The sequence below is a fragment of the Wolbachia endosymbiont (group B) of Germaria angustata genome, assembly GCF_964026725.1.
Taxonomy (GTDB): Bacteria; Pseudomonadota; Alphaproteobacteria; order Rickettsiales; family Anaplasmataceae; genus Wolbachia; species Wolbachia pipientis_C.
In genome coordinates this window covers 1,036,806-1,152,148 of the sequence record NZ_OZ034691.1, presented here as the reverse complement: position 1 = coordinate 1,152,148, position 115,343 = coordinate 1,036,806, and the positions used below count along the sequence as shown (strand labels likewise).

The window sequence follows — 115,343 nt, the reverse complement described above, 5'->3', positions numbered from 1 at the left end:
GTCATTCCAAATTTATCCGCTTGCTCTATTTCTCCTCCAGCTTTCACTAGCTCCTCCACTATTTCTTTTTCTCCTACCATACATGCAAGGTGCAATGGAGTGCATTTATTGCCATACTCTTCAGCATTTACATTCCCTCCTGATTTTATCAATTCCCTCACGATTTCTAGACGTTTCTCCGTTACCGCTAGGTGCAGTGCTGTGTATCCTTCTACATCTTTAGCATTCACATTCGCTCCTTTTTCGACTAATAACTTCACTGTTTTTACCTCTACTGCATAATGTAGAGCTGTTCTTCCATTCTTGTCTCTTGCATAAATATTTTTATATGAGTTCTCTAATAGTGACTCCTCTTTTCCTTTTTTACTCATGACCTACCTCACCTTTTCTCTGAATTTAAACCCCTTCTTTAAGCCCTCCTTTTCACCCCCTCATCTATCATTTCACTTACTTGGCTCATTATTTTGCTTGCTAAATTTTCACATTCTTCCTTTATTAGTGATTTGTCTCTCTTCCTTATTTCTCCTATCTCTATTATTTTTAGCTCCGGCATGTAGCTTCCATTCAACATGTCTGCTATTTCTCCCACTAGCCTCTCTATTCCATAGCACGTCAGTTCTCTACTTTTTGTTACTCCACCTTTTTCTCTCAGAAATTTGCTCGCCTTTTCACTTTCCCAAATGTAATACATTGGTGTTGCACCATATTTATTCAGTTGATTAACCTCAGCTCCTGCTTTTACTAGCTCTTTTATTATTTCAACTCCTCCTATTTTGCATGCAGAGTGGAGTGGCGTACATCCAGTGACATATTGAGTGGCATTTACTTCTGCTCCCGACCTTAGCAACACTTTTACATTTTCTAAGCTTTTCGCAAATACTGCACAGTGTAGAGGTGTATAACCATTTTTATCTCTTGCATTTACCTCTGCTCCTTTTTTTATTAATAATCTCACTGTTTTGTAATCAGAGATTTCTACTGCTTGATGCAAGATCGTCTCTCCTTCTTCATTTTTTTTGTTAATATTTTTAAATCCGTTACTTGATACTTCTTTAAAAAACTTACTCTTGCTAAAACTCATTTCATACCTCATAAAATTAGCTTTTCTAGCGCCAGACAAATTTCTTATATTTACCTGCCGCTATTCAAGTCATGTCCTTTTTAGCATGAGAAAGCAAGTCTTTTTCTTTTTATTTCATATACTTTTACCTATTATTAATATAATGCATAAGGATCTAAATATAAGTATTTAACTTATTATAGATATTACTTGACTATTTTTCCAACTTCTGTGCAAATGTCGATGTTCGTGCCACTTCAGTACTCCTGGGTAAAATACTAAAATGTAATTTTCTAATTCGTGTATCGAATCTTCTTTTCCTGAACTTCTATCATTTTCGCAACTAACGTGATATTCCGTTAAATTAGCTTTCGCAACCTTTTGATCAGTAAGATTCTTTGCTTCATATTCATAGCTGATATTAAATCTTTCCAAAATTGGTTTGTATTCCAAGTTCCATAGCTGATCAGAAAGTTTATCATTACCAAGGAAAAGTGTGCCTCCTATCTCTTCTTGATAACAAAGAGGAAACAGCTATTTATTTCTCCTAATTTCCAGCTATCTGACAGTACAATCTGTGCTTTGACAAACTTAATTGCTGGTAATAAACTTTGTGGTAATGGATATAGTGCTTTTAAGTTGTACCACAAATGATTTCTTTCATAAATACCGTTATAATTCTTTGTGTGAGGCTCGGTTTCTCCAAGGATTGCTACATCTAGGCGATATATATCATTGCTTAAAGCTCGTTCATAATGATCGCGTAGATAGTTTTCTATAATCCTAATAACTGGACCACTAGACCTGAAAAAATTTACTCTTCCAAACGATAATACTGGTCCATCTTTTTCAACTTTTCTACCTGAATAGTCTGACAATAAGCTGCCGAATAAACTTTCATCTAAAATAAACCTATCAACGTTATGGTGATCATTGAAAATCCTCATTAGCCTTGATCTTGCTGGTAATGATAGTTTTGCAAGTTCTACTACTGCATCTACGAAGAAGTCATTTGGTACCTCTTTTATCCCTACTTGCAACTCAAAAAAGTGTTTACCGGGTGGTTCTTCGATGATTGTAATGTCTTCTATATTTGCCCACTTGAGTGCTATTTTAAGTGATTTAGGTGTTCCTCGCAGTCTTTGAAATTTTACTCCTTCTATTACGGCTTTTCTTCTATCTTTTACCCAACGCAGTATCTCTTCTAAACCATATTCCTCAATCAACCACGGCAATATTTTTTCCCCTAGGCTAAATTTAAATCCTCTTATCCTGCTTGGATCAACTTTATAATCGATTGCATTAACCAGTGCTTGCTCTTGCTTTGTTGCGTTTGGCGGTAATAAACTTTTCATTTGTCTTTTCTTTCAAGTTGCTTTAATTTCCTTTATTTAGGTAGCTTATGAGTAACCAAGAGATCATTGCAGAAAAATAAAGATGTTCTTAATATCGAAAACACTCTCCATAATATTTGACCATATTATCCATACTTTAAAAAACAAGTTACAACTTCTGGAAGAAAATCAATACTTTCGTCTCCCTAACATTGGATCCAGTAAACCTTAAACCACTTATTGCACGCAATCCCCTCACTGGCACAAAACAAAAAAAATACGTTTTAAATCCTATCTAACTTGACGTGGCCAAGCACTGCACACTCATTCCCCAATACCACAACATCCTCTTTTGGTTCTATTAATTCTACGTTTTCTACACCCTCTACAAATAGATTCGCTATTATCCACGATCTTGTTACACTCCATCCCAGCCTTCTACTTTCTTCAAACTTCTTAATAAATTGCTTCTTGATTTCTTCCTCTGATATTATAGGACTTATGCTCATTCTGCTGTGAATATCTATTTCCGTAATATTGCAACCTATCACTGTTACTGTATCGGTTAAAACCCTTATATCCTCTCTAGTAACCTGCTTTTTTACAATTTCAAGTAGCTCTTCTGAAGCTATGCCAGTTGTGGATAATTGTGTTGATAAGATTGAAATTTGTACTTTCCCTGGTATAGTTGATTCCACTAGTGCATCTTTTACTCTACTATCTGCTGACAATGCATGATATCGATAGTGTTCTTTGCTTCCACACGTGCTTGAGCCCACTATTTTTGCTTTAATTCTTTTTCTAAATCGTTCATCATCTTCTTCTTTCTGCCTCTCTACTCCATAAAATTCAGCCAAATTATCAAGATCTTCTCCCCTTGCAAATTTCAGTAAATTACTCTTTACTGCTTCGTTCATCCTTTGTCTGAGCAAAAGTTCTCGCCAGGCTGCTACCTCCAGAATCTTTATCGCTGGATCGGATTCTACTAACGCTGAAAAGGTTTCATCTCTACACACTAACTCCTCCTTCATTCTGGAAAAGATTTCCTCATAGCTTAGTTTTTCAATAATATTAGATGTCTGCATTTCTAAACAACTATTCCACTAATACCTATGAATTTGCCTTCTGAAAGATACATACCTTCAAGTACAAGAGTCATTTTTCCTTCTTTAGCTTCAGCAATCTTTACTTTTTCTAACTTAAATCTCTTCTCAAATTTCCCCAGTGCTTCTGCTGTTGCTGCATAGATTTCCAAAGTTAAATCTCTATTTATTGGCTTATCTACTAATTCAAATAATCGAGAACCATAATCTCTTCTCATTACTCTACTGTTAATAGGAGTGGTCAGTATATCAATTATCGACTGCTTTAAGTGCTCTATTCCTTCTAACGCTTTTCCTGTTTTAGCATCCATACCCTTCATTTCTATTTTGCAAAAACGCTTTCACTGCCTTTTATTACTTTAAACCCACATGAAACTATATCTCCTACTCTTCCTACACTAAGACCATTTGCAAACACTGTTTTTGATCCTTCAGTTAATGCTCTTCCTTCACTAAAACTGTCTCCTTGTCTACATATTGACTTACCGTTTACAAAAACATTATTACTTCCGCTAATGCAGAAATGTGGTATAGCTTCTCCACAGTAGTCTCCTAACCTCACTATTCCTTTGTTCAATTTAAGTCGATCCTTTCTGCTTTCAGTTTTATTCCACTTTTTGTCATTTCTATCTCTGATTTTCCTACTTTGAAATTTAATTTATCCACTACAGAAATTTCAAGATTCTTGCTCTCTTTGTCATACAATAACTTTGTTCCATCTTGAAATACTAAACTGTTAATCATTTCACTATTCTCTGGAGCAGAATAATTTTGCTGATATATTCCAGCTAGTACTACTCCTAATGATAACTCTCCCAATGGTGACAATATTACTACCTGTTCATTTATGCTTGGTGGTAGCCAGCTTCTTTCCTCTCCTGCTCTAGAAGTTATCCATGGAAGAAAATCTGTTAAAAGTTCTCCTATTTTCACTCTTACTTTTGCTTTTTCATAATCTATTTCTTTTACAATTCCTATACGAATAACGTTTGCTAGCTTCCTATTCAGCTCTGAAATTGCAAAACTATGGTCTAACATGCACTTCACCTATCTCAATAACATGTGGCATTATGCCAGTTGACCATACTGATTTACCCGAGTGTACCTCATGAACCCATTCAACTAGCCACACAAGATAAGCATCTAGCTCTGGCCTAAATCCGTCAACTTCCGCAGAGATAAATTCAGCAGGTGAAACATTTTCCACATTCCAAGTATTTTTATTTACTACTCTTGCTACTTCTGCTGCTAATGACCTTACAACTAACGAGGAATACTCGACTGTTCCATCAACTACAATCCTTGCCTCAAATCTTGCTTTCAGCGCTAATTCTTCTGTTCCTGGATCATGTCCTTTTTCAAAGCCACTAAGTTCCACAAATACTGCCGGTGCTACTAATTCTTTCCTTATTGCTGGATATACTTCGCATGTTTGTATCGCAGAAATTTCTTTCTTCAGCGTGGTACAAATTTTATCATGTAAATCTTTCAAATTCATCCTTTATAGCTCAATTCACGTTCAAAAAATTTTGTAAACACTTTCTCAACCTCATAATTAACAAGATCTCTCATTACTTTTGATGCTTCTGGTTCCAATGGCAATTTAACTTCCTTTATTGGCAATGCTGCTCTTCCTTCACGTTTAAACATACCGCTATTTCCTTTTGGCATAACTGCTGCAAATCCTCCTATAAACTCATGCTTTCCTACTTTCGATCCTCTTCTTGTTTTTTGTATTTTGCCAATTGTCGATGCTCTAATGTCATAGAGATTTGCTCTAATTAACACTGCTAGTTTTCGCCTTAAAAATTCTTAATCTCTTTCTTATCAAACTTAATTTTATCTGCTTTTCTTCACTGATTTCCTTAGCTGCTTGCGCTTTTAACCATAGTGCCGTTTTGTTTAATGCCTTTACCGTTGCTAATTCTACTTTTCTTCTTTTAGCATTTACATTTTCTATTACCTCAACTTCTATATGAACAGACATTTTACACCCCAGACGCTTTTATTTTCCACGTTATTCCAGACTTGTCTCTAAGTGGCGGTGAGTGTACTTTATATCTTCGATCACCTATAACAAAAACATCTCCTACTATTGGCCTTAACACATCAAACGCACTTACTTCTAACGCTAAAGTTTCTTCCACAAATTGTCCTTCACCAATCTCGTATAATTTATCTGGCTGTTGCTTTAATACTTGTACCATGTATGACTTATCCTTTGATTTATACAAAGCCACTTCTCCTAAATGGGCAAAACAATCTTTTAGTAATCTCTTAATATTCTCTTGCATTCTTTCATAAGTATGCTAATAAGGTATATACTAGTAGAGTCCTCTTGTGCCTCACCAACTTGTAGTTACTCTACCAGTATTGTTATGCTGCAACGACTTTTACTAATGTTCCTGGTCTGTGGCACACTGGCAGAGGATTTGACTGTGTATGTAAATCAGTTCCTCTATCAAACCTCCTTGGCTCTTGTTTTGCATATAGTGGCTGTCCAAGGGTATTTACTGTCTCATTAAAGTCTGCTGGTGCAAAATATGTTGTAAATGTACTTGCTGTTCCTACTGGAAAACAGTGCCCTGTATCTCTTTCTATAAATCTTCTCACGGTTCCTTCAGGATCAGTTGCTTGCCCTCTATATTCCTCAAATGTGATTCCACAGAACGTAAACCCTGACCTCATATCATTCCGAAGCGCTGCTCCTTCTTGCCATCTTTCATATGCTTCTTTTACTTTAGTATGAGAAGTAAGTGCATCAAAAAACTCAGGGCTTACTAAAGCATGAATCCCGGTCATATATTCACCACTTAAGTTGTCTTCAATATGCCGCAATACTTCCAGACACTTACGTTTTACATCTGTTGTTGCTGTTCCAAGGGCAAAATTTACTACTTTTGGTGTTATTTTAAATTCGTTGTACAGATTTAATAATTCTGACCCATCAGCATCTAAAATTATTCCTTTCAGCGCTCCCATACGCAAATGCTCCAACGTTATTGCATGTTTATTTCTCATTAGCTGCAAATGGTCAGTTATTACATCTGCCAGCGCTTTCAGTTCACTCTCTGATCCAAATGCCCTTATTCCTTGCACTTCTTCTGGTAACACCACATCATCATGAGGAATATGAGGAATGGTAAATGTCCTTACCTTTCTTTTACCACGTTTTCCTACTGTTGCTGGTGCCCCTGGTACTTGCGTTGGTAGTAGACTTAAAACTCCATTATGTTCTTCTATTGTAATATGTCTAAATCTTACTGACCTACTTGGAAACAAATTTAGATTTTCAACTCGTCCATAATTTATCGGCAATATATTCATCGCATTTGTTAGTGCCGTCATGCTAAATGCTGTATTTGTAAATGGATTTTGCATTCTTTTTCCCCCTTATTAATTTAAGTTACACTCCCTTGCGGACAATGATCCCTCGTCCTTCAAGTTGCTTTATTGCTTCAGCTTTCTGTTCTTCAGTGATATTTGCTGGCCACACAACTGCATGATCTGCTAGTATTGCACCACGAGTAATAATTACTGCTTTGGCATTTTCTGTCGCATTTACATCACTTACTATTGCACCTATTGCTGTTTGTGTGCCATCTGTTCCAGCAGGATTAAGTACTCTAATAAAACCATCTTCCGTCTTTTTGGCAACTACTGCACCAAGCTTAAGATTTTGACCTTTAGCTACTGTTATTTGGTCTCTTGAATATAGGTTGGACACTTCATATTTCAGAAGATCGCCTAAATTATTTCCTTCAGTTATACTTATCATGTCTTTTTCTCTCCTTTTTTTATTTTTTTTACCGCCGTGTTTATAACTGCTATACACTGCGGTTATTACCTTATAATTAGCCATTATGGCGCATTTTGGACACTTATTTACCGCAGAGCACTATATATGGCGGTTATAAAATTTAAATGCACCGACTTTTCGCTACCTGTGTCATCAAATCTTCCTGCGAATTCTGTGGTATTGCACTCAGTATCTCTGTCTTCTTCGTTCTCTCTGCAAGTAATTCCATTAAAACCTCCCTTGCTTGCTCAACACTTACGCCCTGCTCAATAAATTCTCCTATTTTCTCTGGCATTCGTGATAAGTTACATAAACGTATTAATTCAACAACTTCAGTACGATACTTAGTTAAATTATCAGTTTCTAGGTCAGTTGTAGTTTGTTTATTCATAGTATTTTCTCCTTTGTTAATAAATTCAAAAAATGTTGTAACTCCATCTGCAAGACCTATTTCTACTGCTTTCTCGCCAAAATATAGACCTGCTTCTGTTGATCGAATCTTTTCAATTGAAAGACCTCTGTTTCTTGCTATTAGCTGCACAAACATTTCATATAGTCGGTCTACTTCTTTTTGTAAGCTTTCCAGACTTTCAGACGTCATTGGCTCATGTGGATTTAAATCATTCTTTCTCTTGCCTGCAAAAATAGTTGTGTATTTTATTCCTTGCTTTTCATCAAAACCGCTTTGGTCAATGTGACTTGCAATAACACCTATACTTCCAACACCAGAGGTTCTACACACAAAAACCTTTTCAGCGCTTGAAGCTATAGCATATGCAGCAGAGTACGCATCATCATTTGCTATCGCTATTATCCTCTTTTTTCCTCTTACACCGTAGATAAAATCAGCTAGATCAAACACTCCATTTACTTCTCCACCTGGACTATCTATGTCAAGTAGAATCGTCTCTATGCTTTTATCTTCTAAAGCACTCTCTATCTCTTCATGAATATTTTCATACGAAGTCATATCTAAAATATGATCAAAAGCTTCTGTTTTTTTTGTCAAAACTCCATAAATACGTATTATTGCTATTCCTTTTGGGTTTATATGAAAATGCTTTAAGTTCTTAAAGATAGGTTGTTTGCTATTATATAATGATAATAGTTCAAAGCTTCTTCTCTCTACCATTACTGGTTTATTTATCCACATCACCTTCCTTCCCTTTTATGATTAATGTCAGAATCGAAACAAAGTCCAAAAGAATCAGCTCGCTTTTGATCTTCGGCAATCTCTTGATCAATTTCTTCAACATCGTAACCCAATTCTGAAACAACTTCTGAGCGACTCTTGAAGCCATTTCTTACTGCCATCTGTTGTGCTTGTTGATCTTTCAGTGGATCCACCCAATCAAATCCCTGTGGTATCCATTTTACTTCTTCTTTCGCTGCTTTTGCCACTTTTTCATCTATACGGAGTTCTCCACAAAGTACTGCTAACTCTAGCCATCTACTCCATACTGGTCTACAAAATTGGAATACCATAATGTTATGTTGCAGCATAGCGCATCGACGACGAAACTCTATCAGTCCTGCTCTGATTGATGAATAATTAACACCCGTTAAATCTCCTGTTAGTTGTTCGTATGTTATCCCTGTGCCTATTGCAATAGCTCTCAGCTGCTGTCTCATGAATGCTTCATAACTTCCTCCAACATCAGATGGCTCTGAAAACTTTATATCCTCACCTGGATCAAGTAGTTGCATAGTACCAGGTTCTAGGCCTGATAGTGCTACTCCTTGCTCATTTGACTCACTTTCACCTAAAATATTTGCTTCAGGATCGAGTCTCGTAATGAATCCCGCAAACATTGCAGCAGTCTTTTTTCGTACTAATTCTGCATCATCATACTGGTCAAGTTCGTAAAGTTTTAAAAGCACGTTAGAAAGCCAAGGTTCCCCTCTAATTTGTCCAGGTCTCAGTGGTTTATAGATATGTAAAACATCGTTTGCTGGCACTCTTACTGACTCTCCAAAGGTATTTTCACCAGGGTGTTCTTTAAATAAGTAATAAGCTTCTCTTTGCCCAAGCTTGTTAAACTCAATCCCGTTTCTTATTACATTACCATTTGCTAAAGTTTGATTTGTTTTATTGTCTAAATGTTCAGACTCAAGTACTTGCAGTTGTAATGGCACAGAAAATCTATCTTCCAGCTTTCTCGTTCTTAAACGTACAAAACATTCTCCACCCTCTATCATACTTCTGCATACTAGAGCTTGTAATCCATAAAAATCACTTATTCCACAGCTATCTGCTTCGTCTGTCCATTTTAGCCATAATTCTTGCACCTTCTTTCGAAATTCTCCATCTCTTGCTTTTGATTGTGGTTTTATTCCTGTTCCAATAGAGTTACTTACTATCGTATCAATTATATTTGCAGCGTAAGGATTTTTTCTCACCATATCACGTGATCTACTACGTAAAGTTTCAAGGCTTTGAGACAGCAAATTGTTTATACTTCCTAACTCTGGTTGAAAGTGAAAAAATCTTCTTCCTGATCCTGCTGCATCCCACGCTGAGCTTTTGATTTTTGGCTTACTAAATAGTTGTTTGAATGATTTGAGTAGCATTACTTCTCTTTATCTGAAACTTTAGATAACTCAGCTTCTAATTCCTCTATCGTTGGTAAAGCTGTCTTTATATTCTCTGGTAGACTTTCAGTTATTCGATATTCTGCTAGTCCTATTGGTTTTGTCATATCTTTTAGAGTGTATTTTGCTAGTACATCATTTTTAGATTTACATAAAATCAACCCTACAGATGGTTGATCTGTCTCGTGTTTTAGCAAGTCATCTACTGCTGAAAGGTAGAAATTCATTTTACCGGCGTATTCTGGTTTAAACTTATTATCTTTCAATTCAATTACTATAAAACAACGTAATTTTAGATGGTAGAATAATAGATCGACAAAGAAGTCTTCATCACCAACATCTAAATGAAATTGTCTACCTACAAATGCAAAGCCTTCACCAAGTTCTAACAAAAACTTCTCCATATGTCCTACAAGACCTTTTTCTACTTCTCTTTCATGAGCATCCTTTCCTATACTTAAAAAATCAAAAATATATGGATCTTTTAACGTGTAATGCGCTAGATCTGATTGAGGTGAAGGTAACTTCTCTTTAAAATTAGTGATAGCCTTTCCTTGACGTTTATGTAACCCAAGTTCAATCTGCATTACCATGATGTTTCTTGACCAGCCATGTTCTATAGCTTCTTTTATGTAGAATAGCCTCGCTTCTTTGTCCCGAACTAAGTCCATCAGAAATACATTATGTCCCCATGGCAATTGGGCAACAAGTTGTTGCACAAATTCAATATCTTGATATTCCCCTGCAAACTGCCTCATATATTTTAGATTTCTTGTGCTAAAACCTTTCATTTCTGGAAACTCAGCCTTTAAGTCTCTACTTAACTGCTCAATTACTTTGGATCCCCAACCTTGGCTCTTTTGTTTTTCTAGAATCTGTGTTCCAATATAATGATAAAGTAGTAGTAGCTCTTTATTTACTGTTCTTGCTGCTTTATAACGACTAATAGCAATCTGTTCTTTCAGCTGCTCTAAAAATTCTGTATATTCTTTTGCTATAATTTTTGTCATACGGTTCCTTTCAACGATTTTCATCATTATATGATCCCCTTACTCGTTGAAAAAACAATTTTCCTCTTTGGCTTCATGCCCGCAACTTTTAACCCCGCTTTTATTCGTTGCCTGAGCTCCAATAAATCCTTTATTTGAACTTCCCCGTACCGTACAATATGGTCACCATATGCAATTGATACTACTCTCTCTCCATTTTGTAGTTTCTTTATCGCTTCTTCGACTTGAATTAAATATTCTTCGTTATACATTTCACTTCTCATTCAACCATTGGCTTTGCCTTACTTTTTTAGGCTTTTTGCTTTCCATTTTTCCACTCAAACTATTCCATTTACTCTCTGGCCAACGATCGATTCCAAGCGCAATAGATGCAGCTCTCGCATAAATTCGGCAATCTAGCACTTCATTTCTTTCTCTTACCTTTTGCCACTCTTGTTTGGTGTATCCTTTCACCACTTTGCTGACTAATTGCTCTGCCGTTAACTGCTTAAAATATTCGGGTGCATACTCAGGAAAATGACAATATCCTGCTGGCACTTTCTCTTCTTCTTTTAAAATATTAAGTAGCTGAAAAAGCTCTGACTTTAATATCGATACTCCTACTGGCCAGAGCTTTATTCCTCTTTTTAGCTTTTGACCACCAACTGTTATATCTACTCTACTTGGGCTGCTCAGTGGCACTAGGGCTTTATTTACACCTTTGACTGCCATTACTCTTCCAGATCCTTGATGACCTCTTACCCAGTTGTATACTTCTTGCGTTGCATATCCAGCATCTACCGCCATCATGCTTATCATATATTCAAGCCCATTTTCACCAATAAAATGATGATTGAGGAGCTCCGAAAGCTTTCCCCATACTTCTCCACCTCCTGTATCTCCTTCAAATACTCGATAGTCTATTGACCAACTTTCGCGGCTTTTTCCCCAGGCTACAACTTCTACTTCTAAACGATCTTTTTGAACATCAACTCCTGCTGTGAGAACTACTTCGCCTTTTGGTACTGTGCCAATCTGAAAAAATTCTCTTCTGTTAAATAATTGCTTCCAGTCTGGTACTTCTCCTTTATCTACCCAAGTTTCTCCAAGCGTTGTGTTGATCCAAACTTTCAGTAATTGTTCACTTTCCTTTGCATGGAGAAAATCCTCTACTGCTTGTTGCCAACTATACCACCCAACTGGACTATAAAGACTTGAAAGATGAAATCCTTTTTTCTCCCCTTCTTTTGCCTCTGTAGCTCTCCATTCTCCACGTTCTAGCATCTCTGTCTTTTGATGATTTTCTATTTTGCCGCTACATTCAGTGCAGACATAATGTGCTGTTCTTGAGTCGTTATTTTCCCATTTTATTTGTGACCATTTTAGAACTTGATAGTAATTACAATATGGACATGGTACAAAAAAATATCTCTTATCTGTTGCTTCAAATTCTTTCTCAATTCTGCTTATTCCATGAATCGTTGGTGTTGATACTAAAAAAATCTTTCGTCGTGCAAATGTATTAGTTCGAGCAATACTGAGCAGCACTGGATCTCCTTCACCACCTGAATCTCCTGGATAGGCATCTATTTCATCAAGAAAGAGATATTTTACTGGCATGGACCTGAGACCTACACTGCTATTTGCTCCGGTTATTACTACTATTCCACCTGGAAATTCCTTGCTTTGTACAGTATTCCCTGAATCTCTTGATCTTGGGTCTTTTACTTTACTTTTTAAACATGGTGTACTTTCAATCAGTGGCGCAAATCTTCCTTTTGACCAACGCTTTCCCATTTCAACTGTTGGCTGTACTACTAGCATTGGACCTGGTGTCTGATCGATGATATAGCCAATCCAATTGTTACCAGCTTCTGTTCCCCCAATCTGCGCTCCTTTCATGAATACTATTTTCTCCGCTGGAGAAGATGGAGATAGTGAATCCATGATTTCTTTTAAATAAGGAGTTCTTTCCGTTCTCCATTTACCTGGTTCTGATGCTGCAGTTGGCGCTAGAACTCGATACTCATTTGCCCACTCTGATACTTTAAGCTGGGGATCTGGTCTTAAACCTTCAGAAAAAGCTCTAGCGTATATCATTGTCTGCATCTACTCATAATTGGTTCTATCTCGACATCATTAACAATAGAACTACACTCCTCCATCTCCATAAGCATCTTTTTCTGAAATTCGTTTTCTATATATCTTTTGCTCATCTCACTTATCATTATTGCTATAACAAGAGCAAATATCCCTGTTATTGTTGCAAAAATGATTGCACTGCTTATTGTTGCTGCTGTTAAACCTATATATGCTGCCATTACTACTGCGCTAACTGTAATACAGATGCAGATAATATTATTATGTTTTTTCATCCTTTTATCTGCTATTTCTCTCTGTGCTATATATTTATTATGAAGGGTTGGAAAATTAACAACGGTATCTCTGCAGAGCAATGACCCATTTTTTTCAGTAAATAAAACTTTAAGTAACTCCAAATTATTTGATTTGATTGCTAAGTGCAAAACAGGTGTATAGTTTGCTCCTTTTTTCAGTAGTAATTTTACTACATGTAAATGTCCTTTTTCTGCAGCAAGGTAAATCGGTGATAGACCTTTATTATTTACAATATCAATATCGATTTCTTCCTTTAAAATAGATTCTACAATCTCAATTTCTCCTCTTTGTGCAGCTAAATGGAGTAGACTATTCTTTTCAGAACCGTATTTATTACTCATCAAAGCCTTCTTTATCTCAGGTTTAGCGTAATCAAATGGTGTCTTGCCGCTATCGTCTTTTACCAGAGGGTCTATATCTTCTCGCGTTAGTAAAACTTCTATTGTTTTCAGTCTTTCAGCATAATGTAGTGGTGTTTTATTTTCGTAGTCCTGCAAATTTACTTGAGCATTAGGCTCCTTTATTAAGCATTTGAGAATATCAAGACATAAGTCTCTTTCATCGTAATTAGTATTACTTACAGCTATATGAACAGGTGATAATTTCATCGAGTTTTGTCCTACACGTGCGCTATTTACATCTGCTCCTAGCTCCAGTAATAACTTTACTATCTCCAATTTTTTGTTGTTAACTGCATAGTGCATCGGTGTCTGATTTCGTGCATCAAAAACCTCGATTTCAGCTTTTCCTTCTCTTATCAAAATCTTTACAACTTCTGCATGTCCTATGCCTGCTGCTAGATGTAATGGCGTATGATGCAGAGCATTTCGTACATTAACGTCAACACCTTTTCCTATCAAATATCTAACTGCATTAACTTCACCTATCATTGCAGCTAAATGAAGTAAACTATCTTGCTCTGATCCATATTTATTGTTGATTAGCGCTTGTAATATTTCTGCTTTTTTCCCTTCTTTGGCGTAATCAAGAGATGTTTTACCATCATTATCTTCTATAAAAGGATTAATGTTCTTTTTCGTGAGTAACAGATCTACCATACTTAATTCATCAAACTCTATAGCGCAATGTAGTGGGGTTTTTCCGTTTGATCCTCTAATGTTTATATCTACCCCTGGTTGATTAATGAGGCACTTTATTAACTCCAAACTTAGGTTATCAGCCATTTTGTATTCAAAATCTTTTTATATTTTAAATTTAGCATTAGATAATTCTTCAAGTGAGTTTGTAATCTCTTCGGTTAGCGTCTTATGAATCTTTTCAGTGTCACTCAGTGATGCAAGCAGTGCTGAAACTCTATTGGGAATGTTAAGCAAATTATTACGCACAACTCTTGCTACATTAAATGCATCGCGCTTTACTTCCTCTACTGCTACAAGTTCACCAATCCCAGCCTTAGCTTTTGCCTCAAGCAATTTGCCACGTTCCATCTCATTTTTTATTCGCGTTTTTAGCAACATTGTGGAGAGGTTACTTGTATTTTCGTTTTCTGGATTTTTCCTCCTCAGTGGCTGACTTGGATCTCGTATTGCTGCCACCGCTTCATTTGCTTGTTCTCTATTGATCAAACCATCCTCCAACTCAACTATTCCTTTTTTTACTAAATAACAGACATATTGCTTTGATACTCCTATCTCTCTTGCCCATTCTGTTTGTGTGATTTTCACTTTTTTTTCTCCTCTCTCTTGTTTCTACGAATTTTCTTCTTGAATCTCTGAAAAGGTTTTGCCAGTATCAGCAATTTCCTACCTGTTTATACTTGCCGGCGTCTTAGAGATATTTTACTAATATAGAGCGAAGTACTCCGGTTTATAGCTGCTTTCTTTTTACATAGTGAAATTTGGCCATTTTCAACTAATACTATAAATTGCATCTTTGTAGTTATGAGATTCAACCACTACTTGCTCTAGCGTTAAACTGCTGCATTTGGCATCTTTACTATGGTTTTCTTCAAGCACTTTTGTCCTTGCTTCCTTTATTTCCTCAATGAACTTTCCATTAACTTTTTCTGGTTCAATTCTTTCCTCACAATATACAAGATTTGTGCAATTTGTTTTTCTGTAGTAATGTACTCCAAGGAATATCACTGATAGTGCAAGTATACTCGAGCCTATAAGTAGTGATAACCCTACGTTATTAATCAAAGCGTTCTGGTAAAACTTCTGTACACTATTAATACCACCTTCTACATACAGTAATAAAGGCAATACTATATTTGCAGCAACCAAACTGCTTAATAATGCTGTAAATAATGGCCTATCTTTGATTACTGATTCTACTTTATTTCTTCTACTAATGACTTTGTCGTCAATATTAATGAAGTTGTTCTTACCCTTCCAAGCGTTAAGTGTAAAATGTGAATGAGTACCATTGCTGTATTCAAGTTTGAATGATTTTATTACTTTATCTTTTGGTTGATACTTTAGCACCTGATTCAAAGTTTCATTCGCATTCTTTCCTCCTATTTGACACTCTTCAGTATCTCTAAATTGCTTTATTCCACAAAATATTGTGCTAATTGCAAGCAATGAAGTAATTGCTATCATTGGCATAGTAATATAGAGAGGGCTGTTTGCAAAAAATGCAATAAATTGTCCTTTATCCTGTAGATATACCAAAGCTGCAGAAGCGCTAAGTGCAACAGCAGCTATACCGAAAATTACAAATTCCTTCTGCTGCACTGCATATTTTACCCTTGGCAAAATTCTATTTGTTTTCTTTTCTTTTTTAATTAACGGGGTTTCTTCATTATCACTTTTTTCTGATGAGCTAGTTGAAAGTGTAACTGGACTATCATGATTTAATGACATATTCTCCCATCCTTGACTGCCACAAAACTCACTCATTTCTGTTACTTGAGAATTTGATCTTGTCATCTCTGCACTTCTATTGTCTATTCCACTATCACTTCCTTCCAAACTCTTTTTTAAAAATTTTGTATTCAGATCTACAGGTTCACCAATTATATCTTCTGATCCTTTCTTAATTGATGTTTCTTCAGAATTTGACTTTTCCATCTCCGGACTTTGATCGTTTATTTCACCATCTAAACCTCTTTTCGAGAATTTTTTATTTTTGTCTATAGTTGCATACATAGGTTCTCCTATAGCTTCTTGCTCATCACATTTTTCTCCATTTAATTGGAAAGAAGAATGTGGTAGCTTTGGTGGTGCAATATCCTGAATAATACTCAACCGATGATTTTCTGCTGTTCTAGGTGAAGGTGGAGCTACATTTCTAATATTGTCCTTCTCCAACATTCCATTCCTAGGTAACGGCTTTGGTTTATCTCCTAATTCTTTATCCTCTTCCTCTTTTTGCATTTCTTTTGTATTGTCTATTTTGGGGTTGGAAGATGTGTTGGGTGCTGCCTCAAGCTGATCAAGAGAATACGGACGGTTATATTCTATTCCATTTGCCTCACAAACTGCATTAAATTCGTCCTCTATGTCTTTACCATCATCAAATACTAAAGAAGAACAACTCACTGAAAAATCAGAACCCGCTTCGTCTATTTTTGGTGTAATACTGATATCGCTACCATTGGTAATTACATTTAAAGAAGCTAGTTTGCATTCAGTGTTCAAGTCAGGTTCTTGCTTCGTACCTTTTTCAAACAATTCAATTCTCTCCTTAACAGATAGTGTAGAATTTGAAACATTATTTTCTACTTCTTCAGAAAACGATGCTTCATTATTTGTTTGCGACGTTACTACTCCAGCTAACGTCTTTGCTTGATTCATTGAGTGCATCACATTTAATCCAAAGTTATTTACTACACTAAACTCATTAAAATACGGTATATACCAGTAAATTAATATTACACCTACTCAGGCTTACTAAATTTCTGTTTGCATTATCTCTTCCACTTTTTTCTTACTGTTTTTCTTCTTGAATTTCTGCAAAAGTTTTACCAGTACCAGAAAGAATTGCCTCCCTACCTGTGTATATTTGCCAACGTTTTATGGTTACATCTACAAACTTTGAATCTAGCTCTATTGTTCTGCAAATTCTTCCTGTTCTCTCACATGCAATCAGTGTACTTCCAGAACCGCTAAATGGATCAAGTACTATGTCTCCTGATCTGCTGCTGTTTACTATTGCTCTCTCCATTAGCTCTACTGGCTTCATCGTTGGATGTAGTGTATTGTGCGTTGGCTTATCATAAAACCATAGATCACTTTGATTTCTTCCTCCAAGCCACTCACGTTTATTGCCGCTTTTCCATCCATAGAGCATTGCTTCGTATTGTCTTTGATAATCTGATCTTCCTAGCGTAAAGTGATTTTTTGCCCAAATGATAAATGTTGACCATTTTCCTCCTGCCTCCTCAAATACTTTTTGCAACGTTGAAAACTCTGATGATGATATGCAGATGTAAATTGCTCCCTTCGTATATGCTAAAATATTGGAACAGATGTCATAGAGAAAAAGCTCATACTTTTCACCTTGATTATCGTTTAATATTTTTTTATCTTCTCTCTCTTGGCTACTACCATAGTCAACGTTATATGGAGGATCACAAATAGTAATGTCTGCCATTTTATCATCTAACAGTGCTTTATATGATTCAATTACAGAGCTATCACCACAATAGATTCTATGATCACCTAAAATCCATAGATCACCTAGTTTTGTTATTTCTACCTTTTTGTCATCAACAACTAAGTCAGAAAGATCTTCTTTTTCACCATCAAAATCATCGAGAAACCGTTGAACTTTTTCCAATTCAAATCCTGTCATTTTAAGGTCAAACTGCAAATCTTCTAGCTCTTGAATTTCTACCTTTAAAAGATCATCATCCCACTTTGCCCAATTAGCTGATTGATTTGCCAGTAATCGAAAAGCTTTGGTTTGTGGTTCATTTAGATTATCACTTAAGACCACTGGAATACTTTCCATACCAAGTTTTCTTGCTGCTTTAAGTCTTAAATGACCATCAACCACAGTTCCATCGCTTTTTGCAACTATTGGTATACGAAAGCCGAATTCCCTGATTGAAGCACACATTCTGTTGACTACATCGTCATTTTTACGCGGATTACGCTCATATTCGACCAGATTTCGAGTAGGATAGTAGTGGATTGCTAAATTCATATAATTTAAATTCTTAATAATTAAAAAGTTAATATTTAAAATATGTCTGACGCTAAAGAAGGCTTGGGGTCAGCACCACCAAACCCGCCAGTATGGCCGAAAGGACCCACTTTCTATGGTATTTTTAATGTGTTAAAATCTTTACTAAGATTCATAACGTAGAACATTAATGCCAAAGCATCTGCTTGATTATCATCTCTAGGTGAAAAACCTTTTTCACGTATCGCTTCAATAACTTCACTCTTACTTGCATTGCCTTTGCCTGCTATAAAGCGTTTTATAGTTTTAACATTAACACCTTGGTAGGGAATATTGTTCTCTTCACACCAAGCAGACAGAACTGCGAGAAAACCGCCATAGCAATGCGCTGCATCAGTTCCTAGATGTCTTCTCACTTCCTCAAAATACACTGCAGAAATGTCTTTCAAAGAATTGAGCCAATTACGAAAATTCAAGAAGCACATGCCACCTCCGCTAAAACGGCTACCATGAAAACTTTTGCTTCCACTTTCAATTACTCCATTGGTTAGAATTGCCCAGCCTGTTTGTTTGCCAAGGTCCAGTGTTAGGGTTGACATTTATATTCAGAATTTGTTTTGCTAGAGTGCTATATAATATATATTCAGGATTTGAAAAATTTTTGTCCAAAAAATCTTCTTCTTAAGCAAACTTTTTAGAAAAAACTTGGTTAAAAATCAGTAAACAGCCCTTGCATAATTATTGGTCAAGACTTTCAGATTTCTATCTTAACTATTTAAATAGTCTATTATGTTATTATGGTGTGGTTAGTTTCTTATGAACATTTATCCAAATCGTAAATTTTGGGAAGATGATTTAGAAGTCCCTGTTAACCATTTGCTTGATCGTTTTCACAATACAAAAATACGTCAGTCTTGGATAGATTCACTTTCTGGTAAGCAATTAAATATTATTTTTCAAAACTCCTTTAAAGATAAATTAAACGCTCAACTCTTTGATGATGAAAGTTACGATAATACATTTGTACAATACAAACGTAAAGTGATTGCTAATTATTCCGATTCTCTCGTTACTTACTACTTGATTACCTGTTTTGACCGTGCAAAACTAGAAGTTACTGTCAGTGAAATTGCAAGATCTGCATTAACTACAGAACTCATGAAATCCTACCTTGTAAAAAATAATAATAAATATGATAAGAAGTCTTTGCTGTTTCTACTGTTTCATGCAGATTACAATCTTTTAAAGTCTGTCTATCACTTTGAAAAAATACAAAGAAAGAGTTTCATGTCTTTTGCCTTACAAAAAATACCAAGACGACCAAGTACTCCATTTAAGGACTTTATCTCAGAGGAAATCATACAACAAATACTGAAAGAAGATAACATTAAGAGAAATGACAGTTTCGAGAATCAACTACAAGGTTTCTTCTATCATCAGAATCGTTTATATGTGTTAATACGAAAAGCTAGCGATATAGATTTGTTGTTAAATTCAAACAAAGTTATTCATGGCCATAAGGCAGAGTGGATGATTTTGGATTTTCTACTAAATGGCACTCAGGTAGATCTTGGTGCTAGAAATATTGATCAAGCTATAGAAATAGCAAATAGCATTGCAAGTTGTTACTTTGGCTGCGAATGTATTTTTGTAGATGTGCAGGATAAAAATTTCGCGGAACAGGTGCATAAATTTATAGAAACTTGTATTAATGAATCTGATTCAAATATTCGTGTTTTTGAGTTAAAGTTTCAGTCAAATCGTTTCAATTACAGCTATACTAATATCACTTTGACTGTCGCTCCATATGATCCTATTGCACCGGAATTGCATGTTTTAAAGCCATTTGTAGGAAACATAGTGCCACTTATAGAGTCGATTAAAGTAATATTTCAAGGCAAAAAGATAGGCTTATTTTTCAAGAGAAGTGATGAGTATATAGCAATTTACTACTCTGAACATCCTCTGAATAAAAGGGAAAGAGAGGATTTTAAAGCATACATAAAACAATTTTATGGTCTTACAATCTTGCCAAGAGCAAATCTCTGATCTTCTTAATTCTGGCAGCTCTTGGGTTAATCCAAATCAAAATTACATCAAAGCAGCAAGGTATTTGTCAGATCTTGAATTAATTAAGATGCAAGAGAGGTCTTACATTATCTGCTCTCGTAGACAAGATAAATTAGATTGGCCAAATATAGTTGATCCATACTGTAACAATGAGATTTTCATTGATGAGGACTTTAACGAAGCATGCGATAATATAATTTGTGAAAATTGTAACCGTGATATTTTACCTAATACCTACAAGAAGCAAAGATTTCACCGCTTATCTGTATATTTTAACCCAGAGAAATTTATGAATTGGTTTGAAGGTCAGCTAAGTGATACAAATTTTATGTGGCAAAAAGTGGAAAGTGGAGTTTATCATGTTGGTGGACAAGGTAAGATTGTAAGTTTAATCATACTTGATTTTTGCACCAATCCAACATTCTTAACGATAGATAAGCTTAAAGCTAATCCAACTGTATTAATAATACTGAGAAAAAATCCATCAAACATACCTCTTGATTTGCCCATAGTAAAAATGGTTGACCTTTTCTTTCAGCATCAGACTTTAATTGAAGTATTTCAAGAAGCAGTACAAAGAGGAGTACCAGAGTTAATACCAAATACTTCAATGCAAATTTTGCATACTTCACTTAATCTAATTGAACCTCCTAAAGAGAAGGAATTACTAAAGTTGCAATTGATAGAGGGCTCACTTTACGTAAACAATATAGAGATTCTAAATAAGAAAGCTGTAACATGTATGAAAGTTTTTCGCATATTATTTGAACAATTTTTGAATGATTGTAAAAAAGAATTACCCCCTGAAAAACACATGTTGCTTAGCATAACTGAAATAGAAAAGCGCCTAAATCTTGATCCAGAAGCAGACCCAGAACATTACATTAGAAAACCAATAAACACAATCCAAAGAACAATAAAAACCACTTTAGCTAAAAAGTTAGGATTAAACATCGAACGTAATGATGTGATTCAAACAGTTGGTTGGCCTGGATCATCACGTAAAGATTATGGCTACCGTATTAACCCTTTTACTTTGGTTATAAAAGCAACTCGTTAAGTTTTAGAGATACTAAATAACCAATTAAGCGCCATAAGTTACGTAAAGTATCGACTATACAAATCTGTCTCATACATTAAAAAAATTTCTTTACAACTAAAGTAAAACGTGATAAAACTAACATAGGGTCTTTCTTGTAAGTTAGGACATGGTGTTAATCGGCTTTTAAGGGCTGTTATAAGCGTTCTTTAGGTCAAGGTGGTATAATTGGTACCCTTGGGTCATAGAGTCTTTTTAAAACGCTATTATAAATTGTTTTGTCTTTCACTTTTAGGTCCTTCATCTTTTTTTTCAAGTTGTTCAAAATGCAATAGTAGGTTTTTCGTATTTTTGTCTCTGTGTTGTATTTCTATTAGTGACTACTTTTCCAAACTTCTTTCTTTTTGCTCAAAAGTTACTATGAACCATTACTATAGTTATTGTATTTTATATTAGTTTATTATTATATCATTTATTATTATTTATATATATATAATATATAAGATTCTCGGAAAGTGGAAATCAGCCACTGTAGCGGGTTTGAGTATTACCAAATTAGCTAAATTTTTTGGAAATGGAAACGTAATATTTCTTATATTAGATGGCTAAAAATCAACGAATTTCAATAGTTTAAGTGTGAATATACTCTAATTTCCAAATCTTGATAAATTTTCCGGAAATCATGGAAATTTGGTCGTGTGGAATTCATTTTTTGTTCTTAAAACCTTACTTTCAGAGAGACAAAATGAACCCACAAAACTTTCATAAGTGAGCTTTAAGTATTTTTTAGAAGTTACCTATTTCAAACCTTCCTGCACCTAGCTTAAACTTACCTTCTCCTCTGGCAAAAGAACCAGTTTTGATATCAAGCCATTTATCCTCTTTTGAGTTTGTAGCCATACCTTTTACTATTTTTCTTTCGTTTAATAGTTCCTGTGCTAAACGTTCAAGTCTATGCCTACTAACACCATGAAATGCAGCTGGTAATCTATGCCGTTGTTGAAACACTCCTGGTCCACCTGTATGAGTAAACGGATGACCTTCTTCTGCTGACACTGCAATAGCTTGCATCAGTATCTTTTTTAAGTATTCATCAGATAATTTTCCAAGCTTAAATTCCTCAGATATATCCTCAAGCAAGCCAGTTGAGGAGCGTAAGTAAGTTCTTATATTCCTATCTGTTGCTCCATTAGACTTAACTATAGCTCCTTGGTATACTGCATTATTAACTTTATTAACCTTTAATGTATTAAACACAGTATTCTGATGCTCTGTTGAAGCAGGCCATAATGCAAAAGAACACCTCACACCATCAACAAGTGCAGTTGTACCTCTTATCGCATCTCTTGCCTGTTCCACAGTCGTAATCGGTTCACTGCACTTGGGTTTTCTCATATGATGTGCTACAATTACAGCTGCTCCTGTTTCATTTGCTAAGTTTGCAAGTAACCCCATTGCGTAATATCCCATTTCTGGATCTGAGTTTATATTAGCATGGACAAATGATACTAGTGGATCAAATACTATTAGTTTTAGATCTTTTACTTTATCTAATTGTCTACAGATGTCTTCAAATTTATCTGAAGTTTCAGGACATTTACCACGCATGTTGCTTTTCACTATAGAAAAGGGCTCTCCCGTATTTGGAATAGGTATAATAAATAATCGATTTTGATATTCTGCTCTCTTGCTACTAGGATCAAGACGATCAAGACGACGGTGTATCTCACCTGCATCATCTTCTGCTGAAAAAATCACCACTGATCCATGCTCTGTAACAAGGGAACCAAAACCACATATCTGATCTGCATCACTTGCAACCTTAAGTGCCAAGTCAAGGAGTAGCATACCTTTACCTGTATCTCCCATAGCAGCTACTATTGAGGTAACACCTAAAGGAAATAAACCTTCAACAAGAAACCTTTGTATTGGTACTGAACCTAAATAACGACTCACACTCCAGTCTAAAATGTTAAGCGGCTGTTTTGTAGATCTTTCTAAACTTTTCATATTTGAAGTATTTGGAATGTCAGTAGATGGGGTATCAATAGTAAGTAAAGGAGTTGAAGCTAAAAATTCTTCAATGCTTATACCCTCCTTTACACAATCAGCGGCATCCCATTTCTCAGGCTTATCTTGAGGAATTTCAAGCACAGCAAGTGATGCAACTCCAAGATCTAACAGCTTTTTTGCAGCATTTTCAGCATATCGTTTGCCTGCTTCATCATTATCTGGCCAAATAATAATGTGTTTACCTTTAAGTGGAGTCCAATCTGTCTTCTCAATAGGTGCATTTGCTCCTGACATTGCTGTTGTTGCAATTATTCCTTTCTCTATCAGCGCTTCTGCACATTTTTCTCCCTCAACCAGAACAACTTTATCGGACTTTAAAATACCTGGAATATTATATAGTGGCCTTATCTCTGGTACACTAAAGGTGGATTTTTTGATATCAAAAGGAAGATATCTCTTTCCACTATCATCATCATAACGATATACTCTAACAAGAGCTTGGCCTTTTTCATCGTAATAATCCCAATATGCAGTTGGATTACCTGCAGTTTTGTCAGTTTTGATCTTTTTAAAATGACCAAGCCATTCAGCTATAGAGTCCATTACTTCAGTAAACTCTGTTCTAGTACTTTTTCTATGCACTTCTACCCAAAGGTCGATAATGTCACCACCTTCTCCTGTTGCAAAATCATGCCATAGGCCAGCTTCACTGCCACTTAATTCTACTACTAGACTCTTTCCTTTATCACCTTGTACATTGCCTACATAAAACTTATCACCACGAAAAATCCCTCTTGGCAATAGATAAGAAAGGCATGATCTGATATTTAACAGAAGCTGAGCTTTAAGTTGTTCTTTTTCTACTAACGGTGCATTTTTTCGTGGAGCTGCAGTATTAAAATCACAATAGATATCCATAAAATCTCCAATATATTTAAAGTTTAGAAATTTGGTTAAGCTGTAGCTATCCAGCGTCCGTTAACCATATTTATGAATTTTGTTGGTATTGGTTTGCCGTTTTTAAGTTCGTACATCAATTGCAGAGTATTCCTTTCTGGCCTAAATATCATTACTCCAGATGTATATAAACTTCTTAAAACATTAGCACCACTCAATGCTTGAAATGGATTCTTTTTTAACGTGGTTGTTGACATTTTTTTGGTGTAATGTGTAACTATTACTCCAGCAGCAGGATTAGTTATAGAGCGTAGTTCATCAATACTATTTTGCAGAAAAGAGATCATACTCCTATAATCAAAAAGAGAGTCTATCACTATAAGATCAACTGTTTTTACATCGAGATTTTCCGACATAATTTCTTTTATTTTTTCCACATTCAAAGTTAACTGTACTTTTTTAGTAATAACTAAGTTTTCTGTTCCTGCATCAAGGGTTTTCTTGCTGATTCTTAGCTTCTGTAAGCGCTCTCTTATGTAATCATATTCCATTTCATTCTGTAGATAGAATATCTTAAGTGGCCTTGCAGGCTTCATACCAAGAAATGATACTCCTACCCCTACAACAACATTGCAAGCATTGATTTTTCTCCATATGAAAAGAGTCTGGAAGCTCTTTTACTCTAAACACGATGTTTACATCCTCAAAATTAATCTCAATTCGCTTAACTAACGTTCTAATAATATCACGTTTAGTTAGCCAGTCTGCATTATTAAGACTTGAGTTAATACTAGAGGAAAACCCCTCTAAATTTGTTACTACTAGAGTTAACTCTTGTGTGAGTTTTTTCTGATCAAATATCTTTTTCTTTTGTTCTTCAACCATTTTTAAGTTTTGTTTCATTGCTTTAATTCTTGGCTCAAATTCTTCTTGATCAATATATTCTTGAGCATAACTATCAATTAACCTTGCAATACCTCGTTTTAATTTATCTTCTTGTGTTTCAAGCAAAGCACTTTTTTGATCTAGTGGTGATTTTTTAAGTTCTGAAAGTCTACGTTTATACTCCTCTAATATTCTATTTGGATTTTTTAATAGATGTTTTACCTCTTCCCACACAGCCATGTCTAATGTATCTGTACGAATTAATTTGTTGTTACACATTTTATTACCGCCAAAACGGTATGAATCCGTGCCAACACAACGATAATATACCTGATTATTAGTTTTTTCCCCCTCCTTATTCCTTGCAGTGCTAGTACCATAATATGCATAATTGCAAAGCTTACATACTACTAAACCTTGCAATAAATGTCTTGCTCCTCTTTGTCTTGTTCTTGCTATTTTTCTATTCTCAGCTAATTGTTCTTGAACGATTTCAAATAAATCTTCGCTTACTATACTAGGTACTTTAATATAAATCCAATCCTCTTTTGGAACATGATAAGTAGAATAATTATCTTTTGGATGCTCGCAGGAGTTTTTTTTCGGTCTTATATGTTTTAGTTTGACACCAAACCTTGTTTTACCAAAAGCTGCTTGTCCTTTATAAGCAGAGTTTTTTAACATACTCAAAACTACAGCCCTATCCCAATACTCTTTTCCAGTTCTCGTCATAATGGACATAGCACTTAGCCTACGACATACTTCTCCTATACTGGCTCTTTCTCTTCCTACCCAAGAAAATACTTTACGAACAACTTCAGCTTCTTCTTCATAAATCTCAAATAAGGCCTGTCCTGTTTCTGTATTTTTGTTTATATAACGATAGCCATAAGGAGCAGCACTCATTACACTTATACAACCCTTATTTGCTGCATAAATCTTTCCTCGACGACTTCGTTCCATGATTTTTGCACGTTCGTATTCTGCTATCATACCTTGCATTTGTAATAGTAATTGAGATTCTGGATTATCGCTAATTTGATGATTTAAAAAAATGACTTCCACTCCTAATTTCTTAAACTCTTCAAGTAATATCATCTGATATGCATACTTACGAGATAAACGATCAGGAGAATGAATATAAACCTTATCAATGTTACCTTCTGCTATTTTATCACGTAATTTTTCCAAACCAGGACGGATTATGTTAGAACCACTATAACCATTATCAATAAATTTATATTCATTTAATAATTTATGTCCATCCATACTAATTTGATTCTCTATAGCAGCAATTTGGCTTGCTATTGTATCTTCTTGTGCTTGCTTCCCTGAAGAAACTCTTGCATATAAACTAACTGTTACCATTTTACCGTCCTCAAATCTACTTTCTTATATTCAGAGTTTTCTTCCTTTTTGCTCGCTTTTATTGGTTTACTTAACACTAATTTTTCATACGCATCTAATAGATACAACTCTGCTAATCGATTTACTTCATAACTACAACTAATACGAACTATTAATTTCTTGTTGCCCATGAGCTCTACCATATATTATCCATCGAGACATATGGTTATTTGATCATTAGCTCTATAAATAAATTCAACTCTCCGTTCTTTTTGTAGAAGCTTTCGGGAAATAGTCTTCTCAAGTTTCAGGTTTATTGCAATATTGTTGGCGGAGTCCCAAAATTAGTATAGGTACAAGACGTATACAGCAAATTTTAAGGTTGAATTATTTAGCTCCGAAGATTAAAGAAGATATAGTAAAGGGGAGGCAGCCAAGAGGTTTGAAGCTATCTGACTTGAGGGAAATACCGATGCTGTGGAGTGAGCAGGTAGAAAAATTTTATGGATTAGCGATGTAACGTTTATAAAAGTAACAAGGAGAAAAACATCATGAGAACACCGAAGAAAATATGGAGAGGTATTACCAGAAAGTTAAAAAATAGAAAAGATACCACTACTGCAAAAGAAGCTGTCATAGAGGAATCAAGGAACTCTAATATTCCAGAAGAAGTTGAGGTAAAAGAGATCGCTAATGCTGATAAAGCTGCAGAAATTGACACTCAGCTATGTAAAAATATCAATAAAAATAGTGATAATATTAATATATCTCAGCCTACATGTGAAACCAGCGAAAAGACTCAAGATGCTCCAATAGAGACGTCCAATGTACCCAATGACTTTCCTTCAAATGAAATAAAGCCATGTGATGCTGTGGAAGAGAAATCATTAACAAAAACAACGCAGCAAAGACAAGCAATCCTGGCTGGTGTTGTTGGTGCGGTATTATTGGTAAGTTGTGTTGCATCTTATCTACTGATTGAATATTCCAAAGTACACGTTATAGCGGTAGTTGGCGGGATTATTGGGTTGGTTTGTATGGGTTTTGCCCTGTATAATGCTATAAAGCCCAATACCCAGCTCGAGAAAGTGGAAGATATTCAGTCTTCTTTAAATCCAGCGTATACTCAAAAACCATAAGTGCCAAGATAACTTCTCTAAAAAATCTCTTAAATTATTAACCTAATATCACTTACCTTAGCCCCACTGTCATTTTTTCTTAATTTGAGCTTATGGAGCCTTTAACATTCTACTCCATTTATTAAGAGTCTAACAAATTAGAGAAGATAACAATAAAAAGTACACCAAATATTATATAGACAAACACCATAACAAAGCCCCATTCTTAGCCCACCGCATTAAAACTATTACTCTTCTCTGGCTTTTTTGATTGTTTACTTTTGCCTTACCATAACCATGCTCAAGTTTTAAAATACCTTCACTTAATACGCTTTCCCCAGCTTATAGAAATATTATGTATAGTAGATAGAAAACCAATGCAAGCATAATTTTTCTAACTTTTGTATTTTTTAAACTTCACTGACATTGATGCTTCTACTTTTAATTAGCTACACCTGCCAGTAACAACATTGTGCCTATTTACCGCCATCAAATGCAAAGAGATGATACTCTACTTCAAAGCATTTGCCCCTTTTTATCAGCTACTTTTCCTTAACTTGACGCGTATGCTTTTTTGAATATTCCAAAAGTAAAGCTACAACCATACTTACTAATAAATCAATTTTGTTATAGAGAGTTCAAAATTTCTTTTAACTCTTTTAAGTAAAAATTAAAAGATTTTACTTTATCTATTACTATTCGCCCATTATCCAATACTATAATCCTTTTGCCATAATTTACAGCATCCTCTAAATTATGAGTTATCATTACTGAAGTGATGTTATGTTCTTCTATTACTTTAGCTGTTATCGCAATAATTTCTTTAGAAGCTTTCGGATCTAAACTTGCTGTATGTTCATCCAGAAATAAAATTTGAGGTGGATGACTAATTGCAAGGGCTAATAAAATAGCTTGTTTCTCTCCTCCAGAAAAATTATTTATCGGTTGATTTAAAAGAGATAAAAATTTTTTAGGGGCATAGGTTTTAGAAATTACTTCTTTACTTGTAAAACGCTCATTCTTTGGGAACCTACTTTCCCATAGAAGAATATTTTCTTCCAGAGTTAATTCAGTAAATAATCTATCTTCAGCTTTTTGGGTTAAAGTAACAACCATAAAAGCCTTTTGGATAGGTAAGATTTTATCAATAGGTAATTGATTTAAAAATACTTCTCCTTTCGTTGGTGCAAGATAGCCGGCTAGTATTTTAGCTAAGGTAGATTTACCGCTTCCATTGGCCCCAAGTAACACTACAAATTCACCTTTGTCAATATTAAGGGTAGTATCATAAATTATTGGTTTATCACGGTTCGTTACTTTAAACTCAATTTCTTTAGCATATAAATAAGATTCCATATTTTTTCTTTATCCATAATTCCTATTGCGTTGCAAGGATATAAATAATATTACCCCTAAAACAAGCTTCAAATTTACAGGATCAATTCCTATATGCAATATGCTGCTAAGGCTTACAAAGTAAAAAAATATTCCGACAAAACATGCAATTACTTGCATAAAAATATGAAAATACTGAGGATTACCTCTAAAAATATGTAATCCGATGACAATAGCTCCAACACTAGTAAGCGCAAGTCCTATTCCCATATTAATATCCGCAAATCCATTTACTTGAGCAGCAAGCGCACCTGTTAGAGCCGCGAATCCATTACTTAATGCAAGACCTATAGTTCGATAAACTTCCGGTCTTTTCCCTAAAATACCCAATAAATTTTTATTATAGCCAAATGCTCGAAGTAATAATCCTAACCTTCCATTTAGTAAAAATACTAGTGATATAATGATAATACAATTGATTATAGTTAGTGGAATCAACCAATTTTCTAAATTAAATAATGATAAGATCGTTGGCGTTCCTAATATTGATATATTATGGCGTCTAAGTATTCGCAGATTAACCGAATATAGCATAAAGCTTGCAAGTATTCCGGCTATTAAACTATCAATACGGTCATTTTTTTGCATAAAACTAACTATGCTTCCAACTATCATACCTGCAAGCATACTAAATATTAATGCTGGAAATAGCCCAAAATCAATGGTACGGGCAAATATACCGGCCCCTAAAACATAAGTACCATCAACAGTTAAATCTGTAATTTTCATAATTTCATAACTTATATACATCCCCAAAATAAGAGGTAGTATTAAAAAGGACTGTTCTAACGCTATAAATAGTATGTCCATTATTTGTTACTCAATTTCTATACGCTGAAATGGTAAAGAAGATATTTCAAGTTTAGTTAGAATCTTTTGTCTAGAAAATGATTTAGAATTAATAAAGAGCATTAAACTATCCATAAGCTTAAAAGGAATATTTTTAGGGAGAATGCCGTTTAAAACATCTTTGGCAATTAATCCACTATTAACTCCAATTTCCTTTTCTCGTACCCCTATTGCTATAGTTGCACCGTCAATTACTGACCCTTCATCTGAAGCAATTATAGGAATTGATCTATTATCCGCTTCTTGTTTTAAGATATTTATGCCACTTGCTAGTAAATGATCCTTTAAGATTAGAAAAGCTTGCGTATTTTTAGGGCTATTTTTTACCGCTAGCGGGAGATCAGTCAAGTTATTTATCATCATTTTATGGAGAACAATATTATTTTTTTCTGCATATAATTTTAATTCTTTTACTGCAGGTGCTACTTTTTCACTACTACTATATAATAATGTTATATCATACAACGATGGTAGTTTATCAACTAACTTTATTATCGATATTTCATCATTAACCCCGGTCACCAAGGGATGATTTTTGTTATTTATTGCTGCAGCTACACAAACGATAGGTTTATTTTTTATATGAGAAATAGTCATTAGAGAGGTAGAAGAACCAATAGGCATGAGTATGTCTTGCTGCTGCATTTGCTTAATTATTGTGAGTAAAACATTAGGATCCCCATGAGCATTTTTAACTGTAATTTTAACACTCTGGTCTTGCAACGATTCTTTAATTCCATTAACAATCTGAGTCATTGCTTCATGTTCAAGAGGTACAATAATACCAATATTTTTATGATTAGCATAAACTGCAACAGTAAAAAACAGGACAGATAGAAACGCTAAAAGATACTTCTTATAATAGAAAGCTTTAAAAATGACGGAAAACAACATCGTGATACCCTATAAAAACTACAATTCAAACAAAGCCTAAAATTGATGTAAAATTATTTACGCCAACGCCATCCTTGATTTAAATTATTAATTTCTACAGATATCATATATATAAATTCTATTATTATATAACTAAGTCTAATATGTTTTAAATATAATGTCAATTATATTTGAAGCAGTGAAAATAGCATTAGAAACATACTGCGAATTAGCGTCGTAAAGGATTTAATTATTTACTTTCCCCAAAAACACAAAAATAGTACGTATATTTACGAGAACGCGTTGCGTAAAAATAGGGTTGTAAAAATAAAAGCTTGAGATTGTTACAACAAAATTAGGCAAACCAGTTCGTACGTAGATTTAGCGAAAGTGATCCAATATAGCTGGTTTTAGCTTACAGTGAAATTACCATATAAATAAAGTTCGTACGGTACACATGGTAGACCAACACATCCCAAAACAAAAAGCTCTCACCGCCCTTGGTTTTGAGTGCTGAAAACGGTTATCTTACCTGAGATCTTAATAATATGTTTTGCTAAATTAATATTGATTTACTTGCGGAAGAATAATGAAGACAAGCTCATGATGAAACAAAATTCAAAATAAATAAAATGTCATGTATTGAGTCTATTAAGGGTCTTTTGCCTAAAACTACTTTGGGTTAGAAAATTTTTCTATACATAATGGTAATTGACAAAGTTTTAAAGGTAGAGCAACATGTCTAAAATATATTAAATCTTGTTAGGGGGGGTAAGTATGGGTTACGAAAATGTACAAAAGGTATTACTAACTTCCATTAAAGAGGATGATCCTCATAAAGGGCTTAAAGAGTTAGAGATTAAAAGATGGTGTATTGCATATCAGACATTGCTGAATAAATGGGATAGCACAATAATACCATCCCTTTTTAAGAAAGTTTTAGAAGATGAAACTTGTTGGAAGATAGAAGATGCTTCAGGACAAATTAGACTCAATAGGTATACTTTCGGGGAAAAATTGTTAGCCTTGAAAACTTTAGATGGGCAAAGAAGTCTTATTAGACCCTTTGATCGCTACAGGATTGCATGCTGGTGTTGTTTTGAAGACGAGATAAGAGCTATTTTTGAAGAATTTAAATTAACGTTAGGTAATAAGACAGTAGAGAGTTTAGTTAAGGGATGTAATAACGGGGCTTTAATGATCTACTGGTCACATGCTATAAATAACCAGGAACATCAGTTGAAGTTAAATAATGAGCATCCATACGTTTATGCTTTTAAATCTGCGATGCTAGAAAAGTATGTTGAAGCTTTGGAATTCTTCTGGGATAAGTTACAATCAATTGATTCTGTGTCTTCGAAAAGGAAAGAAGATTTGTTGATGGAAGTGGCATATAATAAAGGACGTTTTTCTGCTGACGATGTTGGAATGGTTGATTTTTGTCTACGTAACCTTCATGAAGATAAGTATCATGAGTTATTGAAAAGGGATTTTAAGCAAAATAAGTATCATTATACGTTAAGCACGCTAACAGCAGGTTATTTCTTTGAAAGTGCCAAAAAGCTATTTGAACATTTAAAGTCAGAAGATTTATCTCTTGAAGGTTATAGTACATCAATGTTTGGAGCATTGGACTCACTTGTTTCTGTACCAGATGATAGTTTTATTAAATCTGGTAGTGACATGCTCACCTCCATGTGGAATCGTTCTGGCTTTGAAACTCATAAGCAACACTTTTTAGATAAGTTGGGTATAGGATATGCATCTAGGAATAGAATTGCTTGTCTGATCAAAAAGAATGCGGATATTAAGGTATTGCCGGAAATTATAAAATCTCTTAATCAAGAGCAAATGCAATCTATTATGGAAGAAGATAAATCAATACATGAGATATTCACTAGAATTAGAAACAGGCAATTAGATAGCGGAGCAGGTGATAGTCAGTTACCAAGTGCATCATTAGATGTAGAATCTGTAAAACAGGAAGTTACTGATATTAGAAGCAAAGTGTAGAGTTTCTCTTTTTGAAAATTCAGTTACTTAGACTTAAACGAAAGCATACAAAGAATTTTAGTGAGAGTAAAGATTGTAAAAGGTTAAAATAAGGTTAAAATCAGGAGGTAGTTATGGTTGATAACAATCAACAACAAGAGAAATCACAAGATTTTGAACTAATAGAGTTACTTTTTGGGAAAGTAGACCCTTCAACCTCTGCAGATCTACTGGATAAGTCCTTTGAAGCAAGATTTCAATCATTGGTTGATCAAATACAATCTTATTTGCACTCTAGTGAAAAGGCTGGTTTTTTTCCTCATCGATTTCTAGGTTGGTTTTCCAGTGTGTTAGATACTAAGCTTAACGATAAGCTAGGTATAAAAAAGTTACATTTTCATTTTGAAGGAGCAAGAACTTTAAAAGTTGTAGCAGAAACAGAATCCAAAACACATGTTTTTATTTTCACTGAAGATATAGAAGCTCAACATTCTAACTCCCCACAAACACGCACTAGGAATTTTGAATTCACCACAGGTGAGTGGAAGAATGTGATGGGTAGAGATTACACTCCATTAGACGAACGTAAGCTTCAAATTGATGTGATAAAAATTTTGAAAGATAAGTATGAGTTAGTAAAAAGCAGACCAAAGTCAGACAAGGATGTTAAGTCGAAGAAGTTACATTTATATCTGAAGAATAACGTATTGGAGTATAAAGCTAAGGATATATATGGAAATATTCAAACAATGCAAATTGATTCTGGTGAGTTAAAGGGTAATGATGCGTTTAAAAATAAATTTTTTGATGAAATCAAGCAGTTTCTAGGTAAATCAGGTAAGGATCTTAGTGATGATGTTAGAAAAGAGTTATCAAGACTTACGTCAGTAAAGGGATATACCTTAAAGAGTGATGGAGAAGATGAAAAAATAAACATTAAGGTAGAAAGTAAAAAGAAGATTATAGATCAACCTATTGAGCCTACAGTAAAGTTTCAAGAAGTGACAAAAAAGCTGGGTAAATCTATTTACCTAGAGGATTATATAGAAAAGCTTGTCAGTTCAGATACACGTCAAGCTAAGGAAAATCTCGAAGACATTCTAAATTATATTAAAAAAATTCACACCAATTTAGACTTGCAAGCTAATGTTTATGGCATTAAAGCTCGTGAAGCTGGTCAACATGGTTTTGTAGCAGGAATGTTTGATAACTTTCGATATCGTGATAATACCAAACTCTATCTGGAACAATTTGCTGGAGGAGGTTATGCTGATATTGTTTTGCTTGTTCGTGGACCTGATCGTGCTATTGATTCAGTTCCAATTCTTATTGAACTCAAGGCTGGAACTGAAGGACAAGTTGATCCAAGTGATGCGCTGGAGCAAGCTAAAGGTTACATTGAAGGTTTTAGACCAAATAAGATGAGGATCTTAACCAATGCGGAGAATGCTATTGCTGTTGGGTTAAATTTAGATCTCAAAGAACCATTTAAAACTGAAGTAAAACCTATTAAACAACCACCAGCTCCTTTGATGGAGGAATTTATCGAACTAGTTGGCGAGTGGGATAATCAATCAATTTCTGAGGAAGTTTTTAAGCGAAAGGTAAAAGATTTGTTATCAAGCGAATACCATACTTTTCCAGCGAATAAAGAAACAAAAGATCATTACTATTTCAGTAGAGATATATTAGGTCAATCAATTTTAATTAACGAGATTGGTCAAGATCAGGATAACGTAAAAAAAAATATATATACTCATATGATGAGTACCCGCTGAACTGGCCTCAGGGAACAGAATACACTTTATCTAAAAGCCCAGTTATGACATTAATACTTGTTCAAGGTAATGAAGGACAAGAAAAAACAGCATTCATTTTTCATATACGAGAGTCCAATACAAAGGAATTCTATGCTGATAAAAAAATTCCAGTACTGAACATACCTGAAATAGGAAAAGTAGGAAATGCCGTAGAAATTAAAATGAGTCTAAAAAAATATGAAACAGGATTATCTTTTGAAGACCTTTTTAAAATAGAACAGATAAGTAAATATAAACCAAGTGGTGCCGATCAACAATTTACAGGTAGTTTTCTTAAGATACCTAATTCTGATGAATTAAAGGCAAAATTTAATCAAGCAATTACTTCTCAATATGCTACTTCTTCTGAAGGTACAGACTTATTGCTAGGTTATAAAAGTCTACTTACTGAGATAGCAGATGCGATTTACCCTGTTAAAGGTTTGATTACAAATGAAGCAAGATTACAAGCTGTGCTTAATGGCTTCCTTAGTAGTTATAGTGATTTGAAGCTAAAAGAGACTTCTACAAACCAAGAAGATTCTGCAAAAATTATAATTATACCTGAATTTCAAGTAGGAACAGGTGGTCATGTAGATATGGTAATACAAGGTATTGGTCCTTCACCTCAGGGTACTAAAGAATACACTCCTATAGCGCTGGAATTTAAGCTTATAGATAAAAATTTAAATCAAGATCAGCTGAAACAGGAAGTTGATAAATTAACAAAAGAACAAAATATTAGATATGCTAAAGGGGCAGCACTGAAAGCAATCACAGATAGTGATAAAATGTTTTTCATGGGTGTAGTTGTTAATATAGGGGCTAAAGATAAAAATTCTTTAATATTAACAAGTGATGAGTTTATTCCTGCTATAGTAGTTCATAGTTCTATTCATATGATACATCCTGATACAGTAGAACAACAAGGAGAAGATCGGCGGACTTTAGAATCTACAGGGATTAGTAGTGTTCCCAGAGGTCGTGGGCGTGGTGTGAGAAGAAGTGAGTTAGAATCTCCAGGAATTAGTAGTGTTTCTAGGGGTCGTGGGCGTGGTATGAGCCCTAGAAGTGAGTTAGAATCTCCAGGAGTTAGTAATGTTCCCAGAGGTCGTGGACGTGGAAATCAATGAGCAAAAGAGGATATTAGGTTAACTCAAAGCAGTGTAGTTACCTCTCTTTATGATAAATATAATTTTATTAGTACTGATGCTTTTAATGACAATGTTATGACAAATAACGCGAATGATATGGAGGTAGGAGATTCATTTGGTATCCGTTCAGGCAATAGCGTCAACTTAAGAGCCTTCATTAACAAACTCTCCTAAAGACTGATGGCGTTTAGGCTTATCAACTTTATTGCAGCTATACAATCACTGATATTTTTCCTTAAATTGATGCCATTGTCCGTTCAGGAGAGTGGTTTAAGAAACGATAGATATAAGATTATGAAAAGGGTTAGGTTGCTTTGTTTCCGTATTAAGTATAACGAAATTATCTGTTCAAGTTCCTCGCTGTGATTGTGTAAAATGTGAGTTTTTACGGTAGATGACATAATGCCTAATTTTCCGTTCAGCATTAGACTTGCTGGGAAGGAGGAGAAATGTTTATATAAAGAAAGATAGAGCAAGTAAAAGTGAGGTAAAATGACCATAATCTAAGGTAATGTTCAAAAAAGTGTGTCAAACCAAGAAATAGATTGATATAAAGAAAAGTTTGTGTACAATATTTAATAAATCAACTAATCCCAAGAAAAATACTTTTCACAGTCCTTGATCTCTGGGAATGGTTATTTTATTAAATTTTAGTAGAATATGCTGCTAAATTAAAGATAGCTCTAAGATAAAGTATTTATACAAGCTATTTGCATTGCCAACTTTATTTACTAGTATGTATGGAATATAAAGTTTAGGTTTTGAGTTAAATAGAGGGAGTTTTATGCTACAAAAACAATCTTCAGTGGGTTATTTAAAGAGCACAAAGATTAATTCACAAGCAAAAGATAAATCTTTTCAGTTTAAACGTAGAATAAGACGTCAGTATAATCCTGATGATATTAACATTGCCAAATTGTTTCTTGCTATACGTGAGCATAGAACAGGTAATCCTCAGCTAGACAAGACTAATGCAATTAAAGAATTACTTACTCAAGTAGATAATATTAATGATACTGATTACAATGATAATGGTAATACACCACTACATGTTGCTGTCAGCAAAAGACATCTAGACATTGTCAAACTTCTTTTAAGTACTCGCGATATAAACCCGAAAGCTAAAAATAATAGGGGTCAGACGCCTCTCGATGTTATTAATGAAGATCTTAATAGTAAGAGTAAGACATCTTTGGATCAAGATATTATTCAAGAATTACAGGGAGCTTCATCTCTAAAAAGGGAAAACACTGGAGAAAATAAGCCAGAAGTTGGTTCTCCTAAAAAGCTAAGAATTTCCTCTATAAAAAAAGAAGAGCCTGAAGGAGCAAAAATCGAAGAGGGTGATCCAAGAACATACCCTGCTTCTGGATTAAAGCATACTCTTCATGGAAATATTTATCAGCTAAAATTGTTAATGTTATTTTTAAAGCGTGGACTAGAAGAAGGATACTCTTTTCGTTTAGCTACAGAGTGGGATAATGCTGAAAAATTTGATGACTTGGTATTTATACATGATGATCAAAATAGAGGAAAAAGTTATCGTTTCTTGCAAGCAAAACACAAACAAAATGAAGACAATAAGAAAATTGGAATAGGTGATTTACTTACAGAGGATAAAAATGGTGAATTTGGATTGGCAAAGTATTTCATTTCTTATCTAAAGATTAAAAATAATCAAGATTTTGCAGATGGTGTCCTGAAAGATTTTATTATCTGTACTAATATTGGTTTTGATTTGGATCAAGATACAGCACAAAATGGAGTAAAAAAGTTGAAAATGCAAACTAAAGGAAAAAATAAAGGAAAAGAAATTTTGGTTAAAATGATTGAAGATAATGATGTCTTCTTTAAAGATGGAGGTAAGAGATATAAGCTTTTTGATGATAAAGATAATATGGCTCTAGCGGTGCAACAAGAATTTAAAGTTGCTGTGGAAGAAACAATCCCGAAGTTGGAAACGGAAATAAAAAAACTTCAAGACAAGTCAGATCAAGATTCAAAAAATAAATTGAAACAAATTCAAAAATGGAAAAAGGAATTTAAACAAATAGCAAATAGTGGATTAGAAAAAAATATAAAAAATTTTTTTGGCGAATTAGTATTTGCAGTTAATCAGCCCAATGAAGATAAGCTAGCTACAATCCTTCAAGACAAAATAGGCAAGGAATTCGAAGAAAAGTTTAATTATGCCGGTAATTTGAGTGAAGATGCTTATAATAAATTTCAAAGAGTAGTACAAGATTGGATGAAAGAGAGACAGGGACGTTTTCTTTCTTACGAAGAAGTGAAAGATTTTTTTAATAGTTTTGAATCGCGAGTCAGTACTGTAGTTGAAATAAAACAAAAACTAGAATACTTAATAGAGCATACTGTAAAGGCGCAGAACAATAAACAAGCACAAAAAGATGTTTGGTTTGATGCAGAAAATCCATCGGAATTATTTGTTGGAAGGACAGAAGAATTAGAAGAGTTACATAGAGCATTACATGATCAGGGTAGAATAGGAGTAATATCACAAGTATCAAGAATTAGCGGTTTAGGAGGAATAGGTAAGACTGAGTTAGCCAAAAAGTATATTTGTGAATACGCTGAAAAACATTATAGCAATGTTATATGGATAAATGCTGAAAATGATAAAACAATTGCAAATTCATTTTATAGACTGGCTTCAGATAAATTAGGGATTACCATAAAAAATACAGATGGAGAAGAAAAACATGTAAAGTCCATTATAGAAGAAGTGTTTGAATCTTTCTCTACAGAAAAGAGTCTTTTTGTTTTCGATAATGCTGAAGGATTGGAACATTTAAAGAAAATTTTACCACTCAATATTTCAATGCCTAATGTTAAAATACCTTATATTTTGATTACTTCCCGCAGTAAAGAATGGGGCAAAAAAATAAGAGCTATAGATCTAGACACGTTAAGTTTAGATGATTCAATAAAATTTATAAAGAAAGGGCTAGAGATAGAAGATAAATCCCAGAATGACCAAATAGGAAATTTAGTAGAAGAACTGCAGCATTTCCCTTTAGCTATACAACAAGCAATAGCACATATAAAAGAAACACAAGAGAGCTGTAATTTTGAAGGTTACTTGGAAAAATATAGGGAAAAGGCTAAGGAGTTGATTAACTATAAGGGGCTTGAATGGGATAATAGTTATACTAAAACAACTTATACAGTTTGGGAAGTTACGCTTGATAGAATAATAGAGGATGAAGAATGTGGGCAGTTGGCTTTAGATATTCTTAATACCATGGCTTACTTTGCACCTGAAAATATTATGAGAGAAATGTTTTTGAGTTTAGCAGGTGGTAGTCAAACGAAATTAGAATCAGCTATCAATTTGCTTGTAAATTACTCTATGGTAAACGGTAAACAAAAGCAAAGCTTGAGTATTCATAGGCTAGTTCAAAAAGTGACAAGATTAAAACTGCAAGAACAGCAAAAAGAGGAAGAAGTTCTGAAAAAAGCTCTGGAATTAATAAAGAGCTCTACTATAAAAGAGGAAAATATAAGTCACGTTACTTCTGTTTTGGATTATGCAAGTAGGTATAATAAATTGATTAATAATTTTGATTTTACTTACAAGGGGCGTAAATATACCCCACTTAATCTACTTATTGAGGGTAATAGAGAAGAAGGGGTTAAAAATATATTAGACAATCTAAGACGCGAGAGGTATCCAAGTAAATTGCTTAAAGTTGTCAATACTCTCGATGAATATGGCTATTCTCCTCTCAGGTTTGCTATTGAGAATTCTAACTTACAGATAGTAAAGTATCTTATAGAAAATGGTGCTGATTTAGATATTAAGTATGAAAAGGGTTTTACTCCTCTGCATTTTGCTGCTTTATTTGGTAACTTGGAATTAGCAAGATACCTTGTAGATGAAGAACATGTTAGTTTTAATGTCTTAGATAAATATGGAAAAAGCCCCCTACATTTTGCCTTTGAAAATGGTAGGATAGAGTTGGTAAAGTACCTCGTAGGTGAGAAAAAGGCTAATATCAATGTTTTAGATAATCAGCACATGGCTCCTTTACATTTTGTTGCTGAAAATGGTAACTTAGAATTAGCAAAATATCTTATAGGAAATGGTGCTGACTTTTATCTCCGTGATAAGTTTGGTTTTACTCCTCTAGAACGCGCTATTGATAGAGGGCAAGATGATATAGTAAAATATCTTACAGAAGTTAAGAATAGATTTGGTTTTACCTATTTACACAAGGCTGCTTGGGACGGTAATTTGGATCTTTTTAAGCTTCTTATTAAGCTTCTTATAAATCATAATGCTGATTTGTACAGAGTTGACAATGATAGTTCCTCTCCTCTACACCGAGCTGCTGAAAATGGTAAGCTTGAAATAGTAAGGTATATTATAGATAAAAAACTTTATAACATTGATATTGTTAACAATGACAAACGAACACCACTGCTGTTAGCTGCTCAGAATGGTCATTTGGAAATAGTGAAATTTCTTGTAGATAAAGGAGCTGACTTTTATCTCCGTGATAAGTTTGGTTTTACTCCTCTAGAACGCGCTATTGATAGAGGGCAAGATGATATAGTAAAATATCTTACAGAAGTTAAGAATAGATTTGGTTTTACCTATTTACACAAGGCTGCTTGGGACGGTAATTTGGATCTTTTTAAGCTTCTTATTAAGCTTCTTATAAATCATAATGCTGATTTGTACAGAGTTGACAATGATAGTTCCTCTCCTCTACACCGAGCTGCTGAAAATGGTAAGCTTGAAATAGTAAGGTATATTATAGATAAAAAACTTTATAACATTGATACTGTTAACAATGACAAACGAACACCACTGCTGTTAGCTGCTCAGAATGGTCATTTGGAAATAGTGAAATTTCTTGTAGATAAAGGAGCTGACTTTTATCTCCGTGATAAGTTTGGTTTTACTCCTCTAGAACGCGCTATTGATAGAGGATATGAGAAGGTAAAAGAATATCTTGAAGAAAAGGGTAGATTTGTAGCGGATGAATGCTTGCCAAGTCCAAGTTATAGGCAGAAAAGAGAAGCTGAAAGTAACTGTTTATTTACCTGGGAAGACGTAGATGAGTTTAATGAGGAGAAAGATGAAAAAAGAGATTTTAGTAAAATTAAAATAGATAGTGAAAAGTTTGTCAGTTACATTAAAGATTTGCCAGAGGGAAAGCAGAGTCAGCTAATTCAATTGGCCAGTGGGGTAAAAGTTACTGGTGAATCTCAAAGTTTGGTTAATAAGCTAATTGGCAATCAAAAAATCATGAATCATTTAAGTAAGGTAGGAAAAATCTCCGGAATGACCATGCACGGAATGATGGCTAAAAATATATTGGCTGACTTTTTAAATGGTAATTATCAAGGCGTAGCAATCAATGTTGGTTTTATAGCAGGTGGTCAAGGATTTGCTAAAGTTGCTGAAGCTGCATCTCTTAAAGGATTAAAACTATCTGAAGAGGGAAAGTTATTAGTTAGTCAATTTTTAAAAGCAGCATCTCCTTTTCTTGCTCGTAGTACTTCTGCTTTTATTGTCTATGACCTAGTAAATCAGATAAAAGCATTTAAAAATGGTACTGAAGAAGCACTGGTTGGTATAGTAGGAGATAGTATTTATCTGGGGGTTGACGCTGCAGAGATTGGTATAGAAGTTGCTGAAGCTTTTGAAGTGCTAGAAGGAGTATCATCTGTTACTAGGCCTATTGGTACAACAATTGGGGCTGTAGTGTTTGTTGGCACTGATATTTACATTGCAGTAAAAAGAGTTGATAAAATTGATCAGATTATTCACCTCAAGGAAGATGAAAGACTTATCGAAGGATTACGTGCATTTATGGGTATGCAACCTGAACAGTATATAGAAAAATTTATCGAAAAGAAACAGGTTAGTAACCAACTAGTTAATCAAGGACTTGAGTACTTAAAACGACATAGTGATATTGAAGGGTATGTTTTTCCTACTGGTAAGTTAGTTGTAGATTCTGATCAAAAAGTATCACATAGGCTCCAAATGGATTTAGATAATCTAGCACTTCTTGGTAACAAAGTAGATAATGTTATTTTGCATAGAGCAAAACCAGATAATCCAAATATAGGTAAGTTATTCTGTCTTCCTACTGGCCCAATACGTTCTAGCATTGGAGGTGAGAATGCTTATCTTTGTCATAATGCAATAGGTCTCTCCTATTTAGCTGATAGGACAGGAAATAGTACTTTAATTGCTTTGGGAAAAGGTAAAGATCAAGCAACAGGATTTAGGGATAGTCCTAATATTTTCTTAGTAGATGATGGAGATAAGGAGTTTACTGGAGGTGATAAAGATGACGTTTTTATCCTTGTGGGTAACAAGACTATAGGAACATTAGATGGAGGCAATGGAAATAACACTCTAAACTTAGCAGGGTTTGCTTTAGATAGAGATTACATAGATGTTAAATTTAAACTGTCTAGCCATTATGGTTCAATATTCTCGCCTAGTGATATTGTAATAAAGAACATACATAAAATTTATGGTAGAAAAGGAAAGCAGGATATAATAGACTATGGGTGCGATATAAGATATGTAGACGGTCAAGGCGGCAAAAGTAACGATAGTCCTGATCATATTATTATACCATATTGTAATAGTGTTAATAGAAAGCAAATAATAGTAAGACCTAGCACTACAATAGATAACTCAGATGAATCACGTCACGGGATTTTTGATTACATTATTCTTCCTGATGAGGGAAAAGCTAATATCAATATTGAATATGACTATGCTTTTACACAACAAAGAAAGCATAATTTTTTATTTAACTATACTCTTTTTGACTTAGCAAGTGTCAATATTGAAAATGTTAAAGATATCAATTATTGGTATACTGGTTATGGAAAGATGACTCATACAATAAGGAATGTTACGTTCAGTTTTCTATCACCTTCATTGAAAGGTAAATCTATTAATGAGAAATTTGATATAATTATTTCAGATATTCCAGCTAATGCCTCTTATATAGTAGGTAATAATGCTGAAATAAAAATAGGAAATAAAGGTAACCTGTATATGCTTGAGAATACCAATCAACCTGTTGATGAGGTTATAAACAGTTACTTAACTATGGCAAACAGATTAAAGAAAATATCTTTCTTTATACAATCACGTAACGAAACCGTTGTAATAGGAAGTGGAAACCATGAAGTAATATATAACAATCCACTACATAGGAGTAATCTAGTGGGCAATGGTGGTGAAAATGTGTATGTGATTGATTCTGAGAGTGAAGGGTTTGAAATTAATAAGCTTCCTCTGCCTGAAGTAGTTGTTTATGATCTTAATGCAGAAAGTTCAGTGAATACAATTGACTTAAGGAATTTAGTACAACAAGCAAGAAGTAAATTCTCGAATAAAGATAGTTTTGAATTAAAAGTTCTAAAATCTGAAAGTGATTTGTTATTAAAAGCAACAGTAATTGAGGCGGAGCGAACGGAAGATTCATCTGTAAGTAAAATAAGAAAACATGAGTATTTTACTGTTAGATTAAAAGATGGGGTTAATTGGTATAATAAGACTCATGTGATTGTGGATAATTTTCCTGTGAAAATCAGCCTAGATAACAATGAGTGGAGTTTAAGGCCACAACCTTTAGTATTTGAAAAGGATAAAGGAGTTATTATTGTAACAGGTCGAGACGTAGAAGAGAACACTGAGCTTATCATACCTAGAAAAGGAGGAAACTATACATTTGTTCGTGAGCATGGCACTGATCTAATGATAACAAATGTTTTTGATGCTAATATCACTCAAGAAGATTTTTGTACTATTACACTCAGTGGGTTTTATGAGGAGCTTAAAATGGAAACATTATCTATAAAGTTTGCTGATAAGGAAATAGTCTTAAAAGACCATAGGGAAGAAATAAGCACTGCAAGAGACATGAATATTGTGAAAAAAGAGCATAGTGAGCAAGTCTATAATGATGTTTTCAATCATGCAAAAAGTGAATCAGAAGTTGTGTTAGTTGATCAAGTGGCTCATAAGCATAGATATGAACAAAGCAGACACAGAATTCGTAACCGCCGCAGCGAGAATATAATAAGTAGTGGTGCAAGACCACCTTCGTGGATAAATGATTTATTTGGCTGGGTGAAAAGTTCTGTGGGTGGATTAGTATCAAGTGTGGCAAACAAATTTGCTGCTAAAGAATCGGAAGATTATAAATTAGGAGATACCGGTGCATACTCTTCAGGGTTAGAAAAGATGTACAGTGCTACCATACCACAATCTAGAAAGTCACTAGTTGTAACGAAAGGAAATATTCCTAATAGGAGCTGGTCTTCTAATCGGGAAAAAGTAAGATCAAATGTTACAGTTGCGCCAGAAATAAGCACCGCTGTGGTAAATAGTGCACTAATATTAGGTGACTTAGCTGTTCGTTTTATGAATGGGACACGATATGAGCAACCGATCTATGAAAATCTTTTGTCACCAAGAGAGCAATCGATGCGGTCTATAGATGAGGATATGATTATAAGAGCTATACAGCAAGGTAAGGAAAAGTTTGGAGTTCCTGGCACTAACATGGATGAAGTAAAAATTATAGGCAATAAGACTGAAATCGGAAAATAAATGGAAGGCTAGATAAGAGGGTTTCGTTATGGTAGTAATCTATCTAATTCTATGTGCAATCTTTATAGCTATTTTAGACAGTTCACTAGATTCTTAATTAGGTAGATTTCTAGCTTAGAGAAGGTTTTCATAAATATTGAAGTGAATAATTATGTTTTTTCTTTGAGTTGTGAAATTTCAGAATGAGAGAGACCGGTAATTTGAGCTATAACATCTATAGATACACCGGCCTTGAGTGAGTTTTTGGCAACTTCAATTTTACCTTCAATTTTACCTTTTTCATGGCCGATTTGGATGCCTTCTTGTCTACCTTCTTGTCTACCTTTTTGAGTAGCATCATCGAGTTTTTGAGCAAGAACAGCTTGTTCATCACGAATACGCTTGACCTCTTGTTCATAAGCAATAAATTCTTTTTCTGACCAGTTGAACCTATTTAGCTCTTCATAAGCTTTTTTGATTATTACGTCATTTCCTATTATCCTTTCCAGCTCTTCTTCACCTGTTTCGTCAGCGTGCTTAAAAAAATATACCCACTTCTCAACTATATTTGAAAGCTGATCTTCTTTAGTTTTGGGAAATTTAGGCAATTCAATAAATACAAAGTAAAAATCTTTTAGATCGTGCTCATTAGTATCTTCATCGCGAATAGTGTGCTTTGATTTATACTCAGACTTATCAGGAAACAGTATACAATCTGCTATAGCAATAAAAATAATTTCCTTAAGATCATGGCATTGATCACCCTTGTCAGCTTGTCTTGAATAGGCTTTAGCAGCATAGTACTGAGCTCGTTTTTCAAAGCCTTTGGTTTTAGCGACCTGCATCTCAATTATCCATTGTACTCCTGTTGAATCTCTACATAGCACATCAACAATACTTTGTTTTTTAGATGCAATATCAGGATCTTGAATAGTACTTAAAAACTCTATATCCTGTATTGCATTTTTGCCAGTAAAGCTCAAAATATCATTTAGAAAGTGAATGAGGATATCTTTATTCTTTTCAGTACCAAAGATACGGCGAAATGCTATATCATTTTTAGGGTCGAGAAATTTAGATAAAGCCATAGCAAAAATTCCTAAAAACCGTTAATAATTATACAGTATTATTAGTAATTTTTCAATAAAAAAGTGGTTGTATGAAAAAGCATCCATCTATTCCATTAAATCCCTAGAATCGTTTGCAGCAAGGCCATTTGATCAACACCATTTATCTTTCTAATCATATTTTCAGCATCGATTTCTATCAATTCATTGCCACCTATAGTAAGTTTGTAGTAATGGGCAGCTACAGTGCATTTTAGAGTGGCTTTTTCAGCAGGTTTCCAGCTACCAAAGTCAAATTCTTTAAAAATGCCTCTTAAGTTGATTGTTACTCCTTCAACATCATTACTACCACCCCCTTGCATTCCATCACGGAGCGTCAAAGCTACCGAATTTCCATTTATCAACCCAAAAAGCCGAAAGAGCTCTGTATCGTATTCAGAAAAAGTGAAATCTGCTTCAAGTTTCTCCATCCCCATATCTATATTTACTGGAATATCCATACCACCAGCTCTATATTTCTCAGTTTTAATGGTGAGCTTCGGCAAGGTTATCTCATCTATTTTTCCTGCATAACCACGACCATCTACGAATACATTAAAATTCTTTAAAATCTTCGGTAACATCTCTTTCTCCCATTTTTATAATATTGTACCACTCACAAGATGTGACCTGAAAGTAATCTGTTCTGCTGGATATGGCGGTGTAAACTCAAAATCAAAATATACTTTTCCACTTGCAATATTTGTTGGTGTATTGAGTTCTGGGGTTGCATAACATTTTCCGTTGATAATTGCTCCTTGCGCTTTTAAATTAGCCAAATAAGAATTCACCCCCTCAATCACATCATCTATATAAGTTTTGGTAATATTGCGATCAACTGCCCATAGATGAGCTCGAAGTAAACTATCATTGATTAAATCTGCAGTACGCCTCACTGACAGAAAGGCCCATTTCGAATCATTTAAACATGTTCTATTTCCCCAAAGCCTGTAGCCATTTTGATGAATTATTGTTGTTACTTCATTTTCATTCAAGTGATTTGCTCTACAATTTGTATTACCAAGCGTAAAATCAATAGGCCTGCTTGTGCCAATAATACCATTTATCTCTTTATTTGAAGGTGAGTGCCAGAATCCTTGTTCGCTATCTACTTTCGCTATTAAACCAGCTACAAATGGGCTTGCTGGCAAAATTTCTTCTTTTCCTTCAATAAACACCTTAACCCATGGATCAACTACGTAAACTCTTGAGCTGCCTACACTTTTTCTCCACTTGATTGCTTCTTCATCATTAGTATTTGGTCCATCTGCAACTATTATAGCTCTTAATTTTTCTGCTATAGGAATTAATGCTGAAACCACTGAATTTTTGCCATCTTCTGGTAGTTGGTGAGTAAATTGAGGTGCAATTAATATTCTTGGGGCAACATGAACTATACTTTCACTGCTGAGGAATGCCTCTATCCCTTGATACTCTCCAGTCTCTTTATCAACACCGCCAATTATATTCTTCAGCGTCTCCTCTTCTTTTAATTTTGGATCGCTGTTTTCACTTTCTTTAACTCGAATAACTACTACTGTTGCACCAATCTGGGAAAATATTCCATTTACTGCAGAAGGTAAACTGCCACTCTTTCCAAGTTTTGCTACTTCTTTTAAGCTTCCTTCTATCAGTACTGGTTTATTCAGTGGAAATTTTTGCTCATTGGCTTCAGGTGCAGTACCAATTACACCTATCACTTATGAATATTGAAAATTACGAAAGGGTTTTTATCAATTTCTGCAGCAATAAGATAAATTACAGCAGCAATATGTTTACAAGGCATAGCCCAATCAGGACAATTGCAACTTGCGTTCATTTCTTCCCAATTCGAAGGAAATAATTTAATACCTGAGTCGTTAAGTTTATCAAACAAAAGTGTTGGTAATTGTTTATTTATTAATTTAGGTAATATAGAGGGAGAATTTTCAATAATACAACGGATAGCTGATGAATTTAATTTGTTTAGTACTATTTTAACTTTATATGGATGAGGTCTTGAACCACTAACTTTGGCTGTAATTGTATTACCATTGATTTGAATACCAAAAGCTCGACCAGTATTAGCATAAGTTCTACCACGTGAAAGGCGGTTATCGTAATCAACTTCACTGAAAGCCTGAACAGACGAAATCTATAAAACCAAAAAGAAACTCTTTCTCTTTACTTTATGTTTTTTGGATATAGTTTTACGAAGAAGCGCTTCTGCAGCTATAACCGAAACAATCAATGGTGCTATAAATGCCCGTTTGAAAGCATGGTTTTGGGGGAAACGGTAAAGCCATTGATGGAGTTCTTTCTGGACTACCTCGTTTAGAAGATTGTATAACCTAACCGTCCCAAGCTGAAGTGCTTCTTATCATAATAGTATAGGAGGAATTTTATATGGCAGAAGCAAAAAGTAAATTAAAAATAATAAACCCTGACGCATCAGGGATTGATATTGGCTCGACTGTACATTATGTATGTGCACCTGAAGGAAGAGATGAACAACGTATCCAAAAATTTGGGTGCTTTACAGTAGATCTACACAACTTAGCAAAGTGGTTAAAAAAGTGTCAGGTTAGAACTGTGGCCATGGAGTCAACTGGAGTATATTGGATTCCCTTATTTCAAATATTAGAATCATATAAATTTGAGGTAAAACTAGTAAATGCGCGACATGTCAAAAATGTGCCTGGTAGAAAGTCTGATGTTCAGGATTGTCAATGGCTGCAACAATTGCACAGCTATGGACTGCTTCAAGGATCATTTAGACCGGATAATCAAATGTGTGTATTGCGTAGTTACGTTAGACAACGTGCTAATCTAATTGAAAATGCAGCTAAACATACTCAACGTATGCAAAAAGCGCTAATTCAAATGAATATTCAATTGCATAAGGTTATTAGTGATATCAACGGTTTAACAGGCATGAAAATTATTAAAGCAATAATTGAAGGAGAGAAAGACCCCCAAAAACTAGCTGAATTTAGAAATTCAAACATGAAGAATGACAAGCCTACTATAGCAAAAGCATTAACAGGAGACTATAGAGAAGAACACTTGTTTGCACTAAAACAAGAATATGCAGCATATACTTTTTTTCAAGAGCAAATAACGGAATGTGATAAAAGTATAGAGAGTTACTATAAAACATTTGAGGCAAAGTCAAATGAGAACAGGATGTTGAATAAAATACGAAAGTGGAAGCAGAAGAATGGTCCAGATTTTGCTGCGGATGAGGATTTAAATCGAATAACCGGGATAGATTTTACTAAAGTCCCGGGATTTGATGTATTAAGTGTACAAACTATCATTTCGGAAACAGGTATAAATCATAATAAATGGCCAACAGAAAAACATTTTTCTTCCTGGCTTGGATTAAGCCCTGCTAATAAAATTACAGGAGGAAAAATTGTTGGAACAGGAACTCGTAAAGTTATTAACCGCGCTGCGAATGCATTTCGAATGGCTGCCCATTGTGTGTTGAGAAGCAAAAGTGCAATAGGTGCATATAGTAGAAGGCTGAAAAAAAGGCTAGGAGCACCAAAAGCAATAACTGCGACAGCAAGGAAATTAGCATGTATCTTTTATCAAATGTTGAAATATGGACAAGAATATGTAGAGAAAGGAATGAACTATTATGAAACACTTTACAAAGAGAGAGTAGTCAAAAATTTGCTTAAAAAAGCAAAGGAATTTGGTTATATACTAATGAAAGAGGAGCCGATAGATGAAAAAGGTTCTTAGGAGTTTGTTAGAAGATAGTGGTTGTTCTAGTATATCAGGAGAACCTATTTATGAAGATGTAGATGATTTCTCAGAGCAAAAAAGCCCACTAGCTTAAATCATAAAGAGCAACCAGAGCCTATTTATGCTAAGGTAGATTTATCGAAAAAGAGATCAGAAAGACAAGCAAAACATATAAAAGATAATTCTGGGACTTATCATGGATTAGTACAGGATAAAGTGAATAATTTGCAAGTAAAACTAAATGAGCAAAGTGCTAATAAGCCAGCGAGTCAGCAAATCAAGACCAAGGCTGGCTTTAACGTAAAAGAAATAAGGCAAAATTTTGAGCGTAGAGATTCTGGATACGATTCTGGCTATGATTCAGATACAAAAGTTGAACAAAATTAGAATTAGGATCTAAAGCTCCTAAATCTGAGATAGGTTCAGTAAGCATTGAACATGGGGTAATAGGAGGCTGTCGATATAAAATCACTGATATATCACTCTAACTGTGTGATTCAAAATAATTGAATTGACTTTATATGTATAATCGATATAACTCAGTTAGATTCAAGTCGACTCTTTCGTCTAGTGGTTAGGACACCACCCTTTCACGGTGGTAACACGGGTTCAAATCCCGTAAGAGTCACTCAAACAGAATGCAAATAACTAAAGTTTTGAATGAAAAAAATTAGGCTTTATGTTGAAGAAGCTTTATCACAAAATGTAAGTTTGGCGCTTCATCCACGACAAAGTCACTATATTTACAATGTAATGCGGCTTAAGAAGCATGATAACATCTATCTTTTTAATGGAAAGGATGGAGAATGGTTAGGAGAAGTAGTGAATATATCAAATAAATCGACAAAAATTATAATAAAAGAACGCACTAAACAACAACAACATGAAAAAAATCTATATTTGTATTGTGCTCTGGTAAAAAGCGGCGCCTTAAGCAACATAGTAAGACAAGCAACTGAAATGGGAGTAACCTGCATTCAATTTATTTCAACAGAACGTACAGTAGTAAAAAACATTAACCTAAGTAGAGCGAAATTACAGGCAATTGAAGCTGCGGAACAATCCGGTAGGACAAGTATACCACAGATTTTTCTTCCTATTAATTTTTGTGAATTATCCGATTCTCAGAATAAAAATTTTGTTTTGTGTGATGAAACAGGTGAAGGACAACCTCCTAATAAAGTTCTAAAAGGCAAGAAAAACGTTGCTATTATTGTTGGCCCCGAAGGTGGTTTTTCATCTTGCGAACTTGATTCTGCCAATAAATTTTGTCAGAAACTGAGTCTAGGAAAAAGAATTTTGAGAGTTGATACTGCTGTAGTTGCTGCATTAACCTTCACCAATTGGTATAGCTAGATTTTTTAATATGGCTAGTGCAACTTGACACTCTATATAAAGAAATCTGCATTATATTTTTCCTAAAAGAAATAAATGAAACTTGCATTTTTCCGAACTATCGATACTCTTAGTAAAGAAGTCGGGGCGTAGCGCAGCCTGGTAGCGCATTTGGTTTGGGACCAAAGGGTCGGGAGTTCAAATCTCTCCGCCCCGAGATTAGAAAAATTACAAGAGCACTGTAACCTAAGAGCAATTTTTATCAGCAAGTAAATGATTGACAGCAGAATGAAGCTTTTTTCATATAAATCACTGCATATCATATTCTATCGCTCAAGTTTATAAAATAATTGACAATGTTAATTTTCTAATTTATAAATGGATTTTGAAGTGATTACCGAAGGAGGTATAGAGTTTGATTGAAGTATCAGTCCATTATGGTGATGTAGATAGAGCTCTTCCAGTGTTGAAAAAAATAATTCAAAAGGAAGGAAGAGGGCTCAAAATAAAAAAAAAATATCACGAAAAGAAATCAGAGAAAACAGCTAAAAAAAAAGCTGAAGCAAGGAAAAAGAGATATCAGCAAGAATGCAGAAGACAGCGTTATGGTTGGTAGTTTTTACTAAGGTTAATAATTAGTTATCTTATGAATATTCACGAATATCAAGCAAAGGAAATTTTACACAAGTTTAATGTTCCGGTACCAAAGGGTTTTGTTGCTACATCTGCAGAAGAAGTAGAAACTCAAATAAATCAACTAAAATCTGACGTGTTTGTGGTTAAAGCTCAGATTTATGCAGGTGGTAGGGGTAAGGCTGGTGGCGTAAAGCTAGCAAAGTCAACTAAAGAAGCTCAACAACTTGTAAAGGACATGCTTGGCATAACTTTAGTTACTCATCAAACAGGGTCAAGCGGACAGCAGGTAAAGAAAGTATACATTGAAGAAGGTTCAAGCATTAAAAAAGAGTACTATTTGAGTCTAGTAGTCGATCCAAAGCTTAGTAGGCTAGTATTTATATTTTCTTCAGAAGGTGGAATGGATATCGAAGAAGTGGCAAAAAATTCTCCTACAAAGATTGTGAATTTTAATATTGACCCTGCTACTGGTTTTACAAGTCTTGATAACAATAAGCTTTTCAATAGCTTTAATCTGAGTTCAGAACAAATAGGAAAGGTAACGAATATTGCAAAAAATATATATGATGCGTTTATTACAACTGATGCGAGCCAGATAGAAATTAATCCACTAGTTGAAACGAATGCTGGAGATTTTATTGCACTTGATGCTAAAATTAATTTTGATGACAATGCTCTATACCGTCATTCAGAAATCGTGAGCCTACGTGATTACGATGAAGAAGTCAAAGAAGAAATAGAAGCTTCAAAGCATGGGCTCAGTTATATAAAAATGGATGGCAATATTGGCTGTATGGTAAACGGTGCAGGTCTTGCTATGGCAACAATGGATATAATAAAGTACTACGGAGCAGAGCCTGCTAACTTTTTGGATGTTGGTGGTGGAGCGAGTAAAGAAACTGTAACTGAAGCATTTAAAATCATATTGTCTGATAGCAACGTAAAAGGAATTTTGGTTAACATATTTGGTGGTATAATGCGTTGCGATATTATTGCAAGTGGAATTGTTGCGGCTGCAAAAGAAATGAGCATTAAAGTTCCTCTAGTGGTTAGATTATCAGGTACTAATTTTGAAGAAGGAAAAAAAATTTTAGAAGAGTCGGGATTAAATATTATTGCTGCAGATGAGCTAGATGAAGCCGCGCAAAAGATAGTAAAAGAGGTAAAATAAAGCATGTCCGTTTTAGTAAATAAAGATACAAGGTTAATATGCCAGGGTTTTACTGGTGCACAAGGTACGTTTCATTCAGAACAAGCTATTGACTACGGGACGAAAATGGTTGGCGGTGTAACTCCTGGAAAGGGTGATAGCACTCACCTTAATTTACCAGTTTTTAATACTGTAGCAGAAGCTAGAGAAAAAACTGATGCGAATGCTACGGTAATATATGTACCTGCTAAATTTGCTGCTGCTGCAATACTTGAAGCAATAGATGCAAAAATAGAATTGATAGTTTGTATTACAGAGGGCATTCCTATACTTGACATGGTAAAAGTGAAGCATGCACTTACTGGCTCAAAAAGCCGATTGATTGGGCCAAACTGTCCAGGAATTATTACACCCGAAGAATGCAAAATAGGAATTATGCCAGGACATATTCACAAACGTGGACATATAGGAATTATGTCTCGCTCTGGAACTTTAACTTATGAAGCGGTAGCACAAACAACCGCTGTTGGTCTTGGTCAGTCAACATGTATAGGAATTGGAGGCGATCCTGTTCATGGCATTACGTTTGTTGACTGTATGGAGCTCTTTTTAAAAGATGACGATACTCATGGTATTGTAGTTATTGGTGAAATAGGTGGAAACGAAGAAGAAGATGTATCACATTTTATAAAGGCGGAAAAAACTAAAAAACCAATTATTGGATTTGTAGCAGGCCAAACAGCACCTCCAGGAAGACGTATGGGGCACGCTGGAGCTATTATTTCTTCAAGTGGAGGAAGTGCTGGTGCGAAGTTAGAAGTTATGAAGAGTGCTGGAATTGCAATTGCAGAAACTCCTGCGGTGATTGGTAAAAAAGTTTTGGAAGTAATGAGTCAGTGCTTGGCCTAGATCATAAAAACCCTATATCGCCAGTCATAAATATATTTCCTGACCACTCAATCAGTAACTTACCTCCTGGTAAATTTACTGAAGTTTGTTTAGTAGCCAAACACTTACGAAGTACAGATGCAACAAATGCCGCACAAGCTGCACTACCACATGAAGCAGTAATACCTGTTCCTCTTTCCCAAACTCTTAAGTTTATTTCTCCAGATTTTTCTATTTGTGCAATACTAACATTTGTTTTCTGAGGAAATAATTCGTGATTTTCTAGCTTTGGTCCTAAATTCTGCAATGGTATTTCGCTTATGTTATCAACAAAAAAAACTATATGAGGGTTACCAATATTTACTGCAACTGGCTCTTTCAGCATTTCAACCTCTATAGGTAGATAAAGGGGATCGCATTCACAAGAAAGAGGAATTTCATTCCATTTAAGCAGTGGTTTACCCATATTGACCTTTATTGATTTATCACCTACTTTAAAACATTCTAAGATACGATTATTTATCAGCTCAATAGTGATATATTCAGTACCTTTTTCTAACATTATCAAATATCCAACACAGCGTGCTGCGTTTCCACACATTTCAGCTCGACTACCGTCAGCATTGTAGATATACATAAAGCAGTTTGCAGCATTAGACATTGTTATAATTATCACTTGATCACAACTGCCTTGATCAGCAATTTGTCTATAATTCCAGTCTAAATTATTTGCTGAACGTGAGTCTATGATAACAAAACTATTGCCAGTACCGTGCATCTTTACAAACGGGATCTTGTCTGTTAGGTTACTTACCATTATAGCAAAATTATATAAGTGAAAATTTTTCTTCTAATTACAGCTGTTTTGTATTCTATAGTTTTCTGTAATGCGAGTGCTAAGTCAATACCGGAGAACAGCAAAATGCTCTTTTGGCAAACTGGAGTTAGAAAGGGAGCGAATGGTGTGCCGTAGAGATACAAAGAATGTTCAAGTAAGAGCAAACTAAGTGCAAAAGCTGCACAGTAGATGAGGGTAGGTCCCTCGGAGCCGGTTTACAAGAGCAGGCTTCAAACAACCATAAGCTGCTTTGGTAAGGTAGTGAGCGTTATGGAAAAGGCATAATTATATGTCATGTAAGGAATAGAGAGATGAACGAAAGTGAACCACTGATGAAGTGTCGAAACCTTTTAAATGACGTCAAAACCAGGGGGTCGTTTGTAACCTGGGATAAATCTATCGGGAGCTTGTTTACTGGATAGATGGCGTCCGGCATAAAGGTGGCATGAATCCATTTCAGGCTATTGTGTGGAACTACGGGAACCTGTCGTTTCGATGATAAGGGAGAAATCCAAGGAGCTAAACTCTAAGGATGAGAGTACCGATGCGAAAAACAGGGGCGGATCAGCTCGTAGTAGTGAAGAAGTTTCTGTAATGGAAATCGAGAGAAGGGGCTGAGTTATTTAGTTTTAATGATTTATCAACCGAAAGGGAGGAGTTAATGAGTAAAACAAAGTCTTTTGATATATCAAAGCAACTTATTTGGAGAGCTTATAAACAAGTATCGAAAAATAAAGGTGCTGCTGGTGTGGATGAGGTTTCGATAACAAAGGTTGAAGAAAATCTAAAAGATAATCTGTACAAACTATGGAATAGGATGTCATCCGGAAGTTATTTTCCAGAGCCGGTAAAAGCTGTTGCGATACCAAAAGATACAGGAGGGCAAAGAATTTTATGTGTTCCTTCAGTATTCGACAGGATAGGGCAAACGGCTGCTGCTATGTATCTAGAGCCGCTGGTAGAACCAAAATTTCATGAGGATTCATATGGTTATAGACCAAATAAGTCTGCACTGGATGCGGTAGATACAGCTCGTAAAAGATGCTGGAGGTACGATTGGACGATAGATCTTGATATATCTGGATTTTTCGACAATTTGGACCACGGCTTGGCATTGCAAGCTATCAAAAAGCACACAGACTGCAAATGGGTCATACTGTATGTTGAGAGGTGGATGAAAGCCCCCATTCAGCAAGCAGATGGCAGTAAGGTAGTTAGGGATAAAGGAGTTCCGCAAGGAGGTTCAATTAGCCCAATCATCTCTAATATATTCATGCATCATGTGTTTGATATATGGATGAAAAAGAACTACCCGACGGTACCATTTGAGAGGTATGTGGATGATGCGATAGTACACTGCAGAACAGAGAAACAGGCAGAGTTTGTGAAAGTAATGATCGAAGAAAGATTGGCTGAGTATAAGTTGAAATTACATCCTGAAAAGACACAGATAGTGTACTGTAAGGATGACAATAGGAGTGGTGGATTTCCTAAACAAAGTTTTGATTTTCTGGGTTACACATTCAGACCCAGGTTAGCAAGAAATAAAATAGGGAAATATTTTGTCTCATTTCTCCCAGCAATTAGCAACAAGGCCAAGAAAAAGATTACTACAACCATAAGGTCATGGAAAATGCTACGAAATACGCATATAACATTAGAGGAGATGTCAGGAAAAGTAAATCCAATAGTCAGAGGCTGGTATCAGTACTATGGCAAATTTTACAGAACTGAAGTATACAAATCTCTAAAGAATATAGAGCGGCATCTAGAAAAGTGGGTGAAAAGGAAATATAAGAGACTCAGGAGTCACGGAAGACTAGCAAGACAATTTCTAGGAAAGGTGAGAAAGAGGTCTCCGGATATTTTCTATCACTGGACACTAGGGTTAGGCCAAAAGGCTGAATAATGGAAGCTGTATAAATCAAGAGGTTTACGTACAGTTTTGCGAGAGACTGGTGGGGAAGTTCCACTGGTCTACTCTCCTTTTCAATAGAAAAGTTGATAGTGACTTAATCAAAGCAGCAAAGGAATACAAAATTGGTTTTATTCGTCTTGCTCCTGACAAATTTGAAACTACGCAACGTGACTTCCTCTTAGGCAATGCAGACAATTATCCGGGCCTGATTTCCAAAGACCTGAAAGTTCTGAAAGATGTTTTAGATGCTTTTCATCAACAAAAAATACCAGTAGTGTTAACGATGCTTAGCTTACCTGGATCTAGATGGAAGCAAAATAATAACGATAAAGATGATTTACGTTTATGGTCAGATCAAGCTTTTCAAAAACAAGCAGCAAAATTTTGGCAAGATCTTGCGAAAGAGCTTAAAGATCATCCTGCTATTGTTGGATATAATATCTTAAATGAACCACATCCAGAAAGGCTTTATAATATTGCAGATTCGGCTATTTATAACGTAGAACAAAGCAAAGTTCAGAAGAATCTATTTGGCTTTTATAGCAGCGTGGTAAACAGTATCCGCCAAGTTGACTCAGAGACCCCAATAATACTTGATAGCAGCAGTTATGCTGACTCTAATACTTTTAACAAATTTGAACCAGTTAGTGATAAAAATGTTCTTTATTCATTTCATATATATGAGCCCTTTGCTTATACAAACTTAAAATTAAACCAAGGTAACTTTGCCTACCCTGGGCATGTTCAATCTTTTGATGCAAAAAAAAGTAGAGTACTGGAATAAGGGTAAGTTAAGGTCATACATAGAACCCGTAAAAATTTTCCAAGAGAGGTATAATATACTAGATTATAAGATCCTTGCTGGAGAGTTTGGCGGGCATCGCTGTTCAAAAGGATTAGAGAACTATTTTCGAGATCTTACTTCTATTTTTAATGAATATAATTGGCATTTTGCTGTTTATGGCTTTCGAGAAGATATGTGGGATGGTATGGATTATGAACTTGGAAGTAAGAAATTACCGTGGAAAGATTGGCAAGCAATTGAAGAGGGTAGGATGAAAAAAAGTTATTTGCCAGATAATCCAGTTTTTAAGATATTAAGAGAAGAATGGTCAAGTCAGCTCGCTGGCCATTCGTCATAAAAAAATATTTCTTCTATTGGTCTTCTTTTTTTTTCTTTGACTTCAGCACCCTCTTCCTCATAACCAACTGCTATTACTGACATTATGTTAAAATCATCAGGTATATTAAAACTTTCTGTTACTTTTTTCTTGTCAAAGCCACCCATCTGATGTGCCATTAAGTTCATAGCTGCAGCCTGCAGCATAAGTGCATAATTTGCTGCACCAGTATCATGCTTAGCCCAAAAATTTTCTCCTTTACCTTGTTTACGGAAGTTCTTAGCGCTTAGAGATATAATTAGTATTTGTGCATCTTTTGCCCACTTTTGATTAGATTCATCAAGGCAACCGAGCAATTTTTTCCATGCGCTTTGATTGTTCTGTTTGTTGCATATCACATATCGCCAAGGTTCATCACCAAAACACGAGGGTGTTAGCCTTACAGCTTCTATTAAAATATCCATTTCTTTCTGAGATATTGCTCTTGTAGGATCGTATGAACGTCCGCTGTGTCTTGCTTTCATCAACGATAATAGATCTTGTTTACTCATCATTTTTAAATAGTGCATAAATAATTCATTGTAGCGCAATATAAGCAAAATTTAAATTGCAAAACCTCTTATACACATATATTACATCTAGTAAGTTATTTTTATTGGGAAGATATGTTTATAACACAATCAAGCAGTAGGTCAACACTGGCTGAAATATTGTCTTGCGTTTTACTTTTATTCTTGATGGCTCAAATAAGCATACCATTGAAGCCTGTGCCTATCACATTGCAAACTTTAGGATTAATGCTTGTTGGGCTTAAATTTAACCGCAGAACAGCATTCTATTCTGTGCTTACATATCTATCACTTGGTGCAGCAGGATTTCCTGTTTTTGCGAATTTTTCTGGTGGTCATCATATTTTTCTCGGGCCAACAGGTGGATATTTGATTGGCTGTTTAGTTGCTGTTGTAGTAATGAGCAGAGTAAATGAATTACTGAACTCTAAATATAAATCATTTATGTGTAATTCTTTAAGTTGTCTGGCGGGTACAGTCGTAATCTTTATTTGTGGTATTAGTTGGCTTGCTATTTACGTGGGTCTGAAACAAGCAATAATGGTAGGTGTTTTACCATTCATCCTTCCTGGTTTGGTAAAAATTTTTCTACTTGTAGCAGCTTTGCAGTATTTGAAAAAATGATAAGGTTTCGTCCTCATCATTTTATGTGCACTCTTACATTTCAAGGGTATGGATATTCTCAGAGCTTTGTAGAAAATTACAAAAAGATAGCAAGTAAAGTAATTAGTGATCCTAATACTAAAATCGAAGTAGTTGATAATCTTGACGCTATTTGTAGTGTTTGCCCAAACCAGACTAAACAAGGTAAATGTACCACACAGGCTAAAGTTTTAGAGCTAGATAGAAGGCATATGGAAATTTTAGGAATAAAAATTGGCGAGATTTTGACCTGGAATGAAGCAGTAAAAAGAATTAGAAAGAAAATGTCTTTAGAGAAATTTGACTACGCATGTGAGGAGTGTAATTGGCAACCATATGGAATGTGTAGAAGTGCTCTTTTAACTCATTCTAAATAGTATCTGCCAATTAATAATATCTTTATTATTATATTAGATAAGTAATTTAGCATTTATGAATTTGTAATGTGTTGCGTATAGTTCAAAGAAATAAGATTTACTGGTTACGTGCTGCAGCCAATGCCATAACACTAGGATCTATGTTTGTCTGCATGTTAATTTGCGTTGTGATTTTATGGAGGTCTTCTGTTACCTATGCTAGTGAAAATTTGGAGATACAGAAGGTCTTTGATAGTGTTGTCAAGCATATAAAAGCTGATAAAAAATATAAAGATCTTGATGTTCTCGAGAGAAAAAGTGACAAATTTAATATCAAAATTTCGCAGAATTCTGGCAAGAATTTTGACATATACTCTATTTTAAAAAAAGCAAAAGATTCCTTTGAGTTAGGAGATAGTGAAACAGCTACTTCTCTCCTCAATCAGATTATCGCAAAATTTCCTTATCATGAAAGTGCTTTAATTGGACTAGGGAGTATCTATTACGCTAACAAAGAATTTAAAAAAGCTGTAGAGATTTACACAAGACTGTTAAAAGAATATCCTAGCAACCCTTATGTATTAAAGAATTTTCTGACGATAATCTCACAATATGATCCTAATTTAGCATTGAGTGAAATGTTGAAATTGTATGATACACTCAGAAATAGCGCCCCTTTATCAGCAAATTTAGGTTTGATCTATATGAAAAAAGGGGATTACGTAAAAGCTAAAGAATATATGAAAGCAGCAATTTCTTTAGATCAAAACAATATTTTTTATACCTATAATTTAGCTGTTATTCTAGATAAGCTCTCAGATTTTAAAAATGCCACAGCATGTTATTCAAAGTTGTTGAACATGTCAAAAAATGCAAGTGAAAGAATACCTTTATACAAGGTAGCAGCAAGACTAAAATTTATACAACTCCATAGTGCGCACCCAGCGATTCCATAAGAGTTGCTTGTATCGCTATTTTTGTTTACAACAACAACATTGAACTATAGAATTATATCTAGAGGGGCAATTAGCTCAGCTGGTAGAGCATCTCGTTTACACCGAGGAGGTCGGCAGTTCAAGTCTGTCATTGCCCATTAGCCTAGTTGAATATTAATATTACAATTATTTCAATCAAAGTATAGAAAATGCAAGACAACATAGCACCAGTTTCAATAGTGAAAGAGCTAGAGGATTCTTATCTCTCCTACGCAATGAGTGTGATCATAAGTCGAGCTATACCTGATGTGCGAGATGGATTTAAACCTGTTCATAGGCGCATATTATACGCAATGTCGAGGGCTGGGTTCGATGCCGGTAAACCGTATAAAAAAGCAGCTCGTATAGTCGGGGATGTAATGGGAAAATATCACCCACATGGTGACATGGCTATCTATGACTCCTTGGTCAGGATGGCTCAAGATTTTTCTCTTCTTTTACCACTTATTGATGGGCAAGGTAACTTTGGTTCGATAGATGGAGATCCGCCAGCTTCAATGCGATATACAGAAGCAAGGCTCCACAGAGTGTCGCATTTTTTACTAAATGATATTGACGAAGATACAGTTGATTTTAGGCCAAACTATGATGGAAATGAAACAGAGCCTGTTGTACTGCCTGCAGAATTTCCGAATCTATTGGTAAATGGTGCAAGCGGTGTTGCAGTTGGTATGGCAACCAATATTCCTTCTCACAACCTTGGAGAAATAATAGATGCTTGTATGTTATATATAGATAATCCTGAAGTTACTTTGGATGAGTTACTTGAAGTGATGCCAGGACCGGATTTCCCAACTGGGGGAACGATTTTTGGAAGGTCTGGAATAAGATCAGCATTTGCAACGGGTCGTGGATTAATTGTTGTGCAAGGCAAGACTCACATGGAAGACCTGCCACAAGATAGGCAAGCAATAGTGATTGATGAAATACCTTACCAGGTAAATAAAGTAAAATTAATTGAGAAGATAGGTGAGCTTGTAAAAGAAAAAAGAATTGATGGCATAACAGAAATTAGGGATGAATCTGATAAGTCTGGTATTAGGGTAGTAATTGACCTTAGAAGAAATGCTGAAGCAAGTTTTATACTTAATCAAATATTGGGACTAACTCCACTAAGAAGTAGTTTTAGTGTTAACACTTTAGTCCTCAACAACAACAGGCCTGCTTTGATGTCGTTGAAAGAAATTATAGCTGCTTTTATTGATTTTAGAAAAGAAGTATTAATCAGGAGAACAGAGTTTCGTCTAAGAAAAACGAGGGAAAAAGCTCATATATATATAGGGCTCTACATTGCGGTCTTGAGCATAGATGAAGTGATAAAAATCATCCGTGGTGCAAAAGATCCTGCGGAAGCAAGTAGAGAACTTTTAAATAAAGAATGGAAAACTTCAGCTGAGATAAGCACAATTATTGGATTAATCTCAGACAGCACGAGCTTTTTGAAAGACGGAGTGTATAGATTAACTGAGCTGCAAACGAAAGCTATTCTTGACATGAAATTGCAACGTTTAACAGGCCTTGAAAAAGACAAATTAGAAGCTGAGCTAAGTTCAATGATTAACCTGATAAAAGAATATATCGCTTTTCTTGGTTCAGTAGAGAAGTTGATGAAAGAAATAAAAAACAATCTACAAGAAATAAAGAACAGATTTACTGTGCCGCGAAAAACTTCAATAGAAGAATCAGATATGGACATCGAAGCTGAAGATCTAATTCCACAAGAGGATATGGTAGTAACCGTAACTATGAATGGTTACATCAAACGTGTGAAACTCTCTCATTATAAAACCCAGCATCGTGGTGGAAAGGGAAAGCTAGGACAGGGATTAAAAGAGGAGGACGTAATTACAAAATTATTTGTTGGAAATACCCACACTAGTCTTTTATTCTTTTCTAATACTGGTCGAGTTTACAGATTAAAGGTTTATAAACTGCCTCTTGCAGAACCAACTGCACGTGGAAGAGCACTTGTTAATATATTTCCGCTTAGCGATGGTGAAACAATAACTAACATTATGCCGCTTCCAAGTGAGAATGACGAAAATCAAAATATAGTTTTTGTTACTGCTCATGGGAACATAAGGCGTAACTCCTTAGCGGATTTTCACTATATTCCAAGCAATGGAAAAATAGCAATAAAGCTCGACGAAGGGAATAAGTTAATATCAGTTAAAGTATGTAGCGAAATTGATCATGTTCTACTTTCAACAACACTTGGAAAAAGCATCAGATTTGTTGTAAGCGATGTGCGTCAATTTAAGAGTCGTAATTCAGATGGCGTAAGAGGTATCAAACTTGCAAAAAATGACAGTGTGATATCCATGACCATACTAAACGGCATAGGTATTGCAACAGAAACAAAAGAGCTTTACTTAAGAGTTCCGCTTGCAAAAAGGATGGAAGCTGTAACCAACAACTCAATTGATTCTAAATTAGAAAAAACTTTGAATGATTTAGGAATAGATAACAAACTGTTCTTAAAACTTGCAATGAATGAGGAGTTCATATTAACTATTACTGAAAATGGCTTTGGTAAAAGAACTTCTGCGTACGAGTATAGGGTAACAAATAGAGGTGGTGTTGGTATTACAAATATCCTTACTACCGACAGAAACGGTAATGTTGTTGCTAGCTTTCCAGTTGAACAGGGTGATAATATCATGCTTATTACAGATAAAGGAAAGTTAATTCGTATTTCAGTAAATGATATCAGAATTGCAGGACGTAGCACTCAAGGAGTCACTCTGTTTAAAACAGAGAGTAGAGAGAAGGTGGTGTCAGTAGCGAAAATTGAGGATCCTGATTCCACTGAAGATAGTATTTCCGAAATTGAAAACTCTGTTTCTTCTTAACTGTATAGCAAAGGTTAAGCAAATAGTGCAAATTTCTATTGATTAATCTATAGTATTTAAATTAAAATATATGTCTATGTTCAAGTAGAGATTGATGGATAAGAAGTTAACTAAAAATAAAAAATCATTAACGAATGAGAAGAATAAAAAAACATCTCTTGTTAAAGATTTTGCCAAAAATAAGAGTAGAAGAGATTTTATCACATTAACTACGTGTGCCATGGCAGGTATAGGAGCTGCAAGCGGTCTTTGGCCATTGGTTAAGTCTATGAATCCTTCTGCTGAGGTTTTAGCGATGTCTACGGTTGAGGTTAATCTATCTGATATTCAAGAAGGACAAGGAAAAAAGGTAAAATGGCAAGGTAAGCCAGTATTTATCCGCAAGCGCACAAAACAAGAGATTGAGGCTGCAAGAGCCATAAATGCAGAAAATTTGAGAGATCCTGAATCAGATGAAAAAAGAGTATACAAAGGCAAAGATGAATGGTTAATTATGATTGGAATATGCACCCATCTTGGATGTGTACCAGTTGATCACGCTACAAAAGACGGCAACGGTTGGTTCTGCCCTTGTCACGGTTCATATTATGACACATCAGGCCGAGTAATTGGCGGTCCTGCACCAAAAAACATGGCTATACCTGACTACTTTTTTCCAAGTGAAAATATTGTAGTAATTGGCAAGAAGGCTTAACGGGTTTTTATAATTAAAGTAATAAAAGTATATTCCATTTCAAGAAGCACACTGACTTCATAGGCAAAGCTCTTGAAGTCTATCAAGCTAATTTTATACTATGCACATATTCGGGTGATAATTAAGAAACTTGCCTGCCAAATCTTCAGAGTTGACAGCTAAATTTAAAACTTGTTCCTTTGCGTCAGAAAAATTCTGACTAACTTGCTTAAAGTTATTTTCTAACTCTTCGAGGATGGAGCTGAAATTAAAAAAACTTTTCTGCATTTTATCAAGATTTTGAGTTATATAGCTTAATACATAAAGATAGAGACAAGAGGGGAAGAGATATGGTAAAGCAAGAAAAAGCTGAAAGTGAGGGAATAAATGGAGTCACCATATCAATATGAATTAAGGGAAAGAGTGATTTCAATGGAATCGGGAGTCGCAATAGTAAAAGTGAAAGAAATCTTCAAAGTAGAACTATCCTCCAAAGCTGCACATGGACATAGAATATCCTTTATCAGGGATGGACGTAAACATTGAAGATCTTCCCCTAGAGCTGGATATAGATATAAAGTCATTTATACCATTCCCTATATTCGAGAAAAATATCACATGCCAAGAACCTTGTCAAAATTATATAATCTATCTCTAGAGCAGGTTATTGAGAATGTCAATCCACATAAAAGAGCCAGGTATTCCTAACACCACTAAACTCACAAATTCATTTGCTAGAGTTTATAAGTTCTTGTTTATAATAATTTTATTATATCGTAAAACCATCTATATCGGCCTATTTAAACAGTATTTTACTTTCCTTAAGGATTTTTTAAAGACCACCTATTGAATTCTATGATATTATTTTTTGTGAGATTGTTATACACGTTATGGCAAGGAAGGCAGAGAGATTTGTTAAGTAGTTTTTGCATCTATATGAGCTACTTGAATAATGGTTACAATATTTGTACAATTGTACAGTATGAGCTGAGTTCGCTTAGCCCTTATCTACATATTCAGTTCCACCAACAGTTATTGCATCGACCTTGAGTGTTGGCTGACCAACTCCAACAGGAACATTTTGTCCGTCTTTTGAGCACGTGCCAACACCAGGATCTAACTTTAGATCATTACCAATCATTGATACTTTTTTTAGCACTGTTGGCCCATCACCAATTAGCGTTGCTCCTTTGACTGGTTGTGTAATTTTACCATTTTTTATTAGGTAAGCTTCCGAAGATGAGAAAACAAATTTTCCTGATGTTATATCAACTTGTCCACCACCAAAATTTACTGCATATAGGCCTCTCTTTACACTGGATATTATTTCTTCTGGTGTATATTTTCCTGGCAACATATAGGTGTTTGTCATGCGTGGCATAGTAACTTCTTTGTAACTTTCTCTTCTACCATTACCAGTTGGATTTACACCCATAAGTTTAGCGTTCATATGATCTTGCATATATCCTTTTAGAATTCCATCTTCTATAAGCACATTATAGCCAGGTAAAGTACCCTCATCGTCTATGCTAATAGAACCACGCAAATTAGGTAGAGTTCCATCATCAATTACAGTAATGTTACTGGCTGCCACTTGTTTACCCATAGAATTTGAAAATGCCGAGATTCCTTTACGGTTAAAATCACCTTCAAGTCCATGACCTACAGCTTCATGCAATAATATTCCTGGCCAACCTGAACCTAAAACAACTGTCATCTCTCCAGCCGGAGCTGGAATTGCCTCAAGATTTACTAGCGCTTGCTCTAACGCTTGATTTGCAACTTCTTTCCACTTCTTCTCAGAAACAAATTTACTATAAGAGTCTCTTCCACCGTGCCCTGCAGAGCCTCTCTCAGCTCGGCCATTTTTCTCTACGATGACTAGTACATTAAAACGTACCAAAGGCCTAATATCGCTTAACCTGTGATCATCTTTTATTATTTGTACAACTTGCCATTCTCCATTTAGAGTTATTTTTACCTGCTTCACGCAATTATTCTTCGACCTTACATACTCATTAACCTCATTAAGTAGTTTAATCTTTGAGCTCAGGTCCATTTCATTTATGGGATTAATCGTTGAATACAGGCTTTTTGCCTCCTCATTTAAGTTTACTGAATTCGTTTTGCTTAAAGATGCTGAACTTTTTACCATGGAAGCAGCTTTAGTAATTTCTTTTTCGCTAATCTCAGAAGAGCAAACAAAAGACGTACTATCTTCACAAAAAGACCTTAGACCAAATCCTCTTCTGATATTTAAATCCATATGTTTTAATATATTATCATCAAAAACTAGGGATTCTGATTGGCAAAACTCTAAAAATAGCTCACCACCATCACTATTGTTCAAAGCGTTGTTGACTATTTTATATACATTATTAATATTAACATTGTTCTGAGCAAAAAATATTTGATCTAGATTTGGCATTACCTTTAAGTTAAAAACTATTTGAGTATATTATTTTATTTTAACATAGTAAATCACAAAAAGCCCGGGTGGCGGAATTGGTAGACGCGCTAGCTTCAGGTGCTAGTAACTTTTTAAGTTGTGGAAGTTCAAGTCTTTTCTCGGGCACTCTATATTGATTTTTGAGTTAATTAATGCTATAATATAACATATTTACTATACTTAAGTTTATGAGTTGCGACAAAGAGAGGCTTGTTTACAGAAAGAAAATAAGAACTTATTCAAAACGCTTAGTTACTGCATTATCTATTGCTTCTTTGAGTGGGTACATAGCAGCATTAGCTTTGAATATTTCTGCCTTAAGCTTGTATTTTACTATTGCCAGCACTATACTAAGTGCACTTTCTCTTGTCTTAAATGTATGGTCATTAACTGATCATTTCAAGCAGCGTGACCTTAATAAGCAACTCGTTCCTCGGCAAGAGAAACTAATGAAGATCTGTCTTGATATTGCATCTAGCGTTTCATTTTTAATAGGAGGAATAATATATATATTGCCTCTCGAATCTCCTATTATTCCTTTCATTTCTACTGCTTTTTTTATTCTAGGCTGTACCTTTATGGCAACCAATTTCATTCGAACTATGATTAGTCAGCCGCAAATAGATGAAACCAAAACCTCAAAGTTAGTGATCATTTGAACATTCAATCTGCAATAGCTGCCTAATTATTACATGTTAATAACTTAGCTTATTTAACTTGACAAATTACGCCATCCCCCTTACTATGATAGCAAGAGTATTTATCCTTGTTTTTAATCTCCGCGGATTTAACAGCAAAATTCAGTAAAAAACTCAAATATTTATTGGCAAATTACATAAAAATTATAGCGGCTGCATGTCTTTTTATTTTTTCTACATTCAGCCAAATCGCGCTTAAAATAAGCGTTAGCACATTATTACAACACCAATTTAAATTATTATAGGGTCAAAACTCGCTATACGGGGGTTCTTTTGTCTTTTTTTATTTAGTAAATTTCTTAATATTTGTAGCTAAAGTAATTTTAGAGAGCCAGCATGGGACACACAACCGCACTAACGTTTATTTTTGAAGGTACTATTTATATAGTAGATGGTCACTGGAATCCAGCTTTTTCATAATCATCAAAACATTGATTACTTTTATACTCGTAAATTTAACTAGATCCCAGTGTCTAGCACTGGGATGACAGCATCATAAAGGAATCAATGTCAGATATTTGAATGACATCACTATAAAGTAGATTCCTGTGCTGAAATAGAGGCTACTTAAGTGACAAGATAGATAGAACTGGCATTAATCGGATTTGAGTTACTCAAATGACCAATGAAAACTGTAACCCTAAACATTGAAGCACTATTATGCACTAAATGATAACTTTCATACACTTGTCATGGTCGTCGTGAAAGAAATAATTCATACAATAAGCATGAATGAAAGAATTTACATAATTTGGAAATTTATATATTATAAAGTATTAATAGTTAGTTAATTTATTAGGTGGGGATATGGCTAGAAATGTTTTGAATGAAAATGAGTACCACGCTTTAAAGCAGTTGTTTTTAACATTTAATATTCAAAAGGAGGATGTGGTAAATTCTGATATTGAGAATATTAAGAAAAATTTTAGTAAACAATATCGTGAATTATCGCTAAAATATCACCCAGATAAAAATCCAGGCAATAAAGAAGCAGAGGAGCAATTTAAAGGTAGTGATCCACTGCCAGATAGTACCATAAATCCCGATAGTGTTCACGCTCATGGAAGAGAGCAAGTTGTGCAGTGCATTTATTGTTCTTGGATTAATTGATAGCTATTCTCCATACTCAAATCTCTAGCTAGAAATAACGAGCCACAGATTAGTATGGTTTTGACGTTTTGTATAGAAGCTTTTAGTATGTGATTTGATATAGCATCTCTGATTGATTCACATTCGATAGCATTGATTCCTATATTATGAGCTCCTTCTCTAATTAAATCTGTACTTGTTGCTTTAGGTTCAGATTTAACACAAATCGCGCATAGTAGTTTGATATATGGCTTTAAGTGCTCTAAGAACTCTGCGACGTTTCTGTTACGAGTAACACCAAAGATCATATAGATACCTTCAGCAAAATTGTCTCTTACCCACTTAGCTAACACTCTGGCACCATCATTGTTGTGCGCGCCATCTAGAAATAATTGCCAATCTTTTGGTAATAAAGAAATTAAATTACCTTCTTTTATAGACTCTAGCCGCGCAGGCCAATAAGTGCGCTTTAAACCTGAAGCAATGTCCTCTTCTCCAATATTAAATCCATACTTCCCACTTAAAATGCTACATGCTGCAATTGCGTTTCCTGCATTGATTATTTGATGATCTCCTTTTAAAGATGGCAAAGAAAATTCTATTGATTGAATAGTCGATTGAAAGACTATTCTGTTATTCTGTTTTTCGCAATTCCACTCAAATCCTCCTCTATATAAGGGAGATTTTTTGTTTATTGCGTGTTGTTCTAGCGTGTTCATTATAGATTTTTCTTGTGGTGCTATTACGCAAGGAACATTAGGTTTCATTATTCCAGCCTTTTCACCCGCTATGGTTTCTACGGTAGGACCAAGATATTCTGTATGGTCAAGTGCAATGGAAGTGATGATCGTTAGAATCGGATTATCTATAACATTTGTTGCATCAAGCCTTCCACCCAGACCCACTTCAACTAAAGTAATATCAGCTTTATGACGAGAAAAAGCTAAGAAGGCTGCAGTCGTTGCGGCTTCAAATAGAGTGATGGGTTGTTCTGCGACTGCTATACGGCATTCTTCCAGTGAGTTATGTAATTCACTATCATCGATATCATTGCCTGCAACAACTATTCTCTCATTAAAATTCACTAAATGTGGAGAAGTGTACGTATGAACTTTATACCCTGCTGCTTGCATTATATATCTTATAAAGGATAGTGTTGATCCTTTGCCATTAGTGCCAGCTATGTGAATTATTGGCGGTATTTTTTTCTCGGGATTACCCAGTTTATTTAGAAAACTTTTTATGCGATCAAGAGAAAAATCCTTTGGCCTATTGCCAATCGGCTTAGGCCAATGAGGCATGTATATCATAAATTATTGTTACGTTTTAATTCATCTATTACACTTGCCATGCCATTCGTGTCGATCTTTTCACTAAATTGAGAACGTTGATTAATAGAAATACTTATTCCACTCATTACAACATCGTTTATTAAGAAAGAACTGTCACTTTTAGTAACTTTAAAGTCAATATTTGTAAATTCCTCATCACCATAAGAAAATCTTGTTCCTATCAGACAAGTTTCATCGTCAACTGCTTTTGTACTCATTATGATCATTTCACTATTATTTATGTATTGATACAAAATTTTAGCGCACAAACGCGCGAGATATACTTCATATTCTTTTAGAAACTCTTCTTTTTCTTTCTGAGTAGATAAATTCCAATATTTCCCTATGACAAATCGAGATATTCCTTTGAGGTTAACATTATTCTGAATAATTTTCAGAAGTTCTTCTTGTACATGTTCTGAATTTTTTCTATTCCCTTTCATAGACGTGTTGTCTACTTGCTGCTTCATGGCAAGCACAAAAGTTTTGTGCCCTATACAACTCGCATAAGCACTTGAGGAGATTACAATAAAAATGGTTAAGAACTTAATAACATTCATAAGATATATTTATTAGCTATGATACTTAAAATGCAAAATTTAACAAAGGCAAAATAATGATCGCTAGTTTTAATATATCTATAGACATACTCTATATAAATAATCTATAATTAATTTAGGGGTCTGTGCTATGCGTTATGAGTTAAGTTAAATTTCCCGAGCGATAATTTCTGATCAAGGGGATTGCCTCTGTTAATTTCATTGAAATTAGTATGTGATACCCACCTTAACTTTAGGTCTCAGGAATCTACTAAGACTGACGGTAGATATGGATCCCATTTTTATTGTTCAGTTTTATGCTTCACCAATATAAAGAAAAAGGTATTTTTTTCTGTTCATCTCATAGGGTGTTTCAAGTTGTAATTGACGTTGAGAAGTATCCTGATTTTGTTCCTTGGTGCAAAGCTGTTTATATAAAAGAAAAAACTGATAGCCAAATGATTGTGGACCTCCTTGCAGCTTTTCATGGCATTAAAGGAAGTTATACATCAGAAGTGACCTTTCTTTCTCCAAATGGAATAAATGAAAGCTGGATAAAAGCTGTGTCATCAAATGGAATATTTAAACATTTATACAATGAATGGAAATTCACTCCTATGAGCAAAAATAAAACTATGGTAGAGTTCTATATAGAGTTTGAGTTTAAATCCAATTTGTTTTCTACTTTATTAAACTCGGTGTATAAATATGCACAAAATAAAATAATTACTGCATTTAAAGACAGAGTAGAAAGTCTTGCTAAGCAAAAGTTATCTTGACATTATTTATATAAATGCATAAATTTTTTAATAAGTTCAGTATTTCCATTGTAATGATTTTTAGATTATTGTTCTTGCTTATTTTTATAAGTGTTAGTTCTTATGCAGCTATTGAACAAAACTTACCCAACACTCAAAAAACTGATGAAATAACACCAAAAGAACTACTGTTGCTATTGCCTGATGATAAATTATTAGGAGATCGAAAAGCACCAATTTTAATGATAGAATACGCCTCGCTCACTTGTTATCACTGTTCTCTTTTTCATAAGAAAGTTTTTCCTAAAATCAAAGAGAAGTACATAGATACAGGTAAGATGTTATACATATTCCGTCATTTTCCTCTAGATTACAGAGGATTAAAAGCTGCAATGCTAAGTTATTGCTATGAAAAAGAAGAAGACTATTTTAATTTTAACAAAGCTGTGTTTAATGCAATAGACTCGTGGAACTACTCTAATTTTAGTGATTTAACTATACTACAAAAAATTGCTGCACTAAGCAATTTGAAGCAAGATGTATTTAACCAATGCATTAATGATAAAAAGATGATGGACAAAATTATAAATGATAAATCACTTGCAATTAATAAACTTGATATCACAGCTACTCCTGTATTCATCATCAAGCTTAACGATGACAAATCATATGTAGAGAATGGTAAAATCAAACATGAAGGGTATAGAGAGCTGGAATACTTCACTAATGTAATAGATGAGTCATATGGAAAAGCTATAGTGAAGTAATAACACTGTAGCTTACCATATAAAAACCCTATGCTGAATCATTATTTTTTGATACTGTTTGTTGCTTTTTACGCTCAAACTCTCTTTTTTTACTGTGCCAAGCATAATAATACATAGCAATTTTATTCTCTATTAATACTATCGTTCCATCATAAAATTGGACCATATCCATAACTTTTTTCTGAGCTTCGTTAAAGCGTTCTTTGTACTTCTCGCGATAAGCTGGATTGTGCAGTAATTTCACTCCTTCATTATTATTAGACTTCTTGCTTAACGTTTCAACTTCGTTAGCAATGTTATAAGACATATAACCCCCTCTAATTGATTATAAAAATTACATTTTAAGAGAGATGTAAATAAACGATCCCTTAATTCTAGTATAACAATTGGTTATTATACTAGTTAACTATAGTAAAATATATAATAATCTTTGTCACTTAAAATTTTACTTTATAAAATAACAACTTAAAATAAAAATTTTATTATTCTTAACCCTATTGTTATATTTATAAATCTTATATAGATTAAACCTCCTTAGTTTATATTATAAAACTTAATGCGTCATAACTTTAGCAGAAAATCGTTGTACATAAGAAGCTTATTTGCAAAAGAGTATAAAAAAATAGAAGAACATTGTACTCTTGATAAGAAACAACGTATTCAAATCACTCCTGAAGAAGGAAAATTATTAAATTTATTTATCAAAATCCATAAAGTTAAAAGCATAATTGAAATTGGCACGTTATATGGTTATTCGTCAATTTGTATGGTAAAAGCTTTACCGAAAGATGGTCATATATATACAATAGAAAATAATCCTCAACACTCAAGAATAGCAAAAAAAAATTTTAGTGCTTTTAATCTAAGTGATAAAATTACTCTAATAGAAGGTGATGCACTGGAAAAAATTAATGAATTATCAGCAAAGGCACCATTTGACATGATATTCATCGATGCTAACAAAAGTAGTTATCCTAAGTATTTAGATTGGGCAGAGTCATACATTAAACAAGATGGGCTAATCGTTGCAGATAACACTCTATTATTTGATACAGTATTTTTAGAATCTCCTCCAAAAGAAGTATCAGAAAAGTCATGGCATGCTATGAGAGAGTTTAATGATAGATTGTCAGATGAAAAAAAATATTTCTCCATATTGATTCCTACTGACGAAGGAATGACTGTAGCTTTAAAACTAACGCAAGTTAAAAATCAAGGTCAGCGTAATGTCTAGGGGGAGTTAAGCCAAAAACTCTCTCTAATAATATTTCGCGAAAACAAGGCCTTGATTTAACAATGGAGTACCATTCTTTTAAAATCTTACTTTTTTCCCATGGGAAACTATTTACGTAGTCTATTATAGAAATATGTGATGCTAAAGTAATATCGGCTAAAGTGAACTTATCGGTTGCAAGCCAAACGTTCTTGTTAATTAAGTGTTCGATGTATTCCATATGGCAAGGCAGGTTATGCTGAGCTGCATGAAGAAATCTAGAGTCAGGGCTGCGGTTAGTAATTACTTTTTCATTCATAATATACTTAGTAACTTCATTGTAAAATTTGCTATCGAACCAATTGATTAAAGCGCGTATTTTAGACTTAATAATAGTTGATGAACCAAGTAATTTGACGTCACTATTGTAAGTCTCTTCTATATATTCACAAATGGCATTACTATCCGCTATTACAAAGTTATTATCTATTAATACTGGTACTTGTCCGATTGGATTGATCTCCATGAATTCATTCCGCTTTTCCCATGGATTTTCATATACCAAATCACAATTCAGCTTTTTTTCCTTGAGAAGAGCTCTAACTTTTCGTGAAAACGGACAAAGAGGAAAATGATATAAAATCATAATATTCCTCTTTTGTTATTCCAATACCTATATGTTGTCATTCCAGTACGTGACATTGGAATCCAGCTTATTTCATTATGGACATTGCTTTTAACATATATTCCTAGAATCCATTGTCCATTGTGTAATTTCCAAATATTTTTATACTTGGATCCCAGTACAACTGTACGAACATTGTAGTTTGAGAGCAATCCCCACCGGAAGGGTGTCATTTCAGTGATTGACACTGGAATCCAGTTCTTATTATACAACAGCCTAATGTATTCATTTAAAATTAAGTTTCCTGGATCCCAGTGTCTGGGCACTGGGATGACAGAAGAAGAGTATTTTAGGTAACAGCTGTTTACTCCAAAGTAATGTTGCAAAAGGTCTAACATATAAATTATAAGACTAATATAGAATATACCTTGCTAAAAAAAAAAAAAAGTATAACCTTTTATAAGGTATGCAGGCAAAAATTCTGTAACTTGGTCAGGTCAGAAATGAAGCAACCATATCAGAATCTTTTTGGGTTGCATACCTATTTGTACTATTTGTTTTATTCTAGGCTATGAACATAGCATTAAAATATCGTCCTAGTAGCTTTAAAGATTTAGTAGGTCAAGATATATTGGTGCGTATACTAGAAAATGCTTTTACTCTCAACAAAATTCCACAATCTATACTGCTTTCTGGTAGCAGTGGAATTGGTAAAACCACCACTGCAAGAATAATAGCTTTATGTTTGAACTGCTCGTTGGGGCCAACTTTTGAACCTTGTGGATCATGTACAAGTTGTCTGGCAATAAAAAATTCAAGCCATCCAGATGTAGTTGAAATCGATGCGGCAAGTCACACTAGTGTTGAGGATGTTAGAGCGATCTTGGGAGATATTTGCTATTTACCAATAAGTTCTAAATTTAAAGTTTACATTATAGATGAAGTACACATGTTATCCAGTAATGCATTTAATGCATTACTTAAAACTCTAGAAGAACCACCATCTAGCGTAAAGTTTATTCTGGCAACTACAGAAATAAAAAAGATACCAATAACTGTTATTGCACGTTGTCAAAGGTTTGACTTACATAACATTCCTTCAGCTAAGATAATGGAGCGTTTAAATGATATTGCACAAAAAGAAAATTATTTTATTGAAAAAGAAGCATCGGGATTAATTGCTCACCACTGCAATCATTCAATGCGTAACGCTTTATTTTTGATGAATCAAGCAGTCCTATATAGCAAAGATGGTACAATATCCACTCAAAGTGTTAAAGACATACTTGGTCTAGTAGATAGAAACGTTATATTTGATCTACTGGAAGCAGTATTAGATAGTGATTTACAGAAGGCTTTGTTAGTATTCGACAATGTGGTAAAAACAGCAAATCCGCTTAATATTTTTGAAGATCTGCTGCAAACAATCCAGTTAATATGCCGTTTTTTAATTACAAAAGAGATTGATACAGAATATGAGAAGAGCAGAGTAAAAGATTTGAGTGCGAAAAAGTCTTTAATATTTTTTTCGAGATTGTGGAAGGTGCTGCTTAAAGGTATTCAAGATATAAAGGTTTCAACATGCAACGATGTTGCTGCTGAAATGATGCTAATTAGTCTTTGCTATCTCTCTGATCTACCTTCTCCAGAACAGGTGATCAAAAAAATTCTTTCACAGAATGTAGAGCAAGGAAATAGACAGGGCAGACCTGTTGCACCTTCCCCCTCTGTCATCCAAGTAGCTGACTACTTGGATCAAAAAAAATATGTGGAAAAACCCCACTCTGTCATCCCAGTGCGCGACACTGGGATCCATGTGAAAAATAAACAACAAAATTACGATTTTGATAAGATTTTGCAACTATTAAGGCGGAGTAACCAAATTTATCTTTACAAACAACTGTGTAGTAATCTACAATTAATAGATTGTAGATTTGGGTATTTAAAATTAAAAGCTGTATCTAGCTTGAACAGTAATTTTTGTAATGACTTGAAAAGTTACTTAAATCAAGCTACTAATCAGGAGTGGGTTATTATAGTTGATACGAGTTACATGAATAGGGAAGTGAGTAATTTAAATTATGCACCTGCAGTTAAGGACATATTAAATACGTTTAAAGGTGCAAAGGTAGTTAATATAGAAAATAAGGAGTAGGTTGTGGATTTCAGTCAAATAATGAAGCAAGCGCAAGAAATGCAAAAAAAGCTTGCGGAAGCTCAAGAAAAGTATATTGGAAAAGAGTTTCAAGGTATTTCTGGTGGTGGCAAAGTTTCTATATTAGTGGAAGTTATAAAAATAGGTGGCTATAAAGCTAAAAAGGTAAACATAGACTTAGAGCTTATGAGAAATGAAGAAAAAGACATAGTAGAAGATTTAGTGACAGCAGCGTTTAATGATGCCATTAAAAAAGCAGAAGAAGATATGGCAAATGCAACCTCTGATCTTGCAGGTACGATGGGGTTACCACCTGGATTTAAACTTCCTTTTTGAATTTATTTCTATACTACTGAAATTTCTTTTAGTGTAAGTATTTTTTTTCTAATATTTCCAACGCTAGTACTTCTTCATATAATGCACCTATAGCTAGCACAGCCCTACGTCATACCGCCGCGGTATAGATTCCGCTAACAAGTAGCGGAATGACGAGGTCTTTCGATAGTAAATTTTACCTACGTTAGCTATACCAAAAAATCAAGAGTAAAAAAAGTAGAGTAACTCTATTTATTAATTAATAAAATCTTTGTATTTTCCTAAAAGTTAGTTAAGATACAGAAGGTTTTGTGTTATTAAGTTAGCACTTGACTTAACTTTAGTTATTATTTAGACTGCTAAAGTGGAATTTTAATTTTTTTAACGAGGGCAATTATGCATTATAAAAAGTTTTTTTCGGCAGCTGCTTTAGTGACGTTGCTAAGCCTATCAAACTCTGCTTTTTCATCAGATCCTATTGGTCCAATAAGTGATGAAGAAACTAGCTACTACGTTCGTTTACAATACAACGGTGAAGTTTTATCTTTTAAAACAAAGATTGATGGTGTTACATATAAATCAGGTAAGGACAACAATAGTCCCTTAAAAGCATCTTTTCTAGCTGGAGGTGGTGCATTTGGTTATAAAATGGATGATATCAGGGTTGATGTTGAAGGACTTTACTCACAATTGAGTAAAGATGCAGATGTAGTAGATACTTCTCCAGCAGTTGTAGAAAGTTTAACAGCATTTTCAGGACTAGTTAATGTTTATTACGATATAGCAATTGAAGATATGCCTATCACTCCATACGTTGGTGTTGGTGTTGGTGCAGCGTATGTAAGCAATCCTTTAGTAACAGAGGTTACTGGTGATAAAAAATCTGGATTTGGTTTTGCTTATCAAGCAAAAGCTGGTATTAGTTATGATGTAACCCCAGAAATCAAGCTTTATGCTGGTGCTCGTTATTTTGGTTCTTATGGTGCTAATTTTGGTAAGAAAGCTAAAGATGATGGCGGAATCAAAGTTCTTTACAGCACTGTTGGTGCAGAAGCTGGAGTAGCGTTTAATTTCTAGTCTATCTTTGTCTTATTATCCCAGTGGGTTTTTCTTGTCATTCAAGTAGAATGACACTGGGATCTAGAAAAAAGAAATGTGAATTCCAGTGTTTAAACACTGGAATAACACACTGTTTACTTTAAATTATATAGCCTATCATTACACATTAGTAATTTTAATTCTACATTCAGGTAGTTCTGGTTGAAGTTTAATGTTGCTAAGGTCTTAATTAGATATAAAGTTATGCTTTTTTTAATTAAAGCTTGAATTTTTCACTGAAAATCAATATATTATATACATGGAGTTTTAATTTAAGTTATTATGTTGATCCCAGTAGCGAATTTATCTGTTAATAGTAGCACTAATCTCATGCAATATATTGCTGAAGTGCGAAAATTTCCTATGCTTTCCCAAGAAGAGGAAGTGCGATTAGCAAAAAATTGGCAAGAATACCAGGATATTTCTTCTGCTCACAGGTTGATTACTAGCCATTTGAATTTGGTAGTAAAAATTGCAATGAAATTTAAGAATTACGGTCTATTGTTGATGGACCTGGTCATGGAAGGAAATATGGGTTTAATGTATGCAGTGAAAAAGTTCAATCCTAACTTGGGATTTCGTTTTTCAACTTATGCAGTATGGTGGATTGAAGCTTCAATGAAAGACTTTATATTAAAATCTTGGTCACTTGTAAAAATAGGTACAACGCAAGCACAAAGGAGATTGTTTTTTAGTTTACGTAAAATAAAAAAAAGAATTTTACAATACACAAACAGAGAAACTTTGAGTAAAGAAGAAATAAAAGCAATATCAAACGAGCTTTCTGTATCTGAAGAAGATGTTGTACAGATGAACTATCGTTTGGCTTGTAAGGATCAGTCGTTAAATAATTGTATAAAAATAGGTGATGACTCTAAAAAGGAGTTACAAGATATGATTCCGTGTAATTTAGTCAATCAAGAATTAGCTTACCAGAATCATGAAGAAAAGGCATTAAAAGAAACAATCTTAAGCAATGCATTAGCAAGTCTTAATGAAAGATCAAGAGACATTTTCATTAGCAGATATTTGTCTGAGAATACTCAGACTTTGGATGAGCTTAGCAAAAAATATTGTGTTTCAAGAGAAAGAATAAGACAGCTGGCTGAACAAGCGATGAGTAAGGTAAAACAACATATAAAATCAGAGAGTTTGAAATTCGGTTTACATGCGTAGTCTTTTCGTATTTCTAATATTTTTTTCAATAGACACTCTTGCATCGGTTAGTAATGTACAACTGAGGGAAAAATATAAAGACTGGTTTGTGTATACTGCACTGGAAGATGGTGAGAAAGTGTGTTATATTGTATCCTATCCTAAGGAAAAAAGTGAACACTATACAGCCGATCGCAAGCCTTATGTAATGGTCAGTTACGTTGATAAAAAAGCAGATGAGGTGAGCGTCACTTCTGGCTTTCAGTATAATAATGAGCCCGTAGTTCTCAATATCGATAAAAAAATAAAATATCAATTGCCGATAATACAGAGAAGTCTTGCGTGGACAGATGATACAAAAACGGACCAAGATTTGATTCTAAAAATGAAACAAGGATTATCAATGATAGTTAATGGAAAAATAAAAACAGCAAATGTTGATGATACTTATTCTTTGCTTGGGTTTCAAAAAGCTTACCAAAAAATGCACGACTTATGCCATACAAAGTAAATTATTGATTACTAAAGTATAAGATAGGCTGTTTTTATCTCTCAGATAAAAAGATAAATAGCACTTTACATAGAATGTAGATATCATTTAAAATATACTTTTGAGAATTAGTATGTTAGAGGTTGCAGGTAAAGAGCAAGTTGTATGTGAGCAAATGCGTTTTAGCGTTGGCCGAGCAAGTCTTTTAAATACGCTATCCAGAGTGAGCGGGGTGGTTGAAAGGCGCAACGCGATAGACGTTTTAGCGTGTATAAATATCAAAGCACAACATGGCAGCATAAAACTAAAGGCTACCGATCTTGACATTTCAATATTTGCCTCACTTACTGCAAGTGTATCAGCAGAAGGAGAAGTGAAAATCTCAGCACATACTTTACATGACATAGTGAAGAAATTGCCAACTAATTTGGATGTCAATTTCGAAATGAATAATCAAGGAAAATTATTGATATCCTGTGGAAATGCAAATTTTTCTTTACCGAACGTAGTTTCAAATAACTTCCCTGTTCTGGAAGAAGGTGATCATCAATACGATTTCACTCTACTAAGTGCAGATTTGGTAGACTTATTGACTAAAACGAAGTTTGCTGTGTCGCTGGATGATACAAGGTATAATTTAAACGGGATATATCTGCATACAGATGAGCAATTTCTGTACTGCGTTGCAACTGATGGCCACCGTTTATCATGTATAAAAAGGCCTAAACCTGAAGATATCAACGGCGAATTTTGGGTGATCATTCCACGTAAAACTATCATGGAATTATTGAAAGTATTGTGTGATTGTAATGAGATTAATATAAAACTTTCAGATAGAAAAATCAAATTTACATGTGGTGAGTATATTCTAATATCAAAATTGATAGATGGGACTTTTCCAGATTACAAAGCTGTCATTCCAACGTCTCAAGATAAACAAATGATTGTTGAGAGTAGCAAACTTGCTAGTGTTATAGACCGAGTTTCCGTTGTTGTGTCCGATAAAATAAAATCAATTAAATTTTCATTGCAAGAGAATTTATTAACTCTACATTCAAATTCCCAAGAGTGCAGTGATGCGACTGAGTCTATAGAGGTGGATTACGATGGAGCTCTTATGGAAGTAGGATTTAATTCACGTTATTTGCTTGATGCTTTATCCTGCATAAAAAATAAGTGTAAGTTTAGCTTATCAGATGGTAATAGTGCTACAATTATCACTGATGAAGATGATTCAAGCGCACTATACATAGTGATGCCAATGAGGACTTAAACTAGTAATCTATTTTTACCAAGTATAAGCCGTGAGGCGGCGCAGTGACCCCAGCGGCGTTTCTTTTGCATTGACTTAATATATTTAACATTTCTTGTGGATTAGTTTTGTTTTTTCCAAATTCAACTAAAGTGCCGACAATGATCCTCACTTGGTTATGTAAAAAGGAAATTGCAGATATTTTGATGTATATGTGACTTCCATTTTTTACTATATCAATATCATCGATTGTTCTGACCGGATTTGTAGCTTGACAATCTTTTGAGCGGAAGCTTGAAAGATTATGTTTTCCAAGCAGGTGTCTAGCAGCTTCACGCATGATGTTTACGTCAAGTGGGTTAAATACTTGCCACACATAACCGATTTCCAGAGCTGCAGGAGCGTAGCGATTAATTATTCTATATTCATAATATCTTTTTTTTGCTGAAAATCGTGCATGAAATGCATCATCTACAGCTTCTGCACTAAGCACAACTATAGGAATCACTTTTAAGTGATAGTTTATTCCATTTCTTATTCTGTAAAGCTCAAATTGCCTTTCCATATTGAAATGAGCAACTTGCCCTAAAGCATGAACTCCTGTGTCAGTTCTGCCACCACAATGCAAAGAGACTCTCTCGCCACTGAAATTAAATATAGCGCTTTCTATGGTTTCCTGAATTGAGTTAGCAGAGTGTTGTTGCTTTTGCCAGCCAGAGAAACCACTACCATTGTATTCTATCGTTATTTTGTATCGCACTACAAAGTCTATCTATCTAATTTTAGGTAACTAACGTTCTTCGTTATTAAAAAACCCTTGGCAGATTGGTTGCGTTCAATTACCATGGAGACATACAAGTTAATAAATGATCCATGGCAAACAACCCAGAAGAAAGAAATAATGATAAGCAAAAAGCACTAGATAATGCAATAAGTCAAATTGAAAAAGCATTCGGTAAAGGTGCAATAATGAAGCTAAAGCAAAACCCTGTAGAAAAAATAGACACGATATCTACAGGGTCGATTGCACTTGATTCAGCTCTGGGTATTGGGGGATTGCCAAAAGGACGTATAATTGAGATATTTGGCCCTGAGAGTTCTGGTAAAACTACCCTTGCTTTGCATGTAATTGCTGAAGCACAGAAAAAAGGAGGTTTATGTGCATTTATCGATGCGGAACACGCACTGGATGTTATATATGCTCGTAAACTTGGAGTGAAAACTGATGATTTGGTAATTTCACAACCAGACACTGGAGAGCAGGCGTTGCATATTGTTGAGTATTTAGTGTGTTCTAGTGCAGTTGATGTAATAGTTATTGATTCTGTCGCAGCACTAACTCCAAGAGCTGAAATTGAAGGGGATATGGGAGATCAGCACATGGGATTGCAAGCAAGGCTTCTAAGCCATGGACTCAGGAAACTAACTTCTGTAGTTTCAAAAGCAAACTGTATATTGATATTTATCAACCAAATTCGTATGAAAATAGGAGTAGTATATGGAAATCCTGAAACTACCACTGGTGGAAATGCGTTAAAATTCTATACTTCTATAAGACTTGATATAAGAAAAGTTGGTGCGATAAAGGATAAAGAGAATATTATGGGTAATGAAACGAGAGTTAAAGTTGTAAAAAATAAAGTCGCTCCTCCATTTAGAGAGGCAAAATTTGATATAATGTATAATGAAGGCATATCAAAACTTGGAGAAATAATAGATATAGGAGTAAAACTTGGTGTCCTTGAAAAGGCAGGCGCTTATTATTCATATAACAATACGCGTCTTGGCCAAGGAAGAGAAAATGTAAAAAGTTACCTCAAGGCAAACAAAGAAATTGCAAATGAAATAGAAACAAAAATCAGAGATTTATTTAAAAATAATGATAATTCTATTGTAATAGAAGAGGAACGCGAACAACTTCTAGAAGAATCAGTATTCTAATCTAGATTAGGGTGAAGTTTTAGTATCCATTCAGATGCATGGCTAATGTGCAAATGTTGAAATCAGTGCTTCTTTTCTTGTCGCCTAAGTAGCCCTTTTGGTGTCATCCCAGTGCTTGACACTGGGATCTAAGAAAATTCACAGGCAAACTAATTCGGTAAGCTTATGCTAAATTAATGAGCTTAAATGAAAAATTGGATCCCAGTGTCAAGCACTGGGATGACACCATTTGTTACGCAAATTGTCACAATGTTCGTATAGCTGTGTGTTTGCACACTGACTATTTGTTCCTATATTTTTGTCTATCTTATTTTGCTACCCTGCTGAACGGATACAAGTTTTATATTGAATAGGATGTCCTGTTCAATTGCTATATTTCACACTCTCCCAACTGAGTTGATAAAAGCTGTGTTATCTCCTTGTAGCATCAGGTGTATATTTTTTGCTATTTTTTCCACTAAGAGGATAACGTTATCAAAATTTTCAAATTTTGATAACACATAGTCTGCTAAGCTTTTTTGGTCTTCAGGCCTACCTACTCCAAATCTCAGACGCCAATAATCATTACCAATAAGGCTATCTATAGACTTAAGTCCATTATGTCCGGCTGAGCTACCGCCCTTTTTTACTTTTATTCTTCCAAATTTCAAGTCAGCATCATCATGTATGACAACAATATTGTCTAGCGATAATTTGTAAAAATTTTTTATTTTTGCAATAGGAATACCTGAATTATTCATAAATGAATAAGGTTTTATCAGCATAATTTTATTATTATTAATTATGCCAGAGGTTATCAAGTAATCAGCTTTATTAGAAAATGACTGAAAGTTCCAATATTTGTGAATTGCATCAATAACTATGAAGCCAATATTATGGTGAGTTAATTCATATTTACTACCAGGATTACCAAGCCCAGCTATTAAATGCACTACTCCTCTGTTTTTGTTTGAGGCTCTTCAACATCACTATCAGCAGCAGAAATTGTGACAATGGTAAAATTTTCTTCCTCATGAGCTACAAATTTAACACCTTCTGGCAATTTTACATCATTGATATGTATAGACTGACCAATCATTTTGCCAGACAAATCAATTTCTATGACTTGAGGTATTTTCTCAGGAGAGCATTTGACAGTAATAGAACGACACAAAACATTAAGCACTCCACCTAATTTGATTCCTGGTGATTTACCTTCATTGATGAATGATAAAGGTATATCTATTTTAATTTCACTACCTTTATCAACAAACTGAAAATCAACATGTTGCACAGTATCCTTTACTACATGCCATTGAATATCACGAACAAGAGCATATTCTTTTTTCCCTGAAATATCTAGTTCTATTAAATGTGCAGAAAGAGCACCTGATTTATATTGTTTAGTAAATTCCTTTGCAGACAATGTCAAATTTACGTTATCATGCCCTTTACCATATATAACTGCAGGTATACTTCCCTTCTCCCTCAGAGCCTGCATCGCTTTCTTTTTTTTTACATCACGTAACTCTGCATTAATTGTTACCATTTCTTGCTGTGCCATCGATTACTCCTATTCAGCTAATCCTTTTTATATAATTTAATAATATAACATAAAAATATTTATTTCAAACTTCATTCTTTCACACTAATTCTTTGTGGAAAAATTTATTTAGATATATACTTAAGATTACGTAGTAAGGACTATGAGTATTGACGATCAAGTAGTTTTTAAGATTTATAAGCCAACAAAAACTGCAACACAATCTGGTTTAGGTAATACAAAATTCTGGCACCTAAAAATTGAGACTTGTTCTTACTATATTGAACCTTTGATGGGATGGATTGGTTCAAAAGACCCCAAAAAACAGATTGTACTAAAGTTTGATTCTCTTGAAAAAGCAGTATCTTACGCAAAGAAACACAACACAAAGTACACAATTGAAATGCCAAAAGATGTTAAAAGACTGCCAAAATCTTATACGAATAATTTCATACTAAAATAAATTTTATCGTAATGTGTTTATCTAAAAGCTTAAATTTAAGAACCTGTCTTGAAAGGACCTAAGTAGCAAGCATAGTCATATTAAAGAGTTCTTGAAATAAGGAGAGCACGCTCATACGTCAAGCAAACAATGTTTACCTAAAATTCTTTGACATTAGCAGCTTTCTTGCCCCGTTTTCAGTAACAGTGATTTTGTAATTCTTCTATATATTAGAAAAATTTTTATTTTAATTAGCCATAGGCGCCTATTGGTTTTTAGCTAAAGTAAAGGTCAAGTATCTGGAATTCTGGACATAAAATCCTCCTGTGTAAAAAAGATTAGAAAAAAGTGCAGCGCACATACGACAGAAATTAAGCACACTTACATGCTCTGAAGAATACACTTTTTGATTAAAAATTTGACTGAAAAGTCTGCAGACAAAGATAGATTTTGAGCTCTTAAAATATCTCTAACTGTAATTATAATCAGATTTAAAATATATGGAAGCAATTTTTTACGTTAATATTTCAAATTTCCCTTTCAAGATAGGTTCTAATTGTTACTCTAGGTTTTAAATTGTGCTAACGCACTGCGGCTACTTAGAGAGTTGAACCTGGCTAGCTAGGTATCAAAGAGTTATTTTTTAGGTATTTCTCCGTAAGACTGCAAGTTTTTTTGGATTACTCAAATAACTCCACTCTGCTCGCAGGACTTTTATGCCGCTTTGCACTAAATTAATTTCACGTTTTATTTGTGTTAGCTATTTATTTAGTGAGTGGACATGTAATTTTACCTTAAATAACCCTATAATAAAAACATAGTTATTGAAATAATACAGAAGGTTCTCATGACAACCTCTGTATAGCTCTTAATTTTGCTGAACGTGCACGCGGATTTGCATTTATTTCTTCCGCACTTGCTTTAATCACTTTTTTGTTTAAAAGGGAGAATGTCTTGGTAAATCCTGGTTCACACAAATCTTTAAAAAGGGTTTTAACTATACGATCTTCTAGAGAATGAAAGGTAACTACAATTAATTTGCCGTTTTCACTTAAAATCTCAGATGCAGCTTTAATACCCTTTTCAAGCTCTCCTAGCTCATCATTTACCCATATTCTGATTGCCTGAAATGTTCTAGTTGCAGGGTCAATCTTGCTTTTTCCACGAAACACCACAGAACGTACAATATCCGCAAGTTCAAATGTAGTTTTGATAATTTTCTTCTTCCGCGCATTTACTATCGCTCTTGCGATTCTGCGGGAATGACGCTCACCCCCATAATTATATATAGTGTTCGCAATCTCTTCTTCACGTAAAGCGTTAACAAACGTCGAAGCATTCATATGAGAAGAATTATCCATGCTCATGTTAAGTGGACCATCACGTAGAAATGAGAATCCTCTATCTCCATTATCAAGCTGCATAGATGAAACTCCAACGTCGAAAACTATGCCGTCCACTCCATTTGATGTCATTCCAGCGCGTGACGCTGGAATCCAGTTATTTTTCTTCTGGATCCCAGTATCAAGTACTGGGATGACAGAGGATTTATTCAGTATACTTTTGATATTACTAAACTTTTCAATAAATAACTTTATTCTATTAGGGTATTTAACATTTAGATCATCATAAAATTTAGTAACTGTTTCATCTCTATCAACTGCATAAACTTTACAATCAGCAGATTCCAATATTGCTTTGCTATATCCTCCAGCTCCAAACGTGGCATCCACATATATACCACCACTGTGTGGTGACAATTGCAGTAGCATCTCTTTTAACAAAACTGGAATATGTGTCATATCAAGAGACTTTGTGCACTTAAACTAAAATAACTTTCTCGCCAAAAAATATATGGAAATATATAGGTATAGTATAAGAATATTTAAATATAATCAACGATATAAAAATTTAATAAGATAATATTATTAATATAACATTTACATAATTCACGTTTGAAAAAGTAAGTAATATTACTATAATATCAAACAAATTACGGAAGATTTTGTGCAACAAATAACAAAAGTAATACTATCAAGTTTAATTTGTAACACTTTGTTGTGGTATGATCACATGCTTTTCAGCCATCTAATAAGCATAATCGGAGATGTGTTTTTTCCATCAGACGACAAATTAGTCAGCATACTTAAAGCTTTTGGAGTGTTTGCAGTGGGTTTCTTAATAAGACCAATTGGTGCTGCTATATTTGGCCACATTGGCGATAAATATGGAAGAAGGATTGCTCTATTTCTTTCTATCATATTGATGACTCTATCAACCGTACTTATTGCATTTGTTCCAGGGTATCAGAACATTGGGGTACTCGCATCAGTACTGGTGGTATGTTTAAGATTATTGCAGGGTATATCTCTTGGAGGAGAGGCAGGAAATGCCCCATTTTTAATAGAGCATGCTCCTAAAAATAAAAGAGGATTCTTTGGCAGTATTGAAGTATTGAGCGCAATTCTTGGCTCAATATTAAGTCTTATAGTAGTGCTTATATGCAAAAAAGTATCCGATTTTGAATCTTGGGGATGGAGATTGCCTTTTATTTTCAGTTTTGTAATAGGATTAATCAGTATATATATGAGATATATACTCGATGAAAGCCCAGAATATAAAAAGCAGGAAAAGCCACATGAACTACCGTTAAAAGAACTGTTAAATGGCTATAAAAAACCTTTTCTAATATCAATTGGAGTTGACATAGTTGAGAATGCATCTCTTTACATATATTTAGTGTTTTTTAATCTACTTGCATCAACAATAAACACTCACTTTAATCACGCAGTAGAAATATTGAATCAGGTTGCACTTGGAGGATTGACTATACTATTTGCAATGCTTTCTGATAAGGTAGGGAGAAAAAGAGTCATGAAATTTGCATTTGTGACTTTTATAGTAGTAAGTTATCCAGTTTTTTCAATGATACTAAGTGGTAATAATTTGCTCACCATAATGGCGCACGTTCTTTTTATAATCCCAATAGCTGCTTCTCTTGGTCCTGTTAGCGCGTTTATGTGCGAATTATTCCCAATAAAGGTACGATACAGTGGATTTGGTTTATCAAGAAATATAGCTTCGGGATTTTTTGGTGGTCTTGCACCATTTATATGCACAACTATTATCAAAGTTACAGGACAAGGAACTTTAGCAAGTTTTTACATGATTTTCTGTGCACTAATTGGGTTAGTTGCTATATCACAAGTTAAGAGTTAGATTTTTTCAAAAACCAAGTGTTTAAAAAATCTAATCATAAGGTGGAAAATGCCAATTTTTAGGTGATAGTGTAAATATTTCAACTCCATCTTTTGTGACTCCAAGCGTATGCTCAAACTGTGCAGAAAGTGAGAGATCACGTGTTGTCACTGTCCAGCCATCTAGCTTGCTGAGCAGAGTTTCATGTTTTCCAGCATTGATCATTGGTTCTACCGTAAAAAACATGCCTTCTTTTAAGATAAGATCCTCACCTTCATCATAAAAATGTACAACATTTGGTGGAGCATGAAAAACCTTTCCTATGCCATGTCCACAATAATTGCGTACGATAGAATATCCAAAATCTTCAATATATTTTTCTATAGCAAATCCTATTTCATTTAACTTATTGCCGGGCTTAACTTGTTTTATCGCTTCCATTAGCGCATTGTAGGCAGCATTACACAAACGCTTTGCTTTTATTGAGGGTTTACCAGTCCAAAACATGCGACTTGTATCACCATACCAGCCATTTAAAATCACTGTAACGTCAATATTTAAAATATCTCCATCTTTAAGAGGTTTATCATCAGGAATACCATGACATACAACAGCATTTTTCGAAGTACAAATTGATTTCGGATATCCCTTATAATTCAGTGGTGCTGGAATTGCACCTGCATTGATTATAAAATCATGACATAGATTATTTAATTCATTAGTTGTTACCCCTACTTTGACGTATGGTGCAATAAAATCAAGGGTTTCAGCTGCAAGCCTGCCAGCTTTACGCATAAAGTCAAAATCTTCTTGTGAATGTATAGTTATGTTCATGTTTCTTACGTTTTTATTGTAATTTTCTGCTTCTCTTACGGATACATCAGTGTAATAATACTATAAAAATAAGCTCCTAGATCAAGCCATTTGTATATTAAGAGATAAAGACAAAAATCTAGACTGTGACTTTTGATTTAACCCAATGGTATAACTTACTTATTTTGCCATCGTGACCAAGCATTCCAGAATTATTTCTATAAAAGGTGTCAACTATTAGCTTTATAGAGCCTAAAGCAGCAGAAAATACAGGATTTTTGTCGTATTCGCCATCAAGACCGCTACAAGATTCAGGGCATCCGATACGGACTTGTTTATTGAATATATAGCTTGCAATTTCTTTCATGCTTGTGAGTTGACTGGTTCCACCTGTGATCACTACTTTATTAATTGGATCTTTCTGTTCTTGAAATTGTTCTCTTATCAGCTCAAGTATTTCCTCAATCCTTGGTCTTATGATGTTAACAAGTTCAGACTTAAACACTTGAGTTGGTTCATCGCTTTCATTACTTTGCACTGCAATACATTCATTCTCATCTATTGAAGTTACAATAGTGCTACCGTATAGTATTTTTATGCGTTCAGCATGCTCTATACTTGTGCATAGTCCATAAGCTATATCTCGGGTAATGTGAATGCCACCAATTGGAATGCTGCTTGTGTACACAAGTTTTCCTCTCTTAAAAATTCCAATTGCAGTGCATCCACCTCCTATGTCAACAATGGCAGTCCCTAGCTCTTTTTCATCTTCACTTAGACAAGCAAGACCTGCAGAATATGCAGAAGCAACACAACCAGCCATACTTATCCCACTATTATTAGTTATGCAATTTTCAATGTTGGTAAGAGCTGGACGCGAAGCAGTGACAACATTAACATCAGCAGACAATCTTTTTCCATATAATCCACTGACCTCCTTTATGTCAGCCATATCATCTAAGTGATATTTAAGTGGTATATTGTGAATTATAACATTTTCTTCGATATATTTCTCAAATGTCTGAAAGACTACACGTTTTATATCTCGGTCTAAAATTTCGTGATTAGCTGCAATTATTTCGTTATGTACGTTAAAAGACGAAATCCCACATCCAGCCACATTCACATATATCTGGTCTATAGTCTCTTCTGATACTTGTTCAGCTAAACCTACAGTTGATGAAATAGAGTAACTTGCATGCTTTGCGTCAGTTATTGATCCACCATTTATACCTTCTGCACTTTTATAACCCACTCCTATTATTTTATAGCTAAAATTGCTATTGATTTTAACAATGAGACAGATAATTTTTGTTGTACCCACGTCTAAAACAGCAAAAACATTCTGCTTTGGTTTTGTTATTACTGCAGAGTACATTGGTTGACCTTATGATGCGATTCCATTTAAATTGTAGCTTCCCTGAATGAATTTATATTTCTATCATAAATGTAGCAACATTTTAATATACCTAGACAAAAAGAAAAATAAAACACAGAATTACAATTTTTATGTCTAAGTTACCAATTGTAATTGCCCCTGACGAAAGATTAACTACACGCGCCAGTGAAGTAACAGATATAACCGATAAAATTAAAGAATTAGTAAACGACATGTTCGAAACTATGTACGATGCAGAAGGTCTTGGTCTTGCTGCAGTACAAGTTGGAGTGCTGAAGAGAATTTTTGTCATGGACGTTCAGACAGAAAAGGCTGGAGATGAGTTAGTAGGATATGATTCAGTTGGTAAGTTTTGCATGATTAATCCTGAAGTTAAGGAATTATCCGATGAACAAGTGATTATGAGCGAAGGATGTCTTTCAATTCCGGAGCAAAGCCATGAAATCAAGCGTCCAAAATATTTAACTGTAAAATATAAAAACTTAAATAACGAAGAACAGACGCTAAAAGCTAGTGGTTGGCTTGCAAGGTGTATTCAGCATGAATTGGATCACTTAAATGGTATATTATACATTAGACATTTATCTAAGTTGAAGTATGATTTGGCTATGAAAAAAGCACAAAAGGTTAAGAGACACTATGAGCAATGAAGATCTAGAATTGTTGAAGTTCTATCATGAAGTGGGAGTTGATTGCACACTAACTGAAAGTGAAGAGGAAAAAAAAATGGAAAATGAGAGAGCTGTACAGTCTTCTGTCATCGAGCAGAAAAAAGCCATGTTCCCAAGTGACTGGATCATTGAAGCAAGGAAGCTTGCAAGTGAATGTAGTAGTGTAGACGAACTAAGAAGTGCAGTTAAGTCATTTGAGGGTTGTGAAATAAAAAAAACTGCAACTAATACTGTTTTTTCTGATGGTAATCCGAATGCAAAAATCATGCTTATTGGTGAAGCACCAGGAGCAAATGAAGACCTGAAAGGCATACCATTTTGTGGTGCAAGCGGAATACTGCTCGATAAGATGCTCGCTGCAATTAGTCTGGACCGCACTAAGGTGTATATAAGCAACGCGGTGTTTTGGCGTCCACCAGGTAATAGAAAACCAACTGACCTAGAGCTTGATATGTGCAGACCATTTGTTGAGAAGCACATTGCTCTTGTTTTACCGCAAATTCTGATTTTTGTCGGAGGAATTGCATGTTATAGCCTTCTTGATAACACAAAAACTATATCGAACTTGCGTGGCAGGTTTCATACGTATACTAACCAATATTTATCTCATTCAATTACTACAGCTGCTATATTTCATCCAGCATATCTGCTTCGTCAACCAGCACAAAAACGTTTAGCTTGGGAAGATTTAAAGAAGATTAGAGAATATCTTGATAATACCAATAACCACACGGACGTTTAGCTTACTACTTGTTGTCATCGCAGTACCTTCTCCTATCATTCCAGACTAGAATGACACCCTATTGACACGCTGCCTAGTTCATGTTAGTTATAGATATTAAGAAATTTACCAAACAAAAAAAAAGGCAAAAGAATCCCCCAGTAGTGAGTTTTGACCCTATAATAATGTAAATTGGCATTGTAATAATGTGCTAACGCTTATTTAAAGCGTGTTTTGGATGAATGTAGAAAAAATAAAAAAGACATGCAGCCGCTATAATTTTATGTAATCTGCCAATATATACCTGAGTTTTTTACTGAATTTTGTTGTTAAATCTGCAGAGATTAAAAACAAGGATAAATACTCTTATTGATATGATAAGGGAAAGTGGGAGAGTCTGTCAAGTAACTTTTGCTATTGCTACTTGAGTTCCTGTAATCACAATGTTGGTGCAATGTATGCATGGAATTTTATTTACTCTATAATATGTTGGTTTATAGTAGTACTAATGCAGAAATAAAGGGAGGAGACATTGGAAAGCAATGTAAAAAAATTGAAAGGAAATTTTTTAGAACGAGCAATTAGAGTAAATCATGCTGGCGAATATGGAGCCATTTGCATTTATTCTGGTCAAAAATTTATTCTTAAAAAATCTTCTATAATTGACAAAATAATTGAAATGGAGGAGCAGGAAAAAGAACATTTCCACTATTTTAATGAGAAAATCAAGGAGCAAAGAGTTCGTCCTACTGCTTTGCTGCCAGTTTGGAATGTTTTAGGGGTGTCACTTGGTGTTGTAACTGCTATGATGGGTAAAAAAGCTGCTATGGCTTGCACTGCTGCAGTTGAAGAGGTGATCGGAGAGCATTACAAGAAGCAGGTCTTACATTTAGAAGATGGGGAATTAAGAGAAACTATAAGTAAGTTTCGTGATGAGGAGTTAGAACACAGAGATATTGCAATTCAGCACAATGCTGAAAGCGCACTTGGCTACAACGTTTTATCTTTGTTCATAAAAACAAGCTGCAAAGCTGCTATTTACTTCTCTAAATTGATTTAATCAATCACTATTTGACAACCAACCACATTTGCCTTTAGTTCTTGTGCTAATTGCTGCCCCATATCCTCTACTCCAATCGAATGCGTATGGATGTTTATAATTAACTTCTTAATTCTTATCCTAAAAATACATTAATTTAATTCCCTACTAGAGTTTTCTTGTTGTTGTAAACATGTTTGCATAAGACTAGTAGATGGAACGTTTTTAATAGTCTGAGTTAACTCCTCAGGAATATTTTCAAAACTCTTGCCCATAACTTCTAAAACACTTTTCCCCTGTATAAGACAATTCCCTCCAAAGCTTGATTTGTTTTCTAACTTGCTAAACCTTATTTTGCTTTTCTCATCAATTTCTACTACCATTTTGTTACCATCTTTCCGTAGATAAATACTAATCTCTCCTATTTTAGTAGTAAAAAATATTTCAATACCACCTTTTAAGATATCTGTGTAATTTCTTTTTCCATCTTCTGTAATTTCAACTTTTACTATACTTTCCTCAATCTGAAATATGCCAACTTCTAAATCCTTAGCTTTTTCATTATTTAAAGTTCTTGCAGTTTCAACAATACTACCTTGTGGATACTTAATATAAAAATATTTATTATCTACTTCTACTTCAAGATCATATTTATCAATTTGCTTGTTATTTTCTTTCACAATACCTTCATATGCTAGACCCTCTAGCATTTTTTTCTTACTCTTACATTGTTCGTTAAGATCATTTAAATAATTAGAGCCGTAATATCCGCCTTCAATATCGCTATAAAAAGATAATCCTTTTTCTACCCCACCTTTTAACACTAAATTACGAGTGATCTTTTGTATGATATTTTTTGTAGTTGAATTGTGTGGATTTGCATGAAAGCGATTAATTAATTCTTCCATTTTTTCAAATATAAAATTTGTTACAGTCTTATTATCCTTACCGTAATATGAGTTTAATCTTATTCCTTGATTTAAATAATCCTCTATTATGCATTCCATGTACTTTAAAACGCTTTCTTGCTCATCGTGTTCTGTTATACCTTTTATCATCTCATCACAAAATTTTTTAACTAGAATTTGTTCATCTGTAGTCAATGGTATTTGCAATTTCGTAGAAGATGGGTCTCGCTCAAAAAGATAAATTATTGACAATTCCTCTGCTCTTTTAACAAAATCATAACTCCTTAGATATTCTGCAACATCTTTGTTTTTTGCGTACCTTTTCTTGGTTAAATCCATATGCCTATCTTTACGACTTATAGTCGGTAATTTTGGATTTGATGAACTACTCTGTTGACTATTGAAGAAGCTGTTAGAGAACTGTTCAGGCTCTAAAATAAGATTACTTTCACCTTGTTTACCTACTTGCTTAGACATATTATATACCATAACCACTAAAACTTTTTAGTGATTACTTTAATACATAGATAAGTCAATAAAAATATCTTTTTCTCTTCAGTACTAAAAAATTGTCAAAAATCTCAAAATTGGTTAATTGCATATAACCTACTTTCTGGTATACATCAAAACTACCGTAGAAAGCTTCAACTTTGAAAGGGATTAACAAATAAAATTCTTGTAATTTGCCTCTACTAAAGTACAATCAGGCTTTATTTAATATTTTTCATGCTTGATGAAGTACATGAGGAGTGTGGGGTATTTGGCATAAGTTACAACCAAAGTGCTGCTTTTAACTCTATACTTGCTCTCCACGCTTTGCAGCATAGAGGTCAAGAGTCTTTTGGCGTAGTAACCAGTAACAACGATAAGCTGCACTCTTATCACTTTCAAGGTCAAGTGAGCAGTGTATTTGATGATATAGATGAAATAAAGAAATCCTTACCTGGAGATTGTGCAATAGGTCATGTTCGATACTCAACAAGTGGTAGTAAATTTGGAGTGCAGCCCATGTTTGGCAAAAGTGGCAAATTTGGGGATTTTGCCATAGCACATAATGGTAATTTAATTAATATTTCTCCGATACGCGAACAATTAATTAAACAAGAGTGCGTTTTTCAGTCAGATATTGATACAGAAGTAGTAGTGCATCTGACAGCAAGCAGTGAAAAAGATAGCTTTTTAGAGAGTTTTATATATGCATTAAAGCAAATACAAGGTGCTTATTCTTTTGTGGCAATCAATCAAGAAGTAGTTATTGGAGTACGTGATCCATCTGGAATCAGGCCTCTTGTTTTAGGAAAGTTAAACGGTTCTTACGTTCTTGCATCTGAAACTTGTGCTCTTGATATAATAAATGCAGAGTTTATTAGAGAAATAGAACCAGGCGAATTAGTTACCATCAGTTCGGATAGTAAGCTAGCCTCAATGTTTCCTTTCCCACAGCAAAAATCAAGTTTTTGTATTTTTGAATACGTTTACTTCTCGAGACCAGACAGCATAATGGAGAATAGGTCCATATATGACATAAGAAAAGAAATAGGAAGAATACTTTCAGAAGAGAGCCCACCAAAAAACAATGTAGATATGGTTGTACCAATACCTGATTCTGGAATACCTGCAGCTATTGGATATGCAAAGCATTCAGGATTACCTATGGAACTGGGGATAATTCGTAATCATTACATAGGAAGAACTTTTATACAACCCACCGCTGAAGTACGTAAAGTTAGAATAAAATTAAAATTCAATGCTAATAAGCACACTTTGAAAGGCAAAAACATAATTTTAATAGATGATAGTATAGTGCGTGGTAGTACGCTCAGAAATATAATAGTTATGCTAAAGGATGCGGAAGTAAAAGAGATTCACCTCAAAATTTCAAGTCCACCAATTAAGCATTCTTGTTTTTATGGAATAGATACGCCAGAGTGCAAAGATTTAATTGCTGCAAATAAATCTGTAGAGGAAATTAAGGAAATTATAGGAGTAAATAGCCTAGCCTTCTTGAGTATTGATGGACTATACAGGGCTGTTAAAGAAGAAAAACGTAACAACGCTACACCGCAATATTGCGATGCTTGTTTCACTGGTGATTATCCGATTGGTAAGTAATCTATTATTAATGAAGGTGAGGTTTTTTCTATGTTATATTAACAGTTTTAAAAATAGATTTTTTGCATAACCATATAGTTTTTGCCTGGGCGTCATTTGAGTAAAAACTACTTTACAAATTTCGTCATTCCCTTTACTATGGTACTAAGAGTATTTATCCTTGTTTTCGATCCGCGCGGGTTCAACAACAAAAATTCAGTAAAAAACTCAGATATTTATTGGCAAATTACATAAAAATTATAGCGGCTGCATGTCTTTTTTATTTTTTCTACATTCAGCCAAAACGCACTTATTTTAAGCGTTAGCACATTATTACAGCGCCAATTTACATTATTATAGGGTCAAAACTCGTCACACGGGGATTCTTTTGCCTTTTTTCTTCGTTTGGTAAATTTCTTAATATTTATAGCAAAAAGAGCACAGATGTCATTCCAGCGCGTGACGCTGGAATCCAGGAATTTTTTGAGCATGAAAGTTATGCTAAGTTTTTGTTGGTAAGTAAAGGATGGATCCCAGTGTCAAGCACTGGGATGACACCGTCATAAAGTAAACCAGTACTTGGATGAACTGGCAAAAATTGCTCTTAAATCACAAGTTCGTGCAATGATGGTGCTTCTTTAAGAAGCACCATTTGCTAATGTTTTGAAGCTTTAATGCTTATTATGCGCATGTATTTGTTGTTGCATTCCATGTTTTACCATCAGGGCAAGCAGTTGCACCATCTTTACAAATCACACCACCTGGTACTATTTTTGAAACAACTACAGGTGCACCAAAAAACACAGCAGTAAATGCACCAAGTGCAAAAAGCGCTGGCCATGGCATTCTGCCAAATATTGCAAGCAATGCTGCACCTATTATCACTATTGTAATCATAGGCCCGCCTATACCGTGAGTATAGCCTACTATTTTGCATATTGTATTGGTTGTTGTATCATCAGTAACAGCAGCAGCAAAAGCATTATCAAATGCAAAGGAAAGAATTAAAGCTACAAGTAGAAGAAAATTTTTCATTATGCCTCCGTATTTAACGCTGGATTATCTATCATTTTGATTAAATTTAAGTAAACGGTGAGGATTTTTTGCTTAAAAGTATGCTTTATTTCATTTAGAATACTTTTCTTAGTTTATTTATATTACAAGTGCTACAGAAATTTTATAGTATCGTTTATTGCCTTTATCGTGCTTTAATTGACACAATTTATAATGATGGAGTGGAGCACGCAGGATATCTATCATTTTTAATCCTGTTATCAATATTTCCTTTTCTTATTGTTTTAATGGCCATGGCATCAACGTTCGCAAATTTCTTAGATCAATACAATGTCGGCTGGGCATTTATTATTGATAACATGCCACAGGATATTTTATCATCTTTGATGCCACGTATTAGGGAGATAATATCAGGCCCTCCGCAAAGCTTATTAACCTTGGCAATTGTAGGCGCTGTTTGGACTGCCTCATCGACAATTGAAGGATTCAGAACGATATTGAATAAGGCCTATAAAGTCCCGGTTTCATCGCCTTATATATGGAGAAGGGTGCTCAGTATATTACAATTTTTAGCAATTACGCTTGTTACAACTCTGACTATAGTATTTTTTACATTAGTGCCAATGTTAATTGATTTTTCTTACCAAGGGCTAAGTTATACTAGATATTTACTTATTGAGTTTGTGCTTTTTACTATAGTATCTTGGCTATATTTTACATTGCCAAACATAAAACAAAATTTATCAGACGTATTTCCCGGATCTTGTGTAGCTGTTATTCTTTGGACGATCTCTGCTTCAGCTTTCAAGCAATACTTAAAAGCTTCCTTTGACCAACTGAATTTGATATATGGAAGTTTAGGTGGTGTGATAGTATCGTTACTATTTTTTTATGTGCTAAGTTTGATTTTTATATATGGAGCAAAATTTAATTTTCAGCTAAAATATTTCAATGGATCTTGCTAAGGAGAAAGAAATGGGTGACTTAGAAGGTAAAATAGCTTTAATTAACGGAGCTTCAGGTGGAATAGGCTCTTCTGTTGCAAAAAGATTTGTAAAAGAAGGTGCATGTGTAATTCTGATTTCCAGATCTCTTGATAATCTCAAGCCATTGTATAACGAAATTGAAGAGCTGAAAGAAGGCTCTGTGAAACTAATTCAGCTTGATCTTTTAGACTTTGAAAACGTAGAAAAACTGGCAAATATGATAGAAAGCCCAAAATTATCAGAATCTGGAACACTTGATATACTGATTGCATGCACTGAAATTTTAGGTAAGTTGAGCTCTGTTCATGATTGTGAGCTTGAAGATCTACAGAACGTAATGAATACAAATTTTACTGCCAGTTGGTACTTGCTAAAAAATTTGGGTCCAATACTAAAAAAGTCTAATGCTGGAAGAGCGATATTCATGACCTCAGAGATAACACTTTCTCCTTCCTCTTATCCATATTGGGTACCATATGCTGCAAGTAAGGCTGCACTAGAAGCAATGGTGAAGATATATGCATCTGAGACAAAACATACGAACTTATGCATAAATGCCGTGTATTCGGAAGGGCCTATCGATAGTGAAATGTATAAGCAAGCATTTTCGGGAAAAGATATATCTGAATTGGTGCCACCTGATAAACTGACAGACAAATTTGTAGAACTTGCTTCTGAAGATTGTAGCATATCAGGACAAATCTTACCACTTAGCAAATCTCCCGAGTAAATTACCATAGTATCTGCAAAGATACCGTTAAGCCTAAAGGTAGTTAGGTTTAATAAAAATTCACATATACAGGAAAGATTGGTAACATTATTTGAGTCGAGACTATTATTGTAATTATGCCAAAACGCACAGATATAGAATCTATATTAGTAATAGGAGCAGGCCCAATAGTTATAGGTCAGGCATGCGAGTTTGATTATTCTGGAACGCAAAGCTGTAAAGTATTAAAAAGTGAAGGTTATAAAGTCATTTTAGTTAACTCCAACCCCGCAACTATAATGACAGATCCTGAATTCTCTGATGCAACTTATATTGAGCCGGTGCTACCTGAAATCATAGAGAAAATTATAATTAAGGAGAGGCCAGACGCAATATTACCAACAATGGGAGGGCAAACAGCACTTAATTGTGCAATAAAACTTGCAGATGATGGAGTGTTAGACAAATACAACGTAGAATTAATAGGAGTAAATAGAGAAGCAATAAAAAAAGCGGAAGATAGAGAATTATTTCGCCAATCCATGGATAAAATAGGTCTAAAATACCCCAAAAGTATCATTATAAAAAATCAAGAACAAATAAAAAAGGCTTTGGATTACATTGGATTACCAGCAATTATCCGTTCATCATTCACTCTTGGTGGCACAGGTAGCGGCATAGCATACAATAAAGAGGAGTTTTTCAATATTGCAGAAAGTGCTCTAAAAATTTCACCAATAAATGAAGTTCAGATAGATGAATCAATTATGGGCTGGAAGGAATATGAAATGGAAGTTATCCGTGACTGCAAGGATAACTGTATAATAGTGTGTTCAATAGAAAATATTGATCCAATGGGAGTGCACACCGGAGATAGTATCACAGTTGCTCCTGCTTTGACTCTGCGTGATGCTGAATATCAACAAATGAGAAATGCATCTATAGCAGTGCTGAGAGAAATTGATGTTAGCGCCGGTGGTGCAAATGTTCAGTTTGCAGTGAATCCTAAAGAAGATGGAAGCCTCGTTGTAATTGAAATGAATCCAAGGGTTTCTCGCTCCTCTGCACTTGCTTCAAAAGCAACAGGCTATCCTATTGCAAAAGTTGTAACTAAACTTGCTATTGGCTATTCGCTCGATGAAATATGTAACGACTGTGCTCCAGTTATACCTGCTGCATTCGAACCAGTGATTGATTATATTGTCACTAAAATTCCTCGATTTGAGTTTGAGAAATTTAAGGGGACGAATTGTGAACTATCAACCTCCATGAAATCAGTGGGAGAAGTAATGTCTATAGGCCGCACTTTTAATGAGTCACTACAGAAAGCTTTTTGCTCACTTGAAACAGGGCTCACGGGACTTGATGAAGTGTTTTCTGAAGACACAGATGTTAAATCTCAATTAGCAAAATTGCTGCCAAACAGATTACTGATTGCTGCTGACGCAATGCGTCACGGAATTAGCATAGAAGAAATAAATTCGATTACAGGATATGACTTATGGTTTCTGCAAAATATACAGCAAATCATCTTGGCTGAACAAAAAATCAAGGAAAACGGCCTTCCTGGAACTGCATATGAAATGTTAGAGCTGAAAAAAATGGGGTTTTCAGATGCAAGATTGGCAAAATTAAGCAATAAGAAAGTAGAACAAATTGAAGCAATAAGGAAAAAATTTGATGTTAATCCAGTTTATAAGCGTGTAGATACCTGTGCAGCTGAATTTGAATCGAGCACTGCTTATATGTATGGCTGCTATGAGGGTGATGTTGAAAATAAAACGGAATGTGAGGCGAATATTTCGGATCGAAAAAAAGTTGTCATTTTAGGAAGTGGTCCAAATCGCATTGGTCAAGGTATTGAGTTTGATTATGCATGCGTACATGCAGCTTCTGCCGCCAAAGAAATGGGGTATGAAACAATAATGATTAACTGTAATCCGGAAACCGTTTCAACTGATTATGATACCGCTGATCGTTTATATTTCGCCCCACTGATTGCAGAGGATGTGCTTGAAATACTAAGCAAAGAGCAAGAAAATGGCACACTGGTTGGTGTAATAGTTCAAATAGGTGGTCAAACACCTTTAAAGTTAGCCAAAGTGCTTAACGAGAGAGGTTTCAAAATTCTGGGAACTTCGTTTGATTCTATTGACCTTGCAGAAGATCGCATGAGATTTAAAAACCTTGCTTTGCAACTTAATTTAAAACAACCTGAAAGTTCTATCTGCCATTCAGTAAAAGAAGCGTTAACCAACGCAGAAAAGGTGGGGTTTCCACTAGTAGTCAGGCCATCATATGTCCTCGGCGGTCAGTCTATGTCGATTAGACACGATACTCAGAGCTTTAAAGAGTATGTCTTGAATCAAACCAAAATTTTTGAACACGGGTCACTGCTTCTTGATAAATTTTTAGTCAATGCAGTTGAGGTTGACGTTGATGCTGTATGTGATGGGAAAAAAGTTTTCATTGCAGCGGTCATGGAGCACATTGAAGAAGCTGGTATCCACTCTGGCGATTCAACATGCTCAATACCGACAAATACATTGAGTGACGAAGTAATAAAAGAGATCGAGCTCCAAACTGAAAGAATAGCTCTTGCACTAGAAGTGAAAGGTCTGATAAACATTCAGTTTGCTGTTCAAGAGAGTGATGTATACATACTTGAAGTGAATTTAAGGGCTAGCCGTACAGTTCCTTTTATTTCCAAGGTAATCAATATTCCTATTGCAAAGCTTGCCACTCAGGTTATTTTGGGTAAAAAATTGAATCAGGAAAACAAGCCTTTCAATCATTTTGCAGTTAAAGCTGCTGTTTTTCCATTCACGCGTTTTTCGGGAATTGACACTTTACTTGGTCCTGAAATGAAATCAACAGGAGAAGTGATGGGAATTGACTTATCTTTCGGAGCTGCACTTGCAAAAGTGCACATGGCTGCAGGATACAAGTTACCAACAGAAGGAACAGCTCTGGTTTCAGTAAAAGATGATGATAAAGAGTATATATTGCCTGTTGTACGAATGTTGAAAGAACTGAGTTTTGAAATATATGCCACCAAAGGCACAGCTTTGTATCTGAACAATAACGGCATTGCTGCAAAAGCTGTAAATAAAGTGAGAGAAGGCAGACCCCACATAGTTGATATGCTCAAAGATAGAAAAATAAATCTAGTAATCAATACTTCAAAAGGTGTGAAATCAGTTTCAGATGGCAAAGATATCAGGAGAACTGCTATTTTGCAAAATATAGCTTATAGCACCACAGCTTCTGGGAGTAAAGCGTTAGCGCTTGCAATTCAATATGTAAAGAATAGCAAATTGGAAGTGAAATCATTACAGCAGATACAAAATATTTAAATATCAAGACTATAATAAATTATTACTTATTTCAAAATGAGGATCGTGTAAGCTAAGGAGAGAGAAATTTAATTAAAGGATTTTTGTGTCAGTATCAATATATAACTGCCTTGAGCGTTTGTTGAAAGGCTTTGTACTAATTTTCTTGATTCAAACAATATGCTAGACTTTAACTTAAAAATCTTTGTAAGTGATCACGACTGAAAGGTGTTTTCATGCATTTTTTACCTGAGAGCAATAAGTGTAATTCATTGAGTTTCCAAAATTGATAATGAAGAAAAGCATTACTCGTCTAATAAAAGCAATTCAATACTCCTGTGAAGGAATAAAATCAGCTTTTGTATCAGAAGTTGCGTTCAGACAGGAGTTACTGCTTTTTATAATATGTGTTTCAACTTTGTTTGTTTTAGATGTAAGTAATTTAGAACGTGCAGTAATGGTAAGTAGCCTATTTTTGGTGTTAATTGTAGAAATTATTAACACTGCTTTTGAAACAATAATTGAGCGTATTTCCAGTGAACAACATATACTTTCAAAAAAAGTGAAAGATCTAGGTAGTGCAGCAGTTTTTCTTTCATTAATTAACTTCTTGATAACATGGATGATAATATTGATATGAATGTTGTTAAGATATATTTTCAAATTCACCGATTAAGACTTGCATGTCTTGTGGTAAATCAGAAACAAATTCTATATATTCTTTACTTTTTGGATGATATAAGCCTAGCGTGTGAGCATGTAGTGCCTGTCTATTGAAATTACGGATAAAGTCAGAGTTTTTAGCATGTTTTTCACTTTTACTACTATTTTTTCCGTAAACTTGATCACCAACTACAGAATGTCCTATGTGGCTCATGTGTACTCGAATTTGGTGTGTTCTGCCTGTCTCTAAAGTACATTTAACCAGGCTTGCTTGCCCTATAATTTTCTTCACTGAATAATGAGTGATTGCTAATTTACCTGCTGTTTTTGTGACACACATCATTTCTTTATTACTGCGTTTTGGAGCAATATGGGTTTTTACTGTTCCTTGCAGATTAGGTAATGCTCCCCAAATTACTGCTAAGTATTCCCGTTTTATTTTACGATTTGATAGCAGTTCAGACAAGAAGCTGTGGGATTGTTCATTTTTTGCAATTACTATGAGTCCACTAGTATCTTTATCAAGCCTGTGAACAATTCCTGGTCTTGTATTTATATATGGAATTTTGCCAAGGTGAGCGATCACTGCATTCAGGAGTGTATTATTGTTTGTTCCAGCACCTGGGTGTACTGTTAATCTACTTTGTTTACTCAGAACTATAATGTCCCCATCTTCGTAGATGATATCAAGCTTTATATTATAGTTAGGTTCAATTGATGTGGATATGTCAGGTTGAACGAGATGTACTATATACTCTTCACCTGGTTTTACTATGTGGTCATTATTAATTATCGGCGTGCCAAGTAATGTTACCCGCTCATCTTGTATCAATCTTTGTGCTTTACTGCGTGATATGTTACACTTTTTAGCTATGTAAGTATCTAGCCTTAATTTTTTTTCGTCACTATTAACATTTAAGGTTATATCTATGGTCACTACCCTGCGCAAGCTACTTTGAATGCTGCATGAACATCTGGATTCACAAAATCAACTTTTGTACTAGGTTGAATTTGAAGGCAGTCTTGTTTTTTAATATGGCAAATTGTTTGAGAGCCATCTTTCCAGTAAATTATTATTTTATTATCAAAATCCCGTAGCGTTAACTCCCTCTTTTCTTCTTTTTTATCTTTTTCTTCTAGCTTAATAGACTCTAATAAATAATATAGAAAGTCACTTGCTTTACCGTTAACTTTTTTTCTCCATTCATCCATTTTTTCTTGTTCAGATAATTCTTTTTCCAATTTTGCATTTTCTTGCTCCAGCTCTTTCATCCTTTTTTTTGATTTTAATAATCTATGTTTTTCTATTGCTTTTTTCTCTTCATCTCGCTGTTTTTCAAGAGAAGTAGCAGTAATACTGCCTTCACTGCTATTAGGTTCATTTGATTGAGTCTGTTTATTCTTTAATTCTGCTAGCTCATCTTTTACTTTTTTTAGTTCTTCTTCTAATTCGTTCTTTATCTTTTCCGCTTCTTCTTTTTGTTTTTCCAATGTATCTATGAACTCACGATCATCGCTAATTGTTCTTTCTCTAGATTGAAAAAAGCCAACTAATCTGCTTGGTTCAAATCGCTCAACCTTATCTTCAGCGATTTTAATAGTATTCTCTAAACTAGAAAAAATGCTTTCAATTTTTAGTGAATTTGTTCTTTTTGCCAGCTCTTTAGCTTCGCTTAAAATGACCATCATTTCCTTACGCAACTTATCTAAATCTTTTTTGATGTCTCCTCTAATTCCTTGTAGATGAACAAGTGTTTCTTGAATTTCATCATTTGCAGGTTTTAGAAGTTTGCTATCAAGTAGATCTTTAGCTTCATCTAAGCGCTTATCAAATGAGTCAACAATTTTATCTGTAAAATTAGTCAAGTGCTTATCTAGTAATTTTATTAATCGAGATATTGGATCATTTTCTTCCTCATCTTTTGTCTTTTTTTCCATTACCAATACAAAACCACCTCTTCTGCATGAAAAGAGAATATCTAAATTATTAAATTTTTTAACAATATTATGATTATTGTTTATCTCATTGGTTTTTAGCTTGCTGAATGTTATACATATTCCAACGATAGCAATGATACTAGCCAGTACAACTGGAACCCATTCCAAAGCCTGAATATTGGCAAAGCTCAATCTATTTTGTATTAACGCACCAACTATAATTACAGCACTAATTACATATGGTATGGTAAGAAAAATGGCCTTATTTTTATTCTCTTGTATTTGATTATCTAATATTTTTTTCTGATTTTCAGAAATTGGCAAAACTATTGAAAAGTTTGCTTTTTTGGAATCTATAAGACTTAAATTTGGTTTTATCTCTATTTTCAGAGCATTTTCAGCGATTTCACTCATCTCGTTGTCTTTGCCACCTCTAATTTTATTATTTATTAATTCCTCTATCAACTTTTCTCCTTCTTTTATCTCCTGCTTATGCATATATCTCATAGCAGAAGAGGCTACAAAAGTTGTTAAAAGAATAATAGAAACCAAAGTGTAAATTGGCATGAATGTTGGGTTAAAAATATCTGTAATAAACCTTAGATCATTATGGGTTATTATTATTGCAGCTACATAAGCCAAAGAAAATTGAAGCCAAATATTTACAATCGCTATGGGTAGAGTGTTACTTACAGAATATTTCTTTGTTGCACGCCATAACCTAGGAAAAAAACCAATAGCATCATCTATTTTGGCAAAATTATGATCTACTTTAACATTGAAAGGATTTGTTGTATCTAAAGACATAAATTTCCTTGCATCCTAATTAAGTAATTATATATAAATGATACTTTAAAAACAAGTTTTTGGCTTATGCCAAGGACGATTAGAACGGACTTTGCTAACCTTTATGCCACTATTTGCTAGCCAAACAGAGTGTGTGCCATATGCCTCTAAGTCAGAGTATTTGATGATTTTAGTATTGCAAGCTGGATAGTTAAACTTGCTTAACTGAATTACTAGATCGACATTGTTACAATTTTCTAAAATATCTTCTCTTTTATGAGCTAGCAACACTGACTTATTATTTCCTTTATTATATGTACAGTCATAATCATTACATTTTAGCCTTTTGTTTGAATTACTGAATTTAGTATGATTCACAATTTGATTCTGCCCGTTTTGCTTTGCCCACGTTTTGACAACAAAATTTCTGTTTTTTCTAGTAAGGGAATATAGTAAATTGTCATCTTCTTTTACAGCAAGATTATCAGCACTGACTAGAATGTCAGGAGTTGTATACATAGCGCTAGAGAAAATACCTAGCACAATAAAGAAAATTCCAAAGAAACGCCAATTCCTTTCCCACAAGCATAACCATAATAGCCCAAGCGTTATTATAATAATTAATGAGGCAGGAAAAGTGCGAATAGGAATAACCAAATACTGAAGACTGGCAATTGCGTTTGTTATATATAAAACGCTGTCAATTGGGCGTTCCATGAGAGGCGTTATAATCCACTGAGTACCTAAAGGAATCAATAAAACATAGATTATTCCAAGTGGAATAATAATGAGTGTAATTATTGGTATAGCAATCAAATTTGTGATAATGCCACTGATTGAAAAATAGTTAAAATTGTATATTGTGTACGGAACAGTTGCTAAACTTGCTATTATTGAGCTGATCATTATCGACACAAAATATTTTATTATTTTTATTTTGAATAACTTATTAGCATTGATCTGATAGCTGGCAACTAGTGCCAAAACAGCAGAAAATGACATTTGAAAACCTGGCTTTAAGATTGCTTCTGGCTCCACTATGAGTATCACCGAAGCAGCAAACGCAATTGCTATTAATCCTCGATATTTCCTTTCTATGATTATTGCAACAAGTACCAAGATCACCATGATGTAGGCACGCTGAGCAGAAATTTGCATACCGGTAATCAACAAATAAAAGGTAGTTGGCAAGATAGTAAAGAATGCAGATATTTTTTTTAGTGTTATATTTAAGAGTCAAAGTTTCAGATATTGCAAATAAATTACGGAATACTATAAAAAATAGACCAGCAACAAACGATAAATGTAAACCAGATATAGCGAATAAATGTGCTATACCTGAATCTCGTATCGCATTCATAGTTTTTTGATCTATCCCGTCTTTTTTGCCAATTAATAATGCAGAGATTATGTCCGCGTGTGGCTTTTTGGTATTTTGCTGTAGGTTTTCATAGATATATTGACGGAAAGATTCTATATACTCTTGAAATTTTCTTGCTTCAGCCTTTTTGTACAGGACTATTTTGCTTGTTGCAAAGCCTGTTGCACTTATTTTCTGATAATATGCTATTCTTGCAAAATCATATGCATATTCCGAAGGCGCAATTTTTGGAGGAAAGAGTTTTGCTGATAATTTTACTTGATCGCCTATTTTTATGCCTTCTTCCACTTTAGTTCTAACTGATATTCTGATGTTATCTAGAGCTCTATACGGTGTCATTCCAGCGCGTAACGCTGGAATCCATATCTTTTTTTTCTGGATCCCAGTATCAAGTACTGGGATGACAGGAGAGGATTTTGAGGTAGTAGAGACAGAAAGCAGAAATTGTTTGTATGAGCCCCTGTTATTAATATCCTTCACTGTAGCAACAATATCTTTCACATACCTTTCATTATCAAGAATGTGAGTATTAACTGAATCTGTTCTGAATTTGCTGGTTGTAAATCCTATGAGCACTGCAATTAAAGAAATGCATAATATTACGCACTTCCTGTATAATGTTGCAATCAGAATTAGTATAGGTGAAAGCAAGAGAAAAATAGATATAGTGAAAGCACAGCTTGGTTCAAAATTTAATGAGAAATATGTTAAAATTCCTGCACACTGAAAAACAGGGAACCACAATATCAAGTTATATTTTTCATTGCACAGATTGTTATGTATATAATTTACCATCATGTTAAGAAAGGTTAATAGATATATAAATATATGTAATAGTGTGATTTTATTCTTTTATTTATTATTATTACGCATATAATAATAAATAAGCAACGACGCGGGATGGAGCAGCTCGGTAGCTCGTCAGGCTCATAACCTGAAGGTCGTAGGTTCAAATCCTACTCCCGCAACCATCTTTCAATTGTACAAACATCGCGATTTCTCTTATTATAATAGCAATGGTATTTCTGACTCAAAGCTTGTTTTTGACCTGTAGGCTCAATCGCAACATTCAGTAAAAAACTTAAGGTATTTATTGGTGAATTACATTAAATTATAGTGGCTGCATGTCTTTTTTATTTTTTCTACATTTAGCCAAATCACGCTTGTTAGTACATTATCAATTTAAATTATTAAAACTCGCTATTCGGGACTTCTTTTGCCTTTTTTCTATTTGGTTGGATGATTTTATAAATTAATTAAAATATTCATAATATTGATTTCTTATCACAACAATGCTATTATTAAGCTAATATTACTTTTAGTGAGGTATGAGCAATGGTTGATGTAGCTTTTATTGGCATAAATACAGTTATTGATAACGGATACAGAAGAAAAATAAAACTCGTTATGTCAGGGTTATTTTTAGCTGTATCAGCAGCAACTGCTGTTTGGTTTATCTTTCCTGGATCGCAAAATGTACTTGCTCCTTTCTTGCTTCCAGCTATATTCCTTCTTTTGACCCTATCTATGGGATATTATACGTTTCTTTTTGGTTGTGAGAAAAAGTATGTAGTAGAGAATGTTCTTGGTATGGTTGAACCTGCTGAATCAGTTAAGAGGGTGCGTTGCCAAGACGAGATCGAATCTTTGCTAGCAGAAACAAGAGATATTACAAAAAGTAAGTTTTGTAACGTACTGATTAATCTTTGTTTTGAGGATCGTAGCAAAGCGCACAAACTTGCTTTATATGTAAGAGACATTGATAGCGTTGCATCCTCGATAAAAGACGAGGATCTGTTAAATCACTTTGATCAATTTTTTACCATAACTGAAGCAAGCAATAAGAATATTAGAAATGAGCTAATTAATCGCGCAAGAATATATAGAACAATAAGTGAAAAACCTAAAAATGAAATACAAAGTTTTTTAGATAATCAAAAAGAGAGTCTTTCATATGAAATAATGTCACCTAAAATTGACAATTTTTTGCTACAGGCTGGTATGGTAACTGTTTAAACTAGCAAAAGTTCAATGCGTGTAGCTAAGTTTTTGCAATATCAATAATTTCATTTTGTACGTGATTATCACTTTTTGTTTCAATTTTAGTAATAACACTGCACCTGTTGGGTTCTTTTTTAGCTATTTCTTGAAATCCTTCTCGAACTTTATTATAAAAATCAACGTTCATCTCTTCATATTTATTTTTGTCTTTTGCTCTGCTGAGTCCAACTTGAACATCAATATCTAAAATAAATGTGATATCTGGATATTTAATTTCCACTAATTTGTGTAAGTCTCTTATTAGACTCAAGTCAACACCTAGTCCATACCCTTGATACGCAATAGTTGAGTCAATAAACCGATCACAAATCACTATTTTCCCTTCTAAAAGAGCTGGCAATATTAATTTTTTCATATGTTCGTGCCTCATCGAGATAAGCAGCAAGAGTTCAGAAATAGGATCAATATTATCCTTAAGTAGTAATCCTCTTATTTTTTCTGCAAAATCAGTACCACCTGGTTCTCTAGTCAATACGACATTATTTTCACCGTGAATTTGCTTGAAATAATTTGCAAGTAACTCAGACTGTGTTGTTTTACCAGAACCATCTATTCCTTCGAAGGTTATGAACATAAATTTTATAATTACAATGCTAAATGCAAACAGTTTACATAGAAACCATTTGACATTTAAGCAATAAGATCATAAATTATGGTATACAATCTCTATTAGCTATGGTTACGCTAGACACTCCTAAGATAAATTTAGACTTTACTGCAAAGAATTTCAATCTCCTGGGAGTGGGTAACAAATATTATACATTAAGTGACTGCTATGGGGAAAATGGTCTCATTGTAATGTTTATATGCAATCACTGTCCTTACGTTCAATCAATTATTAGCAATCTAGTAAGCGATGTTAATTTGTTAAAAAAAGATTATCAGGTAAACACCGTTGCAATCATGCCAAATGATGTAAATGAGTACCCAGAAGACTCCTTTGAAAACATGATTAATTTTGCCAAGGAAAATAAGTTTACATTTCCATATTTGATTGACAATAACCAAGAAGTAGCTAAAGAGTATGGTGCTGTTTGTACCCCTGATTTTTTTGGCTTTAATTCCAAACTAGCCCTCTGCTATCGCGGGCGTTTTTACAACACAAAAAAAGAGAAAGTTCAAAATTACGAAGTAGGAAGTAGTGATTTATTTCAAGCCATGAAATTTATTGCAGAAACTAGCAATCCTCCAGTTGACCAAAAATCAAGCGTTGGTTGTTCAATAAAATGGTCTAATTCTACAGGTTGAATATTATGCACAGCGGTTCTCAGCATTTGTTTGATATTATAATTTTACTCTCTGCTGCTGTGTTTATAGTCATAGCGTTTTGGAAAATGAATATTAGCCCAGTGCTTGGTTACTTTGTTGCAGGTGCGTTGATTGGTTCTCATGGGTTTAATCTGATAAATTCAGTTGAAGTAATGGATAACTTTGCAGAGTTTGGCGTAGTTTTCCTATTGTTCATTATAGGTCTTGAATTGACATTTGAACGCCTTATCGCTATGCGTAGGCATGTGTTTGGGTTTGGTTCCCTTCAAGTTATAGTTACCATGATAGCAATATGGTGCATTGCTCTTGCCTTTGGAGTAAATACAAACATGGCAGCAGTTATCGGTGGTGGACTTGCACTATCCTCAACAGCAATAGTGTTGCAGGTTCTGCAAGAAAAGGGTTCTCAAGCAAGCCAAGTTGGTAGATTGTCAATAGCAGTGCTACTAATGCAGGACTTTGCAGTGGTACCTCTAATAGTACTAGTGCCCCTGCTTACTGGCAATTCTGAACACAGCTTAATAAGCTCGTTGGCAGGCTCATTAGTGCAAGCAGCTATTGCATTGGTGTTGATATTCGTAACTGGTAGGTTATTACTGAGGCCATTGTTTTCGGTTATTGCCAAAATGGAGAGTAATGAAATCTTTATATCAACAACACTTCTGATAATATTAGGATCAGCATTTATTACTGAACAATTTCATTTATCAATGGCATTAGGCGCATTTGTTGCTGGGTTACTAGTTGCAGAAACAGAACACAGGAATTCGGTAGAGCATGCAGTATTGCCATTTAAAGACTTATTTCTTGGTTTATTCTTTATGACTGTTGGCATGTCTATTGATATTGACCTTTTACTCAATAAGTTACCACTCGTTACTTTATTATCAATTATCCTTATCGTTTTAAAGACGTCCATTATATATACATTGTGTAGATTTTTTGGATTTAGAAGTGCACCTGCAATACAAGCTGGATTACTGCTTGCACAAGGCGGTGAATTTGCATTTATTTTATTCCGTTTAGCAGATGAATTAGATGTACTATCAAGTGAAATCGCTCAAGTGCTTATGATGGTAACTACAGTAACTATGGCTTTTACTCCTCTTTTATCGGGAATAGGAGACTGGATAGCAAATTCATTTAGCACTGAAAAAATAATACTAGACGATGAAGCAATCGAAACAGACACACAAGATCTTTATAACCACGTAATAGTTGCCGGGTTTGGTAGAGTGGGATATATGGTAACGAAAATGCTTACTGCAGAGCATTTAAGTTATGTTGTTGTAGATATTCAATCAAAAATAGTGAAAGAAGGAAAAAATGACAGTTTCCCTATATATCTTGGAGATGCTACAAGATATGAAATTTTAAAATCAGTAGGAATAGAAAGAGCTCAAGCTCTTGTGGTTTCAATAAAGAACGAAGTCACTATAAAGAAAATAGTTTCTCTAGTTGCAACAAACTTCCCGCATGTAAATATTATAATACGTTTACCAGATTTGAATAATGTGGAGGTTTATAAAGATCTAGGGGCTAGTAAAGTTATTCCCGAAACGTCTGAAATTGGATTGCAGCTAGGTGGAGCAGCATTAAGTTTAAGTGGTATTAGCGAAAGCGGAGTTACATCTTTAAAAGGTAAATTCAGAAAAGGCAACTACAGTATGTTAAAAGACCTTGGTAGTGATAAAGATGAATAATCCTCTATCACTTTAATTAGTGACCAGAAAAACACATTTAATTAAGCAACTATACTCTCTAGAAAGGTGAAATTGACCTTATTGTAACTATGAACAAAATAATAATAAAAAAATTTGGTGGTACTTCGCTAACTGACTTAAATCGAGTTGCAAATCTAATAAAAAACGATATTGAAAAAGGTTATAATGTAATTGCTGTTGTATCTGCTGCTGCAGGATTCACTGACCAAATGGCTTTTCAAGCCAGGAAAATTTCAAATTTAAATTGTAGACAAGAGTTATCAGAGTATGATGTCCTGCTTTCAGCAGGAGAACAAATCTCTTGCGGGTTATTAGCTATCACTCTTCTGTCTGTTGGAGTTAATGCTAAATCATGGCTCGCCTGGCAGTTACCAATTCTAACGGATAATTTTTATTCTGAGTCTAAAATAAAAAAGATAAAAATTGACCATGTAAAAAGATCTTTTGCTGAGGGTTATACTGCTGCAATCATTGCTGGTTTTCAGGGTATATACGATGATAGAATCACTACTTTTGGTAGAGGAGGATCTGACATCTCAGCAATTGCCTTTGCTGTAGTCTTTGGTATTAGGACTTGTGAAATTTTTACTGATATTGACGGAATATATACAGCAGACCCAAAAATTGTTCCAAGGGCACGCAAGCTTAAATCTATCTCTTACAATGAAATATTGGAGATGTCGTCATCTGGTGCTAAAATATTGCATAATCGTTCAGTACAACTTGCAATGAAGCATAATATTAAGGTGCAAGTGTTATCCACTTTTGAGGAAGTAGAAGGCACTACAGTACTACACGAAAAGGATGTATTGGAAAGATACTTAATTACTGGAATAACTTATAGCACTCACGAAGCTCTTGTAACTTTTACTAACTTTGCAAATACTCTGGATACTTTAAGAGATATAGCAGGAGCAAACGTTAAAGTTGACATGATACATGGGTCAAGCTTTTTGATTTCTAAATTTGATGTTGATTTAATGACAAAGTTATTGAACAAAAATGAAAATTATGTCGTAAACAATAATATAGCTAAAATTTCAATAATTGGTATTGGTATTATGTCTAATACTGAAGTGATGTACCGCACACTCAAGGTTTTAAGCAAAAAAAAGATAGAAATACTTGCTGTCACAATGTCCGAAATCAAGATCAGTATAGTTGTTCAAAAAAAACACGCTGAGGCTTTAATTAGAGATTTACATACCGAATATGAGCTTGATGTATGAGACAGCACGCTTGAAATTTATTTACTTGATAATTCAACAAACTTGAAAGAGCAAAGATAGTTATTGAAATTATCTTGATTTACGTCGGTTATCCAAGTTTGACATTGAATGCTTAACACCTCCTCCATTAACACCTTTCTGTAATCTTTATCCAGATGCGACATTATATCGTCAAGCAGAAGAAGAGGTGCTTTATTGTAATGAATACACCTTGCTTTTACACTGGATAAGATGATAGAAAGCAGTAATAGCTTTTGCTCTCCAGTAGAACAAAGATTTATTGGCATGTCCCCTTTTTGGCAAAAAACCCGAAAATTATCATTATGTACAGAAAAGGTTACTCTACCAGTTAATGAGTCTTTTTCTCTGTTTTCCTTTAGACGATTCTGAAAATATTCTGCAGTATCGTTCAAAGTTAGCTGACTGCTAAATTTCAAACTTGCCTTTGGAAAAAACTCACAAGAATGGTTATCAATTGTGCCCTGTAGTATTTTTAAAACAGACAAACGCATACGTAAAATATCAACTGCATTGGTAGCCATGACATTTTCAAGGCTAGAGAGCCAATTTCCGTCTAAAATATTCTCTCTAAGCAGTTTACTTCGCTCATGTTTAGCTTTCCTGTATTTCATATAGCAATAAGTGTAATTTTCTTCAAATAGTGAGACGATACGGTCTAAAAATTTTAATCTGTCGCTCGGAGAATTAAGAAGAATATAGTCCATTTGTGGAATGAGCCATATTACATTGGATGTTCTATACAGAGATGAATAACTTGATTGTGTTTTTCCATCAATTTGTATTAGTTTATTATTAAGATTCTTTCCTATACCAATTGAGTTAAAGTATGTTCCATTAAAAAAGTCATAATGCACTGCCCAATCTTCATTACTGAGTCTATTTTGCATCTCACTAATTTTTACTTTTTTCATGCCATTACTTTTAGCAAGCAATGAGATTGCTTCAAGTATATTAGTTTTACCAATACCATTTTGACCAGTTATTACAACCGATCTATCGTCTAAATCCAGTTCGAAATTTGAATGACTACGGAAATTATGTAATTTCAATTTTTTTATATAGCAATGGGTAGCCATTCTTTAATTTATATTCTGCTTACTTCCTCTAAAACCTCATCAACATGTCCACTCACTTTTACATTTTTCCAAATCTTCACTACTTTGCCTTTTTTATCTATTAAAAAAGTAGTACGCTCTACTCCCATATACTTTTTGCCAAACATACTTTTCTCTACCCAAACACCATACTTTTCCAACATTTCAGCATTTTCATCAGAAACTAAAGAAAATGGCAGAGAATATTTTGCTTTGAAGTTAGCGTGGCACTTAGCGCTATCTTTTGATACACCAATTATCACTGTGTCAAGAGAAGAAAAATTTTCTATATTGTCTCTAAAGCCTTTTGCCTCCATTGTGCAGCCCGGAGTATCGTCTTTAGGATAAAAATAAAGAACTACATTTTTTTTATTAAAAAATTCACTCAGTGATAAAATCTCACCAGAATCTGTTGGCAAGCTAAAATCAGGTGCATTATTTCCTATTGTTAATTCCATACTTTGCTCCATTATTAACACTTTTATGGTACTATATTATATTGTAATAGGAAGGGAGGATAAATGAAAGTAGCTTTTCAGATGGATGAAAGTATAAATTTTGAAGCTGATACTACATTTTCATTAATAAAAGAAGCGCAAAGAAGAAGGTACGAAATTTTTGTTTATGTACCTAATAATTTAGCACTCAAGTTAAATCAGCCAATTGCCCTTGCTCAGAAAGTCAGCGTTGATGATTGTAGCTTCATTTCAAAAGAGGATGTAGTAATCAACCTAAATGAAATGGATATCATATTTATCAGACAGAATCCACCATTTGATATGCGGTACATTACAACAACCTATATCTTAGAAAAGACTACTGCGTTAGTAATAAATAATCCAACAGAAATAAGAAACTGTCCTGAAAAATTAATTACTTCACTATTTCCAGAGCTAATTCCTCCAACTTTGATCACTGAAAATATATCGATGATTAGAAATTTTTGTCACGACTATCAAGATATCATCTTGAAACCACTATATAGCTATGGAGGAAATGACGTAATAAGAATACAAGACCAAAATAGCATTCAAGTGGTAGTCGATCTCATGATTGCAAAATATGAATGTCCTGTAATTGCACAAGCATTTTGTAAAAAGATAAATACAGATAAAAGAATAATGCTACTGGATGGAAAGCCAATAGGAGTAATGAAGCGAGTTCCAAAATCTAGCGGAGAAATCAGAACAAATTTGAGACTCGGAGCAAGTTTTGAGCCTGCCCAAATGAATGATAGAGACAACGAAATATGTAATAAAATTGGTCCTGAGCTAAAGAAAAGAGGGCTAATATTCGTTGGCATTGATATTATAGATAATTTCCTTCTTGAAATTAACACAACTTCGCCTACGGGAGTAGTTTATATCAATAAGTTGTATAGTAAATCACTAGAAAAAGAACTATGGAATGCATTTGAAGAAAAAGCAATTCGTCAACTAAGTTCTTGAGCTATTGCCTTAATAAATTCAGTAACTCCATTCCTTATTCTTGTTTCCTTAGTATTATTAGCCATATCACGCAATTTTTGACAATTTTGCAATAAATCAACTAGCAACTCTCCTAGATTCTTTTTCGCGTTACTATTTTGCTCAACCATTACAGCTGCTCCCGAATCTTCAATATGTTTTGCATTATAAAATTGATGGTTATCTTTTGAGTGAGGATAAGGAATATATACAGAAGGACGCTCAGCAAGAGTAATCTCTGCTATTGAAGTTGCCCCCGCTCTGCTAATTATCAAATGAGCATTGGCCAGTTTATTTTCCATATCATCGAAAAACTCACTTAACTCACAATCAATTCCTTCACTTTTGTATAGACTCTTGACCTTGTTTATATTTTTCTTCGTACATTGCTGCGTTACTCTAATCCTCTCTTTTACTTCAACAGGTAGATCACAAATTACGCTGCTCACTACATCATCAAAAAAATTTGCACCCTGACTGCCTGCTATTATTAACACGTTTAAAACTGTTTCAGCTCTAGAATAGCCTTGTGCTTCTATATCGACAAAATTTCCTGTAAAAACGCATTTACTACCTTCTGCATACTTAGTCTCTGGAAAGCTAGTTGCAATTAATTTTGCACTCTTGAAAAAGAATCTATTTACTCTCCCTAAAACTATATTTTGTTCATGTAAAATTATAGGTATAGAAAAAATCTTTGCTGCAAAAAGAGTTGGAAAAGAAGCGTAGCTACCAAAACCAATGATTAGCTTTGGTTTTAATTTTCTTGTTTGATACAGTGCTAATACACAACTATACATTAACAAAAAGAGAAACTTCAATTTGTTGCCACTTGGCTTGCACAATGGTAAAATATAACTTTCTACATTGATGGTTTTTTGATCCGTAAATAATATACAATTGTGCCCTTGTACCTTTAGTGCTTTTGCTAAGGTTATAGCTGGAAAAACATGCCCACCTGTACCGCCTGTTGCTAGAATAATATCCATCTGTAAATAGCAATTTGATAATAGATTATTAATCATTTTTTAATAATCTGCATGTAAAATTTTATTAAGCTTTATGATAGTTGAGTTAAAAATGCCTGAAAGCAGCAACAGTAAAAACGTGAAAAACAAGCCTCAAGAGCAAAGAGAAGGCGGAAGAGGAGGTTTTATAGGATTGTTAAAAAGCATAACAAAAGCTCTTTTTAACTCAGTTGTTGATCTACCTCAGCAAGAACAACTCAATAAAAATATTGATAGACAACAAGGTTTAGACAGTAAAAGAAGAAGCCCAGAGGATCTTAATCAGGAAAAAAAGCTTGAAGTGAAAGAAGCAGCTGAAGGGTTAAAAGAAAAGTTAGAAAAATCTGATATTGGTAATCAATCTATTAGAATTGAATCGCCTAATCAGGATAATTGTAGCTCTAAAACAATGAATCGTTAGCTTAACTATTTAACGATTCACCATCTGCGGCAAGTACTGATTCGTGTATAATTTCCGAAATAGTTGGATGAGGAAAAATCGTAGATTTTATGTCGCAGTCTGTTCCCTCTAGTTGCTTTGCAAGAGCGAAATTGCTAATTAACTCTGTTACTTCCGCTCCTATCATGTGAGCTCCAAGAAGTTCGCCTGTTTTTTTGTCTATAATTGTTTTCACTAAACCTTCAGTTTCACTTAGTGCAATAGATTTACCATTAAAGTTGGAGTGAAATTTTCCTACTTTTATATCGTATCCACTTTTTATTGCCTGTTCCTCAGTAAGGCCAACGCTTGCTACTTGCGGATGAGAGTAAG

103 protein-coding genes, 5 tRNA genes, 2 other RNA genes and 7 pseudogenes (2 of these 117 cut by a window edge) are annotated in these 115,343 nt (G+C 34.4%); 59 read left to right on the top strand and 58 right to left on the bottom strand.

All coding sequences use genetic code 11. The annotated features are described in order from the left end of the window. The 22 genes and pseudogenes from AAGD63_RS05630 to AAGD63_RS05525 all read right to left on the bottom strand — a co-directional run. Positions 1–371, bottom strand: the 5' portion of a protein-coding gene (locus tag AAGD63_RS05630; RefSeq protein WP_341813313.1) for an ankyrin repeat domain-containing protein. It extends 91 nt beyond the left edge of the window; 371 of the gene's 462 nt are visible here — the first part of the coding sequence; it begins with the start codon at positions 369–371; its stop codon lies off the left edge, out of view. 38 nt (positions 372–409) lie between these two features. Beyond that, complete coding sequence (locus tag AAGD63_RS05625) at positions 410–1,081, bottom strand: ankyrin repeat domain-containing protein (protein WP_341813312.1); 672 nt, start codon at positions 1,079–1,081, stop codon at positions 410–412. A gap of 168 nt (positions 1,082–1,249) precedes the next feature. Continuing rightward, a pseudogene (locus tag AAGD63_RS05620) lies at positions 1,250–2,415 on the bottom strand (phage tail protein). 263 nt (positions 2,416–2,678) lie between these two features. Then, a complete protein-coding gene (locus tag AAGD63_RS05615) occupies positions 2,679–3,479 on the bottom strand; it encodes a baseplate J/gp47 family protein (protein ID WP_341813311.1) in 801 nt (266 codons plus the stop codon). Between the two features lie 2 nt (positions 3,480–3,481). Further along, positions 3,482–3,817, bottom strand: coding sequence for a GPW/gp25 family protein (locus AAGD63_RS05610; RefSeq protein ID WP_264374786.1), 336 nt, complete (start codon positions 3,815–3,817; stop codon positions 3,482–3,484). A gap of 2 nt (positions 3,818–3,819) precedes the next feature. After that, entirely contained in the window at positions 3,820–4,074 is a 255-nt protein-coding gene (locus tag AAGD63_RS05605; RefSeq protein ID WP_047759655.1) for a PAAR domain-containing protein, read from the bottom strand. Next, positions 4,071–4,535, bottom strand: coding sequence for a phage baseplate assembly protein V (locus AAGD63_RS05600; RefSeq protein ID WP_341813310.1), 465 nt, complete (start codon positions 4,533–4,535; stop codon positions 4,071–4,073). The genes AAGD63_RS05605 and AAGD63_RS05600 overlap by 4 nt, the downstream gene beginning before the upstream one ends. Next, a complete protein-coding gene (locus tag AAGD63_RS05595) occupies positions 4,522–4,995 on the bottom strand; it encodes a hypothetical protein (protein WP_341813309.1) in 474 nt (157 codons plus the stop codon). The genes AAGD63_RS05600 and AAGD63_RS05595 overlap by 14 nt, the downstream gene beginning before the upstream one ends. Then, positions 4,992–5,484 (bottom strand): annotated as a pseudogene (locus AAGD63_RS05590) (phage tail protein). Before AAGD63_RS05590 ends, AAGD63_RS05595 begins: the two are co-directional and overlap by 4 nt. A 1-nt stretch (position 5,485) precedes the next feature. Continuing rightward, entirely contained in the window at positions 5,486–5,791 is a 306-nt protein-coding gene (locus AAGD63_RS05585) for a hypothetical protein (protein ID WP_214303342.1), read from the bottom strand. Between the two features lie 82 nt (positions 5,792–5,873). Continuing rightward, entirely contained in the window at positions 5,874–6,878 is a 1,005-nt protein-coding gene (locus AAGD63_RS05580) for a major capsid protein (RefSeq protein WP_214303341.1), read from the bottom strand. Between the two features lie 25 nt (positions 6,879–6,903). After that, complete coding sequence (locus AAGD63_RS05575; RefSeq protein WP_214303461.1) at positions 6,904–7,275, bottom strand: head decoration protein; 372 nt, start codon at positions 7,273–7,275, stop codon at positions 6,904–6,906. A gap of 142 nt (positions 7,276–7,417) precedes the next feature. Continuing rightward, a complete protein-coding gene (locus tag AAGD63_RS05570; RefSeq protein ID WP_214303340.1) occupies positions 7,418–8,449 on the bottom strand; it encodes a S49 family peptidase in 1,032 nt (343 codons plus the stop codon). Further along, positions 8,449–9,867 carry a phage portal protein gene (locus AAGD63_RS05565; protein WP_341813308.1) on the bottom strand — a complete coding sequence of 473 codons (1,419 nt, stop codon included), beginning with the start codon at positions 9,865–9,867 and terminating at the stop codon, positions 8,449–8,451. Before AAGD63_RS05565 ends, AAGD63_RS05570 begins: the two co-directional genes overlap by 1 nt. Further along, a complete protein-coding gene (locus tag AAGD63_RS05560) occupies positions 9,867–10,898 on the bottom strand; it encodes a YhcG family protein (RefSeq protein WP_012482036.1) in 1,032 nt (343 codons plus the stop codon). The genes AAGD63_RS05565 and AAGD63_RS05560 overlap by 1 nt, the downstream gene beginning before the upstream one ends. Before the next feature lie 26 nt (positions 10,899–10,924). Beyond that, the gene (locus tag AAGD63_RS05555; RefSeq protein WP_211908700.1) at positions 10,925–11,149 is read right to left on the bottom strand and encodes a hypothetical protein; all 225 of its coding nucleotides are present in this window, start codon (positions 11,147–11,149) and stop codon (positions 10,925–10,927) included. Position 11,150: 1 nt separating this feature from the next. After that, on the bottom strand, positions 11,151–12,977 hold the full coding sequence (locus AAGD63_RS05550; RefSeq protein WP_341813805.1) for a phage terminase large subunit family protein: 1,827 nt from the start codon (positions 12,975–12,977) through the stop codon (positions 11,151–11,153). Continuing rightward, on the bottom strand, positions 12,974–14,458 hold the full coding sequence (locus AAGD63_RS05545) for an ankyrin repeat domain-containing protein (protein WP_341813307.1): 1,485 nt from the start codon (positions 14,456–14,458) through the stop codon (positions 12,974–12,976). The genes AAGD63_RS05550 and AAGD63_RS05545 overlap by 4 nt, the downstream gene beginning before the upstream one ends. 18 nt (positions 14,459–14,476) lie before the next feature. Then, positions 14,477–14,959 carry a hypothetical protein gene (locus AAGD63_RS05540; RefSeq protein WP_264688695.1) on the bottom strand — a complete coding sequence of 161 codons (483 nt, stop codon included), beginning with the start codon at positions 14,957–14,959 and terminating at the stop codon, positions 14,477–14,479. Between the two features lie 183 nt (positions 14,960–15,142). Continuing rightward, complete coding sequence (locus tag AAGD63_RS05535; protein ID WP_341813306.1) at positions 15,143–17,035, bottom strand: hypothetical protein; 1,893 nt, start codon at positions 17,033–17,035, stop codon at positions 15,143–15,145. Positions 17,036–17,168: 133 nt separating this feature from the next. Further along, positions 17,169–18,389: a DNA modification methylase gene (locus tag AAGD63_RS05530; protein WP_341813034.1), complete on the bottom strand. Its 1,221-nt coding sequence runs from the start codon at positions 18,387–18,389 to the stop codon at positions 17,169–17,171. Positions 18,390–18,502: 113 nt separating this feature from the next. Then, on the bottom strand, positions 18,503–18,967 hold the full coding sequence (locus tag AAGD63_RS05525; protein WP_341813035.1) for a Holliday junction resolvase: 465 nt from the start codon (positions 18,965–18,967) through the stop codon (positions 18,503–18,505). A gap of 217 nt (positions 18,968–19,184) precedes the next feature. Here AAGD63_RS05525 and AAGD63_RS05520 point away from each other — a divergent pair, with 217 nt between their 5' ends. Beyond that, positions 19,185–20,417, top strand: a complete 1,233-nt coding sequence (locus AAGD63_RS05520; protein WP_341813036.1) for a hypothetical protein — start codon at positions 19,185–19,187, stop codon at positions 20,415–20,417. Further along, positions 20,383–21,498, top strand: a complete 1,116-nt coding sequence (locus AAGD63_RS05515) for a hypothetical protein (RefSeq protein ID WP_341813305.1) — start codon at positions 20,383–20,385, stop codon at positions 21,496–21,498. Before AAGD63_RS05520 ends, AAGD63_RS05515 begins: the two co-directional genes overlap by 35 nt. Positions 21,499–22,263: 765 nt before the next feature. Here the strand turns inward: AAGD63_RS05515 and AAGD63_RS05510 are convergent. From AAGD63_RS05510 to AAGD63_RS05495, 4 genes are read right to left on the bottom strand one after another with little or no spacing between them, the layout of a single operon-like run. Then, on the bottom strand, positions 22,264–24,408 hold the full coding sequence (locus AAGD63_RS05510) for an AAA family ATPase (protein ID WP_341813304.1): 2,145 nt from the start codon (positions 24,406–24,408) through the stop codon (positions 22,264–22,266). Positions 24,409–24,443: 35 nt separating this feature from the next. After that, positions 24,444–24,983: a hypothetical protein gene (locus AAGD63_RS05505; RefSeq protein WP_341813303.1), complete on the bottom strand. Its 540-nt coding sequence runs from the start codon at positions 24,981–24,983 to the stop codon at positions 24,444–24,446. Then, positions 24,961–26,640: a recombinase family protein gene (locus AAGD63_RS05500; RefSeq protein ID WP_341813301.1), complete on the bottom strand. Its 1,680-nt coding sequence runs from the start codon at positions 26,638–26,640 to the stop codon at positions 24,961–24,963. The genes AAGD63_RS05505 and AAGD63_RS05500 overlap by 23 nt, the downstream gene beginning before the upstream one ends. Further along, positions 26,634–26,822 carry a hypothetical protein gene (locus AAGD63_RS05495; RefSeq protein ID WP_038249248.1) on the bottom strand — a complete coding sequence of 63 codons (189 nt, stop codon included), beginning with the start codon at positions 26,820–26,822 and terminating at the stop codon, positions 26,634–26,636. Before AAGD63_RS05495 ends, AAGD63_RS05500 begins: the two co-directional genes overlap by 7 nt. A 131-nt stretch (positions 26,823–26,953) precedes the next feature. Here AAGD63_RS05495 and AAGD63_RS05490 point away from each other — a divergent pair. Together AAGD63_RS05490 and AAGD63_RS05485 are read left to right on the top strand one after the other, a co-directional pair. Then, positions 26,954–27,139, top strand: a pseudogene (locus tag AAGD63_RS05490) (recombinase family protein); the annotation flags it as partial. A gap of 31 nt (positions 27,140–27,170) precedes the next feature. Continuing rightward, positions 27,171–27,758 (top strand): hypothetical protein, encoded by a 588-nt coding sequence (locus AAGD63_RS05485; protein ID WP_341813300.1) that lies wholly within the window; start codon positions 27,171–27,173, stop codon positions 27,756–27,758. Positions 27,759–28,364: 606 nt separating this feature from the next. On the opposite strand, the gene AAGD63_RS05480 is transcribed toward AAGD63_RS05485, so the two are convergent. From AAGD63_RS05480 to AAGD63_RS05470, 3 genes are read right to left on the bottom strand one after another with little or no spacing between them, the layout of a single operon-like run. Next, entirely contained in the window at positions 28,365–29,093 is a 729-nt protein-coding gene (locus AAGD63_RS05480; RefSeq protein ID WP_208571703.1) for an ATP-binding cassette domain-containing protein, read from the bottom strand. Between the two features lie 9 nt (positions 29,094–29,102). After that, the gene (locus AAGD63_RS05475) at positions 29,103–29,942 is read right to left on the bottom strand and encodes an ABC transporter permease (protein WP_208571534.1); all 840 of its coding nucleotides are present in this window, start codon (positions 29,940–29,942) and stop codon (positions 29,103–29,105) included. Between the two features lie 6 nt (positions 29,943–29,948). Continuing rightward, positions 29,949–30,875 carry an ABC transporter substrate binding protein gene (locus AAGD63_RS05470; RefSeq protein ID WP_208571533.1) on the bottom strand — a complete coding sequence of 309 codons (927 nt, stop codon included), beginning with the start codon at positions 30,873–30,875 and terminating at the stop codon, positions 29,949–29,951. A gap of 756 nt (positions 30,876–31,631) precedes the next feature. Here AAGD63_RS05470 and AAGD63_RS05465 point away from each other — a divergent pair. The 3 genes from AAGD63_RS05465 to AAGD63_RS05455 all read left to right on the top strand — a co-directional run bounded on the left by AAGD63_RS05465 (position 31,632) and on the right by AAGD63_RS05455 (position 35,778). Further along, positions 31,632–32,867, top strand: coding sequence for a hypothetical protein (locus AAGD63_RS05465; protein WP_341813299.1), 1,236 nt, complete (start codon positions 31,632–31,634; stop codon positions 32,865–32,867). A 113-nt stretch (positions 32,868–32,980) separates the two neighbouring features. Next, complete coding sequence (locus AAGD63_RS05460; protein ID WP_341813298.1) at positions 32,981–34,624, top strand: hypothetical protein; 1,644 nt, start codon at positions 32,981–32,983, stop codon at positions 34,622–34,624. Positions 34,625–34,668: 44 nt separating this feature from the next. After that, on the top strand, positions 34,669–35,778 hold the full coding sequence (locus tag AAGD63_RS05455; protein WP_341813297.1) for a hypothetical protein: 1,110 nt from the start codon (positions 34,669–34,671) through the stop codon (positions 35,776–35,778). Positions 35,779–36,069: 291 nt separating this feature from the next. On the opposite strand, the pseudogene AAGD63_RS06175 reads toward AAGD63_RS05455, so the two are convergent. Beyond that, positions 36,070–36,234: pseudogene (locus AAGD63_RS06175) on the bottom strand (IS66 family transposase); the annotation flags it as partial. A 349-nt stretch (positions 36,235–36,583) separates the two neighbouring features. Here AAGD63_RS06175 and AAGD63_RS05450 point away from each other — a divergent pair. After that, positions 36,584–44,416 (top strand): ankyrin repeat domain-containing protein, encoded by a 7,833-nt coding sequence (locus tag AAGD63_RS05450; RefSeq protein WP_341813296.1) that lies wholly within the window; start codon positions 36,584–36,586, stop codon positions 44,414–44,416. Between the two features lie 149 nt (positions 44,417–44,565). Here the strand turns inward: AAGD63_RS05450 and AAGD63_RS05445 are convergent, their stop codons facing one another. The 4 genes from AAGD63_RS05445 to AAGD63_RS05430 form a co-directional block, all read right to left on the bottom strand. Beyond that, entirely contained in the window at positions 44,566–45,483 is a 918-nt protein-coding gene (locus AAGD63_RS05445) for an Rpn family recombination-promoting nuclease/putative transposase (RefSeq protein ID WP_341813295.1), read from the bottom strand. Positions 45,484–45,578: 95 nt separating this feature from the next. Continuing rightward, positions 45,579–46,085, bottom strand: a complete 507-nt coding sequence (locus tag AAGD63_RS05440; protein ID WP_341813041.1) for a phage major tail tube protein — start codon at positions 46,083–46,085, stop codon at positions 45,579–45,581. A 15-nt stretch (positions 46,086–46,100) separates the two neighbouring features. Continuing rightward, the gene (locus AAGD63_RS05435) at positions 46,101–47,201 is read right to left on the bottom strand and encodes a phage tail sheath subtilisin-like domain-containing protein (protein WP_341813040.1); all 1,101 of its coding nucleotides are present in this window, start codon (positions 47,199–47,201) and stop codon (positions 46,101–46,103) included. After that, complete coding sequence (locus AAGD63_RS05430; RefSeq protein ID WP_341813039.1) at positions 47,198–47,377, bottom strand: SWIM zinc finger family protein; 180 nt, start codon at positions 47,375–47,377, stop codon at positions 47,198–47,200. The genes AAGD63_RS05435 and AAGD63_RS05430 overlap by 4 nt, the downstream gene beginning before the upstream one ends. Positions 47,378–47,886: 509 nt before the next feature. On the opposite strand from AAGD63_RS05430, the gene AAGD63_RS05425 reads away from it, so the two are divergent. The 8 genes from AAGD63_RS05425 (at position 47,887) to sucD (ending at position 53,266) form a co-directional block, all read left to right on the top strand. Beyond that, complete coding sequence (locus AAGD63_RS05425) at positions 47,887–49,233, top strand: IS110 family transposase (protein WP_341813038.1); 1,347 nt, start codon at positions 47,887–47,889, stop codon at positions 49,231–49,233. A 219-nt stretch (positions 49,234–49,452) separates the two neighbouring features. Beyond that, positions 49,453–49,623, top strand: a complete 171-nt coding sequence (locus tag AAGD63_RS05420; protein WP_341813294.1) for a hypothetical protein — start codon at positions 49,453–49,455, stop codon at positions 49,621–49,623. Positions 49,624–49,792: 169 nt separating this feature from the next. Next, positions 49,793–49,864 (top strand) — tRNA-Glu (locus tag AAGD63_RS05415). A gap of 32 nt (positions 49,865–49,896) precedes the next feature. Then, the gene (locus AAGD63_RS05410; RefSeq protein ID WP_341813293.1) at positions 49,897–50,592 is read left to right on the top strand and encodes a 16S rRNA (uracil(1498)-N(3))-methyltransferase; all 696 of its coding nucleotides are present in this window, start codon (positions 49,897–49,899) and stop codon (positions 50,590–50,592) included. 122 nt (positions 50,593–50,714) lie between these two features. After that, positions 50,715–50,788, top strand: a tRNA-Pro gene (locus AAGD63_RS05405). A 198-nt stretch (positions 50,789–50,986) separates the two neighbouring features. Continuing rightward, on the top strand, positions 50,987–51,187 hold the full coding sequence (gene rpsU / locus AAGD63_RS05400) for a 30S ribosomal protein S21 (RefSeq protein WP_341813292.1): 201 nt from the start codon (positions 50,987–50,989) through the stop codon (positions 51,185–51,187). 30 nt (positions 51,188–51,217) lie between these two features. Then, on the top strand, positions 51,218–52,378 hold the full coding sequence (gene sucC, locus AAGD63_RS05395) for an ADP-forming succinate--CoA ligase subunit beta (protein WP_341813291.1): 1,161 nt from the start codon (positions 51,218–51,220) through the stop codon (positions 52,376–52,378). A gap of 3 nt (positions 52,379–52,381) precedes the next feature. Beyond that, the gene (sucD, locus tag AAGD63_RS05390) at positions 52,382–53,266 is read left to right on the top strand and encodes a succinate--CoA ligase subunit alpha (protein WP_341813290.1); all 885 of its coding nucleotides are present in this window, start codon (positions 52,382–52,384) and stop codon (positions 53,264–53,266) included. Position 53,267: 1 nt separating this feature from the next. Here the strand turns inward: sucD and dapF are convergent, their stop codons facing one another. Beyond that, entirely contained in the window at positions 53,268–54,062 is a 795-nt protein-coding gene (gene dapF / locus AAGD63_RS05385) for a diaminopimelate epimerase (RefSeq protein WP_006014484.1), read from the bottom strand. Positions 54,063–54,551: 489 nt separating this feature from the next. Between dapF and AAGD63_RS05380 the strand changes: the two genes are divergently transcribed. The 4 genes from AAGD63_RS05380 to AAGD63_RS05365 are packed head-to-tail and all read left to right on the top strand — an operon-like array spanning position 54,552 to position 57,143. Next, positions 54,552–54,701 (top strand): hypothetical protein, encoded by a 150-nt coding sequence (locus AAGD63_RS05380; RefSeq protein WP_265024380.1) that lies wholly within the window; start codon positions 54,552–54,554, stop codon positions 54,699–54,701. Positions 54,702–54,744: 43 nt separating this feature from the next. Then, positions 54,745–55,992, top strand: a complete 1,248-nt coding sequence (gene ltrA, locus AAGD63_RS05375) for a group II intron reverse transcriptase/maturase (RefSeq protein ID WP_341813289.1) — start codon at positions 54,745–54,747, stop codon at positions 55,990–55,992. Positions 55,993–56,041: 49 nt separating this feature from the next. Beyond that, complete coding sequence (locus AAGD63_RS05370) at positions 56,042–56,785, top strand: glycoside hydrolase family 5 protein (RefSeq protein WP_341813288.1); 744 nt, start codon at positions 56,042–56,044, stop codon at positions 56,783–56,785. Further along, positions 56,757–57,143 (top strand): hypothetical protein, encoded by a 387-nt coding sequence (locus AAGD63_RS05365; protein WP_341813287.1) that lies wholly within the window; start codon positions 56,757–56,759, stop codon positions 57,141–57,143. Before AAGD63_RS05370 ends, AAGD63_RS05365 begins: the two co-directional genes overlap by 29 nt. Here AAGD63_RS05365 and AAGD63_RS05360 read toward each other — a convergent pair. Beyond that, positions 57,119–57,691: a nitroreductase family protein gene (locus AAGD63_RS05360; RefSeq protein ID WP_341813286.1), complete on the bottom strand. Its 573-nt coding sequence runs from the start codon at positions 57,689–57,691 to the stop codon at positions 57,119–57,121. The two genes, AAGD63_RS05365 and AAGD63_RS05360, sit on opposite strands and share 25 nt — an antisense overlap. A 96-nt stretch (positions 57,692–57,787) precedes the next feature. Between AAGD63_RS05360 and AAGD63_RS05355 the strand changes: the two genes are divergently transcribed. The 7 genes from AAGD63_RS05355 to AAGD63_RS05325 all read left to right on the top strand — a co-directional run bounded on the left by AAGD63_RS05355 (position 57,788) and on the right by AAGD63_RS05325 (position 63,755). Next, positions 57,788–58,315: a biotin transporter BioY gene (locus tag AAGD63_RS05355; protein WP_341813285.1), complete on the top strand. Its 528-nt coding sequence runs from the start codon at positions 57,788–57,790 to the stop codon at positions 58,313–58,315. Next, positions 58,312–58,710 (top strand): DUF1284 domain-containing protein, encoded by a 399-nt coding sequence (locus AAGD63_RS05350; RefSeq protein ID WP_341813284.1) that lies wholly within the window; start codon positions 58,312–58,314, stop codon positions 58,708–58,710. Before AAGD63_RS05355 ends, AAGD63_RS05350 begins: the two co-directional genes overlap by 4 nt. Positions 58,711–58,778: 68 nt before the next feature. After that, positions 58,779–59,645 (top strand): tetratricopeptide repeat protein, encoded by an 867-nt coding sequence (locus tag AAGD63_RS05345; protein ID WP_341813283.1) that lies wholly within the window; start codon positions 58,779–58,781, stop codon positions 59,643–59,645. 64 nt (positions 59,646–59,709) lie between these two features. Beyond that, a tRNA-Val gene (locus AAGD63_RS05340) sits at positions 59,710–59,782 on the top strand. Between the two features lie 51 nt (positions 59,783–59,833). Next, complete coding sequence (gene gyrA / locus AAGD63_RS05335) at positions 59,834–62,536, top strand: DNA gyrase subunit A (protein ID WP_341813282.1); 2,703 nt, start codon at positions 59,834–59,836, stop codon at positions 62,534–62,536. Positions 62,537–62,630: 94 nt separating this feature from the next. After that, the gene (petA, locus tag AAGD63_RS05330) at positions 62,631–63,230 is read left to right on the top strand and encodes a ubiquinol-cytochrome c reductase iron-sulfur subunit (RefSeq protein WP_006014178.1); all 600 of its coding nucleotides are present in this window, start codon (positions 62,631–62,633) and stop codon (positions 63,228–63,230) included. A 366-nt stretch (positions 63,231–63,596) separates the two neighbouring features. Then, on the top strand, positions 63,597–63,755 hold the full coding sequence (locus AAGD63_RS05325; RefSeq protein ID WP_341813281.1) for a hypothetical protein: 159 nt from the start codon (positions 63,597–63,599) through the stop codon (positions 63,753–63,755). A 451-nt stretch (positions 63,756–64,206) separates the two neighbouring features. On the opposite strand, the gene tldD is transcribed toward AAGD63_RS05325, so the two are convergent. Further along, the gene (gene tldD / locus AAGD63_RS05320; RefSeq protein ID WP_341813280.1) at positions 64,207–65,637 is read right to left on the bottom strand and encodes a metalloprotease TldD; all 1,431 of its coding nucleotides are present in this window, start codon (positions 65,635–65,637) and stop codon (positions 64,207–64,209) included. A 62-nt stretch (positions 65,638–65,699) separates the two neighbouring features. Here tldD and AAGD63_RS05315 point away from each other — a divergent pair. The 3 genes and pseudogenes from AAGD63_RS05315 to AAGD63_RS05305 all read left to right on the top strand — a co-directional run. After that, a tRNA-Leu gene (locus AAGD63_RS05315) sits at positions 65,700–65,784 on the top strand. Positions 65,785–65,846: 62 nt separating this feature from the next. Further along, complete coding sequence (locus AAGD63_RS05310) at positions 65,847–66,317, top strand: hypothetical protein (protein ID WP_341813279.1); 471 nt, start codon at positions 65,847–65,849, stop codon at positions 66,315–66,317. Between the two features lie 846 nt (positions 66,318–67,163). Then, positions 67,164–67,364: pseudogene (locus tag AAGD63_RS05305) on the top strand (DnaJ domain-containing protein); the annotation flags it as partial. Between the two features lie 80 nt (positions 67,365–67,444). On the opposite strand, the gene AAGD63_RS05300 reads toward AAGD63_RS05305, so the two are convergent. Continuing rightward, positions 67,445–68,755 (bottom strand): folylpolyglutamate synthase/dihydrofolate synthase family protein, encoded by a 1,311-nt coding sequence (locus AAGD63_RS05300; RefSeq protein WP_341813278.1) that lies wholly within the window; start codon positions 68,753–68,755, stop codon positions 67,445–67,447. Then, the gene (locus tag AAGD63_RS05295; protein ID WP_341813277.1) at positions 68,752–69,336 is read right to left on the bottom strand and encodes an ABC transporter substrate-binding protein; all 585 of its coding nucleotides are present in this window, start codon (positions 69,334–69,336) and stop codon (positions 68,752–68,754) included. The genes AAGD63_RS05300 and AAGD63_RS05295 overlap by 4 nt, the downstream gene beginning before the upstream one ends. Before the next feature lie 117 nt (positions 69,337–69,453). Here AAGD63_RS05295 and ssrS point away from each other — a divergent pair. The 3 genes from ssrS (at position 69,454) to AAGD63_RS05280 (ending at position 70,840) form a co-directional block, all read left to right on the top strand. Next, a non-coding RNA gene (gene ssrS, locus AAGD63_RS05290) (6S RNA) lies at positions 69,454–69,615 on the top strand. Between the two features lie 68 nt (positions 69,616–69,683). Then, complete coding sequence (locus tag AAGD63_RS05285; RefSeq protein ID WP_264330883.1) at positions 69,684–70,094, top strand: type II toxin-antitoxin system RatA family toxin; 411 nt, start codon at positions 69,684–69,686, stop codon at positions 70,092–70,094. A 14-nt stretch (positions 70,095–70,108) separates the two neighbouring features. Continuing rightward, entirely contained in the window at positions 70,109–70,840 is a 732-nt protein-coding gene (locus tag AAGD63_RS05280) for a thioredoxin domain-containing protein (protein ID WP_341813276.1), read from the top strand. A gap of 28 nt (positions 70,841–70,868) precedes the next feature. Here the strand turns inward: AAGD63_RS05280 and AAGD63_RS05275 are convergent, their stop codons facing one another. Continuing rightward, entirely contained in the window at positions 70,869–71,147 is a 279-nt protein-coding gene (locus tag AAGD63_RS05275) for a DUF2671 domain-containing protein (RefSeq protein ID WP_007302334.1), read from the bottom strand. 249 nt (positions 71,148–71,396) lie between these two features. On the opposite strand from AAGD63_RS05275, the gene AAGD63_RS05270 reads away from it, so the two are divergent. Then, complete coding sequence (locus tag AAGD63_RS05270) at positions 71,397–72,074, top strand: O-methyltransferase (protein ID WP_341813275.1); 678 nt, start codon at positions 71,397–71,399, stop codon at positions 72,072–72,074. On the opposite strand, the gene AAGD63_RS05265 is transcribed toward AAGD63_RS05270, so the two are convergent. Then, positions 72,046–72,699, bottom strand: coding sequence for a glutathione S-transferase family protein (locus tag AAGD63_RS05265; protein ID WP_341813274.1), 654 nt, complete (start codon positions 72,697–72,699; stop codon positions 72,046–72,048). The genes AAGD63_RS05270 and AAGD63_RS05265 overlap by 29 nt on opposite strands. 203 nt (positions 72,700–72,902) lie before the next feature. Then, a pseudogene (locus tag AAGD63_RS06170) lies at positions 72,903–73,016 on the bottom strand (WPE palindromic element domain-containing protein); the annotation flags it as partial. Between the two features lie 118 nt (positions 73,017–73,134). On the opposite strand from AAGD63_RS06170, the gene ffs reads away from it, so the two are divergent. From ffs to dnaN, 7 genes are all read left to right on the top strand, one after another. Next, positions 73,135–73,233, top strand: an RNA gene (gene ffs / locus AAGD63_RS05255) — signal recognition particle sRNA small type. A 16-nt stretch (positions 73,234–73,249) separates the two neighbouring features. Beyond that, positions 73,250–74,833, top strand: a complete 1,584-nt coding sequence (dnaX, locus tag AAGD63_RS05250) for a DNA polymerase III subunit gamma/tau (protein ID WP_341813272.1) — start codon at positions 73,250–73,252, stop codon at positions 74,831–74,833. Between the two features lie 21 nt (positions 74,834–74,854). Next, positions 74,855–75,169 (top strand): YbaB/EbfC family nucleoid-associated protein, encoded by a 315-nt coding sequence (locus tag AAGD63_RS05245; protein WP_341813804.1) that lies wholly within the window; start codon positions 74,855–74,857, stop codon positions 75,167–75,169. A gap of 375 nt (positions 75,170–75,544) precedes the next feature. Then, entirely contained in the window at positions 75,545–76,225 is a 681-nt protein-coding gene (locus AAGD63_RS05240; protein ID WP_341813271.1) for a P44/Msp2 family outer membrane protein, read from the top strand. 303 nt (positions 76,226–76,528) lie between these two features. Further along, positions 76,529–77,422 (top strand): RNA polymerase factor sigma-32, encoded by an 894-nt coding sequence (locus tag AAGD63_RS05235; protein WP_341813270.1) that lies wholly within the window; start codon positions 76,529–76,531, stop codon positions 77,420–77,422. Then, positions 77,415–77,912: an invasion associated locus B family protein gene (locus AAGD63_RS05230; protein ID WP_341813269.1), complete on the top strand. Its 498-nt coding sequence runs from the start codon at positions 77,415–77,417 to the stop codon at positions 77,910–77,912. The genes AAGD63_RS05235 and AAGD63_RS05230 overlap by 8 nt, the downstream gene beginning before the upstream one ends. Before the next feature lie 112 nt (positions 77,913–78,024). Further along, complete coding sequence (gene dnaN, locus AAGD63_RS05225; RefSeq protein ID WP_341813268.1) at positions 78,025–79,164, top strand: DNA polymerase III subunit beta; 1,140 nt, start codon at positions 78,025–78,027, stop codon at positions 79,162–79,164. 1 nt (position 79,165) lies between these two features. Here the strand turns inward: dnaN and truA are convergent, their stop codons facing one another. Further along, on the bottom strand, positions 79,166–79,903 hold the full coding sequence (truA, locus tag AAGD63_RS05220) for a tRNA pseudouridine(38-40) synthase TruA (protein WP_341813267.1): 738 nt from the start codon (positions 79,901–79,903) through the stop codon (positions 79,166–79,168). A 113-nt stretch (positions 79,904–80,016) separates the two neighbouring features. Here truA and recA point away from each other — a divergent pair, with 113 nt between their 5' ends. Beyond that, complete coding sequence (gene recA, locus AAGD63_RS05215) at positions 80,017–81,084, top strand: recombinase RecA (RefSeq protein WP_341813266.1); 1,068 nt, start codon at positions 80,017–80,019, stop codon at positions 81,082–81,084. 377 nt (positions 81,085–81,461) lie between these two features. Here the strand turns inward: recA and pth are convergent, their stop codons facing one another. Beyond that, positions 81,462–82,016 carry an aminoacyl-tRNA hydrolase gene (gene pth / locus AAGD63_RS05210; RefSeq protein ID WP_264330891.1) on the bottom strand — a complete coding sequence of 185 codons (555 nt, stop codon included), beginning with the start codon at positions 82,014–82,016 and terminating at the stop codon, positions 81,462–81,464. After that, complete coding sequence (locus AAGD63_RS05205) at positions 82,016–82,627, bottom strand: 50S ribosomal protein L25/general stress protein Ctc (protein WP_006013479.1); 612 nt, start codon at positions 82,625–82,627, stop codon at positions 82,016–82,018. The genes pth and AAGD63_RS05205 overlap by 1 nt, the downstream gene beginning before the upstream one ends. Before the next feature lie 142 nt (positions 82,628–82,769). On the opposite strand from AAGD63_RS05205, the gene AAGD63_RS05200 reads away from it, so the two are divergent. Beyond that, the gene (locus AAGD63_RS05200) at positions 82,770–83,069 is read left to right on the top strand and encodes an ETC complex I subunit (protein WP_264330893.1); all 300 of its coding nucleotides are present in this window, start codon (positions 82,770–82,772) and stop codon (positions 83,067–83,069) included. An 824-nt stretch (positions 83,070–83,893) separates the two neighbouring features. Here AAGD63_RS05200 and rsmH read toward each other — a convergent pair. Then, complete coding sequence (rsmH, locus tag AAGD63_RS05195) at positions 83,894–84,850, bottom strand: 16S rRNA (cytosine(1402)-N(4))-methyltransferase RsmH (RefSeq protein ID WP_341813265.1); 957 nt, start codon at positions 84,848–84,850, stop codon at positions 83,894–83,896. A gap of 205 nt (positions 84,851–85,055) precedes the next feature. On the opposite strand from rsmH, the gene AAGD63_RS05190 reads away from it, so the two are divergent. After that, a complete protein-coding gene (locus AAGD63_RS05190) occupies positions 85,056–86,267 on the top strand; it encodes an MFS transporter (protein ID WP_264330895.1) in 1,212 nt (403 codons plus the stop codon). A gap of 30 nt (positions 86,268–86,297) precedes the next feature. Here AAGD63_RS05190 and map read toward each other — a convergent pair whose 3' ends face one another. Then, complete coding sequence (gene map / locus AAGD63_RS05185) at positions 86,298–87,080, bottom strand: type I methionyl aminopeptidase (RefSeq protein ID WP_341813264.1); 783 nt, start codon at positions 87,078–87,080, stop codon at positions 86,298–86,300. Between the two features lie 118 nt (positions 87,081–87,198). Continuing rightward, positions 87,199–88,437, bottom strand: a complete 1,239-nt coding sequence (gene ftsA / locus AAGD63_RS05180; RefSeq protein ID WP_341813263.1) for a cell division protein FtsA — start codon at positions 88,435–88,437, stop codon at positions 87,199–87,201. A 131-nt stretch (positions 88,438–88,568) separates the two neighbouring features. Between ftsA and def the strand changes: the two genes are divergently transcribed. From def to AAGD63_RS05165, 3 genes are all read left to right on the top strand, one after another. Next, complete coding sequence (def, locus tag AAGD63_RS05175) at positions 88,569–89,108, top strand: peptide deformylase (protein ID WP_264330897.1); 540 nt, start codon at positions 88,569–88,571, stop codon at positions 89,106–89,108. Beyond that, positions 89,098–89,871: a uracil-DNA glycosylase gene (locus tag AAGD63_RS05170; RefSeq protein WP_341813262.1), complete on the top strand. Its 774-nt coding sequence runs from the start codon at positions 89,098–89,100 to the stop codon at positions 89,869–89,871. The genes def and AAGD63_RS05170 overlap by 11 nt, the downstream gene beginning before the upstream one ends. A 511-nt stretch (positions 89,872–90,382) precedes the next feature. After that, positions 90,383–90,910 (top strand): demethoxyubiquinone hydroxylase family protein, encoded by a 528-nt coding sequence (locus AAGD63_RS05165; protein WP_341813261.1) that lies wholly within the window; start codon positions 90,383–90,385, stop codon positions 90,908–90,910. A gap of 131 nt (positions 90,911–91,041) precedes the next feature. On the opposite strand, the gene AAGD63_RS05160 is transcribed toward AAGD63_RS05165, so the two are convergent. Continuing rightward, positions 91,042–92,274, bottom strand: coding sequence for a hypothetical protein (locus tag AAGD63_RS05160; protein ID WP_341813260.1), 1,233 nt, complete (start codon positions 92,272–92,274; stop codon positions 91,042–91,044). Between the two features lie 249 nt (positions 92,275–92,523). Here AAGD63_RS05160 and purF point away from each other — a divergent pair, with 249 nt between their 5' ends. Beyond that, complete coding sequence (gene purF / locus AAGD63_RS05155; protein ID WP_341813259.1) at positions 92,524–93,909, top strand: amidophosphoribosyltransferase; 1,386 nt, start codon at positions 92,524–92,526, stop codon at positions 93,907–93,909. Between the two features lie 660 nt (positions 93,910–94,569). On the opposite strand, the gene AAGD63_RS05150 is transcribed toward purF, so the two are convergent. Further along, positions 94,570–94,923 carry a TrbC/VirB2 family protein gene (locus AAGD63_RS05150; protein ID WP_341813258.1) on the bottom strand — a complete coding sequence of 118 codons (354 nt, stop codon included), beginning with the start codon at positions 94,921–94,923 and terminating at the stop codon, positions 94,570–94,572. Between the two features lie 128 nt (positions 94,924–95,051). Here AAGD63_RS05150 and AAGD63_RS05145 point away from each other — a divergent pair, with 128 nt between their 5' ends. The 4 genes from AAGD63_RS05145 to AAGD63_RS05130 all read left to right on the top strand — a co-directional run bounded on the left by AAGD63_RS05145 (position 95,052) and on the right by AAGD63_RS05130 (position 100,572). Next, positions 95,052–95,867 carry a YihY/virulence factor BrkB family protein gene (locus AAGD63_RS05145; protein ID WP_264330904.1) on the top strand — a complete coding sequence of 272 codons (816 nt, stop codon included), beginning with the start codon at positions 95,052–95,054 and terminating at the stop codon, positions 95,865–95,867. Continuing rightward, positions 95,854–96,618, top strand: coding sequence for an SDR family oxidoreductase (locus AAGD63_RS05140; RefSeq protein WP_341813257.1), 765 nt, complete (start codon positions 95,854–95,856; stop codon positions 96,616–96,618). Before AAGD63_RS05145 ends, AAGD63_RS05140 begins: the two co-directional genes overlap by 14 nt. Positions 96,619–96,734: 116 nt before the next feature. Then, positions 96,735–99,953, top strand: a complete 3,219-nt coding sequence (gene carB, locus AAGD63_RS05135; RefSeq protein ID WP_341813256.1) for a carbamoyl-phosphate synthase large subunit — start codon at positions 96,735–96,737, stop codon at positions 99,951–99,953. 271 nt (positions 99,954–100,224) lie between these two features. Next, positions 100,225–100,572, top strand: a complete 348-nt coding sequence (locus tag AAGD63_RS05130; RefSeq protein WP_064085518.1) for a diacylglycerol kinase — start codon at positions 100,225–100,227, stop codon at positions 100,570–100,572. Positions 100,573–100,578: 6 nt separating this feature from the next. Here the strand turns inward: AAGD63_RS05130 and AAGD63_RS05125 are convergent, their stop codons facing one another. From AAGD63_RS05125 to AAGD63_RS05115, 3 genes and pseudogenes are all read right to left on the bottom strand, one after another. Continuing rightward, positions 100,579–101,532 carry an RluA family pseudouridine synthase gene (locus AAGD63_RS05125; RefSeq protein ID WP_410542019.1) on the bottom strand — a complete coding sequence of 318 codons (954 nt, stop codon included), beginning with the start codon at positions 101,530–101,532 and terminating at the stop codon, positions 100,579–100,581. After that, the gene (locus tag AAGD63_RS05120) at positions 101,532–103,340 is read right to left on the bottom strand and encodes a hypothetical protein (protein WP_341813255.1); all 1,809 of its coding nucleotides are present in this window, start codon (positions 103,338–103,340) and stop codon (positions 101,532–101,534) included. The genes AAGD63_RS05125 and AAGD63_RS05120 overlap by 1 nt, the downstream gene beginning before the upstream one ends. A 45-nt stretch (positions 103,341–103,385) precedes the next feature. Beyond that, positions 103,386–105,498: pseudogene (locus tag AAGD63_RS05115) on the bottom strand (ComEC/Rec2 family competence protein). Positions 105,499–105,594: 96 nt separating this feature from the next. Between AAGD63_RS05115 and AAGD63_RS05110 the strand changes: the two are divergent. Then, positions 105,595–105,671, top strand: a tRNA-Met gene (locus AAGD63_RS05110). A 364-nt stretch (positions 105,672–106,035) separates the two neighbouring features. Next, positions 106,036–106,716 carry a hypothetical protein gene (locus AAGD63_RS05105; protein ID WP_341813254.1) on the top strand — a complete coding sequence of 227 codons (681 nt, stop codon included), beginning with the start codon at positions 106,036–106,038 and terminating at the stop codon, positions 106,714–106,716. Positions 106,717–106,741: 25 nt separating this feature from the next. On the opposite strand, the gene tmk is transcribed toward AAGD63_RS05105, so the two are convergent. Then, on the bottom strand, positions 106,742–107,335 hold the full coding sequence (gene tmk / locus AAGD63_RS05100) for a dTMP kinase (protein ID WP_264330937.1): 594 nt from the start codon (positions 107,333–107,335) through the stop codon (positions 106,742–106,744). Between the two features lie 101 nt (positions 107,336–107,436). Here tmk and AAGD63_RS05095 point away from each other — a divergent pair, with 101 nt between their 5' ends. The 3 genes from AAGD63_RS05095 to AAGD63_RS05085 all read left to right on the top strand — a co-directional run bounded on the left by AAGD63_RS05095 (position 107,437) and on the right by AAGD63_RS05085 (position 110,983). Further along, a complete protein-coding gene (locus AAGD63_RS05095) occupies positions 107,437–108,009 on the top strand; it encodes a thioredoxin family protein (protein WP_341813253.1) in 573 nt (190 codons plus the stop codon). A gap of 5 nt (positions 108,010–108,014) precedes the next feature. Next, positions 108,015–109,733: a monovalent cation:proton antiporter-2 (CPA2) family protein gene (locus tag AAGD63_RS05090; RefSeq protein ID WP_254230050.1), complete on the top strand. Its 1,719-nt coding sequence runs from the start codon at positions 108,015–108,017 to the stop codon at positions 109,731–109,733. Positions 109,734–109,822: 89 nt separating this feature from the next. Beyond that, positions 109,823–110,983, top strand: a complete 1,161-nt coding sequence (locus tag AAGD63_RS05085; RefSeq protein ID WP_341813252.1) for an aspartate kinase — start codon at positions 109,823–109,825, stop codon at positions 110,981–110,983. Between the two features lie 17 nt (positions 110,984–111,000). Here AAGD63_RS05085 and recF read toward each other — a convergent pair whose 3' ends face one another. Then, positions 111,001–112,080, bottom strand: coding sequence for a DNA replication/repair protein RecF (gene recF / locus AAGD63_RS05080; RefSeq protein ID WP_341813251.1), 1,080 nt, complete (start codon positions 112,078–112,080; stop codon positions 111,001–111,003). Positions 112,081–112,088: 8 nt separating this feature from the next. Next, positions 112,089–112,556, bottom strand: a complete 468-nt coding sequence (bcp, locus tag AAGD63_RS05075; protein ID WP_341813250.1) for a thioredoxin-dependent thiol peroxidase — start codon at positions 112,554–112,556, stop codon at positions 112,089–112,091. Between the two features lie 63 nt (positions 112,557–112,619). Here bcp and gshB point away from each other — a divergent pair, with 63 nt between their 5' ends. Next, entirely contained in the window at positions 112,620–113,546 is a 927-nt protein-coding gene (gene gshB / locus AAGD63_RS05070) for a glutathione synthase (RefSeq protein WP_341813249.1), read from the top strand. Here the strand turns inward: gshB and AAGD63_RS05065 are convergent. Then, on the bottom strand, positions 113,531–114,553 hold the full coding sequence (locus AAGD63_RS05065; protein ID WP_341813802.1) for a UDP-N-acetylglucosamine--N-acetylmuramyl-(pentapeptide) pyrophosphoryl-undecaprenol N-acetylglucosamine transferase: 1,023 nt from the start codon (positions 114,551–114,553) through the stop codon (positions 113,531–113,533). The genes gshB and AAGD63_RS05065 overlap by 16 nt on opposite strands. A 73-nt stretch (positions 114,554–114,626) precedes the next feature. On the opposite strand from AAGD63_RS05065, the gene AAGD63_RS05060 reads away from it, so the two are divergent. Beyond that, positions 114,627–114,992, top strand: a complete 366-nt coding sequence (locus AAGD63_RS05060) for a hypothetical protein (RefSeq protein ID WP_341813248.1) — start codon at positions 114,627–114,629, stop codon at positions 114,990–114,992. A gap of 1 nt (position 114,993) precedes the next feature. On the opposite strand, the gene lpdA is transcribed toward AAGD63_RS05060, so the two are convergent. After that, positions 114,994–115,343: the 3' portion of a dihydrolipoyl dehydrogenase gene (gene lpdA / locus AAGD63_RS05055; RefSeq protein ID WP_341813247.1), read on the bottom strand. 1,036 nt of this gene lie beyond the right edge of the window; 350 of the gene's 1,386 nt are visible here — the last part of the coding sequence; the start codon falls outside the window, past its right edge — the gene reads right to left on this strand; the stop codon is at positions 114,994–114,996.

Coding starts and splice junctions, on each gene's coding strand:
- AAGD63_RS05625 (WP_341813312.1), bottom strand. CDS start 1,081: ATGAGTTTTAGCAAGAGTAAGTTTTTTAAAGAAGTATCAAGTAACGGA.
- AAGD63_RS05615 (WP_341813311.1), bottom strand. CDS start 3,479: ATGCAGACATCTAATATTATTGAAAAACTAAGCTATGAGGAAATCTTT.
- AAGD63_RS05610 (WP_264374786.1), bottom strand. CDS start 3,817: ATGAAGGGTATGGATGCTAAAACAGGAAAAGCGTTAGAAGGAATAGAG.
- AAGD63_RS05600 (WP_341813310.1), bottom strand. CDS start 4,535: ATGTTAGACCATAGTTTTGCAATTTCAGAGCTGAATAGGAAGCTAGCA.
- AAGD63_RS05595 (WP_341813309.1), bottom strand. CDS start 4,995: ATGAATTTGAAAGATTTACATGATAAAATTTGTACCACGCTGAAGAAA.
- AAGD63_RS05585 (WP_214303342.1), bottom strand. CDS start 5,791: ATGCAAGAGAATATTAAGAGATTACTAAAAGATTGTTTTGCCCATTTA.
- AAGD63_RS05580 (WP_214303341.1), bottom strand. CDS start 6,878: ATGCAAAATCCATTTACAAATACAGCATTTAGCATGACGGCACTAACA.
- AAGD63_RS05575 (WP_214303461.1), bottom strand. CDS start 7,275: ATGATAAGTATAACTGAAGGAAATAATTTAGGCGATCTTCTGAAATAT.
- AAGD63_RS05570 (WP_214303340.1), bottom strand. CDS start 8,449: ATGTGGATAAATAAACCAGTAATGGTAGAGAGAAGAAGCTTTGAACTA.
- AAGD63_RS05565 (WP_341813308.1), bottom strand. CDS start 9,867: ATGCTACTCAAATCATTCAAACAACTATTTAGTAAGCCAAAAATCAAA.
- AAGD63_RS05560 (WP_012482036.1), bottom strand. CDS start 10,898: ATGACAAAAATTATAGCAAAAGAATATACAGAATTTTTAGAGCAGCTG.
- AAGD63_RS05555 (WP_211908700.1), bottom strand. CDS start 11,149: ATGTATAACGAAGAATATTTAATTCAAGTCGAAGAAGCGATAAAGAAA.
- AAGD63_RS05550 (WP_341813805.1), bottom strand. CDS start 12,977: ATGATATACGCTAGAGCTTTTTCTGAAGGTTTAAGACCAGATCCCCAG.
- AAGD63_RS05545 (WP_341813307.1), bottom strand. CDS start 14,458: ATGGCTGATAACCTAAGTTTGGAGTTAATAAAGTGCCTCATTAATCAA.
- AAGD63_RS05535 (WP_341813306.1), bottom strand. CDS start 17,035: ATGAATCAAGCAAAGACGTTAGCTGGAGTAGTAACGTCGCAAACAAAT.
- AAGD63_RS05530 (WP_341813034.1), bottom strand. CDS start 18,389: ATGAATTTAGCAATCCACTACTATCCTACTCGAAATCTGGTCGAATAT.
- AAGD63_RS05525 (WP_341813035.1), bottom strand. CDS start 18,967: ATGTCAACCCTAACACTGGACCTTGGCAAACAAACAGGCTGGGCAATT.
- AAGD63_RS05520 (WP_341813036.1), top strand. CDS start 19,185: ATGAACATTTATCCAAATCGTAAATTTTGGGAAGATGATTTAGAAGTC.
- AAGD63_RS05515 (WP_341813305.1), top strand. CDS start 20,383: ATGGTCTTACAATCTTGCCAAGAGCAAATCTCTGATCTTCTTAATTCT.
- AAGD63_RS05510 (WP_341813304.1), bottom strand. CDS start 24,408: ATGGATATCTATTGTGATTTTAATACTGCAGCTCCACGAAAAAATGCA.
- AAGD63_RS05505 (WP_341813303.1), bottom strand. CDS start 24,983: ATGAAGCCTGCAAGGCCACTTAAGATATTCTATCTACAGAATGAAATG.
- AAGD63_RS05500 (WP_341813301.1), bottom strand. CDS start 26,640: ATGGTAACAGTTAGTTTATATGCAAGAGTTTCTTCAGGGAAGCAAGCA.
- AAGD63_RS05495 (WP_038249248.1), bottom strand. CDS start 26,822: ATGGTAGAGCTCATGGGCAACAAGAAATTAATAGTTCGTATTAGTTGT.
- AAGD63_RS05485 (WP_341813300.1), top strand. CDS start 27,171: ATGAGAACACCGAAGAAAATATGGAGAGGTATTACCAGAAAGTTAAAA.
- AAGD63_RS05480 (WP_208571703.1), bottom strand. CDS start 29,093: ATGGAATCTTATTTATATGCTAAAGAAATTGAGTTTAAAGTAACGAAC.
- AAGD63_RS05475 (WP_208571534.1), bottom strand. CDS start 29,942: ATGGACATACTATTTATAGCGTTAGAACAGTCCTTTTTAATACTACCT.
- AAGD63_RS05470 (WP_208571533.1), bottom strand. CDS start 30,875: ATGTTGTTTTCCGTCATTTTTAAAGCTTTCTATTATAAGAAGTATCTT.
- AAGD63_RS05465 (WP_341813299.1), top strand. CDS start 31,632: ATGGGTTACGAAAATGTACAAAAGGTATTACTAACTTCCATTAAAGAG.
- AAGD63_RS05460 (WP_341813298.1), top strand. CDS start 32,981: ATGGTTGATAACAATCAACAACAAGAGAAATCACAAGATTTTGAACTA.
- AAGD63_RS05455 (WP_341813297.1), top strand. CDS start 34,669: ATGACATTAATACTTGTTCAAGGTAATGAAGGACAAGAAAAAACAGCA.
- AAGD63_RS05450 (WP_341813296.1), top strand. CDS start 36,584: ATGCTACAAAAACAATCTTCAGTGGGTTATTTAAAGAGCACAAAGATT.
- AAGD63_RS05445 (WP_341813295.1), bottom strand. CDS start 45,483: ATGGCTTTATCTAAATTTCTCGACCCTAAAAATGATATAGCATTTCGC.
- AAGD63_RS05440 (WP_341813041.1), bottom strand. CDS start 46,085: ATGTTACCGAAGATTTTAAAGAATTTTAATGTATTCGTAGATGGTCGT.
- AAGD63_RS05425 (WP_341813038.1), top strand. CDS start 47,887: ATGGCAGAAGCAAAAAGTAAATTAAAAATAATAAACCCTGACGCATCA.
- AAGD63_RS05410 (WP_341813293.1), top strand. CDS start 49,897: ATGAAAAAAATTAGGCTTTATGTTGAAGAAGCTTTATCACAAAATGTA.
- sucC (WP_341813291.1), top strand. CDS start 51,218: ATGAATATTCACGAATATCAAGCAAAGGAAATTTTACACAAGTTTAAT.
- sucD (WP_341813290.1), top strand. CDS start 52,382: ATGTCCGTTTTAGTAAATAAAGATACAAGGTTAATATGCCAGGGTTTT.
- dapF (WP_006014484.1), bottom strand. CDS start 54,062: ATGGTAAGTAACCTAACAGACAAGATCCCGTTTGTAAAGATGCACGGT.
- ltrA (WP_341813289.1), top strand. CDS start 54,745: ATGAGTAAAACAAAGTCTTTTGATATATCAAAGCAACTTATTTGGAGA.
- AAGD63_RS05365 (WP_341813287.1), top strand. CDS start 56,757: ATGCAAAAAAAAGTAGAGTACTGGAATAAGGGTAAGTTAAGGTCATAC.
- AAGD63_RS05360 (WP_341813286.1), bottom strand. CDS start 57,691: ATGCACTATTTAAAAATGATGAGTAAACAAGATCTATTATCGTTGATG.
- AAGD63_RS05355 (WP_341813285.1), top strand. CDS start 57,788: ATGTTTATAACACAATCAAGCAGTAGGTCAACACTGGCTGAAATATTG.
- AAGD63_RS05350 (WP_341813284.1), top strand. CDS start 58,312: ATGATAAGGTTTCGTCCTCATCATTTTATGTGCACTCTTACATTTCAA.
- gyrA (WP_341813282.1), top strand. CDS start 59,834: ATGCAAGACAACATAGCACCAGTTTCAATAGTGAAAGAGCTAGAGGAT.
- petA (WP_006014178.1), top strand. CDS start 62,631: ATGGATAAGAAGTTAACTAAAAATAAAAAATCATTAACGAATGAGAAG.
- AAGD63_RS05325 (WP_341813281.1), top strand. CDS start 63,597: ATGGAGTCACCATATCAATATGAATTAAGGGAAAGAGTGATTTCAATG.
- tldD (WP_341813280.1), bottom strand. CDS start 65,637: ATGCCAAATCTAGATCAAATATTTTTTGCTCAGAACAATGTTAATATT.
- AAGD63_RS05310 (WP_341813279.1), top strand. CDS start 65,847: ATGAGTTGCGACAAAGAGAGGCTTGTTTACAGAAAGAAAATAAGAACT.
- AAGD63_RS05300 (WP_341813278.1), bottom strand. CDS start 68,755: ATGATATACATGCCTCATTGGCCTAAGCCGATTGGCAATAGGCCAAAG.
- AAGD63_RS05295 (WP_341813277.1), bottom strand. CDS start 69,336: ATGAATGTTATTAAGTTCTTAACCATTTTTATTGTAATCTCCTCAAGT.
- AAGD63_RS05280 (WP_341813276.1), top strand. CDS start 70,109: ATGCATAAATTTTTTAATAAGTTCAGTATTTCCATTGTAATGATTTTT.
- AAGD63_RS05275 (WP_007302334.1), bottom strand. CDS start 71,147: ATGTCTTATAACATTGCTAACGAAGTTGAAACGTTAAGCAAGAAGTCT.
- AAGD63_RS05270 (WP_341813275.1), top strand. CDS start 71,397: ATGCGTCATAACTTTAGCAGAAAATCGTTGTACATAAGAAGCTTATTT.
- AAGD63_RS05265 (WP_341813274.1), bottom strand. CDS start 72,699: ATGATTTTATATCATTTTCCTCTTTGTCCGTTTTCACGAAAAGTTAGA.
- dnaX (WP_341813272.1), top strand. CDS start 73,250: ATGAACATAGCATTAAAATATCGTCCTAGTAGCTTTAAAGATTTAGTA.
- AAGD63_RS05245 (WP_341813804.1), top strand. CDS start 74,855: ATGAAGCAAGCGCAAGAAATGCAAAAAAAGCTTGCGGAAGCTCAAGAA.
- AAGD63_RS05240 (WP_341813271.1), top strand. CDS start 75,545: ATGCATTATAAAAAGTTTTTTTCGGCAGCTGCTTTAGTGACGTTGCTA.
- AAGD63_RS05235 (WP_341813270.1), top strand. CDS start 76,529: ATGTTGATCCCAGTAGCGAATTTATCTGTTAATAGTAGCACTAATCTC.
- AAGD63_RS05230 (WP_341813269.1), top strand. CDS start 77,415: ATGCGTAGTCTTTTCGTATTTCTAATATTTTTTTCAATAGACACTCTT.
- dnaN (WP_341813268.1), top strand. CDS start 78,025: ATGTTAGAGGTTGCAGGTAAAGAGCAAGTTGTATGTGAGCAAATGCGT.
- recA (WP_341813266.1), top strand. CDS start 80,017: ATGGCAAACAACCCAGAAGAAAGAAATAATGATAAGCAAAAAGCACTA.
- AAGD63_RS05205 (WP_006013479.1), bottom strand. CDS start 82,627: ATGGCACAGCAAGAAATGGTAACAATTAATGCAGAGTTACGTGATGTA.
- AAGD63_RS05200 (WP_264330893.1), top strand. CDS start 82,770: ATGAGTATTGACGATCAAGTAGTTTTTAAGATTTATAAGCCAACAAAA.
- rsmH (WP_341813265.1), bottom strand. CDS start 84,850: ATGACACATATTCCAGTTTTGTTAAAAGAGATGCTACTGCAATTGTCA.
- map (WP_341813264.1), bottom strand. CDS start 87,080: ATGAACATAACTATACATTCACAAGAAGATTTTGACTTTATGCGTAAA.
- ftsA (WP_341813263.1), bottom strand. CDS start 88,437: ATGTACTCTGCAGTAATAACAAAACCAAAGCAGAATGTTTTTGCTGTT.
- def (WP_264330897.1), top strand. CDS start 88,569: ATGTCTAAGTTACCAATTGTAATTGCCCCTGACGAAAGATTAACTACA.
- AAGD63_RS05170 (WP_341813262.1), top strand. CDS start 89,098: ATGAGCAATGAAGATCTAGAATTGTTGAAGTTCTATCATGAAGTGGGA.
- AAGD63_RS05160 (WP_341813260.1), bottom strand. CDS start 92,274: ATGTCTAAGCAAGTAGGTAAACAAGGTGAAAGTAATCTTATTTTAGAG.
- purF (WP_341813259.1), top strand. CDS start 92,524: ATGCTTGATGAAGTACATGAGGAGTGTGGGGTATTTGGCATAAGTTAC.
- AAGD63_RS05150 (WP_341813258.1), bottom strand. CDS start 94,923: ATGAAAAATTTTCTTCTACTTGTAGCTTTAATTCTTTCCTTTGCATTT.
- AAGD63_RS05140 (WP_341813257.1), top strand. CDS start 95,854: ATGGATCTTGCTAAGGAGAAAGAAATGGGTGACTTAGAAGGTAAAATA.
- carB (WP_341813256.1), top strand. CDS start 96,735: ATGCCAAAACGCACAGATATAGAATCTATATTAGTAATAGGAGCAGGC.
- AAGD63_RS05130 (WP_064085518.1), top strand. CDS start 100,225: ATGAAGAAAAGCATTACTCGTCTAATAAAAGCAATTCAATACTCCTGT.
- AAGD63_RS05120 (WP_341813255.1), bottom strand. CDS start 103,340: ATGTCTTTAGATACAACAAATCCTTTCAATGTTAAAGTAGATCATAAT.
- AAGD63_RS05105 (WP_341813254.1), top strand. CDS start 106,036: ATGGTTGATGTAGCTTTTATTGGCATAAATACAGTTATTGATAACGGA.
- tmk (WP_264330937.1), bottom strand. CDS start 107,335: ATGTTCATAACCTTCGAAGGAATAGATGGTTCTGGTAAAACAACACAG.
- AAGD63_RS05095 (WP_341813253.1), top strand. CDS start 107,437: ATGGTTACGCTAGACACTCCTAAGATAAATTTAGACTTTACTGCAAAG.
- AAGD63_RS05090 (WP_254230050.1), top strand. CDS start 108,015: ATGCACAGCGGTTCTCAGCATTTGTTTGATATTATAATTTTACTCTCT.
- AAGD63_RS05085 (WP_341813252.1), top strand. CDS start 109,823: ATGAACAAAATAATAATAAAAAAATTTGGTGGTACTTCGCTAACTGAC.
- recF (WP_341813251.1), bottom strand. CDS start 112,080: ATGGCTACCCATTGCTATATAAAAAAATTGAAATTACATAATTTCCGT.
- bcp (WP_341813250.1), bottom strand. CDS start 112,556: ATGGAATTAACAATAGGAAATAATGCACCTGATTTTAGCTTGCCAACA.
- gshB (WP_341813249.1), top strand. CDS start 112,620: ATGAAAGTAGCTTTTCAGATGGATGAAAGTATAAATTTTGAAGCTGAT.
- AAGD63_RS05065 (WP_341813802.1), bottom strand. CDS start 114,553: ATGGATATTATTCTAGCAACAGGCGGTACAGGTGGGCATGTTTTTCCA.
- AAGD63_RS05060 (WP_341813248.1), top strand. CDS start 114,627: ATGATAGTTGAGTTAAAAATGCCTGAAAGCAGCAACAGTAAAAACGTG.